General features: G+C 74.5%; 79 protein-coding genes and 1 pseudogene (1 of these 80 running past the window's edge). 43 read left to right on the top strand and 37 right to left on the bottom strand.

Annotated features, from left to right (window positions below; translation table 11 throughout):
* Together ACH4OA_RS27015 and ACH4OA_RS27010 are read left to right on the top strand one after the other, a co-directional pair.
* Positions 1–845: the 3' portion of an amino acid ABC transporter substrate-binding protein gene (locus ACH4OA_RS27015; RefSeq protein ID WP_397942104.1), read on the top strand. The gene continues 772 nt to the left of window position 1, outside the view; the window shows 845 of its 1617 coding nt (coding positions 773–1617); its start codon lies beyond the left edge, outside the window; it ends in the stop codon at positions 843–845.
* Positions 846–1037: 192 nt separating this feature from the next.
* Complete coding sequence (locus tag ACH4OA_RS27010; protein ID WP_397971559.1) at positions 1038–1565, top strand: hypothetical protein; 528 nt, start codon at positions 1038–1040, stop codon at positions 1563–1565.
* 64 nt (positions 1566–1629) lie between these two features.
* On the opposite strand, the gene ACH4OA_RS27005 is transcribed toward ACH4OA_RS27010, so the two are convergent.
* The 3 genes from ACH4OA_RS27005 to ACH4OA_RS26995 form a co-directional block, all read right to left on the bottom strand.
* Positions 1630–2208 (bottom strand): hypothetical protein, encoded by a 579-nt coding sequence (locus ACH4OA_RS27005; protein WP_397942240.1) that lies wholly within the window; start codon positions 2206–2208, stop codon positions 1630–1632.
* Between the two features lie 222 nt (positions 2209–2430).
* On the bottom strand, positions 2431–2844 hold the full coding sequence (locus ACH4OA_RS27000; RefSeq protein ID WP_365883996.1) for an SRPBCC family protein: 414 nt from the start codon (positions 2842–2844) through the stop codon (positions 2431–2433).
* A gap of 173 nt (positions 2845–3017) precedes the next feature.
* Positions 3018–3845: a serine hydrolase gene (locus tag ACH4OA_RS26995; protein WP_397942100.1), complete on the bottom strand. Its 828-nt coding sequence runs from the start codon at positions 3843–3845 to the stop codon at positions 3018–3020.
* Positions 3846–4114: 269 nt separating this feature from the next.
* Between ACH4OA_RS26995 and ACH4OA_RS26990 the strand changes: the two genes are divergently transcribed.
* The 4 genes from ACH4OA_RS26990 (at position 4115) to ACH4OA_RS26975 (ending at position 8028) form a co-directional block, all read left to right on the top strand.
* Positions 4115–5158, top strand: a complete 1044-nt coding sequence (locus ACH4OA_RS26990) for a permease (RefSeq protein ID WP_397971557.1) — start codon at positions 4115–4117, stop codon at positions 5156–5158.
* On the top strand, positions 5155–5973 hold the full coding sequence (locus tag ACH4OA_RS26985; RefSeq protein ID WP_397971554.1) for a TIGR03943 family putative permease subunit: 819 nt from the start codon (positions 5155–5157) through the stop codon (positions 5971–5973). Before ACH4OA_RS26990 ends, ACH4OA_RS26985 begins: the two co-directional genes overlap by 4 nt.
* 220 nt (positions 5974–6193) lie before the next feature.
* The gene (locus ACH4OA_RS26980; RefSeq protein WP_397942094.1) at positions 6194–6796 is read left to right on the top strand and encodes a hypothetical protein; all 603 of its coding nucleotides are present in this window, start codon (positions 6194–6196) and stop codon (positions 6794–6796) included.
* 167 nt (positions 6797–6963) lie between these two features.
* A complete protein-coding gene (locus tag ACH4OA_RS26975; RefSeq protein WP_365883842.1) occupies positions 6964–8028 on the top strand; it encodes a YihY/virulence factor BrkB family protein in 1065 nt (354 codons plus the stop codon).
* 22 nt (positions 8029–8050) lie between these two features.
* Here the strand turns inward: ACH4OA_RS26975 and ACH4OA_RS26970 are convergent, their stop codons facing one another.
* The 3 genes from ACH4OA_RS26970 to ACH4OA_RS26960 all read right to left on the bottom strand — a co-directional run bounded on the left by ACH4OA_RS26970 (position 8051) and on the right by ACH4OA_RS26960 (position 11906).
* Positions 8051–8818: an SDR family oxidoreductase gene (locus ACH4OA_RS26970; protein ID WP_397971552.1), complete on the bottom strand. Its 768-nt coding sequence runs from the start codon at positions 8816–8818 to the stop codon at positions 8051–8053.
* 80 nt (positions 8819–8898) lie between these two features.
* Entirely contained in the window at positions 8899–9558 is a 660-nt protein-coding gene (locus ACH4OA_RS26965) for a response regulator (RefSeq protein ID WP_397971550.1), read from the bottom strand.
* Complete coding sequence (locus ACH4OA_RS26960; protein ID WP_397971547.1) at positions 9555–11906, bottom strand: histidine kinase; 2352 nt, start codon at positions 11904–11906, stop codon at positions 9555–9557. The genes ACH4OA_RS26965 and ACH4OA_RS26960 overlap by 4 nt, the downstream gene beginning before the upstream one ends.
* A 113-nt stretch (positions 11907–12019) precedes the next feature.
* Between ACH4OA_RS26960 and ACH4OA_RS26955 the strand changes: the two genes are divergently transcribed.
* Complete coding sequence (locus ACH4OA_RS26955) at positions 12020–13255, top strand: lysostaphin resistance A-like protein (RefSeq protein ID WP_397971544.1); 1236 nt, start codon at positions 12020–12022, stop codon at positions 13253–13255.
* A gap of 176 nt (positions 13256–13431) precedes the next feature.
* On the top strand, positions 13432–14325 hold the full coding sequence (locus ACH4OA_RS26950; protein ID WP_397942086.1) for an NAD(P)-dependent oxidoreductase: 894 nt from the start codon (positions 13432–13434) through the stop codon (positions 14323–14325).
* A 52-nt stretch (positions 14326–14377) separates the two neighbouring features.
* Here the strand turns inward: ACH4OA_RS26950 and ACH4OA_RS26945 are convergent, their stop codons facing one another.
* Complete coding sequence (locus ACH4OA_RS26945; RefSeq protein WP_397971541.1) at positions 14378–15091, bottom strand: hypothetical protein; 714 nt, start codon at positions 15089–15091, stop codon at positions 14378–14380.
* 218 nt (positions 15092–15309) lie between these two features.
* Between ACH4OA_RS26945 and ACH4OA_RS26940 the strand changes: the two genes are divergently transcribed.
* Positions 15310–16071 carry a VCBS repeat-containing protein gene (locus ACH4OA_RS26940; RefSeq protein WP_397971538.1) on the top strand — a complete coding sequence of 254 codons (762 nt, stop codon included), beginning with the start codon at positions 15310–15312 and terminating at the stop codon, positions 16069–16071.
* Between the two features lie 43 nt (positions 16072–16114).
* On the opposite strand, the gene ACH4OA_RS26935 is transcribed toward ACH4OA_RS26940, so the two are convergent.
* Entirely contained in the window at positions 16115–16771 is a 657-nt protein-coding gene (locus ACH4OA_RS26935) for a maleylpyruvate isomerase N-terminal domain-containing protein (protein ID WP_397971535.1), read from the bottom strand.
* Positions 16772–16946: 175 nt separating this feature from the next.
* Here ACH4OA_RS26935 and ACH4OA_RS26930 point away from each other — a divergent pair, with 175 nt between their 5' ends.
* Positions 16947–18227 (top strand): glycoside hydrolase family 88 protein, encoded by a 1281-nt coding sequence (locus ACH4OA_RS26930; RefSeq protein WP_397942079.1) that lies wholly within the window; start codon positions 16947–16949, stop codon positions 18225–18227.
* A gap of 278 nt (positions 18228–18505) precedes the next feature.
* On the opposite strand, the gene ACH4OA_RS26925 is transcribed toward ACH4OA_RS26930, so the two are convergent.
* Entirely contained in the window at positions 18506–18943 is a 438-nt protein-coding gene (locus ACH4OA_RS26925; protein WP_397971532.1) for a hypothetical protein, read from the bottom strand.
* A 231-nt stretch (positions 18944–19174) separates the two neighbouring features.
* Here ACH4OA_RS26925 and ACH4OA_RS26920 point away from each other — a divergent pair, with 231 nt between their 5' ends.
* Positions 19175–19534, top strand: coding sequence for a 5-carboxymethyl-2-hydroxymuconate Delta-isomerase (locus ACH4OA_RS26920; protein ID WP_397971529.1), 360 nt, complete (start codon positions 19175–19177; stop codon positions 19532–19534).
* Positions 19535–19770: 236 nt separating this feature from the next.
* Here the strand turns inward: ACH4OA_RS26920 and ACH4OA_RS26915 are convergent, their stop codons facing one another.
* From ACH4OA_RS26915 to ACH4OA_RS26875, 9 genes are all read right to left on the bottom strand, one after another.
* A complete protein-coding gene (locus ACH4OA_RS26915; RefSeq protein WP_397942075.1) occupies positions 19771–20499 on the bottom strand; it encodes a DsbA family protein in 729 nt (242 codons plus the stop codon).
* Positions 20496–24266 carry a multicopper oxidase domain-containing protein gene (locus ACH4OA_RS26910; RefSeq protein ID WP_397971526.1) on the bottom strand — a complete coding sequence of 1257 codons (3771 nt, stop codon included), beginning with the start codon at positions 24264–24266 and terminating at the stop codon, positions 20496–20498. The genes ACH4OA_RS26915 and ACH4OA_RS26910 overlap by 4 nt, the downstream gene beginning before the upstream one ends.
* Before the next feature lie 30 nt (positions 24267–24296).
* A complete protein-coding gene (locus tag ACH4OA_RS26905) occupies positions 24297–25607 on the bottom strand; it encodes a methyltransferase domain-containing protein (RefSeq protein WP_397946920.1) in 1311 nt (436 codons plus the stop codon).
* Complete coding sequence (locus ACH4OA_RS26900) at positions 25604–26491, bottom strand: iron-containing redox enzyme family protein (protein WP_397942070.1); 888 nt, start codon at positions 26489–26491, stop codon at positions 25604–25606. The genes ACH4OA_RS26905 and ACH4OA_RS26900 overlap by 4 nt, the downstream gene beginning before the upstream one ends.
* Positions 26488–27285: a dihydrodipicolinate synthase family protein gene (locus ACH4OA_RS26895; protein WP_397971523.1), complete on the bottom strand. Its 798-nt coding sequence runs from the start codon at positions 27283–27285 to the stop codon at positions 26488–26490. Before ACH4OA_RS26895 ends, ACH4OA_RS26900 begins: the two co-directional genes overlap by 4 nt.
* A gap of 1 nt (position 27286) precedes the next feature.
* A complete protein-coding gene (locus ACH4OA_RS26890) occupies positions 27287–27880 on the bottom strand; it encodes a DUF6190 family protein (protein ID WP_397971520.1) in 594 nt (197 codons plus the stop codon).
* Positions 27870–29063: an aminotransferase class I/II-fold pyridoxal phosphate-dependent enzyme gene (locus ACH4OA_RS26885; protein WP_397942065.1), complete on the bottom strand. Its 1194-nt coding sequence runs from the start codon at positions 29061–29063 to the stop codon at positions 27870–27872. Before ACH4OA_RS26885 ends, ACH4OA_RS26890 begins: the two co-directional genes overlap by 11 nt.
* A gap of 950 nt (positions 29064–30013) precedes the next feature.
* Positions 30014–30583, bottom strand: coding sequence for a YceI family protein (locus tag ACH4OA_RS26880; RefSeq protein ID WP_365880299.1), 570 nt, complete (start codon positions 30581–30583; stop codon positions 30014–30016).
* A 16-nt stretch (positions 30584–30599) separates the two neighbouring features.
* Positions 30600–30929, bottom strand: coding sequence for a rhodanese-like domain-containing protein (locus tag ACH4OA_RS26875; protein WP_365880301.1), 330 nt, complete (start codon positions 30927–30929; stop codon positions 30600–30602).
* 94 nt (positions 30930–31023) lie between these two features.
* Between ACH4OA_RS26875 and ACH4OA_RS26870 the strand changes: the two genes are divergently transcribed.
* Positions 31024–31479, top strand: coding sequence for a MarR family transcriptional regulator (locus ACH4OA_RS26870; RefSeq protein ID WP_365880303.1), 456 nt, complete (start codon positions 31024–31026; stop codon positions 31477–31479).
* A 332-nt stretch (positions 31480–31811) separates the two neighbouring features.
* Here the strand turns inward: ACH4OA_RS26870 and ACH4OA_RS26865 are convergent, their stop codons facing one another.
* Entirely contained in the window at positions 31812–32345 is a 534-nt protein-coding gene (locus tag ACH4OA_RS26865; protein WP_397971517.1) for a GNAT family N-acetyltransferase, read from the bottom strand.
* A gap of 59 nt (positions 32346–32404) precedes the next feature.
* Positions 32405–34576, bottom strand: a complete 2172-nt coding sequence (helR, locus tag ACH4OA_RS26860) for an RNA polymerase recycling motor ATPase HelR (protein WP_397942061.1) — start codon at positions 34574–34576, stop codon at positions 32405–32407.
* A gap of 607 nt (positions 34577–35183) precedes the next feature.
* Here helR and ACH4OA_RS26855 point away from each other — a divergent pair.
* On the top strand, positions 35184–37580 hold the full coding sequence (locus ACH4OA_RS26855) for an FUSC family protein (RefSeq protein WP_397971514.1): 2397 nt from the start codon (positions 35184–35186) through the stop codon (positions 37578–37580).
* A 54-nt stretch (positions 37581–37634) separates the two neighbouring features.
* On the opposite strand, the gene ACH4OA_RS26850 is transcribed toward ACH4OA_RS26855, so the two are convergent.
* A complete protein-coding gene (locus ACH4OA_RS26850; protein ID WP_397942058.1) occupies positions 37635–40430 on the bottom strand; it encodes a SpoIIE family protein phosphatase in 2796 nt (931 codons plus the stop codon).
* 562 nt (positions 40431–40992) lie between these two features.
* Here ACH4OA_RS26850 and ACH4OA_RS26845 point away from each other — a divergent pair.
* From ACH4OA_RS26845 to ACH4OA_RS26835, 3 genes are all read left to right on the top strand, one after another.
* Positions 40993–42093, top strand: coding sequence for a PP2C family protein-serine/threonine phosphatase (locus tag ACH4OA_RS26845; protein WP_397946984.1), 1101 nt, complete (start codon positions 40993–40995; stop codon positions 42091–42093).
* A gap of 180 nt (positions 42094–42273) precedes the next feature.
* Positions 42274–43074: a GNAT family N-acetyltransferase gene (locus ACH4OA_RS26840; RefSeq protein ID WP_397971511.1), complete on the top strand. Its 801-nt coding sequence runs from the start codon at positions 42274–42276 to the stop codon at positions 43072–43074.
* A 229-nt stretch (positions 43075–43303) separates the two neighbouring features.
* Positions 43304–44305: a RimK family alpha-L-glutamate ligase gene (locus tag ACH4OA_RS26835; protein ID WP_397946915.1), complete on the top strand. Its 1002-nt coding sequence runs from the start codon at positions 43304–43306 to the stop codon at positions 44303–44305.
* 87 nt (positions 44306–44392) lie between these two features.
* Here the strand turns inward: ACH4OA_RS26835 and ACH4OA_RS26830 are convergent, their stop codons facing one another.
* Positions 44393–44857 carry a winged helix-turn-helix transcriptional regulator gene (locus tag ACH4OA_RS26830; protein ID WP_397942053.1) on the bottom strand — a complete coding sequence of 155 codons (465 nt, stop codon included), beginning with the start codon at positions 44855–44857 and terminating at the stop codon, positions 44393–44395.
* Between the two features lie 192 nt (positions 44858–45049).
* Here ACH4OA_RS26830 and ACH4OA_RS26825 point away from each other — a divergent pair.
* A pseudogene (locus ACH4OA_RS26825) lies at positions 45050–46267 on the top strand (MFS transporter); the annotation flags it as partial.
* A gap of 313 nt (positions 46268–46580) precedes the next feature.
* Here the strand turns inward: ACH4OA_RS26825 and ACH4OA_RS26820 are convergent.
* Together ACH4OA_RS26820 and ACH4OA_RS26815 are read right to left on the bottom strand one after the other, a co-directional pair.
* Complete coding sequence (locus tag ACH4OA_RS26820; RefSeq protein WP_365877862.1) at positions 46581–47003, bottom strand: MerR family transcriptional regulator; 423 nt, start codon at positions 47001–47003, stop codon at positions 46581–46583.
* Positions 47004–47037: 34 nt separating this feature from the next.
* Positions 47038–48117 (bottom strand): MDR family NADP-dependent oxidoreductase, encoded by a 1080-nt coding sequence (locus tag ACH4OA_RS26815; RefSeq protein ID WP_397971508.1) that lies wholly within the window; start codon positions 48115–48117, stop codon positions 47038–47040.
* A gap of 668 nt (positions 48118–48785) precedes the next feature.
* On the opposite strand from ACH4OA_RS26815, the gene ACH4OA_RS26810 reads away from it, so the two are divergent.
* From ACH4OA_RS26810 to ACH4OA_RS26800, 3 genes are all read left to right on the top strand, one after another.
* Positions 48786–49682, top strand: a complete 897-nt coding sequence (locus tag ACH4OA_RS26810; protein WP_397971505.1) for a phenylalanine 4-monooxygenase — start codon at positions 48786–48788, stop codon at positions 49680–49682.
* 152 nt (positions 49683–49834) lie between these two features.
* The gene (locus ACH4OA_RS26805) at positions 49835–50488 is read left to right on the top strand and encodes a TetR/AcrR family transcriptional regulator (RefSeq protein WP_397971677.1); all 654 of its coding nucleotides are present in this window, start codon (positions 49835–49837) and stop codon (positions 50486–50488) included.
* Positions 50489–50619: 131 nt separating this feature from the next.
* Entirely contained in the window at positions 50620–51927 is a 1308-nt protein-coding gene (locus ACH4OA_RS26800) for a hypothetical protein (RefSeq protein WP_397971502.1), read from the top strand.
* A gap of 128 nt (positions 51928–52055) precedes the next feature.
* Here the strand turns inward: ACH4OA_RS26800 and ACH4OA_RS26795 are convergent, their stop codons facing one another.
* Positions 52056–52646 (bottom strand): TetR/AcrR family transcriptional regulator, encoded by a 591-nt coding sequence (locus ACH4OA_RS26795; protein WP_397971674.1) that lies wholly within the window; start codon positions 52644–52646, stop codon positions 52056–52058.
* Between the two features lie 178 nt (positions 52647–52824).
* Here ACH4OA_RS26795 and ACH4OA_RS26790 point away from each other — a divergent pair, with 178 nt between their 5' ends.
* Together ACH4OA_RS26790 and ACH4OA_RS26785 are read left to right on the top strand one after the other, a co-directional pair.
* Positions 52825–53844, top strand: coding sequence for an aldo/keto reductase (locus ACH4OA_RS26790; RefSeq protein WP_397971499.1), 1020 nt, complete (start codon positions 52825–52827; stop codon positions 53842–53844).
* A 194-nt stretch (positions 53845–54038) separates the two neighbouring features.
* Positions 54039–54956, top strand: coding sequence for a LysR family transcriptional regulator (locus ACH4OA_RS26785; protein WP_365883671.1), 918 nt, complete (start codon positions 54039–54041; stop codon positions 54954–54956).
* A 71-nt stretch (positions 54957–55027) separates the two neighbouring features.
* On the opposite strand, the gene ACH4OA_RS26780 is transcribed toward ACH4OA_RS26785, so the two are convergent.
* From ACH4OA_RS26780 to fabD, 5 genes are all read right to left on the bottom strand, one after another.
* Positions 55028–56122, bottom strand: coding sequence for a (4Fe-4S)-binding protein (locus ACH4OA_RS26780; protein ID WP_397971496.1), 1095 nt, complete (start codon positions 56120–56122; stop codon positions 55028–55030).
* A 310-nt stretch (positions 56123–56432) separates the two neighbouring features.
* The gene (locus ACH4OA_RS26775; protein WP_397971493.1) at positions 56433–57827 is read right to left on the bottom strand and encodes a hypothetical protein; all 1395 of its coding nucleotides are present in this window, start codon (positions 57825–57827) and stop codon (positions 56433–56435) included.
* Positions 57828–57998: 171 nt separating this feature from the next.
* Complete coding sequence (locus ACH4OA_RS26770; protein ID WP_397971491.1) at positions 57999–59585, bottom strand: MFS transporter; 1587 nt, start codon at positions 59583–59585, stop codon at positions 57999–58001.
* A 62-nt stretch (positions 59586–59647) separates the two neighbouring features.
* The gene (locus tag ACH4OA_RS26765) at positions 59648–64762 is read right to left on the bottom strand and encodes a beta-ketoacyl synthase N-terminal-like domain-containing protein (RefSeq protein WP_397971488.1); all 5115 of its coding nucleotides are present in this window, start codon (positions 64760–64762) and stop codon (positions 59648–59650) included.
* Complete coding sequence (gene fabD / locus ACH4OA_RS26760; protein ID WP_397971485.1) at positions 64759–73758, bottom strand: ACP S-malonyltransferase; 9000 nt, start codon at positions 73756–73758, stop codon at positions 64759–64761. The genes ACH4OA_RS26765 and fabD overlap by 4 nt, the downstream gene beginning before the upstream one ends.
* Before the next feature lie 521 nt (positions 73759–74279).
* Between fabD and ACH4OA_RS26755 the strand changes: the two genes are divergently transcribed.
* From ACH4OA_RS26755 to ACH4OA_RS26740, 4 genes are all read left to right on the top strand, one after another.
* A complete protein-coding gene (locus tag ACH4OA_RS26755) occupies positions 74280–75746 on the top strand; it encodes a PfaD family polyunsaturated fatty acid/polyketide biosynthesis protein (protein WP_397971671.1) in 1467 nt (488 codons plus the stop codon).
* A 36-nt stretch (positions 75747–75782) separates the two neighbouring features.
* Entirely contained in the window at positions 75783–82007 is a 6225-nt protein-coding gene (locus tag ACH4OA_RS26750) for an SDR family NAD(P)-dependent oxidoreductase (RefSeq protein WP_397971482.1), read from the top strand.
* Between the two features lie 16 nt (positions 82008–82023).
* Entirely contained in the window at positions 82024–85500 is a 3477-nt protein-coding gene (locus tag ACH4OA_RS26745) for a hypothetical protein (RefSeq protein ID WP_397971479.1), read from the top strand.
* Positions 85501–85710: 210 nt separating this feature from the next.
* Entirely contained in the window at positions 85711–86265 is a 555-nt protein-coding gene (locus ACH4OA_RS26740) for a DoxX family membrane protein (protein ID WP_397971476.1), read from the top strand.
* A gap of 62 nt (positions 86266–86327) precedes the next feature.
* Here the strand turns inward: ACH4OA_RS26740 and ACH4OA_RS26735 are convergent, their stop codons facing one another.
* Positions 86328–86753, bottom strand: a complete 426-nt coding sequence (locus tag ACH4OA_RS26735) for a glutaredoxin domain-containing protein (protein ID WP_397946902.1) — start codon at positions 86751–86753, stop codon at positions 86328–86330.
* Between the two features lie 384 nt (positions 86754–87137).
* On the opposite strand from ACH4OA_RS26735, the gene ACH4OA_RS26730 reads away from it, so the two are divergent.
* From ACH4OA_RS26730 to ACH4OA_RS26720, 3 genes are all read left to right on the top strand, one after another.
* A complete protein-coding gene (locus ACH4OA_RS26730; protein ID WP_397971473.1) occupies positions 87138–88769 on the top strand; it encodes a phosphodiester glycosidase family protein in 1632 nt (543 codons plus the stop codon).
* A gap of 364 nt (positions 88770–89133) precedes the next feature.
* Positions 89134–89766 carry a DUF1345 domain-containing protein gene (locus tag ACH4OA_RS26725; protein WP_397971470.1) on the top strand — a complete coding sequence of 211 codons (633 nt, stop codon included), beginning with the start codon at positions 89134–89136 and terminating at the stop codon, positions 89764–89766.
* 290 nt (positions 89767–90056) lie between these two features.
* Positions 90057–91355 (top strand): phosphatase PAP2 family protein, encoded by a 1299-nt coding sequence (locus tag ACH4OA_RS26720; RefSeq protein WP_397941031.1) that lies wholly within the window; start codon positions 90057–90059, stop codon positions 91353–91355.
* 142 nt (positions 91356–91497) lie between these two features.
* Here ACH4OA_RS26720 and ACH4OA_RS26715 read toward each other — a convergent pair whose 3' ends face one another.
* The 4 genes from ACH4OA_RS26715 to yicI all read right to left on the bottom strand — a co-directional run bounded on the left by ACH4OA_RS26715 (position 91498) and on the right by yicI (position 95977).
* Positions 91498–91980: a DUF3592 domain-containing protein gene (locus ACH4OA_RS26715; protein ID WP_365882675.1), complete on the bottom strand. Its 483-nt coding sequence runs from the start codon at positions 91978–91980 to the stop codon at positions 91498–91500.
* Positions 91981–92049: 69 nt separating this feature from the next.
* A complete protein-coding gene (locus tag ACH4OA_RS26710; RefSeq protein WP_397941027.1) occupies positions 92050–92928 on the bottom strand; it encodes a restriction endonuclease in 879 nt (292 codons plus the stop codon).
* Positions 92929–93026: 98 nt separating this feature from the next.
* On the bottom strand, positions 93027–93620 hold the full coding sequence (locus tag ACH4OA_RS26705; protein ID WP_365882671.1) for a GNAT family protein: 594 nt from the start codon (positions 93618–93620) through the stop codon (positions 93027–93029).
* Positions 93621–93709: 89 nt separating this feature from the next.
* Complete coding sequence (gene yicI / locus ACH4OA_RS26700) at positions 93710–95977, bottom strand: alpha-xylosidase (protein ID WP_397971467.1); 2268 nt, start codon at positions 95975–95977, stop codon at positions 93710–93712.
* Between the two features lie 282 nt (positions 95978–96259).
* Here yicI and ACH4OA_RS26695 point away from each other — a divergent pair, with 282 nt between their 5' ends.
* The 4 genes from ACH4OA_RS26695 (at position 96260) to ACH4OA_RS26680 (ending at position 100886) form a co-directional block, all read left to right on the top strand.
* Positions 96260–97498: an ABC transporter substrate-binding protein gene (locus ACH4OA_RS26695; RefSeq protein WP_397946897.1), complete on the top strand. Its 1239-nt coding sequence runs from the start codon at positions 96260–96262 to the stop codon at positions 97496–97498.
* An 11-nt stretch (positions 97499–97509) separates the two neighbouring features.
* Positions 97510–98454 (top strand): carbohydrate ABC transporter permease, encoded by a 945-nt coding sequence (locus tag ACH4OA_RS26690; RefSeq protein WP_397941019.1) that lies wholly within the window; start codon positions 97510–97512, stop codon positions 98452–98454.
* Positions 98455–98461: 7 nt separating this feature from the next.
* Positions 98462–99295: a carbohydrate ABC transporter permease gene (locus tag ACH4OA_RS26685; RefSeq protein WP_365882663.1), complete on the top strand. Its 834-nt coding sequence runs from the start codon at positions 98462–98464 to the stop codon at positions 99293–99295.
* 232 nt (positions 99296–99527) lie between these two features.
* Entirely contained in the window at positions 99528–100886 is a 1359-nt protein-coding gene (locus tag ACH4OA_RS26680; RefSeq protein WP_397971465.1) for a hypothetical protein, read from the top strand.
* A gap of 169 nt (positions 100887–101055) precedes the next feature.
* Here ACH4OA_RS26680 and ACH4OA_RS26675 read toward each other — a convergent pair whose 3' ends face one another.
* Complete coding sequence (locus ACH4OA_RS26675) at positions 101056–101229, bottom strand: hypothetical protein (RefSeq protein ID WP_397971463.1); 174 nt, start codon at positions 101227–101229, stop codon at positions 101056–101058.
* A 289-nt stretch (positions 101230–101518) separates the two neighbouring features.
* Between ACH4OA_RS26675 and ACH4OA_RS26670 the strand changes: the two genes are divergently transcribed.
* The 6 genes from ACH4OA_RS26670 (at position 101519) to ACH4OA_RS26645 (ending at position 110690) form a co-directional block, all read left to right on the top strand.
* Positions 101519–102172 (top strand): hypothetical protein, encoded by a 654-nt coding sequence (locus ACH4OA_RS26670; RefSeq protein ID WP_397971462.1) that lies wholly within the window; start codon positions 101519–101521, stop codon positions 102170–102172.
* A 53-nt stretch (positions 102173–102225) separates the two neighbouring features.
* The gene (locus tag ACH4OA_RS26665; RefSeq protein ID WP_397971459.1) at positions 102226–103881 is read left to right on the top strand and encodes a glutamate--cysteine ligase; all 1656 of its coding nucleotides are present in this window, start codon (positions 102226–102228) and stop codon (positions 103879–103881) included.
* Positions 103878–105614 (top strand): flavin monoamine oxidase family protein, encoded by a 1737-nt coding sequence (locus ACH4OA_RS26660; protein ID WP_397941009.1) that lies wholly within the window; start codon positions 103878–103880, stop codon positions 105612–105614. The genes ACH4OA_RS26665 and ACH4OA_RS26660 overlap by 4 nt, the downstream gene beginning before the upstream one ends.
* Positions 105615–105703: 89 nt before the next feature.
* A complete protein-coding gene (locus ACH4OA_RS26655) occupies positions 105704–107647 on the top strand; it encodes an amidohydrolase family protein (protein WP_397971456.1) in 1944 nt (647 codons plus the stop codon).
* A 42-nt stretch (positions 107648–107689) separates the two neighbouring features.
* The gene (locus ACH4OA_RS26650; RefSeq protein ID WP_397971454.1) at positions 107690–108781 is read left to right on the top strand and encodes a threonine aldolase family protein; all 1092 of its coding nucleotides are present in this window, start codon (positions 107690–107692) and stop codon (positions 108779–108781) included.
* A 247-nt stretch (positions 108782–109028) separates the two neighbouring features.
* Complete coding sequence (locus tag ACH4OA_RS26645; RefSeq protein WP_397971451.1) at positions 109029–110690, top strand: cellulase family glycosylhydrolase; 1662 nt, start codon at positions 109029–109031, stop codon at positions 110688–110690.
* A gap of 139 nt (positions 110691–110829) precedes the next feature.
* Here the strand turns inward: ACH4OA_RS26645 and ACH4OA_RS26640 are convergent, their stop codons facing one another.
* Positions 110830–111366 carry a winged helix-turn-helix transcriptional regulator gene (locus ACH4OA_RS26640; RefSeq protein ID WP_397971448.1) on the bottom strand — a complete coding sequence of 179 codons (537 nt, stop codon included), beginning with the start codon at positions 111364–111366 and terminating at the stop codon, positions 110830–110832.
* Between the two features lie 104 nt (positions 111367–111470).
* Here ACH4OA_RS26640 and ACH4OA_RS26635 point away from each other — a divergent pair, with 104 nt between their 5' ends.
* The 4 genes from ACH4OA_RS26635 to ACH4OA_RS26620 all read left to right on the top strand — a co-directional run bounded on the left by ACH4OA_RS26635 (position 111471) and on the right by ACH4OA_RS26620 (position 115230).
* Positions 111471–112262 (top strand): crotonase/enoyl-CoA hydratase family protein, encoded by a 792-nt coding sequence (locus ACH4OA_RS26635; protein WP_397971446.1) that lies wholly within the window; start codon positions 111471–111473, stop codon positions 112260–112262.
* Positions 112263–112549: 287 nt separating this feature from the next.
* Complete coding sequence (locus tag ACH4OA_RS26630) at positions 112550–112792, top strand: hypothetical protein (protein WP_397941000.1); 243 nt, start codon at positions 112550–112552, stop codon at positions 112790–112792.
* A complete protein-coding gene (locus ACH4OA_RS26625) occupies positions 112785–113879 on the top strand; it encodes a response regulator (RefSeq protein ID WP_397971443.1) in 1095 nt (364 codons plus the stop codon). The genes ACH4OA_RS26630 and ACH4OA_RS26625 overlap by 8 nt, the downstream gene beginning before the upstream one ends.
* Positions 113880–114231: 352 nt before the next feature.
* Positions 114232–115230, top strand: a complete 999-nt coding sequence (locus ACH4OA_RS26620) for a LysR family transcriptional regulator (protein ID WP_397940997.1) — start codon at positions 114232–114234, stop codon at positions 115228–115230.
* Positions 115231–115343 lie beyond the last annotated feature (113 nt).

Here is a 115343-nt window from a genome sequence, read left to right as displayed (position 1 = left end):
GGATCGAGGAGAAGGGCCCGGCCGGCCCCGCCGCGATGTCCTTCACGTCCCCGGAGATCGACGAGGCGGGCTCCACCGGCAACCAGTTCACCTCGATAGCCAACAACATCTGCGGCTCGCAGGCCGACACCGTCTACTTCGCCGGCCGCACGCTGCACCTGCGGCTCTTCGCACTGAAACTGGCCGAGGTGGGCTGCGCGAACCGGCACTACACGATCATCAGCGGCTCCGACGCCGCCTCGCTGCGGCAGAACATGAGTGCGCGGGACTGGGAGCGGCTGCGCGGCACGGCCGGCCGGCCCAAGGTGACCGTGCAGTACGCCGCCCCCGCCCATCCCGAGGCCTGGAGCACCGAGCTGGCCGCGTGGAAGAAGGACTGGGCCAGGACCCACGGCCGCGAGCCCGCCGAGCGGGACCTGCCCCAGTACCTCACCGAGCCCCAGGCGGCCCTGGCCGGCCTGGAGAAGCTGATCGAGACCACCCCCGCGACGGACTTCGGCGCCCCACCGGACCTGGAGGACTCCCGGACGATGCTCGTGTACGACGGCCTGGTGACCATCGGCACGGCACTGCACCAGGCACAGAGCGGCGCCGCCGAGAACACGCCCGGCCCGGAGGACGTCGGCAGGGAGTGGGCGCAGCTCCAGTCCCAGCACCGGGTGCGCGGCACCAGCGGTCTGATCTGCCTGACCGGCGGCGGCAACCCGTACGACAAACCGGTCGCGGTGGTCGAACTCGATCCGGGCCGGAAGGGCGGGGGCAAGCTGAAGTTCGTCGGCCTCGGCTGGCCCGCCGACGGCCGGCCGCAGCCGCACAACTGCGTCATCCCCGACCACACCTCGTGACGGACGTCCCGGGCCGGCGCACCGGACGGCCCGCCCGCCCGGCCCGGGAGTCCCAGGCCACGGGAGCGTCCTCGTGCGGCGGGCGTGGGTCAGGTCACATATGAGCTGGTTCGCACTCCCTCCCGGGTGCGCCGGGCGCCGGGCTACCGTGGCGAGGAGCCCTCACCCCCTCGCCCCTCGGACGGTCCGGCCGTGCCCACTGATCTGTCTCCCCTGATAGCCGCGACGGCGCGCTGGCTGACGGTCGCCTACCCGCCCTGCGGCGGCGCGCTCGCCGCCGCGCTGTGCGAGGCGCAGGCCCGGCAGGCGGTCACGGTGGCCGCCCGGCTGCGGTATCCCACCGAGATCGACGCGGGCCTGGTCACCCTGGCGGGCCCGGGCGGCGCGGCCCGCCTGGACTGGATCGCCGGCGCCGACGGCTCCGGCGAGCAGCCGGCCGAGGAGTGGGCGTGGCGCACCTGGGTGGACGAGGTCGTGGCCAGCTGGGCCGCCGCGCTGCTCACCGATCCCGCACTGGCCGGCCTCGCCGTCGCCGCGCTGGCCGGTGCCGAGCACGCCGCGGACGCGTCGGCCGCCTTCCGCCGGCTGCTGGACCCCGACGACGTCGACCGCCGCGCCGCCGCCCTGCTCCGCCATCCCGACCTGCTGGCCCCCGTCACCGGCCTCCACCACGCCCAGCTCCGCGACCGCCTCACCCCGGGCCCCACCCTGGCGGCCTGAGCCATCTGACGGACGCGGAGGGTCCGACCCGGACGCCGGGGTGCGGCCCCGGGACGGGCCGGGGTCAGCGCAGCAGCAGGTAGCGGGTGACGAGCGAGTGGGCGCGGTCCGCGCCGATGCCCAGCGCGCGCCCCAGGTCCTCCCAGCGTCCGTCGCCGTCCTCGTCGAACGCGCGGGCCGCCTCCCGGCCGGCCTGCCCGGTCAGCCGGTCCAGCGCGGCGACGGCCCGCAGCGCGGCGGCCGGCGCGTCCTCGGCCAGCGCGGCCAGCCTGTCCTCCAGAGCGGTGAGCAACTGGGCCAGGTCGTCCGGCAGCGGCACGGTCCGCCGCTCCACCGCGCGGATGTGCTCGCTCCAGTCCCGGCGCGGCCCGGAGACGTCCATGTCCTCCAGACCCTCCTCGTCCAGCTCGCCCCACGGCACCGGACTGCTGGGCCCGCGCCAGCCGCAACTGCACGCGGCCCGCACGGCGGCGGCCCTCGGTCTGCTCGCCCCGCCGTCGTACGCCCACCACTCGCTGGTCCGGTACATCGTCGCGCCGCTGCCGATGTCGAAGTACGCGGGCTTCGGCTCACTGCCGTCGTCCAGGACGGCTCCCACGATGCCCTCATGGGAGTCCCCGAACTCCTCCGTCGTCCAGCCCACGTCCGCCTCCCGCCCCGTGCCGGCCACGTCCCGCCCATCATCGGCGACGGCGGGCCCGGCCGGGCCGCGGAGCTGGAAATGCGGCCGAAAGCGGGCCGGTGCCGGACCGGCAGCCCCACCGGTCACGGTGACACCGGCCGCTCGGACACCAGGGCGCGGCCGCGGGAACCGTACCGGCGGCGCGGTCGTGAACCGCTTCCTGAGCAGCAGCGCGCCGGGGCGTCAGCCGGCCGCGTTCTCCGTCCGCATGCGCACCTGTTCCTCCAACCGCCGCAGACTGCCGTCCAGCGCGTCGTACACCGCCTGCTCGCCCGGGTCGTGGCCGGCTTCGAAGAAGGACAGGTGCACGGTCACCTCGCTGGCGCCGCTGCCGATGCCCGCCACCTGGAGCCAGCCGGTGTAGCTGCCCTGCTCGCGGGTGCCCCACTCCAGGCGCATCTGGTCCGGCTCGGACCGCAGCAGGGCGGGCAGGTCCTGACCGGAGTGGTCCTCGTGCACGGTCACGGCGGGCGGGTCCTGGACCGCCACGTGCAGGGCGTCCGGGAGCCACGCGTCGAGCTGCGCGACATTGGCCGCCTGGTCGAAGACGTGCTCGGGCTGCGCGGGCATCGTGCGGGAACGTTCGTACTCGGCCATCGTGGTAGCGCTCCTTCCGGTCGGACGACGTACCCCGACCGCGTGCCCCTTCCACGGCGGCCGAAAAGCCCCCGCCCCGGCTTCCTCACGGCCGGCCGGCACGGGACGCCCCCCGGCACCGGCCCGCCGACCGGCACCTGGACGCCGCAGACACCTTCACGCAGCGGAGACCGTCACGCGGCCGCAGGCTGTGCCGCCATCGCCGCGCGTGCCGTCCGTTCCACCAGGGACACACCGTCGCTCATGGAGACGTTCCCGTCGGACAGCACCGCGACGAGGTACCGGTGTTCCCGCACGGTGACCTCGCCGACGCTGTTGACGTCCCACAGACCCGTGGTGCTCCGCTGGAGCCAGCCGTTCTTCAGCGCCCGCGGGGAGTCCGGATCGCCGGCCGCCGGGACACCCCACGCCTGCTCCGGTACGACCTGGCCCATCAGCGTGCGGACATAGGCGCGGGACCGCCCGTCGAGCCCGCCGGAGCCCCGGCGCGCGGTGTCCCCGGGACCGAACACCTCCCGCAGCAGCCGCACCTGGTCGCCCGCCGTCGTCCGGGTCAGCCCCCACTTGCCGCCGGGGCCGCCCGTGGTCGCGGTCAGCCCCAGCCGCTCGTTGGCCGCCGCCAGCCCCGGGGCGCGGCCGATCCGCCGCCACAGGGCGTTGGCGGCCGCGTTGTCGCTGCGCCGGATCATCGGCTCGGCGAGGCCGCGCTCGGCGGGGGTCAGCTCCCGTCCCGCGTCCTGCGCGCGGAGCAGCAGCGCGGCGAGGATGTCGACCTTGACGATGCTGGCGGTGTCGTACGCCCGGTCCCCGCCGCTCACCACGGCGGTGCCGCCGGTGCCGTCCAGGTCGAGGACGGCCGCCGTGGCGTGCGCCGAGGCCTTCGCGGGCGGCGCGGCCACCGCGGGCGACGGGTGCAGGAGGCCGGCGGAGAACAGGGCGGCGGCCGAGGCCGCGAGCGCGGCGGTCTTGGCCCGAGCGGTGCGGGAGAGGCGGGAGGACATGAGGAACGAACGTAGACAAGATGCGCCCGCGCTGACATGGCGGCCGTCACGTTCCGCCCGTCTTCGCCCCGATTGTGAGAAGAGCCACCGAAGGGGAGCGCCACCGAAGGGGAGCGGAGCCGTCGATGGGGGAGTGGGGCCGACGAGGGGGAGTGGGGCCGCCGACGGGGCGCATCGTGCCGTCCGGCCGTCCCAGGCGGCGGCGTGTACGCGCGGTCCGGCCGGCCTCCTCGCCTATCGTCGCCGGGACACCGACATCCGGAGCGACGATGGAAAAAACGGATGAACTGGTCGGTACGGCGCCGAGCGCGGTCGCGGTGCCTCCCGGGCGCCCGCGCTCGGCGCGCCGCCCCGGGCCGTGGCTGCTCGGCACCGCCCTCGCGCTCGGCGCCGGTGCCGCCGTCGTGCTCCTGCCGGCCGGCGTCCCGTGGCCGCGACCGCCGGCCGTCCAGGCCTGGCGGACCGTCTGCCTGGCCATCACCGTGCAGGCGCTGCCCTTCCTGCTTCTGGGCACCGCCCTGTCCGGCGCCATCAACGCCTTCGTGCCGGCCGACCTGTTCACCCGGGTGCTGCCGAAGCGGCCCGCCCTCGCCGTCCCGGTCGCCGGTGCGGCCGGCGCGGTCCTGCCGGGCTGCGAGTGCGCCTCCGTCCCCGTCGCGAGCAGCCTGATCCGCCGGGGCGTGCCGCCGGCCGCCGCCTTCGCCTTCCTGCTCTCCGCGCCGGCGATCAACCCGGTGGTCCTCGTGGCCACCGCCGTCGCCTTCCCCGGCAGCCCCGCGATGGTCGCCGCCCGGCTGCTGGCCTCCCTCGCCACGGCGGCCGTGATGGGCTGGCTGTGGCTCTGGCGCGGCAAGGAGGAGTGGCTGCGCCCCCTGCTGCGCCAGAGGCACACCGGCCACCGGCCCGGCCACGGCCGCTGGCGGGAGTTTCGGCTCGGCTTCCAGCACGACTTCCTGCACGCCGGCGGCTTCCTCGTGTTCGGTGCCATGGCCGCCGCCACCTTCAACGTCGGCGTGCCGGGCTCCGTCCTGGACGCCTTCTCCGGCTCACCGTGGCTGTCGGTGGTCTTCCTGGCGGGCCTCGCCGTGCTGCTGGCCGTCTGCTCGGAGGCGGACGCGTTCGTCGCGGCCTCCCTCACCGGCTTCTCGCCGACCGCCCGGCTCGCCTTCCTGGTGGTCGGTCCGATGGTCGACCTCAAGCTGATCGCGCTCCAGGCCGGCACCTTCGGCCGGGCCTTCGCCTGGCGGTTCTGCACGGCGACCACGGTCGTCGCGGTCGCCGCCAGTGTCCTGACCGCGGGGGCGCTGCTGTGAGACGGCACGTCCAGACCCTCCTGCTGGCCCTGACCGGGGCCGGCCTGCTGCACGCGGCCCTCTTCACCGACCTCTACCTGCGCTACGTCAAGGCCGGACTGCGCCCGCCGCTGATCGCGTCCGGGGCGGTCCTGCTGCTGCTCGCGCTGGCGTCGGCGGCCACCCGCGCCGACCGGCGCCCCGCGCCCCGCACAGACAACACCGACACTCACGAGCCCGGCCCCGCCGCCACTCACGCGCCCGGCCCCGCCCACACGCACGGGCACGACCCCGCCGAGGCCCACGGGCACGGGCACGACCACGCCGGCACCCCGCGCGCCGCCTGGCTGCTGTTCCTGCCCGCGCTCAGCCTGCTCTTCCACGCGCCGCCCGCGCTCGGCGCGTACACCGCGGCCCGGGCGAACGACAAGCCGGTCACCGTGCAGCGGGGCTTCCCCGCCCTGCCCGCGACCTCGCCCCTGCCGCTCACCCTCACCGACTTCACCCGGCGGGTCCAGCAGGACCGCAGCGGGGCGGTGCGGGGCCGCGCCGTACGGCTGACCGGCTTCGTCACCCCGGCCGGGCAGGGCGGCGGCTGGTACCTGACCCGCATCGTCTTCTCCTGCTGCGCGGCGGACTCCCAGACGGTCCGGGTGCGCGTGTACGGCGGGCAGGCGCCGCCCGCCGACACCTGGCTCGCGGTGACCGGCACCTGGCACCCGCGGGGCACCCTGGGCACGCGGACCGCCGAGGCGGCGCTCGACGTCAGGGACGCCAGGCCCGTCGCACCGCCGGTGAACGCCTACACCGACGACCTGCCGCTGGCCCCTTCCTGACACCCCTTCCCGACTTCTCTCCGACCTCTTCCCGAGCCCTTGCCGGAGGCTTCCCGGCCTCCTTCCCCGGGTCTTCCCGAGGTCTTTCCCCGGCCCGCGCGGACGACCGGCGAGGAGAGGTGCACGATGGTGTGGTGACGCTGTTCCGGGACCGGGTCCGGGCCACCGTGCCGGGCGGTCCCGGTCGCGGGCCGCCGGCGTGCGGAAGGAGGCGGTGGCGATGACGCGGACACCTGCCACGACGGTCACCCGGGTGTGGTGGTGGCGCTGGCGGCGCAATCCGCTCAGGCGGCACAGCGATGTCGTGGAGGCGTGGATCGTGCTCGCCGGCTGGCTGCTGGCCCTCCTCGCCGGGGTCGTCGCGGGCCTGGCGGCGGCCCGGACCTCCGAGTCGGCGTTCGCGGCACGGCTGGTCCGGACGCACTCCGTCTCCGCCGTGGTCACCGACGGCGCCGCGCGCAGACCGTCCGCGGGCAGCGGCTACGACGACGGGCGGGTGTGGGCGACCGTGCGGTGGACCGGCCCGGACGGAGCGGTGCGCACGGACCGGGCCAAGGTCGTCCCGGGCGTCCCCGCCGGAAGCCGGGTGACCGTGTGGACGAACCCGGCGGGCCGGATCGTGCCCGCTCCCGTCGTCGGCGCGGCGGCCGACCTCCAGGCGGCCCTCACCGGCGCCCTCGTCGCCCCGACCGCCGGCGCGCTGGTCTGGGGCGGGGTGTGGCTGGTCCGCGACCGGCTCATCCGGCGCCGCATGGCCGAATGGGACGAGGAGTGGAAGCGGATAGGGCCCCGGTGGGGCAACCTCAGCGGCGGCAGGGGCTGACCGGGCCCCGCCCGGTGCACCTCGGCGGCCGGTCACCCGCCGCGCGACCGGTCCCGTCCGTAGGGGCGTGAGGAGGCGCGACCGGTCCAGGCCGCAGGGGCGTGAGGACGCGTGACCGGTCCAGGCCGCGGGGGCGTGAGGACGCCGGGCCGGGTTACCCGGCGGGTATGGCGAAGCTGCACCTTTCACGACGGCACCACCGGCAGGCCGCCGACGAGTCACCGGAGCCGCGCATCCCGGCACCGGAGGAAGCCGGACCCGGTCCGGAGGTCGAGCGACGGGCCCCGGACACGCCGGTCCGGCTGCCCCGGCGGGCCTGGCGCGCGGTCTTCCGGGGCGCCCTGCGCGAGTTCCGGGACGACGAGCTGACCGACCGGGCCGCGGCGCTCACGTACTACAGCGTCCTGTCCCTGTTCCCGGCGCTGCTGGTGCTGGTCTCCCTGCTGGCCGTCGCCGGCCGGTCGGCCACCGACCGGGTGCTGGCCAACCTGCGGAACCTGGCCCCGGGCCCCGCCCGCGACATCATCACCCGGGCCGTGCAGCAACTCCGCGACGGCGCCGGCATCGGCTCGGTCGTGGCCCTGGTCGGCATCGTGCTGGCCGTGTGGTCGGCGTCCGGCTATGTGGCGGCCTTCATCCGCGCCGCCAACGCCGTCTACGACATGCCCGAGGGCCGGCCGGTGTGGAAGATCCTCCCGGTGCGGATCGGCGTCACGGTGGCGCTGATGGTGCTCGCCGTCGCCGGCTCGCTCATCGTGGTGTTCACCGGCAGCCTGGCCCGGCGGGCCGGACAGGCGATCGGCATCGGCGACACCGCGCTGACGGTCTGGTCGATCGCGAAGTGGCCGGTGCTCGTCGTCCTCGTCACCCTCATGATCGCGCTGCTGTACTGGGCGACCCCGAACGCCAAGGTCAAGGGCTTCCGCTGGATCACACCCGGCAGCCTCCTCGCCCTGCTGATCTGGATGGCCGCCTCCGCCGGGTTCGCGTTCTACGTCGCCAACTTCGGCTCGTACAACAAGACCTACGGCACCATGGCCGGCGTCATCGTCTTCCTGGTCTGGCTGTGGATCACCAATCTGGCGATCCTGCTGGGCCTGGAGTTCGACGCGGAGACCGTACGGCAGCGGGCCATCGCCGGCGGCCATCCGCCGCAGGCCGAGCCCTACACCCAGCCCCGCGACACCAGGAAGTGGGACGAGGAGGACGTACGCCGCCTGGACGAGACCTGACGCGCACGCCCTCCCCGCCGCCTCACGCCGCGTGTCCGCCGTCCACCGAGAACTCCGCGCCCGTCACATAGGCCGCGTCCGGTCCGGCGAGGAACGCCACCATGGACGCCACCTCGTCGGCCGTGCCGTAGCGGCCCAGGGCGGTCATGGCGGCCTGGCCGGAGGCGTACGGGCCGTCCGCGGGGTTCATGTCGGTGTCGGTCGGGCCCGGGTGCACGACGTTCGCGGTGATGCCGCGCCCGGCCAGCTCCCGGGCCAGCGCCTTGGTCAGCCCGACCACGGCCGACTTGCTCATCGCGTACAGCGTGGCCCCGGGCCCCGGCACGCGTGCGGCGACGCAGCTTCCCACGGTGATGATCCGTCCGCCGGGCCGCAGGAGTCCGGCGGCGGACTGGGCGGCCAGGAACACGCCGCGCACGTTCACCGCGAGCAGGCGGTCGACGTCGGCGAGCGACAGGTCCGCCAGCGGCCCCATCACCCCGACGCCCGCGTTGCCCACCAGGATGTCCAGCCCGTCCAGCGCCCCGGCCGCCTGCCGCACGGCGTCCGCCGCCTCGGCCGCGTCCGCCGCGTCGGCGCGCAGGGCCACGGCCCGCCGCCCCAGCGCCTCGATGTCCCGTACGACGGCCTGCGCCGCGTCCTTGCCGTGCACATAGGTGACGGCCACGTCCGCGCCCTCCCGGGCCAGCCGCCGTGCCGTCGCCGCGCCGATGCCCCGGCTGCCGCCGGTGACCAGTGCCGTCTTGCCGTCGAGTCGTGTGGTCGATGTCGATGTCGATGTCGATGTCATGGCTCCATCCCACCGGAGCGGCGCGGGCGGCACCGGCGGCCGGCGGACATCGATCTCACCCGGGCCCGGCCCCCGGGCGGTCAGCCCCGCAGGGTGCCGCGCGGGCTGATCAGACCACTCTCGTAGGCGAGGATCGTGGCCTGGACCCGGTCGCGCAGTCCCAGCTTGGACAGCAGGGCGTTCACATGGCTCTTGACCGTGCCGGTGGTGACGCCGAGTTCGGCGCCGATCTCCGCGTTGGTCAGACCGGAGGCGATCTTCAGCAGGACTTCCCGCTCCCGCTGGGTCAGCCGCCCCAGCGGCCCGTCGGCCGGGGGCAGGGCGGGGCCGCCGCGGGCGAAGGTGTCGATCAGCCGACGGGTCACGGCGGGCGCCAGGATGCCGTCGCCGGCCGCGACCACCCGGATCGCGGACAGCAGTTCCTCGGGCTGGGCGTCCTTCAGCAGGAACCCGGACGCCCCGGCACGCAGCGCCTCGTACACGTACTCGTCCAGGTCGAACGTGGTGAGCACGAGCACCCGTGGCGCACCGGCCGGCGCGGTGATCAGCCGGGTGGCGGTGAGCCCGTCCATACCCGGCATCCGGATGTCCATCAGGACGACGTCGGCGTCCCCGGCCGTGGCGAGCGACACCGCCGTCGCCCCGTCACCGGCCTCGGCCACCACCGTCAGACCGGGTTCCGCGTCCACGATGGCGGCGAATCCGGCACGGACCACGGCCTGGTCGTCGACGACGATCACGCGTATGTCGACGGGGACACCTCCTGGACGGGGGCCGGAACGGCTCCGGCCGGCAACGACACCCGTAGCGTACCGGCCGGTTCGCACACGATCCGTCCCTCACCCGCGGCGACCTGCACCCGCAGCCGCTCCGCGACCGGGCCCGCGACGGCGAGCCGGACACCGGTCACCGTGATCCGCAGGGTGCCGCGGCGCCGCCGCAGCGTCACCCGGGCCGGGCCCGGATCGCCGGCGCCGAGCGCGGCCTCCACGATCCGGTACACCGACACCTGCACGGACGGCGGCAGTTCGCGGGCCGCCTCCGGCAGCCCCCGCAGCCGTACGTCACGGCCGGCGGCACGCAGCGCGCCGCACAGGGCGCCGAGGTCGGCGGCGGACGGCGACGGCGCGAGCGGACCACCGGGCCCCTCGTCCGCGGCGTCGCCCAGGCCGCGCAGCATCTCCCGCATCGCGGCCAGCGCCGCCCGGGCCGTGCCCGCCACCTCCTCCAGGTCGCCGCGCCGGGCCGCGCCGACCAGCTCCCGGGTGTGGGTCAGCACGGCGTCGCTCAGCGTGGCCGCCAGCCGCCGCCGCTCCGCCTCCGCGGCCCGGTCCGCCTGCCACAGGGAGCTGGCGAACGCGAAGTCGTCGAACGCCAGGGCCCGCAGCCGGCGCCGCCGTACGAGCAGACCGGCGCCCCACACGGCGGCGAACAGCGGGGCCAGCAGGACGGTCAGCGCGAACGGCAGCAGGACCAGGTCGGCCGCGCCCACCGGCTCGCCCGCCGCCACCCCGTCGGCGCACGACACCGCCGCCACGGCACAGGCCGCGCCGAACGACCCGGCGGCCGGCGCGGGCCAGGTGCGCGAGGGGCCCCGGCCGTACGCGGCGACCGCGTACACGGCGAGCACCTCCACGAGCGTCCCGCACGCGAGGAACTGCGCGACCTGCGACGGCAGCGGCACCGCGACGACCGCCGCCGGGCTCAGCCAGGCCGTCGCCAGCACCGTGAGGAAGACGGCCCACGGCGCACGCCTGCGCCACAGCAGCGGCAGCGCGTGCAGCACCAGCAGCCCGCACACGACCAGCAGGCCCGGCAGCGCGGCCCGCCGCGCGGCGGCCGGCCAGTCCTCGCTCAGCGCCAGCGTGCAGGCCACGGGCAGGATCATCGCCGCCAGTGCCAGGGCCGGGTCGGCGAGCCGCTGCTCCCGCAGGACGTCACGCCGCCAGCCGGGTGGGTCCGGCCGCCGCGGCGCGGCTTCGTCGGGCAGCGTCGCGCGCACCAGCCAGCCGCCCTCCGGCGTGGGCCCCGCGGTCAGTTCGCCGCCGGCCGAGGCCGCCCGCTCCCGCATCCCGGTCACCCCGCGTCCCGCGCCGAGCCCGCCGGTGCCCTGCGGCGCGGTGCGCGGCGGCGCGTTCTCCACGGTCAGTTCCAGCAGGCCGTCCGCCCGCCGGACCACGACCCGGGCGGCGGCGCCGGGCGCGTACCGCAGGGCGTTGGTGAGCGCCTCGCGGACGATGCCGTGGACCGCCTCGGCCGCCGGTCCGGCCAGGTCGTCCGGGATCCGCGCGGTCACCGGACGGCCCAGCCGGCCGAATCCCGCGAGGAGTTCCTCGATCCGTCCGCTCATCGGCCGGTGTTCCCGGTGGTCGGTGTCCCGCAACAGGCCCACCAGCCGTTGCAGCGCCGTCAGGGTCTCGGTGCCGGTGCGCTCCGCGAACGACAGCGCCTCGGCGGCCAGGTGGGGCCTGCCGTCCCGGAGCCTGCGCGCCGCGTCGACGGTCACCACGACCGAGGTGAGGTGATGGGCGCTCACGTCGTGCAGCTCGCGGGCCAGCCGCCGGCGCTCCCGGTCGCCCGCCAGCCGGCGGGCCTGCTCGGCCCCGGCCAGCCGCCGGGCCGCCGTCAGCCGGCCGGCGAGCCACTGGCGCCGGCCCTCGCCGAGACCCGCGCACAGCACGTACCCGCCCAGCGAGAGCGCCATGTCGGACAGCAGCGCCGGCCGCGCGCCCTCCTGCACGGCCGCCCCCGCCCACTCCACGCCCACCACGGCGGCCACCGCCCGCACCGTCACCGGCACCGGACAGCGCACGGCGACGGAGTACAGGGCGATCAGGGTGCCGCAGCCCGGATAGCCGTCGGGCCACGCCAGCCCGCCGACGACCAGGGCGGCCAGGGTGCCCGCCAGCGCCCGCACCGGTGCGGTACGGCGCCGGCCCAGCGCGACTGTCTCGACGGCCAGCGCGCACAGCACGGCGAGCAGCGCCGGCGGCCCGGGCGGGTCGTCGGGGCCCACCCCGGGCCACAGCAGGACACCCTGCCCGGCCGCCAGCAGCAGGGGCAGAAGCCAGTTGCGTATCGTCTCCATGTCGCCGACGAGCGTAGACACCCGCCGGGGACGGCGAACACCAACCAGAGATAGAGAACCCGGTCATGCCGGCGGCCGATGGCACGCCCGGTTCTCCTTGGCAGGCTGACGGTATGACACACCCGCAGTCACCGCCGCGGCCCGCCGGGCAGCCGCTCCCGTACCACCGCCTGGCCCGCCTCTCACCACACCACCGATGGTGGCGACCCCTGCTCGGGACCCTGGTCGCGGCCGTGACCTATGTGGTCGCCGTGATGGTCGTCATGGGTGCCGCCGCGGCGGCGGGCGCGGGCCTCGGCTATCCCGAAGACGCCGACGGCTGGCCCGAGTTCGGCCCCGTCCCGGACACCGCCGTGGACCTGCTCACGCTCGCGGCGGCCATCCCCGTCCTGCTGCTGACCGTGCGCTGGATCGGCAAGCGCCCGGCCGGCACGCTCTCCTCCGTCACCGGGCGGCTGAGATGGCGCTGGCTGCTCCTGTGCGTCCTGACCGCCGTGCCGGTCCTCGCCCTGTCGATGGGCGGCATGTTCCTGCTGCCCGGGGACACCGGCGAGGCGCCGGATCAGTGGGTGGGATGGGCGGCCTTCGGCCGGGCCCTCGCCATGCTGCTGGTCCTGGTGCCGTTGCAGTCGGCCGCCGAGGAGTACGCCTTCCGCGGCTGGCTGACGCAGAGCGCGGGGGCGTTCCTGCGCTCGCCCTGGGCCGCGCTGCTGCCCCAGACCGTCCTGTTCGCCGCCGCCCACGGCTGGGGCACCCCCTGGGGCTTCGCCGACCTGATGGTGTTCGGCGCGTGCGCGGGCTGGCTGACCTGGCGGACGGGCGGACTGGAGGCGTCCATCGCGCTGCACGCGGTCAACAACCTGTTCGCCTTCGGTGTCTCGGCGGCCGTCGTGGACGGGCTCGCCACCGACGAGACCGCGGCCGACGCCGACTGGCAGACGGTCGTGCTCGACGTGCTGGGCATCGTCCTGTACACGGCGGCCGTGGCCTGGTGGCTGCGCCGCCGCCGGCTGGAGCGCACCGCCCCGCCCCCGCCTCCCGCCGCGCCACCGGTGCCCGTCGTGCCGTACCCGTACGCCGGGGCGCCGGTCCCCGGGCACTGGACGGGCCATCCGGCCTCCGGTGCCCCGCTACCACCGCCGTGGACCGGGCAGCCGCCTTCGGGCGCCCCGACACCTCCGCCGTGGACGGGCCACCCGGCCTCCGGCGCGCCGGCACCATGGACGACCGCTCCGGGGCAGAAGCATGTGCAAGGTCAGGGGCATGGGGATGGGCATGGGTCTGCGCAGGGGCCGGCCGGTGTGCCGCCGTGGGCGGGAGAGCCCGGCCGGCCCGGACCGGCCGAGTAGGCGCCGCCCGCCGCGCTTCGGTGGTGTGTCGGCGGGGCGGCGCGCCCGGGGAGCGGTTCGGCGTGCCGGGCGGCCGGCTGGTGGAAGATCGGTCCGGCGGCCGGAACCGTGTCCCCACCCGGGACACGGATCCACTCCGACCGTCAACTACCGTTCACAGCAAGGAAGTTGAAGTCATGACCGACCAACTCACCGTGAGTGTCCTGGGCACCGGCATCATGGGTGCCGCGATGGCCCGCAACCTCGTGCGCGCCGGACACACCGTCCGCGCCTGGAACCGCACCCGCGCCAAGGCCGAACCGCTCGCCGCCGACGGGGCGCACGTCGCCGGCACGCCCGCCGAGGCCGTGGAAGGCGCCGACGTCGTCCTGACCATGCTCTACGACGGTCCCGCCGCCCTGGAGGTCATGCGCGAGGCCGCGCCCGCGCTGCGGTCCGGGGTCGCCTGGGTGCAGTCCACCACCGCCGGTGTCGAGGCCATCGGCGACCTCGCCGCCTTCGCCCGCGACCAGGGCCTGGTCTTCTTCGACGCGCCGGTGCTGGGCACCCGCCAGCCCGCCGAGGCCGGTCAGCTCCTCGTGCTCGCGGCGGGCCCGGCCGGGCACCGCGCCGCCGTGACACCGGTCTTCGACGCCGTCGGGGCCCGTACCGTGTGGACCGGCGAGGACGGCGCGGCCGGCAGCGCGACCCGGCTGAAACTCGTCGCCAACAGCTGGGTCATCGCGGCCACCGCCGCGACCGGCGAGGTGCTGGCGCTCGCCAAGGCACTCGACGTGGACCCGCACGACTTCTTCGACGCCATCGCCGGCGGCCCGCTGGACATGGGATACCTGCGGGCCAAGGCGAAGCTCCTCCTCGACGGCCCGCTGACCCCCGCCCAGTTCGCGGTGGCCACGGCCGCCAAGGACGCCCGGCTCATCGTCCGGGCGGGCGAGGAACACGGGGTACGGCTCGACGTGGCCGCCGCGAGCGCGGAGCGTCTGGAGCGCGCCGCCGCGCAGGGCCACGCCGAGGAGGACATGGTCGCCGCCTACTTCGCCAGCTTCGACCCCGGCCGGCCGGCCGGCTGAGAAGCCCCGGTCGTCTGGGAAGCCCCGGCCGTCCGAGAAGTCCCGACAGGGATCACTCGGCGGTGCCGGTGGCCTCCGCCGACTGCGGCGCCGGCTCCTCGGGAACCGTGTAGAAGACGGACGTGCCCTGCTTGCTGCGGTGCGCGCCGTTGCGGGCCACGAGGTGTTCCAGAGTGGTGCGTACGACCTTGGTCTGGACGCCGCGGTCCGGGTGGGCCCGGCCCAGCGCCTCGGCGACCTCCGCGGCGGAACGGGGTTCGTTCTGCTCGGCCAGGTACCGGCGGACGAGTTCGACCAGCGTGGGCTGGGCCGGCTGCGAAGTCGCCTTCGCGGGTGCCGCCTTCGCGGGCGCCGCCTTGACGGCCGCCGGCTGGTCGGCAACCGCCTTGCCGGCCGCCGGCTTGGCGGCCTCCGGCTTGCCGGCCGCCGGCTTCTTGGCGGCCGTCTTGCCGGTCGCCGTCTTCCTGGCAGCCGTCTTCTCGGTCGTCGGCTTGGCGGCGCTCGTCTGTCCGGCAGCGGTCTTGGCGGTCCGCGGCTTCTTCGCGGTCTTCGCGGTCTTGGCGTCGGACCGTCGCGCGCCACCACTCCTGGTCCGTGGGGCGGGTACGACCGCGCCGCCGGCCGATGCGGCGATGCCGAGCGCCTGCTGCATGTTCAGCAGCGTGGCATGGTCGTGCTGGAGAGTGGCCAACTGCTCTTGCAGAGCGGCGATTTCGTCGGTGATGCGGTCCTGTTCCCTGAGATTCTGTTCAAGATCCTTGGTCACTTGGCTGACATACTGAGAAGCCAGTTCGGTGACGGACCCAGTGCTTTCCGGCATTCTTACCTCCGCGCTCCGGACGGTGCGTCACCTGGATGATACGGGTGGGTTAACCCGTTTCACTGCTGCCTGCCCCAGGCGCGGCGGCCTCCGGCCACCGGGAAGGCCCGGCACCCGGTCCCGACTCCCGCGCCCCGCACGCCCGATGACTACCCTCCCTCACTATGGCAGCATGTGCGCACGGCGGTCGTCCGCGGCCGGGACACCTCGCCCGGACTGCCCTGGTCCTGGCCGGGCTGCTGCTCTTCGCCGGCTGCGAGGACTCCTTGGGCGCGCCTCCGCCGCGCCCGGCCGCGCCGCCCGCCGTGGCCGCGTGCCGCACGGACTCCGGTGACCTGATCGCCGACGTGGACAACGACGGCCGCCCGGACCGGATCACCGATCCCTCCGGGCGTGGCGCCCGGTTGACCGTCACCTTCGGCACCGGCTCCCGCCACGGGAGGACCGTTGCGGCGCGGGGACTGGCCGACCGCACCGGAAGCCGGCAGCGGTATGTGCGCGCCGCCGTGGCGGACTTCGACCGCGACGGCTGGAGCGACCTGGCCGTGGTCGCGGGCGCGGAACAGGGCGGCGACGACCCGGTGCCGCCCCGCGTCGCCGAGTTGCGGTTCGGGCCCTTCTCGAACACCGGCCGGGCCCGGCGCACCGCCCGGCTCGACCTGGGCGCCACGCGGGACATCGCCGTGGCCGACTACAACCACGACCGGTACCCGGACCTGGTGGCGTACACCTACGCCGGCGACGGTTCCTACGAGTTCCAGGTCCGTCTCGGCGACGCGCGCACGGGACTGGCGGCCGGCACAGGTGCGTACGCCACGGACGCCGGAGCCACCGGCTACCACCCTCCGGTTCGCCTTCCCCACGCCGGGCTGGGCCCCTTCTACCCGGTCTGCGGCACGACCGGCCGGGCCGGGACCGGCCGTTGAACCGCGCCGGGGCCCCGGCCACAGGCCCGCGCGGCAGCGGACCTCACCCGAGCACGAGCGGCAACCTGCCGGTAGGTGCGCCGAGTTGGTCGGACTCCGCGGCGGTCGGGGTGCGGCGGCCCGTGCCGATGCGCAGCGCGTCCTGGTCGGACCAGGAGGCGGGGAAGGCGGCCCCGGCGATCTCCTCCAGCAGGGCGCGCGCCCGGGTGAGGCTCTCGGCGGGCGGCCCCGGTGTGTGCGGCAGGTGTGCGATCAGGTCCAGGTGGTGCAGGGTCCACTCCAGGACGTACGCGCTGAGGTAGTCGGCGACGGTGAGGACCATGTCCTGGGTGCGCACACACTGCCCGGGACCGGCCGGCCCGGCCGCGCGTCCCGCGGCGGAACCGACGTCGTCCAGGTGGAACTTCAGCAGTCCCGGGTCCTCGTACGCGGCGGCCAGCCGCACGGTCAGCGCGTCCAGCGGGTCGTCGCCGGCCGGTGGTGTGTCCGTGACGTTCCAGTAGGTCACCGCGTCGTGCGTCGGCTCCCCGTTGGCGGGCGTCGCCAGGGTGATCAGCACGTCCTGGGCGTCGATGACCAGATGGCACACCAGGTCCCGGACGAGCCAGCCGGTACAGCCGGAGGGCCGCGCGAAGTCCTCGTCGGCGAGACCGGCGACCGCCGCGCGCAGCGCCGCCCACGAACGCGAGAAGAGTTCCACGCCCGCAAGTTGGCAGCGCCCGGGAGGAGCCGCCGGACGCCGTCCGCCGCCGTACCGCCCGCCACGAGCCGTCGGTTCACCCACATGAACTTCTCACACGTGGGTGTACTTGCCCGGGAACGGTGTGCGAAGCTCGGTCGACTTCTCCCGCGGACCTCGGAGTCGGAGGGCGAACATGAGTGTTTCCCGGCGTGCGCTGCTGGCCACGGCGGCCGGTGCGACGGTCACGGGCGCGGCCGCGGTCCCGGCCGCGAGCGCGGCACCTTCCGTGGCAGCCGCCGCCCGGCCGGCCGCGGTCCCTCCCGGGGCGCCCGGACGGCAGGACCCGGCGGCGACCCTGCGGACGCTCGCCGCGGCGGCGGACTACGCCGTCGCGAAGGTCCGCGACGTCGCGCCCCGTGTCACCGGCTTCCCGGTCGGCACCAGGTCCGAGAAATGGACGTACTCGCACACCGGCGACTGGGTGGGCGGCTTCTGGCCCGGCACGCTGTGGATGGCGTGGCTGCACAGCGGGGACGACTATTTCCGCGCCCGGGCGGTCGAGTGGGCCCGGAAACTGGCGCCCCGGCAGGACGACACCAGCACACACGACCTCGGTTTCCTGTTCTCCCCGTCCTGGGTCACCGCCTGGCGCCTGACCGGCGACGAGGAGTGGCGCACGGGTGCGCTACGCGCGGCGGACTCCCTGAGCCGGCGGTACAACCCGCGCGGCGAATTCATCCGGGCCTGGGGCGCGCTCACGGACACCGCCAACGCGGGCCGGGTCATCATGGACACGATGATGAACCTCGACCTGCTGGTGTTCGCGAGCCGGCAGACCGGCGACGACAGGTACCTGGACATCGCCGTGGCGCACGCCCGGACCGCCCAGCGCGTCTTCCCCCGCGCCGACGGATCGACGCCGCACGTGTACGACTTCGACCCGGACACCGGCGCACCCCTCGGCCCCGGTACGGTGCAGGGCTACAGCCCCGCCTCCTGCTGGTCGCGCGGACAGGCGTGGGGCATCTACGGGTTCACCACCATGTACCGCAGGACCGGCGACACCCGCTTCCGGGACACCGCGCGCAGACTCGCCGACTTCGCCATCGGCGCGCTGACCCCGGACCACGTCCCGGTCTGGGACTACCGCGCGCCGCAGCAGCCGTACGACGTCAAGGACGCGTCCGCCGGGGCCGTCATGGCGTGCGGACTGCTGGACCTGCACGCGGCGACCGGCCGGCCCGGCTACCGCGACGTGGCGCTGCGCATGCTCACCGCGCTGGCGGAGACCTGCCTGACCCGCAACTCCGCGCGCGCCGAGGCGGTCGTGGCCCGCTGCACCCGCAACCGCCCGGCGGAGGACGGCATCGAGATCTCGCTGCCCTACGCCGACTACTACCTGCTCGAGGGCATCCTGCGCGTACTCGGCCCCGACCGGATCGACCGCGCGATAGACCTCTCCCAGCCCGGGTGAGGCACGCGGGCCCGGCGGCCGGCTGGGTCGGTGTGTGACCGGGTGGGTGGTCTCAGCGCAGGCCGGGCAGTCACCGGAGTTCCTCGACGCCCAGCAGACGAGCCGTCCCGGCGTACCCGGCGGCCAGGGTCACCGTACCCGCGGTCAGGGCGGCCGCCGTCGTCATTGTGTGGGCATGTCTGTCTGGTCGGCCCTGTCGGCGGCAGGATTCGGGTGATCGCCGAGCCACTGCCGAAGTTCGCGGTGGCGGAACTGGTAGGCGGTTCCCGGCAGACGCATCATCCCGGCGGCACAGCACCAGTCTCCTTGGGGAGGACAGCGAAGAGGAGCAGGGTGAGCAAGAGCGGTGGCAGAGGAACGGCGAAAGCGGTAAGCAGCGCGTCTGCGACGCGGACGCGGCGGTGTCCGGCCAGTGGCCAGAGTTGGTGGAGTACCAGGTCAGCGCCCGCGCGTGAGGCGGGAACAGGGTCGATGTCGTTGCGCGCGGCGTCCGGCGTTCGCGTCCGCGAGGCAAGGGCGTCGTGGTGGATGGTGCGGCAGGTCAGGATGAGGGGTCCGGGACTGCGGCCTTCCTGGTAGGCGTTGAGTGCGCGCAGTGCTGCCAGGGCGCGTGCGGCGCCCGCTGAGGGCATGCCGTCCGGTGGGGTGGGATCCATCTCGTCAAGGCCGTCCAGCACGGGAAGCACACGGTGGTGGCGGACGAGTTCCGCGGCCATGGCGGCGGGCCAGTCGTAGACCTCGACGAGCTGGTGGACGCCGCTACTGCCGCTCCTCGGTCTCCTTGACCTGTGCCGCCAAGGTGGCCGCCCAACCATGTGCGAGACCCACACCGACCGGCACGACGATACGTCCACGGTGGAACGGGGTCCGGGGGTGTGCGCCGGGTCCGGGAGGCCATGAGGGAAAATAGTTGCCTAGAGAAACCAGAGTCGTGTGAAAGGTCCCGCATGCCGCACCTCACCCTCGACTACTCCTCCCGTCTGGCCGGAGTCTTCGACGCGAGCGTCCTTGTGAAGGAGTTGCATCCGCTGGTCCTCGAGGAGTCCGGTTCGGCGGGCGTCTGCAAGACACTGGTCCGCCCGGTGGACACCTATGTCGGGGACATGTCGTGCGAGGAGTCCGGCTTCGTGCACGTGGAGGTGGGCCTCCTGCCCGGCCGGCCCGAGGAACAGCGGGCGCGGCTGGCGGAGAGCGTGCTGGCCCTGCTCGGCGCGCACCTGCGGGCGGCCGGTGCGGAGGCGGTCTGCTCGGTGGAGGTGAGAGAGCTGTCCGGCACCTACCGGCTGTCGACCTCGTCCGCCCCGTAGGGTTCCGCCGCGGATCACGCCGGGCTCTGCGCGTCGGCTCCGGTCCCTTTCGCGGGCGCCGGACCGGGTCACCGCACCGCCGCCCGCTTCACCGCCGCCCCGCCTGGCCGAACGGTATACCGGCCTGCGCGGTCCGAGCCCCGGTCACCTCGCGCCGCCGACCGCCGACCGCCGACCGCCTTCCGCCGCCGACCGGCCTCCCGGCGGCCGACGGCGTCCGGAGACGTCCGGGCGGGCTACAGCAATGCCGCCGCCCGCCTGAGGAGCTGCTCGTAGACCTCCGGGCGGTCCTCGTCGATCACCGGGTAGCCGACGCCGAAACCGCCGTTGACCCAGCGGGCCTTGATGCCCGGGTTGGCGCTGTCCGTGCCGTCGTACAGGAACAGGTGCGGACTGCAGTCGACCCGGCCGTCGCGGGCCGACTCGTACTGGGCCATGATCGCCGGGCGGGCGGTGCCGCCGTCGAGGGCCTCGGCCAGCGCCGCCACGTCCACCACACCGGTCTCCTCGGCGATGTCGAGGATGACATGTCGCTGGGAGATGCACCGGCTCTCGGCCCAGAAGGCGCGGCGCAGGGCCCGGTCGAGCCGCTCGCTCGCGGCCAGGCCCTGGGACTTGGCCGCGTGCACCGCCTCCAGCGCGGGCAGCGTGGTCACCGGGTAGGTCCAGTCCGGGCCCTGCCACAGCCGCCAGCCGGCCTCGGGCTCCAGCGCGCCGAGGACGGAGATCTCCGAGTCCACCCCGGGCCGCGCGTTGACCTCCCGGTTGAACAGCTCCAGCGGGAAGGCCCTCAAGTCGAACCAGATGCGCCCGTCCAGGCCCAGGCGCCGCCGGGTCTCGTGCAGCCGGTGCACGGCGACGTGGGCGAAGGAGCAGTTCAGGTCGGTGTAGACGGCGATGGTGTCGGGCGCGGCGGGCAGCCGGGGATCGGTGCTGCGGACCGTGCCGGTGGTCGTGTGGGTCATGGTGTCTCCTCGATGCGGATCAGCCCCCACCAACCCTCGCTGAGGCCCCAGTGGAGATTACCGGTGCGGTACACGTGATCTCCAGGATGCTGGGCGCGGAAACGCACCGTCCGGGTACTGCCGGAGCCCAGCGCGCCGATGGTGGACACATACCAGCCGAGACCGGTCTCGGAGGCGTCCCACACCTGTCCGTGCACGGTGAAGCACTGGTTGCGCATCCGGTGCGAGGCGACGGCCAGATGGACGGCCACCTGGTCGCCGGGCCGGCAGACGAGCAGCGGGGTCGGCGGCGCGGGGTCGGACAGGACCGGGTCCAGCGGGTGCAGGGCCGCGGTGCGGTAGTTGTACGCCTTCTGGCCGGCGTCGTCGGGGCTGTCCGAGAACAGGTCGGTGACCGGCTGGGTGAGATCGCCGTCGTGGTACAGCCGCAGGCCGTCCTGGGACAGCAGGACCAGTTCCCGTACCGGTTCGGCGTCCGGACGGCGGACCACGGCCCGCTCGCCGGTCCACCGCTCGCGTCCGGTGTCCGGGTCGTACGGCGTGGCGTCGGCCTCCTCCACCACCAGCACCCCGGCCAGACCGCGCCGCGGGTGCGAGACGGCGTCCGCGTGGGAGCGCAGCAGCACCACGCCGGGCTCGGCGGCGTACCAGCGGTACGTCCGGGAGGCCCCGGGCTTGACCGTGGAATCCGGGTTGCGGCCCACGTGGGCGCCGTCGTCGGTGCGGACGTCGAAGTCGAGCAGCGTGGGGTGCAGCGAGACCCGCCCGGAGACGGTCCGGGCCCCGGCATCCGCCTCGCCCATCAGAAGCGGGTCCAGCGGGCTGGCCGGCGGCGGCCCGTCCAGCTCGTTGATCAGGGTGACCTCCACCCACTCGCCGGCCCGGCAGCGCAGCACCAGCGGCCCTTCCTGCGGGCCGCCGTCCCTGTCGGCGGTGAAGACGAGACCGTACGGGTCGACGCGCAGCGGGCTGTACGCGATGACCTCGGCCCGGGCGCGCACGGTGTACCGGCGCACCTGGTGGCGGGCGGGCGGCCGGGGGACACCCGGGGTCCGGCCGGGCAGCGGCGGCAGGTCGTGCTGCGGGCGGTCGTGCAGGCGCAGCAGGCCCCAGCAGCCCAGCCACAGGTCGTTGCCCGCGCTGAAGGACCACAGGTGGTCGCCGGCGCCCAGGGTCGGGGCGAGGGCCAGCTCGGCGACGTTCGAGATGCCCAGCGTCTGCTGGTTGCGCCATGCGGTGTCGGCGCGGCCCGGCCACTGGCGCCAGCGGGCGCCGGAGACGGTGAAGCTGTGCTGGAGGTCCTGGGAGCCCTGCACGACGTGCAGGCGCACGTCCTCGCCGGGGTAGCCGCGCAGCAACGGGGTGCCGGGGTCGCCGTGGACGGCGCTGGAGAACCAGTGGGCCGGGTCCCCGCCGCGCTCGGACAGCGGCTCGCTGCGGTAGTTCACGCCCATCGCGCCCTGGTCGTCCGGGGCACCGGCGACCGGCGGCGGGTTGACCGGGCCGCCGTGGTCGCCGTGGCCGTGCCTGACCAGCGGCACGAAGTCACCGATCACCAGCACCGATTCGCGGTGCGCCGTGCCGTCGGCCTTCCTGATCACGGCCTGGGAGCCGCGCCGCAGCTCCGTGCCGTGGTCGTGCGGCGAGACCCAGACGGCGCCCTCCGGTTCGGCCATGAGGGCACCGAACAGGCCGTGCCGCTGGCGGTAGTTGGCGAGCAGGTGGTCGTGGAAGAGGACGGTGCCGAACTCCTCGTCCACGTACCAGCGGTAGGTCCAGGAGCCGTACTGGCCGTGGGCCTCGGGACCCTGGTCGGCGGTGGTGGTGGCGGACAGGTAGTTCCAGCCCACGGCGGAGCCGTCGGAGATCAGCGGGTCGTACTTGACCAGGTGGGTGTGGAGTCCGCATTCCGGCTGGAACGGCAGCATCGGGTCGAACGCCGACTCCGCCTGCGGGCCGGCCGGCAGGCAGTTGGTCAGGGTGAGTTCCAGCACTTCGCCCTTGTGGGCGCGGATGACCAGCGGCTCCAGGGTCCGCTCGCCCTGGGCGAGCTGCCGCTTGAACTCCTCCAGACCGCCGGCCTCGTCGATCTCCTCGGCCAGGACGTAGAAGTGGGCGTTGTGGTCGTGCCAGGTCGTGGCGTGCTCGTCGGCGGGGTCGCCGTGGTAGTACAGGGTGCCGTTGGTGACCACCAGGTGGTAGCGGCGGACCGGGGCGTCCGGCGGGCCGATCCTGGTGAAGGCCTCGCCGGGCTGCGGGTCGGCCACGAACGCGGCGGCCTCCAGCGCGGTGGGCTCGCGGCCCATGCCGGGCGGCTGCAGCGGGGTCCGCGGCGGCCGCGGGTTCTTCTGCGGGAAGGTGGCCGACTGGGCGAGGAAGCCGGGGAAACCGGGCCGCTCGGGCGTCGGCGCCGGCGGGGCCGGGCGGCGCGGCAGCGGGACGAGGGGCTGGACGGTCCGCCCGTCGGGATAGCTGCCGGTGCCGTCCTGGAGGGTGTCGAAGATCCGGAACAGCCCCCACATGCCCATGTGGAAGTGGACGTACATGTGGCAGTGCCAGATCGAGTCGCCGACCGCGCCCTGCCGGGAGCCCAGGCCGCCGATCAGCTCCAGGGTCATGGCCTCCTGCGGGCCGATGCTGACGGAGTCGACGACCGGCGCGTTCTCGTCCTCCGGCCGCAGCCGCCACTGGTGCAGGTGCGTGTGGAAGACATGGGTGTCCCGCATGCCGCCGTGGACCAGCCGGATGACGGTGGGGTCACCGCAGTAGCCGCGCAGGACCGGGGTGGCGGGATCGCCGAACAGCCAGGAGCTGTGGTGCACCTCCTCGCCGATGACCGCGTCGCGCACCGGGTCGATCCGGCCCTCCGCGAGGAGCTGCTGGTAGCGGTACATCCGCCATTCCATGGGCTCGATACGGTGGTTGACCGGCAGCATCGCGTTGTTGACCGGGGTGAGGTCGTCCACCGTGTCCCGGCCGTCCGGCTCCACGGCGGGCGAGCCGGCGGCCGAGGACCGGCGGAGCGCGCCGGCCGCGCCGTGTCCGCCGTGGTCCCCGCCGCCCCCGCCGTGGCCGTGGCCCGGCATCGGCGGCGGCACCGCCGGGTTGTCGTTGCTGGGGTACTCCATCATGAAGACCACGAACTCGCGGAAGCTGCGGTCGGGCAGATGGACGTCCGCGTACAGCCCGCCGGCCAGCGGCGCTCCGGTCTCCGGGTCGGTCCAGGTCGCCCCCGGTGGCTCGACCACCACCGCGCCGACCATGCCGTGGCTCTGCGTGCCCTCGCCCCGGGCGTCCGACAGATCCCCGAAGTGGAACACCCCCTCGTGCTCGCAGACCCACTCGTAGACGCGGGTGCCGCCCGGCGGCACGCTGCTGTCCGGGTTGGCGCCGGCGGCGAGACCGTCCATGGCGCGTACGTCGTACCGCACGCCCTGGAGGGTGATGCCGGCGGGGCGGGGCAGCTCGTTGGCCAGCCGGACCCGCAGCCGCTCGCCGCGCCGCACCCGCAGGACCAGCGGGCGGGCGAGCGGGTGCGGGCCGGGCACCAGCTCCGGCTGGTCCAGGTAGCTGGGGAACGGCTGCGGCCAGGAGGCCGCCAGCTCCCGCAGCTCCGGGGCGTCGGAGGCGAGCGCGTACAGCGCGCCGTTGCGGTCGTGGTCGCCGAACTCGTTGTACGCGATGGGCACATGGAGCGCGACGACGTCGTACGTCCGCACGGGACGCCCGTCGCCGTGCCGCTCGGCCGGTGACACTGTGCTGCTCATGTTCGCTGTGGACTCCCCCGTGTGATGTGGTTATACGGCCGGGCCGGTGGCGGGACCGGTGCTGTGGGCGAACCGGTCCAGCACCCGCGCACCGGAGAGGACCCGCCCCTCCCAGGCGTAGGTCTGGCCGAAGGGGCTGCCGGCCCGGCCGCCGCGCCGGCTGAAGGTCATCGCGATCCGGTCACCGCGCCGCACCCGCACCGGCCGTTCGACGGGCAGGTAGCAGTGCTTCCAGCTGTCGGACGTGGTGCGCCCCTCGATGTCGTCACCGGAGATGTCGAGCGCCACCGTCTCGGACAGCAGTGCGGTGAAGTAGCCCTTGAACCCGGTGAACACGCCGTCCCGCTGCACGGTGAACACCAGCGGCACGTCGTACGAGTCCGGGGTGCGGCCCGGTCCGGCCGGCGCGGTGCCCGGTGTGTAGCGCCGCACCAGGCCCGGTGCGGCCAGGTGACCGGAGACCGGCAGGATCACGTCGTAGTACAGCGAGAACGCGTCCCGGGCGCCGCGGGCGGCCAGCAGGGCGGCGAACCGCCGCGGGCCGCCCGCGTCCTCGGGCGCCGAGCCGGTGAGCTGCGCGTGCGCGTCCTCGGCGGCCACCGGCACCAGGAAGCTGTCCACCAGGCGGGGCAGCATGGCGCCGCCGGGGCGCAGGAAGCGGTCCCGGGCGTCGTCGAGGATCACGGACAGGTTCTCGTTGTCGGCGAGGTTGCCGATGATCTCGGAGACGACGACGTCGACCCGCTCGGGCAGCTCCACGTCGAAGGAGAGACCCGCGAGCGGCACGAAGCGGTCGGCGAACCCGGCCCCGGCCAGCCGTTCCGCGGCGATGGCCAGCACCCGTTCGTTGAGGTCGATGCCGTACACCCGGGCCGCCCCGGCCTCCAGCGCCCAGCGGGCCAGGATGCCGGTGCCGGTGCCCAGGTCGAGGACGGTGTCCCCAGGCCGCACCGCCTCGGCGACGGCGGCCTGGTAAGCCGTCATGCGCAGCTCGTCGCCGAGCATCAGCTCGTGGAACTCCTCGCCCCAGTCGAGCAGTTGCTCCGACGCGGGCAGCCACACCTGCTCGGTGCGGTAGTAGCCGGGCCAGACACCGGCCCGGTGCACGGTCAGCGGGTCCTCGGCGGGGCCGCCGGCCGGGCAGCCGGTGGCCAGGTCGAAGGCGCTGTGATGCAGCGGACAACTGATGCGCAGCGTACGGGCGTTGACATAGCCGTGCACCAGCCTGCCCTTGCGGTGCGGACAGGCGGCGTCGGTCACGAACTCCCGGCCGGCCACACGGACCCGCAGCCGGTCGCCGGGCAGCTCCGTCAGCGACGGCTCGCCGGCGCCGCCCGTCATGCCGCCACCCCGCCGGCCGACTCCCGCGCGCGGGCCACGGCCGCGTCGAAGGCGCCGCCGATCAGCCGCGACAGCAGCCGGGCACCGGTCCACAGCCGGGCCGGATCGAGGCCGCACGCCGCCTCGTACTCCTTGATGGCCAACTGCATCTCCTGCATGTGGAAGGTGTCGATGTGCAGGTGCTCGGTGTAGTAGCGGCCGTGCCGGATGCCGAGCCGCTCACAGGCCCGCGCCTGGTAGGTGAAGGCGTCCGGTATGGAGGCCTCCAGATAGGCCAGCGCGCCGAGGAAGTACTCGACGTGCCCGGCGCGCTGGGTGAGCCAGTAGAAGACGTTGAGGAACTGGAACGTCTCGTCTCCGGTGGTGTCCACGAAGTCCTCGGGCTCCTGCGGGAGTCCGAGTTCGGCGAGGAGCAGCCGGTAGAGCTGGGAGTGCGCCTGCTGGAGGTTGCCGCAGCCGAACTCGTCGATGAGCACCCGCATCACGGCCATCTGCGCCCTGATCGGCAGCCGGGGCACGGCGGGGAAGAAGTTCTGCGCCTCGGTCAGCCCGTCGAGCGCGAACTCCCGGACGACCAGCGTGAATTCCTCCCGGCTCGCCCGCTCGGCCAGGTACGCGCCGGCCGGGTTGCCCGCGCGCTCCTCGGCCAGCAGCCCGGCCAGCAGACGCTGCCAGTCGGCCCGGCCGGTCACCGGGACGCCGTCGGAGTCCAGGGACTCGACGAGCGGGACGATCCAGTCGCGTTCGATCTCCTCGACCCGGGCCAGCAGCCGGGAGTCCAGCCGCGCCCGGTTGAGCCGGAACAGCTCGCGGTGGACCGACCCGGCACCGGAACCCGGTGCGGCCGCGGGGGCCGCCGGTGCGCTGTGCGCCGTGGTGTTCACCCCTCCACCTCCGCCATCCGCACGGCCTTGTCCGTCTCCAGCACACCGCGGCGGTACAGCGCGGTCTTGAGCCGGCGGTACCAGTCGTCCTCCGCCAGGCCGTAACGGGCGCAGGCCTCGGCGAGGCGGGCGGCCGGGTCCTCGAGCCGTCCGGCGAACAGGTCGGCGCAGAGCTCCGGTTCAATGTTGGCGAGCGCCACCACGTACCCGTCGACGGGCCCGGACTCCAGCAACAGGTGTTCGAGCCCGGCGAGGACACGGGCCCCGGGCCGGGCCCCGACCAGCCGCCGGGTGAAGGCCGCGCTGCCCGAGGAGTCCTTGACGGCCACCACCGAGGGCAGCTCGCAGATCCGCAGCAGCGTGTCGAACTCGGCCGCGTTCCCGGCGACTTCGGTGCCGTGGTAGACGACAACCGGCAGGCCGCCGCGCTCGCTCAGCTCGGTGAAGTGCCGGAGGATCTCGTCCTGGGTGACCCCCGTGCCGTACGGCGTGGTGGCGACCAGCGCCTGGGCGCCGAGGTCCGCCGCGACCCGGGCCCGCTCCAGCACCCGGCCGGTGGTGGGCCGCAGGACGCCGGCGAGGACGGGCAGACCGCCGGAGTGCTTGACGGTGGCCGTGAGCATGTCCTCCCACTGCCGGTCGCTGAGCCGGCGCCCCTCGCCGGTGCTGAGGTTGGGCAGCAGGGCGTCGACATGGGGGCGGACGGTGTCCAGCAGCCGGGCGACCCCGCTCTCGGAGACCCCGTCGGTCTCCGAGAGCGGCGTCACCAGGGCCGCGATCACTCCCTGGAACATCTCAGACTCCCTCGGGTACGGCCCCGCGCCCGGCCCGGCCCGCCGCCGGTGTGCCCAGCCGGTCGGCGGGCAGGCGCAGGGCGAGCGACGCGCGGTACAGCCGCTCCAGCGGTTCGGGGAAGGAGGGCTCCGGCACGCCGGCGGGCCAGGCGGTCTCGGCGTGCACGGGCAGCCCCGCGAAGGCGGCCGACCGGGGGCCGGTGGTGTGCAGCAGCCCCCTGCGGTTGACGACCATCGCCAGCAGCAGCCGGTCGGTGAACGGCAGCCGGCGCGGGACGGCCGAGCCGGACAGGGCCAGGCGGACGTCCGCCGCGTCGTAGGCCACGCGGCTGATGTCCATGACCGTGTGGAGCTGGTCCATGAACGGGTAGTACAGGTCCTGGAGTTCCCGCGAGTGGCTCCAGATCACGTCGTCGCAGTGGCCCACCTGCTCCAGGTTCATGACCACGCGCCCGGCGAGCCGTTCCACGAAGAACGCCTTGCAGACCACGCGCAGGCCGTCGTCCGCGCTGTGCATGCCGAGGAACAGCGCCGCGTCGATGAACACCTGGCGGCCCGGCACGTCGGTTCCCGCCAGGGAGGTGTCAGCGGGCATAGCGGTCCAGCACCTTCCGCAGCCGCGTCATCGCGCCGGCGAACATCTCCGGCTCACGGGCCAGGGCCAGGCGCACGTACGGCTCGCCGCGGCCGGGCTGGCTCCAGTAGAAGTACCGCCCCGGCAGCACATACACGCCCTCCGTCCGCAGGTCCCGCTGGAGTTCGGTCGCGGTCAGCTCGGGGTGGGCGATCCGCGCCCAGGCCACGCTGGTCCTGGCGACCGGCTCCTGGTACTCCAGGACCGTCCCCCGCAGCGCCTCCCGCACGGCGGCCCGGTTGGTCTCCAGCACCTCGCGGACCGAGGCCAGGCCGTCCGCCCGGGCGTTCTCCACGTACTGGGTCAGCATGTTCAGGACGAACGGCGAGACGTTGAGCAGCACGCTGGTGTGGAGGTTGTAGATGTCCTCCTTGATGTCGTCACTGGCCGTGAGCATGGCGGCCTTGGCGTCCTGCACGGGCCAGGTCTTGCCGGTGTCCTCGATGGCCAGATAGCGCACCCCGGACTCCTCCAGCAGCTCGTACACGTCGAACCGGGCCAGCTCGGGGTCGTAGAGGGTGAACGAGGCGAAGCAGAAGTCGATGATCAGCAGCTTGTCGTGGTCCTTGCAGAACCGGACGACCTCTTCCAGGCCTTTGCGGCCGTGCTGCATCAGGGTGAACCCGGTGGGGTTGTTGGGGTCGACCAGGAAGAGCGCGTCGGTGCGGACCCGGCGCTTGAGTTCGGCGTAGATCCGGTCGGGGTCGTGCAGCGCCGACTCCTCGACGGGGTACAGCGGCACGCCCATGTTCGACAGGACGTCGTGCAGGTTGTCGAAGCACGGCTCGACCAGGGTGACGGCGGACCGCTGCTGCTTGAGGTACATCGCCACGACCATGGTGGATATGGAGGCGGCGTACGACAGCAGCGTCTTGCGCCTGGCCAGGGCGGTCGGCTGCCGGTGGAGACGGAAGAACGCCTCGACGAAGCGCTCCTCGTAGGTGGCCTGGAGACCCTCCTCCGCCTCGTACCACAGCTGGGGCAGCCGGCCGACGATCTCGTGCTGGGCGGCGGACTGGCGCTGGTGGGTGTGGGCGTCGGCGAGGTTGAACTCGGTTCGCAGGGCCTGGATCTCATGCTGGGTCAGGTCCAGCAGACGCTGGTCGTGCGCGGTGTGCAAAGTGGTGCCGGCGTGCAAGGTCATGGCTCCTCCAGCCGTACGGCGTACGAGTTGGGCACGAGCGGGCCCGTCACGGTGCGCGGGACGGCACGGCTCGTGTGCAGAGGATTTCTTGCTGTGGACCGCGGCCCGGGGCACGCGGAAAACCGTCACTTGAGGACGGTGGGAGAAGTGTGCCTACGGAAGGAGGCGGAAATGCCCGTCGCCGGCTTCGACGCGATCTCGGAAACGAGTTCCAGACATGTATACCCCCGTATACGGACTTCTGTCCGAGTGGTGAGACTGTGCCACACGCTGCGGCGGCGGGACAAGCGGCTCACCGTCATAACCACGCCATGTTCTGGCAATGCGGTGCGGGCTCCGCGCGGCCCTCCGCAGGGGTGCCCGCAGCCGCCGAAACTTAGCGGAAAAACACGCGCGGGTCCCCGTGCGCGGAGCGCCGCATTCCCCTGTCCGCCAGGCGAGACGCACCAGGGCAGCGGCGGCGCCGCGCGCGGCCGGCCGCAGGGGCCGGGCGCCCCGGCGCGCGCGCCGGCCGGCTCCCGGAGCGCGTCCCGCACGGCCGGCCGCCGCACGGACCGGCGCTCCGGTGTCCTACGGCGCCCACCCCTGCCAACTGGCCCTGCCGCACAGCGTGGGATGGCTGTAATTCGACCCCCGTCGCGGGACTCATCCGCGTCGGGCGTCCCCGGGTTCGCAACGACAACACGCCTTCCAACATGAGGAGTTGGGAGGCGGGTGTGCGCGGGGCACGCCGCTCGCGCCGCTGTGGCGGCCGAGTGGGCGCGTGGCCGAACAAAAGCGTCGGTGGGCGGGCATGCGGGTGTGCGGGCGGGAGGCGTGAAAGTGTGGTGGGGCGTGCGGACGTGTGGTAGGGCGCGCGGTGGTGCACGGGCGCGCTGTGGGGCGCGTGACGGCATGAGGGACGGGCCCCGGTGCGCAGGCCGGCGCACCGGGGCCCCTCATCGTGGAGGTCAGGCCTCCTTGATCGCCTCGAGGTCCAGCGACAGCTCGATCTCCTTGGACACGAGGATGCCGCCGGAGTCCAGGACCATGTTCCAGGTCAGGCCCCAGTCCTCGCGGTTGACCTTGCCGTGGGCGGAGAAGACCGTACGGTCGTTGCCCCACGGGTCGCGCGCGTAGCCGAGGTAGTCCACCTCCAGGGTCACCGGGCGGGTGATGTCCTTGATGGTCAGCTCGCCGGCGAGCGTGCCGCGCTTGCCGTCCCAGGTCACCGAGGTGGAGACGAAGGTGGCCTTCGGGTGCTTCTCCGCGTCGAAGAAGTCCGCGGAGCGCAGGTGGTCGTCGCGCGTCTGGTCGCCGCTGTCCACGCTGGCCATGTCGATGACGGCGCTGACCTTGCTGTCCTCGGGCCGCTCGCCGATGACGACGGTGGCGTCCACGCCGGTGAACCGGCCGCGGACCTTGGTCAGCATGAAGTGCCGTCCCACGAAGCCGACTTCGGCGTGGCCGGGGTCGATCTTCCAGGTGCCGGCGGCGGGCAGCTCCACGCCGTCGACGGTACGGGTCGGGGAAGTGGTCACGGGGTCCGTCCTCCGCTCAGGCGCCGGACTCGGTCGGCAGACCGGCCCCGACCCAGTCGTCCTTGCCGTCGTTGTACTCCCTGACGTTGACGTAGCCCAGCTCGGCCAGCCGCTCGGCCGCGATGCCCGAGTTGGCGCAGGGGCCGTTGGCGCAGTAGACGACGACCTCCGCCTCCTTGTCGGGGAGCAGGCTCGGGGCGAGCTGGTCCACCTGGTCGTGCGGCAGGTTGAGCGCGCCCGGCAGGTGCTTGTCGTTGTAGTACTCGGGGGGCAGGGCCTCGACGACCGTCACCAGGCCCTCGTCGATCTTCTTCTTCAGCTCGTCGCGCGTGATCACCTGGACCATGTGCGTGCCTTCCGTTCGAAGCGGCAAATCCGTGCGTCCGCACACATCCTATTCGGTGCGTGCGCACGCACGCAAGTCCCGTTACACTCGTGGTGTGAATGAAGGTGAGCACCGAGTCGAGGCGTGGCGAGCGCTGCTGCTGGCCCACAACGCCGCCGTGCGCGCGATCGAAAGCGACGTGCAGCGCGATGGTCGCATCCCCCTGACCTGGTACGACGTGCTGCTGGAACTGCGCGCCGGGGGCGAGCGCGGCCTGCGCATGCAAGAGGTCGCCGAGCGGGTGGTCCTCAGCCGCACCCGGGTCAGCCGGCTGGTCGACGAGATGGCGCGGCTGGGCCTGGTGAGCAAGCGGCCCGATCCCATGGACAAGCGGGTGACCTGGGCCGTGCTGACCGACGAGGGTCTGGCCGCGCTGCGCGAGACCGCGCCGGTCTATCTGCGCGGCATCTGGGAGCACTTCGCCCGGCACCTGACCGACGACGAGGCCGGCGTGCTCACGGACGCGCTGCTGCGGGTGGCCCACGCGCACACCGACATCAGCCTGTCCTGAAGCCGGGCCCGTCGCTCACGCCCGCCGGCTCCGGTACCGGCCTTCATCAGAGGCCGGGGCACACCCGACGCCCCTGCGCGGCCGGCCTGGTGGCCGCCGCGGTAGGGGTCGGGGTCGTGGACGGGTCGTCGGGGCAGTCCGGCCCGGCTGCCGCCTCCCAGGCCCGGACCGGACCCGACGCCGGACCCGGTGCCGGTGCCGGTGCCGGTGCCGGGTCCGGCGTCGGGGCGTCGCAGGGCGCGTCGCCGGGCGTCGTCACATGGGCACAGGAGTCCACAGCGGAGACCGTCGCCGCCCGCCGCCGGTCGGCATGCGCGCCGTCCGTGCCGTCGTCACGCCGCCGGCTCCCGCCGTGCCGCCGTCAGTTCCGTGCGCGGGTCGATGGTCCAGTGGTCGGACCGGATCGTCCGGCCCGCGAACGTCACGTCGAGCCGCTCGCGGAACCGGAAGCCCACGGACCGGCAGATGCCGTTCGACGCCGCGTTGTCCGTCGCCGGGAAGGCGTGCACAAGCCCCCAGCGGTCCGCGTCCCGGGCCTGTTCCAGGACCGCGCGGACGGCGCGCTTGCCCAGACCGCGCCCCTGGAATTCGGGCAGGACCATCCACCCGATCTCGGAGAACGGCCCGTCGCCGGCGTCATGGGACCAGAGGGCCACCGTGCCCGCCACCACCCCGGGGCTGCCCGGGTCCGGGACGATCATCTTGTACCAGGCGAGGCCGGCCGCCGCCTGCTCGGCGTCCCGCGCGACCCTGTCCGCCATCCCCTCGGGCGGCAGCGGCCCGCCGAGCCCGGCCATCATGTCCGGGTCGCACCGCATCCGGACGTAGGCGTCGACGTCGTCCGGTGTGACATCACGCAACCGCATCGGCTCCTCCTCGTTCCTCCCCGGATCGTCCCATGTCCCGGCCGCCCGTCCGGCCGGCGTCAGGAGCTGGTGAGGACGACGAGCTGCCGGGTCGCCCGGGTCATCGCGACATAGCGGTCCACCGCTCCCTGGACGCCGTCACCGAACCGCTCCGGGTCCACGAGGACGACCAGGTCGAACTCGAGTCCCTTCGTCAGCTCCGGCGGCAGCGACCGGACGCGGGAGGTGTCCGGGACCTCGGGAGCGCCGATGACGCAGGCGATGCCCTCGGCGTGCGCGGCGAGCCAGCCGTCGAGGAGCGGGCGCAGCTCCGAGACGGAGCCGTGGCGGACGGGGTCGTCACCGTGCCGGATGGAGGTCGGCACGTTGGCGTCCGGGAGCACGGCCCGGATGACCGGCTCGGCCTCCGCCATGATCTCCTGCGGGGTGCGGTAGTTGACGGTCAGCGACGCCATGCCGATCCGGTCGAACCCGACCCGTTCGAGCCGTTCCCGCCACGACTCCGCGAACCCGTGCCGGGCCTGCGCGCGGTCCCCGACGATGGTGAAACTCCGCGACGGGCAGCGCAGCAGCAGCATCTGCCACTCCGCGTCCGTCAGTTCCTGCGCCTCGTCCACCACGACGTGCGCGAACGGCCCGGCGAGCAGATCCGGGTCCGCGGTCGGCAGTTCGGCCTCGTCCACCAGGCTCACCTTCGCGTCCTCGCCGCGCAGCATCGCCACCAGGCCCTCGCCGTCGTCACCGTCGGCACCGGAGACGGCCACCGCCTCGACCAGGGTGTCGACGACCCGCGCCATGCGGTCACGCTGCGCGGCGAGGACGGCCTGCTGCCGGCGCCGCAGCAGCGCCGTCCGCGGGTCGCCGAGCCGCTGCCGGGCCGCGTCCAGGAGCGGCAGATCGGACACCGTCCACGCCTGGGCGTCCGCGCGCTGCAACAGCCGGACCTCGTCCCGGCCGAGCCAGGGCGCGCACATCCGCAGATAGGCGGGCACCGACCACAGGTCCCCGACGAGGTCGGCCGCTTCCAGCAGCGGCCACGCCCGGTCGAAGGTGTCGATCAGCTCCCTGTTGCCCCGCAGCCACCTGCGCAGCAGCTCGGGCGGCGCGTCACCGTCGTGCTTGTCGACCAGGATGGTGAGCAGTTCCTCCAGGACGTGGTCGCGGGCCTCGTTGTGCGGAACGCCGGGTTCCGCCGCCTCGAAGGCCACCGCCCAGTCCTCGGCGCTCAGCCGGACGCCGGACCAGGGCGTGGTGATGCTCATGCCCTCGGTGGGCGGCTCCTCGTAGAACCGGACGGCCGGCTCGATCGCTTCCACCATCCGCGCGGACGACTTCAGCCGGGCCACCTCCGGGTCGGCCTCGGCCACCGCCGCGGCCCCCTCCGTGACGAGGTCCCGCAGCGTGCAGGTCTGCACGCCCTCCTCCCCGAGACTGGGCAGGACGTCCGCGACGTAGGACAGGTACGGCCGGTGCGGACCGACGAACAGCACCCGGCCCCGGCGGTGGCCGAGCCGGGGATCGGCGTGCAGGAGATAGGCGGTGCGGTGCAGGGCGACGACGGTCTTCCCGGTGCCCGGGCCGCCGTCCACGACGAGGGCGCCGCGCGAGCCCGCCCGGATGATGGCGTCCTGGTCGGCCTGGATGGTGCCGAGCACGTCCCGCATCCGTGCCGAGCGGTTGCCGCCGAGGCCGGCGATGAAGGCGGACTGGTCGTCCAGCGCGGCGTGCCCGACCAGCCCCTCCGGGGTGAACACCTCGTCCCAGTAGTCGGTGATCCGGCCGTCCGTCCAGCGGTACCTGCGACGGCTCGCCAGCCCCATCGGGTTCGCGTGGGTCGCTCCGAAGAACGGCTCGGCCGCGGGGGAGCGCCAGTCGACCAGCAGCCGCCGGCCCGCGCTGTCCGTGAGGCCGAGCCGGCCGACGTACACGGGCCCGGAGCCGTCCGCGGCGACCATGCGGCCGAGGCACAGGTCCAGCCCGAACCGGCGCAGCGCGCGCAGCCGGGCGGTCAGCCGGTGGATCTCCGCGTCCCGGTCCATCGCCTGCCGGCCGGTGCCGCCGGGCGCCTTGCGCTCGACGGCGAGCCGGCCCGACAACTCCGCGATCGTCTCCTCGAGGCACTCCGCGATGGCCGCGAAGTGCCTCTCGTCGTCCGCGATCAGCGTCGGGTCGGCCTTCGCGGCCAGCCGCTCGGGGAGGTGGAAGGCGCTGGTGGCCAGGGGTGATGACACGTGATCGCTCCGAAGTGATGAGACCGCTGGTGGCTGCGCGGTGTGCGCTGTGGACGCCGGGCCGGGACGCCCGGAAGGAAGGGCGGCCCTGGTCAAGCGGCCGTACCGGACAGCGGCCACGCGGCCGACGACGTCCGTCGCCGGGCGCCGGCACCCCACCGGTGTGCGCGGGACCCGGGGCGGACCGGGGCCGCGCGGTGCGGCGCCGCGCCCGCCCGCACCCGAGCGGCGCGCCCGCGCGCCCGCGCGACGAGCCCCGACGACGGTACGCCATCTCCGGGCGACCTCTTCACAGACAACAGCACACGCACTCCGCAAAACCCCTGTTTCCCTCGGTTCCTGGCCGAGGCCGACGATTCTGCGGTACGACCGGGGCCTTGCCGCAAGCCCCCCGGTGCGCTATAAGTTGAAAGTGGCAAGGAGCGCGTGACCTCCTTGCCTTTGTCGTTTCTCCTCCACCGCGCGGTGCCGGCCGGCCTGGCGCCCGCCGTGGGTGTCCCGCCGCCCCGCCCGCCCGCCGGATGCCGGCCGGAGGGTGCCGGAAGCCTTCGGGTGCGTGCTGCTGCCGGAAGGTGCCGGAAGCCCCCGGGTGCGTGATGCTGAAGGGGTGCGGGGTGTTCCGGGTGCTCGGCTGCCGGCGGCCTACGCCGCCTCGGGCCGCCGCGCGCTGCGGGTGACCCTGGTCGCGGCCGCCGGCTTCTACGCCTTCCGCTACGGCCTCGGCCGCCCCGTGGCCGGGACCTACGCCCTGTTCGCCGTGGTCGCGCTGGGCGGGCTCGCCAGGATCCCGGGCACCGGAAGACAGCGCGCGGCCGTGGTGGCACGGCTGCTGCCGGTGTGCTGGGTACTGGTGGCCGCGGGCACCTTCCTGTCGGTGCGGACCTGGACCGCGGTGGTCGGCATGCTGGTGGTCGGCTTCGCGCTGGCCTTCGCCGCCGTCGGCGGCCCGCGGCCGGCGGGAGCGGCACCGGGCCTCCAACTCCTCTACATCCTCCCGTCGTTCCCGCCGTACGACCCCGGCTCCCTCGGCGAGCGCCTGACCGGTACGACCCTGGGGACGGTGCTGTTCGCGGTGGCCGAGGCGCTGCTCCTGCGCGAGCCCCGGCCGATGTCCTACCGGGAGCGGTCCGCCCGGGCGGCCGAGGCCGCCGCGCGGTGCGCGGCGCTCCTCGCCGCGTCCGCGCGCGCCCTGCCGGAACCGCAGGCGCGGGCGGCCCGGCGGGCGGGCCAGGCGCTGCGCCCGCTCAACGTGCCGGAAGCGGAACGTCCGGCGGGACCCGGCGTGCGCGAGCGCGCCCTCGCCCACACCGGGCTGGCCATCCGCACCCTGCTCGGCAGGCTGGTCGGGCTGCCCGCCGGACCGGCCCCCGGTGTGACCGCGGTCCTGCGGGCGGTGGCGGAACTGGCCGGGGCGACCGCCGCCTGCCTGCGCACCGGGACACCGCCCACACCCCAGCAACACGCCCTCACCGCCGCCCGGGCCCACCTCTCCGCACTGTCCGCAGGACCCCGCGCCGGCCCCCCGGCGCTGCCCGGCGGCAGCGGGTCGGCGTCCGGCGGGGACACGCGGGGGGCGGACGGCGCGGGGCCCGCGCGGGGTGGGGCCGGGCCCGGGCCCGGCGCGCATGTGTCCGTGCCCGGTGGGTCCGCGTTCGATGGGACCCGGTCCGGCGCGTATGTGTCCGTGCCCGGCGGGATCGGGTCGGTGTCCGGCGGGGGCGCCTTCGTGGCCGGGTTCTCGCCTGCCGTTCTGCGGAGTCACGCCGCCGTGCTGGAGATCGCCGACGCGGCGCTGGCGATGGGCGCCGCGGCGGGGCTGGCGGTGCGCGGGCGGCACGCGGCGGCGGAGGTGGCCGCGCTGTCGTCGCCGGTGGGCCGCTTCTGGTACGCCACGAGCCCGGCGCCCTCGCTGTGGTGGCACCGGCTGCGCGGACACGCCGGGCGCCGGTCGGTGTTCTTCCAGAACGCGACGCGGATGGCCCTGGCCCTGACAGCGGTCCGGTTCGTGGCCGGCGTGGACACCCTGCCGCACGGCTTCTGGGCCATGCTGGCGACGCTCACCCTCACCCGTACCACGCTGGGCGAGACCTGGAGCACCGTCCGCCTGGCGCTCGCGGGCACGCTGGCCGGGGCCCTCCTCAGCGCCGGAGTGCTGATCCTGGTGGGCGCCGACACCGCCGTCTACGCCGTCCTGCTGCCGGTGTGGATGCTGTTCGCCTTCACCGTGGGACCGGTCCGGGGCGTGGGCTGGGCGCAGGGACTGTTCACCGTGCTCGCGGCGCTGGTCTTCGCGCAGCTGGCGCTGCCGACGTGGCGGCTGGCGGAGGTCAGGATGCTCGACGTGCTGGTCGGCAGCGCGATCGGCGCCGTCTTCGGTGTGCTGGCCTGGCCCCGGGGCGCCCATGACGAGATGCGGCGCGCGGGCGGCGAACTGCTGCGCCGGGCGGCGGAGATCGTGGTCGCGACCAGTGCCTCGGTGGCGGGCGGCGCGGCGGCCACCGAGGCGGGGAGGACCGGGCACCGGTCACTGCAACGCGCCGTCGTCCTCGCGGAGTCCGCGTACGCGCAGTTGCAGAGCGAGCCGCCGCCGCTCGGCGGCCGGCGGCGGGGAGCCGCGTCGCCGGTGGTGGACTGGCAGGCGACGCTGATCGCCGGGCACCACACCCTGTGGGGCTCGGCCCGGCTGCTCGAACCGCCGCCCACCGCGCTGGGACCGGCCGCCGCCGAGTCGGCCGGCATGCTGGGGGAGCGGGTGGCGGGACGGATGCTGCTGGTCTCGGCGGCGCTGGATCCGGGAGAGGACACCCCCGCGGCCGTACCGCTGATCGACCCGGCCCGGACCGGTTTCACCGCCGAGCCGCCCGGCGCTCCGCGGCGCTACTACGCGACCGTGGCCTGGCTCGACTCGCTCATGTCCGACCTCACCCGGCTCGCGCACCCCGGCCCTCCGCTGGGAACCGGCACGGCCGCCTACCGGACGGCCGCCCGGACACCGCCGCCCTGAGCGGCGACGGGAGGCACCGCGGCGACGGCACCGCCCCATGACGTCGAGGCCGCCTCACAGACCCATGACGTCGAGGTCGAAGAGGACGGAAGGGTCCGGTTCCGGGGTGCGGTCCAGGGTCTGTTCGGCCCAGATGACCTTGCCCCGCGGTGCGTAACGGGTCCCCCACAGGTCCGCGAACCGGGAGACGAGGAACAGGCCGCGGCCTCCCTCGTCCGTGCTGGCCGCGTGGCGCAGCCGGGGCGAGGTGTTGCTGCCGTCCGACACCTCGCACACCAGCGTGCGGCCCAGCAGCAGCCGGACCCGCACGGGCGGGGCGCCGTAGCGCAGCGCGTTGGTGAGGAGTTCGCTCAGGATCAGCTCCGTGGCGAACGCCGTCTCCTCCAGCTGCCAGTCGGCGAGCCGCCGGCTCACCTCGCCCCGTACACGGGGCACCGCCGTCACGTCGAACGGCACGTCCCAGGTCGCCACGCACGACGGTTTCAGCAGCCGGGTCCGGGCCACCAGCAGGGCCACGTCGTCACTGGGATGCTCCGGCAGCATCCGTTCCACGAGGGCCCGGCAGGTTTCCTCCGGTGACCGGTCCGCCTGGGCGACGGTCGAGGAGAGCAGCGTCAGACCCTCGTCGACGTCCCGGCCGCGGCTCTCGATCAGGCCGTCGGTGAACAGGACGAGACGGCTGCCCTCGGGCAGCACCAGCTCACCCGACTCGAACGGGTGCCCGCCCACGCCCAGCGGCGGCGACAACGGCAGCTCCGGGAAGGTCACCCGGCCCTCGGGGTCCGCCACGGCGGGCGCGAGATGCCCGGCGCGGGACAGGGTGCAGCGCCCGCCGACCGGGTCGTACACGGCGTACAGGCAGGTGGCGCCGGTGAGCGGGACGTGGTCGTCGTCCTCGGCGGTCGCGGTCTGCGTGTCCAGCCAGGTCACCATCTCGTCCAGGTGCCCCAGCAGCTCGTCGGGGGCGAGGTCCAGGGACGAGAAGTTCAGCACCGCCGTGCGCAGCCGCCCCATGGTCACCGCGGCCTGCATCCCGTGCCCGACGATGTCGCCGACGACCAGGGCCACCCGGAACCCGGGCAGCGGGATGACGTCGAACCAGTCCCCGCCCACCCCGGAGCGCGCCGGCAGATAGCGCGAGGCGATCTCCAGGACGTCCTGTTCCGGCAGGCCCACGGGCAGCAGACTGCGTTGCAGCGTCACCGCCATGGCGTGCTCGCGGGAGAACCGGCGGGCGTTGTCGATCGCCACGGCGGCCCGGGCCACCAGTTCCTCGGCCACCGCGACGTCCTCCTCGTCGAACCGGGGGGAGCCCGCGCCCCGCCAGAAGTCCGCCATGCCGAGGACCACCCCGCGCGCCCGTAGCGGCACCGTGATCAGCGAGTGGATGCCGTAGTCCAGGGTCCGCCGGCCCCCGCCGGGGTCCTGGGCCCGCCAGTCCCGGGCGGTGCGCAGGTCCGGCACGAGGACGGCCTTGCCGCGGCGCAGGGCCGCCGCCATCGGGGTGTCGGCCATCACGAACCGGATCACCTCGCCCACCGGCTGCAAGGGATGCCCCGGGCGCGAGGCGCGCAGCGCGGTGCGCCGCATCTCGTGCACCGCGCCCGTGGGCTCCTCGCCGCGCAGCACGGCGTCGAGCAGTTCGACGGTGACGAAGTCGGCCATGCGGGGCACCGCCACCTCGGACAGCTCCTCGGCGGTGCGCCGCACGTCGAGCGTGGTGCCGATCCGCACGCCCGCCTCGTACAGGAACGACAGCCGGCCCCGCGCCACCTCGGCCTGCCCGGACAGCGCCCGCAGCTCCGTGCTGTCCCGGAGGGTGACCACGAACCCCTGCTCGCCGCCGTAGGGGGCGGTGGGCCGGATGTTCACCGCCAGCAGCCGGTCCCCGGCCCGGACGACCTCGTCGGACGCGCTCTCGCCCGCCGCCAGCAACCGGGTCAGGTCCGGTCCCAGCGCCAGCTCCCGCACCTGCCGCCGGTCGGCGTCCGCCGGCAGGTCCAGCAGCCGTCGCGCCTCGTCGTTGGCGAGCAGGACGCGTCCGTCGCCGCCGACGATCAGCACGCCCTCGCGCACCGCGTGCAGCACGGCGTCGTGGTGTTCGTACATCCGGGTCATCTCGGCCGGGCCCAGCCCGTGGGTCTGCCGCAGCAGCCGGCGGCTGACCAGGGCCGCGCCGCCCGTCGCCAGGACGAGGGTGCCCGCCGCGGCGCCGAGCAGCAGGGGCAGCTGCCGTCTCAGCACGTCACCCACATTGGCGTACTCGATCCCGGCGCTGACCATGCCGACCACGCGTCTGCTCGCGTCCAGCACGGGGACCACCGCGCGCACGGCGTCGGCCGGCCGGCCGTGGTAGGTCTCGGTGAACGTCTCTCCCATGGCGGCCCGGCCCACCCCCTGGGCCCTGGTGCCGATCAGGGTGGGGTCGGAGTCGGTGAGCCGGACGCCGTGCCGGTCCAGAACGGTGACGAAGTCGACGCCGGAACCCTTGCGCACCTGCTCCGCCTGGTCTTGCAGCCGGGCCGTCGGATCCGGCGAGCGCAGCGCCGACGTGGTCCCGGGAGCGTGCGCGAAGGACTCGGCCACGGCCAGCGACCGGTCCGCGGCGTCGCGCTCGGCGTCGTACAGCCCTTGCACCGCCAGGGCGGTCGCCCCCACCGCCACCAGCAACAGCATGATCAGCGCCTGGAGCACGAAGACCTGCGCGGCGAGCGTGCGGACGCTCAGGGACGACGGCAGACGGCGCCGGCGGCGCGGCCACGGCCCCCGGCCGCGGGACGGACCGGAGGGCCACCGGGTGCCGGACGGCGGCGCCGATCTCGCCCATGGGCGGCGGAAACGTCCGCTCATCTCCCTTTTCTAGCACTGGAACTCCGTGCCCGGCGACCGCTGCGAGCCCACCCGCGGCGACCGGGCTCACCCCGCGCCCGGCCCACCCGCGGGAAACCGGGCACGGCCTGCCCGGGCGCCGGGCACGGCTCACGTCCGGCGGCTGCGCCGTCCGCGTCGGTCACTGCTCACGTCCGGTGGCCTCGCCGTCTGCGCCGGCCACGGTCGGCGTCCGGCACCCGGCGCCCGGTCGGACAGTGGCCCGTCCCACGCCCGCGGACGGCCCCGCCCCGCGCTCGTTTGACGGCTCCGGACGGCGCCCGGCGAGGACTGCGCACGGCTCCCGGCGAATGCGGTCCCGCGTCGTCACCCCACCCGTCACCCTCCGTCACGGAACATGCCGTGGAGTGGAGCAATGACCGGAGTGCCGGGGCCCGGCGGACCAGGCTGGGGACCTTGTCGAGTTCCCGTGACAGGAGTCCGTGTGCGAGGACCACGTAGGCCGAGGAGGGCTGGACATACCGGTCGGGAGCCGGAGGACGGCGCCGGCGCGCGGACACGGCTGCCGGCGCCTCCCGCGTGGCTGCGGTGGCTGCCGGTCCTGTACGTCGCCGCCGTCCTGCTGCTGGAGCCGCTGACGCCCGTCCAGTGGCCGGTGAGCTTCGTACTGGTGGTCCTGCCGCTGGTGACCGCGTTCGCCCACGGGCCCGCCGTCGTCGCCGGCGCCACGGTGTTCGCCGTCGCCCTGGAGGGCGTCCTGGCCGGCACCCCGTGCTGCGCGGGCCGGGCCGTCGGCTATCTGTGGGACCGCCACTACGTCGCCGACTACGTCTGCACCACCCTGGTGGGCGCCCTCGGCACCGTCCTGGCCGCGCACCGCGTCCACCGCGAGCGCACGCTGGCCGACGTGCGCTTCGTCGCCGACATCGCCCAGCGGGTCCTGCTGCGGCCCGTGCCGCACCGGATCGGTGATCTCCTCCTGCACAGCCTGTACCTGTCGGCCGCGGCGGAGGCCCGCATCGGCGGCGATCTGTACGAGGCCGTCCCCACCCGGTACGGCGTCCGGCTGGTCATCGGTGACGTCAGGGGCAAGGGCCTGCTCGCGGTGGAGACCGCCGCGGCGCTGCTCGGCGCGTTCCGCGAGGCCGCGCACGACGAACCCGCGCTGCCCGCGCTGGCCGACCGGGTGGAGACGAGCATGAACCGCAGGGCCGCCCTGCTGGGCGGGAGCGAGGTGGGCGAACGGTTCGTCACCGCCGTCTTCGTCGAGATCTCCGCCGGGCGCCCGCTGCTCCGCGTGGTCAACTGCGGCCACCCGCCGCCCGTCCTCATCCGCTCGGGCGAGGTGCGCGAACTGGACAGCGGACGGCCGGCCCCGCCGCTCAACCTGGGGATGCTGGACGGGGAGCCGTACCACATGGACCAGTACTCCTTCCTCCCAGGCGACCAACTGCTGCTGTACACGGACGGCATCACGGAGACCCGCGCCCCGGACGGCGCCTTCTACCCCCTCCTGGAGCGCCTCGGCGCGTGGAGCCGCCTGCCGCCCCGGCGGCTCCTCGAACAGCTCCACCACGACCTGCTGGCCTACAGCGGCGACCGCCTCCAGGACGACATCGCGGCGCTCGCCGTCTGCCTCGCCACCGAAGAGCGTCCCGTGCCGTCGGCGGCTGCGGGGCACTGAGCGGCACGGCCGCCGGCACCGGAGCGGCACGTGTCCTTGCGGCCTGACCGCCCGTCGGAACGGGCCGGGCGCAGGCCGCGGAAACGGCGCCCGCACAGTGTGCCGGTCCGGGACATCACCCGGGCCGGTGCCGTATGACTGGTTGGGCCCACCAGACCTCGCCGCCCCCAGGGGGAGCAGATGACGGATCGTACGGAGTCGGTCGAATCGATGGAGCAACTCGCCCTGGTCTGGCGGGCCATGGTGCTCGACCGCGATCCGGACGCCGATGTGCGGGACCTGCCGGGCATCGCCGTCCGCTGGGCCGACTGCCGGTTCGCGTTCTGGAACTGCGTCACCCTGACCGACGTGGACGCGGACCCCGCGCTCCTGAAGGAACGCCTGTGCCAGGCGGCGGACCTCATGCGCGCGAAACGCCACCCCGGGTTCCTCTGGCTCTTCGAAGACCTCCTCGGCGCCGAGGCACGCGCACAAATGGAGACGGCGGCGGAGAAGGCGGGGCTCGCCTACGCCTTCCCGGGCACCGGCATGGCCGGTGACTTCCTGCCGCTGCCCGAGCCGGCCCACCCCGAGCTGACGTTCGTACGCGTCACCACCGACGAACACCTCCGGGCGTACGCGGACCTGAACGCGCGCGCCTACGGATTCCCGCTGGCAGACGGCCGCGACGGACTCCTCGGGTCCCGGCTGTGGAAGGACGGCGTGCACGCCTACCTCGGCCTGCGCGACGGTGTCCCGGTGACCTGCGCCGCGACGGTGGAGGCGGACGGCAGGCTCTTCGTCGCCCTCGTCGCCACGGCGCCGGAAGGGCAGCGCAGGGGCTACGGCGAGGCGGTGACGCGCAAGGCCCTGTACGAGGGCGCCCGGGCGACCGGCCTGACCCGCGCCACACTCCACGCGACGGCGGCCGGAGCACCGGTGTACCCGCGGATCGGCTTCCGGCCGAACTCGCCGATGCGCTTCTACGGCCTGAAACGCTGAGGCCGCCCACGGCCGGCACCAAGGGCTCCCGCTCCCGAACGGCACGCCGGCCCCGCTCCCGAGCGGCACGCCGGCCCCGCTCCCGAGCGGCACGCCGGTCCCCTGTTCGCCGGACCGGCCCCGGCTCGGAGGTCGGCCGGCTCCACACGCCTGACACCGTGACCGCGGAACTGCGAGACTGACCCGTCGACGGCCCGCCGGTGGTGGGCGGCGAGGCGGAGGAGCCGGAGTGGTCGATCAGCACCATGCCGTACCCGGTGCGCGGCGCCAGGCCGGGCCGGCGGCCGCCGACGTGTGGCTGCTGGTACGGCACCGGCCGACCGCACTGCGCCGGTCCACACGCGAACTGGCGGCGGCGCTCGCCGGCGCCCACGGCTCCCGCTTCGCGGTCTGGCACACCGACGAGCTGCTGTTCGGCGTGCACGGCGGCCGGTTGATTCTGCGCACCCTGGGCGGCATGGAGGTGCCCGCGCCCAGGGTGGTGTGCGTACGGCAGGTGGCGGGCCCCATGCGCGACGACCGCGAGGTGACCCTGTTACGGCACCTCGCGCGCATGGGCAGCACCCTCGTCAACCCGCTCGACGCCCAGCTCACCTCCCGCAACAAGGTCTGGCAGCTCCAGGAACTCGCCCTGGCCGGACTGCCGGTGCCCGACACCCTCTCCTACGCCACGGCTCCCTTGGAAGGCGTCGTCCGCAGCCCGGACCTGGACACGCCGTGCGTGGTGAAGTCGGTCGGCGGCGCCAAGGGCGGACAGGTCTTCCTCGCCCCGGACCCGCGTCTGCTGCGCGAGCTGGCCGGCAGCCTCAGCCAGGAGACGCCGTTCCTCTTCCAGGAGCACGTGGCCGCCTCCCACGGCCGTACCCTGCGCGTGCTCGTGGTCGACGGCGCACCGGTGGGCACGGTCCTGCACACCTCCCACGACGGCGCCCTCACCGCCAACGTCGCCCGGGGCGGCTCCGCCACCGTGCGCACGGGCCGCCATCCGCGGGCGGAGGAACTGGCGGTGCGCGCGGCGCGCGTCCTCGGCCTGGACATCGCCGGGGTGGACCTGCTGTTCACCTCCCCGGACGGCTACACCCTCTGCGAGGTGAACTCCGTACCGGGCTGGCGCCCGGAGATGACCGGGGTCGTCCCGGCCATTACGGCCTGTGTCGCCCGCCGGTTGTCCGAGGGCGGCCCGGGCGGCCCGGAACCTCGGGCGGCCGGGGCCAGCCGCACCGTCGCGTAGGGCCGGCGTCGGCAACGGCCTGCCCCGGGCAGGTCCGAGACAGGTCGTGACCGCCGTGGCCCGCGGCGGTGGCACGGCCGCTCCGGTTCAGTCCGTGTCGTCGGCGAGGGTGATTTTTTCGACCACCGTCTCGTCCGGGCCGACCGGACGCCCGTCACCGGAGCGGATCTCCAGCGGGCTCAGCGGGCGCCCGTCGCGGCGGTCCAGGAGCCGCGAGTGCGCTTCCCCGGGAGCGAAGCAGTGGGCCTCGCCCCACTGGCGCAGCGCGACGACGACGGGGAAGAGGGCGCGTCCCTTCTCGGTGAGGACGTACTCCCGGTAGGGGCTGTCGTCGGCGGCGGGCACGGTCTCGATCACACCGGCCTGCTCCAGCGTGCGCAGCCGCGCGGTGAGGATGTTCTTGGCGATCCCCAGGCTGCGCTGGAACTGCCCGAACCGGCGGCTGCCGTCGAAGGCGTCGCGCACGATCAGCAGGGACCACCAGTCGCCGATGGCGTCGATCGAGCGGGCGACGGGGCAGGGGTCGGCGTCGAACCGGGTGCGGGCGACCATCGGGCTCTCCTCCTGCGCGAGACACGCGGAACAGCGGTGCGGGACCTGCGGGACGTGTGGGACAGCGGTGCGGGACATCCGTAGGGGACTTCTGCGGCGGGCATCCGCGCGAAACGTTCGGTTGCAACATGCTACCAGTGCGCCCTAGAGTCCACCGGTAGCAACTTGCAACCATCGAAGGGAAGGTGCCGTATGCCGAGCCACCGCTCCACGGCCGGCGGCCGGACGGCCGGGACCGCCGCGCCCGCACCGACCGGGCCGCCGCCCGCCCGACTGGTCCTGCTCTTCGCCGTCGCCTGCGGCAGCGCGGTGGCCACCGTCTACTTCGCCCAGCCCCTGCTGGTCACGCTCGGCGAGCGCTTCTCGCTCGGCTCCGGCCTGCTCGGCGCCATCGTCACCGTCACCCAGCTCGGCTACGCGGCGGGCCTGTTCCTGCTCGTGCCGCTCGGCGACCTGGTGGACCGGCGGCGGCTGATCACGCTCCAGCTCGGTCTGCTCGCCGTCGCGCTGCTGGCGGTCGGGCTGGCACCCGCGACCGCCGCGCTGCTCGCCGCGCTCGTCGCGGTCGGCGCGCTGGCCGTCGTGGCCCAGACGATGGTCGCCGCGGCGGCCTCCCTCACCGCCCCGGCCTTCCGGGGGCGGGTCGTCGGATCGGTCACCAGCGGAGTGATCACCGGCATCCTGCTGGCCCGCACGGTGGCGGGCGTCCTGGCCGACCTGGCCGGATGGCGGGCCGTGTACCTCTTCTCGGCCGCGCTGACCGCCACGCTCACCGTGCTCCTGCGCCGGTCCCTGCCGGCCGGGCGGCCACCGACCGCCCCGCTGCCGTACCGGCGGCTGCTGGCGTCGACCGTCCTGCTGTTCGCCCGTCAGCCGCTGCTCCGGGTCCGCGGCGGGCTGGCGTTCTTCGTCTTCGCGGCCTTCAGCACGCTGTGGAGCAGTGTCGTCCAGCCGCTCAGCAGCCCGCCGTGGTCGCTGTCGCACACCGCGATCGGCGCGTTCGGGCTCGCCGGAGCGGCCGGCGCGCTGGCCGCGGGCATCGCCGGCCGCTGGAACGACCGCGGTCTCGCGCAGCGCACCACCGGCATCGCGCTGGTCCTGCTCGCGCTGTCGTGGCTGCCGCTGGCGTTCACCCGGCAGTCGCTGTGGGCGCTCGCCGTGGGCGCGGTCCTGCTGGACTTCGCCGTGCAGGCCGTGCACGTCACCAACCAGACCCTCATCCACGCGGTCCGCCCGGACGCGGGAAGCAGGATCATCGGCGGCTACATGATCTTCTACTCGGCCGGCAGCGCCCTCGGCGCCACCGGCTCCTCCCTGGTGTACGCGGCGGCGGGCTGGTCCGGCGTGTCCGTGCTGGGCGCGGCCTTCAGCGGCGCCGCCCTGCTGCTGTGGGCGGTGACCCGGCGCCTCCAGCAGCGGGCCGCGGTGCCACCGGCCTCGCCGGACGACCACCGGGCGGTGGCGTCATCGGCCTCGCCGGACGGCCATCGGGCCGCGGTGCCACCGGCCACACCGGACGACCACCGGACCGTGGTGCCACCGGCCACACCGGACGACCACCGGACCGTGGTGCCACCGGCCACACCGGACGTCCATCGGGCCGTGGTGCCACCGGCCACACCGGATGATCACCGGGCCGCGGTGCAACCGGCCACACCGGACGACCACCGGACCGTGGTGCCACCCGCCACACCGGACGACTGAGTCACGGCGCCGTCCCGGGCTACGGGACCGGTCCGCAGGGCGGGGCCGTCAGGCCGGCCTTCAGGGCGTCCCGCAGCCGCGTCAGCCGCTCGATGTCCGCGTCCAAGGCGGCGATCCGCCGCTCCACCACCGCCGCGCCGACGCCCTCCGCTTCCCCGTCCGGCGCTGCGGACCCTTCGCGGGCAGGCGCAGCGGCCCCGGCGCCGCCCGGCGGGGCCACGGCGAGGAGCGGGAGCCGGTCGGCGACGGCTCGCAGGTCCTCGACCGTGAGCCCGAGCGCGAGCAGCGCCCGGATGACACGCAGCACGGCGAGTTCCCCGGGCCCGTAGTCCCGCTGCCCCGATCCCGTGCGGGCCGGCGGGGGCAGAAGTCCGCGCTGCTCGTAGAAACGCAACGCCCGGGGCGTCGCCCCCACGGCCGCCGCCGCATCACCGATCCGCACGCTGTCCGCCTCCCGCCGTCCGTGGCAGCGGCCGTCACCCATCGCCGGCCACGTCCACGACGACCGCCCCGACATACTGCCCCTCGATCACTTCCCGCAACGCCTGCGGAGCCCGCCCGATGCCCGCGACCCGCGTCAGCGGGAACCGGATCCGGCCGGACCGCAGCCATGCGGCGAACCGCTCCGTCCACTCGGCCTCCACCCCGGGATGGGCGGTGCCGATGTAGCCCGCCAGCGACGCTCCCATCAGGACCAGCCGGTACGCGTCGATCTCCACCGGTGCGGCGGCGCCGGCCCCCTCGGCCGCGAGCTGCCCGGACAACGCCCCGACCAGCGCGAACCGGGCGCCGGGCCGGGCGGCGTCCACCGCGGCGGTGAGCTGCGCGCCGCCCACGGTGTCGAGGAGCACGTCGATGCCGTCCGGCGCGGCCTCGGCGAGCTGCCCGGCGAACGCGCGATACGCGGCCCGGGAGTCCCCGGCGTCCCCTGTCGCACGCCAGGAACCCGCCGTCAGGACCGCGTCGTAGCCCAGCTCGGCGACGAGACGCCCGGTCTTCCGGGCGGTACCGGTGGTTCCGATGACCCGGGCGGCACCCAGCAGCCGGGCGATCTGCCCGGCCAGCGAGCCCACGCCGCCGGCGGCGCCGGTGACCAGGACGACATCTCCCTCGCGCACTCCGGTGAGCCGGGTCAGCGCGCCGTAGGCGGCGGAGCCGAAGGAGAGCTGGGCGACCGGGTCGGGCAGCGCCGGGTCGACCCGGCCGCACCACGCCACGGGTACGACGGCGTACTCGCGCCAGCCGAGCGGATGCGTCACCAGATCGCCGGGGTGCAGCCCGCTGCCGTGCGGCGCGCGGACCACCTCGCCGACCGCCGGTCCCATGAGCGTGTCGCCCGGGCGCAGGCCGGGCACCGGAGTGCCCCGCGCGGCTCCGCCGAGCAGGGTGCGCAGGCCGGCGGAGACCAGGAAGTGCCGGTTGCGCACGAGGACGTGGTCCGGGCCCGGCCGGCCCACCGGGGCCTCGGCGACGGTGAGGTCCGCGGGCACCGGCAGTCCCACGGGGACGGCGGCGAGCCGTACTTCACGGCCGACCTGATGCGCGACCGATGTCATGAGCGACCTCCTCAGGGGAGCGGGGGAGGCGCCACGCTAAACCCTGACCCGCGCGTCAGGGGCAACCCCGCGCGGCGGCCGGAAGACCGCGGGCCGGGGCTGGGTTCCCCGTCTCCCGCTCCCTCCCTGGGTGCCTCGCACCCGTTAACCCCACGCTCCCGGGCTGCGCCGCGCCGCGCTCCGCCGGTCGACGGGAACCGCTCCGGCTCCCGGCCCCTCGACGCCCCGGCCCCCCCGGCGCCCTTGCGCGCGGCGCCCCCGCGCCCCCGCCCCCCGGGCCCACAGGTACCGAACGTGACCGCCCCATCAGCGCCGCGTACCGCTTCGCGGCGCCGGTGGCCGAACGTCGCTGCCGAGGGGAGACTGGCGTCGGAGGGCGTGTGGCACTTCCGGCGCGCTCCGCACAAGTCAGCAAGCCGAACAGCAAGTCAGCAAGCCGAACAGTCGGACCCGGACCCGGCGCCGCGAAGCGGCCACGGTGATCCGGGACCCCGCAGGTGGTGCTCGGGGCGACCGCGGAGGCGGACACCCCGGACCGCTGGTTCCGGCGCCACCGCCGCCGGCCCGGCCGTCGTGCCGGCCGCCGGGGCGGCGTCGGCCGGCACCACGGCGTCCGCCCGGGCCGCGTACCACCTGACCGACCAGGACCGGGAAGGAACGATCGGTTCATGAGCGGTACACAGGCGCGAACCCCCGTCACGGCCGGCGGCAGGCTGGGCGAGGCCGGCCGGCACCCCGGACTCAGCGATCCGGACTACCTGTTCCGGCGTCAGGCGATCGCCGCGCGCGCCCGCGGCCACCGGGTCGGCAACCCCTCTCCGCCGGTCGACTACAGCCCGAGCGAGGAGAGGACCTGGCGCACCGTCCACCAGGCCCTGTGGAAGGCCCAGGACGAGCACGCGTGCCGCGCCGTCCACGAGGCCAGGGAACACGCCCCGATCCCCGCGGACCACATCCCGCAGCACGCCGAGGTCGGCGCCCGGTTGCGGCGGCTGACCGGCTTCGACTTCACGCTCGCCGGGGGAGTGGTCGGGAACAAGCGGTTCCTGGGCTCGATGGCCGGCGGCTACTTCCACGCCGTGCAGTTCGTCCGTCACCCGGCCGTACCGCTGTTCACCCCGGAACCCGACGTCATCCACGACGTCTTCGGCCACGGCATCCACCTCTCCTCGCCCGGCTTCGCCCGGATCTACCGTCTGATCGGCGAGGCGGCGCGACGGGTCGACCGCGCGGACCTCCTGCAGATGATCAGTGACGTGTACTGGTTCACGCTGGAGTACGGCGTCCTGGACGAAGGCGGGACACCCAAGGCGTACGGCGCGGCCCTGCTGTCCTCCTACGGCGAGCTGAGCCGGCTGTCCGCGGCCCGCGTCGTCCCGCTGGACATCGACACCATGCTCGCCACCGCCTACGACATCCGCGGCTACCAGCCGGTGCTCTTCAGCGCCCGCAGTCTGGACGAGGTCGCCGACACCCTGGGCGGCTTCCTGGAGGACCTCCGCGACGACAGCGAGCCGCGCCGCCGGCCGGCCCCGCACGAGACCCGCACCACCGCCGGCCGCTGAGCCGTCGCACGCCGGGCGGACGGTCCGCCGGTGTGGGCTCCCCGCTGCGCACCGAAGTGGCGCCGCGAGGACCGATAGCTCCCGTGATATGCCCTAACGAAGCCCAGCGAACTGACGATCACTCAGGAACGGGAAACGGGAACGTGCAGACGGTGGCCGGCGGGTCCGATACGGGAACGCCCCGGGAGCGGTACCGCGCCCAGGTGCGGGAGGAGATCAAGAAACACGCCTGGGAGCAGATCGCCACCGCCGGCGCCTCCGCCCTCTCCCTCAACGCGATCGCCAAGCGGATGGGCCTGAGCGGACCGGCGCTGTACCGGTACTTCGCCGGCCGGGACGACCTGATCGCCGAGCTGGTCAGGGACGCCTACCGCGGCTTGGCCGAGACCCTCCGCGCCCGCGCCGAGGCCGGTGCCGGCCTGCGCGGCCTGGCGCACGCCCTGCGCGCCTGGGCCCTGGCCGACCCGCAGCGCTACTTCCTCGTCTACGGCACCCCGCTGCCCGGCCGCCACGCGCCCGAGGACACCACCCGGATCACCTCCGAGATCATGGCCGTCGTCCTCGGCGCCTGCACCGCCGGACCAGTCGCCGCCGGGCCTCCGGCACCGCCGGAGGCGCATCGCGACGGCCGCCGGGCCTGGGCCCGCGCACACCCGGCCCCGCCGCGGGCCCGGCGCCGCGCCCTGGCCTTCTGGACCCGGCTGCACGGCGTCCTCTCCCTCGAACTCGCGGGCCACTACGCGGAGATGGGCTTCGACCCGGCCCGGCTGTACGAGGCGGAGACGGAGACCGTCACAGAGCACTGACGACGGACGGCACCGTTCGCCGGGGCAGGCGGGCATGGCGGCCCGGACGGTAGTGTTCGGTCATGATCACGCCATCGGGGGAGGCGGTTCGGGTCGTGGGCTGTCCTCCGCCGGAACGGAAGGGACAGTGCATGAGATCGGTACTCGTCAGGGCGTCCGTCGCCGTCGTGGCCCTGGGATCGCTCGCGGCCTGCGGTGACGGGCCGGCAGGGACGAAGCCCACCGGTCACGGCGACAAGCCTCCCACGCACACCTCGGCACCGGCGCCCTCGCTCAGGCTGGACGTGCCCGCCGCTTACGACACCGCACGGGGCTGGCAGCTCTCGGGCAAGCAGCTCGGCACGTACGCCGTGCTGCCGAAGGCCGGCGCGATCGCCACGATGACCGGCGCGGGGTCCGCGTACCGGGTGACCGTCCGGGACGCGGTGACCGGCCGCGTCCGCTGGACGGGCAAGCCGTTCGCGGACCTGTCCGAGGGCGCCACGCCGGGCCTGTTCGTCGTCCCGGCCGGCGACGCCGAGTACCTGGTGACCTGGTCCCGGGGCAAGAAGGGCGGCGACGCCCTGGCCAAGGCGAAGCAGGTGTACGCCGTGGACGTCTACGCCGCCGACGGCTCGGGCGACGCGGTGGCGCCCGCCCGCCATGCCGAGGTTCCGGCGACCGACTACGGCACGGGCAATGTCACCGAAGCGGGGGAGAGGCTGCTGATACCCGTGACGGACAAGCGCAGGGTCGCCCTCGACGTGGTGACGGGCCGCACCACCACCTATGACACCGATTCCCTCAAGGCGCCCGGCTGTTCCTCGTGTTCCTACGGCAACGACATCGCCGCCCTGACGGACCGGGACCCGGTGGTGCTGAACGAGGGCGCGGGCGCGTTCGGCATCCCCGGCTCCTGGGACGACGACCGGATCGCGCCGGCCGGGGCCGACCCCGCGACCGGAGCGGTATGGCCGGCCGCCGGCGGGCACCTCGTCGCCCGCTGGGAGCAGAAGAACGAAGGCGACCAGAACGTGTGGGCCGTGCTCGACGGCCGGACCGGCCGAGTCCAGGCGTCCGTGCTGTGCGCCAAGCCGTTCGTCGCGTCCGCGGAGGCTCCCGGCTCCGCGCTCTCCCCGAACGGCCGCTATCTGGTCTCCGAGCACCTCTCCTTCGACCTCGGGGCGAAGAAGGGCTACTGCTTCGAGGAGACCGACGACACTAAGCCCCTCAGCTTCCGCTCCGTCACGGACGACGGCATCGCCTACGGCACCTCGCTGACGAAGGACGGGAGTCTGACCGGGAGCACGGCCCCCGTCCAGCTCGCGCTGGCCACGGGCACCCCGAAGGCGCTCCCCGAAGGACAGCAGGCGCCCGTGGCCGACTTCCGCGGGGTCGGTGTCTTCACCCACGATGTGGGCAACGTGTCGTATCTGGTCGTCTACCGCCGCAAGGGCTAGGAACGCGCCGCGAGGATTGGCAACTCGCTTACGACGCCTCGGAGTCGGGGAGCCTGCCTGGCCGCTCTGGTCCGCCGGCCGCGCCATCCGGGGGGCCGGGCGGTGCGGCCGGTGCGGCCGGGTGGTGGTCAGTCGAAGCGGCTCAGTCCCGCGACGAGGAGGTCGACCAGGCGGCGCGCGTCGTAGTGCGGGTCGCTCTCCGCGCCGGCGCACAGGTTCCCGACGCCGCGCATCAGCGCGTACGCCTCGACGTCGGAGCGGATCTCACCGGCCGCGGCCGCGGCCCGGAGCAGCTCGGTGCAGACGGGCACCAGCCGGTCCAGGAAGCAGGCGTGCAGCGCTTCGAAGCCGGCGTTGTCGGACCGCAGTACGGCCGCCAGCCCGTGCTTGGTGACCAGGAAGTCGACGAAGCGGCCGATCCACTGCCGCAGCGCGGCGTACGGCGTCGCGCTCTGTGCCAGCAAGGCGGGACCGGCTTCCGCACAGGCCTCGACCTGGTGCCGGTAGACCGCGATGACGAGGTCCGCCCGCGTCGGGAAGTGGCGGTAGATCGTGCCCACGCCGACGCCCGCCTTGGCCGCGATGTCCCGTACCGGCGCTTCCACGCCCGAGGCGACGAAGACCGCGGCGGCCGCCTCCAGCAGCGTCTCCTTGTTGCGGCGGGCGTCCCTGCGCTGGGCCGGGGCCGCGCGCCCGGTGCCCTCGCCGCTGTCCTTCACCACGCGCTCCCTTCGCCAACACCATGTCCGGCACCTCTTGCGGAAACGGAACACTGTTCCGTATCGTCGTTCCGGAACGAGGTTCCGCTTGCTCATCATGGCAGAGCGGACCCCGGCAGCCAAGCGCGCCCCCAGTGGAGCCGCTTCCTCCGCTCCGCTCGCAGAAGGAGTCACAGGCATGCAGTACCGCACCTTGGGCCGTACCGGTGTACAGGTCAGCACCCTCGCGCTCGGCGCGATGAACTTCGGCGCCATCGGGCGCACCACCCAGGACGAGGCCACCGCCATCGTCGACGCCGCCCTGGAGGCGGGGATCAACCTCATCGACACCGCCGACATGTACGGCGACGGCGAGTCGGAGGAGATGGTCGGCAAGGCCATCGCCGGCCGCCGCGACGACATCGTGCTGGCCACGAAGGCGACCCTGCCCATGGGCGACGACCCCAACCGGCGGGGCGGTTCGCGGCGCTGGCTGGTCACCGCGCTGGACGACAGCCTGCGCCGCCTCGGTGTCGACCACGTCGATCTCTACCAGATCCACCGCTGGGACCCGGCCACCGCCGACGAGGAGACGCTGTCTGCCCTCACCGACCTGCAACGCGCCGGAAAGATCCGGTACTTCGGCTCCTCGACCTTCCCCGCCTACCGCATCGTCCAGGCCCAATGGGCGGCCCGCGCCCATCACTTGGGCCGCTACGTCACCGAGCAGCCCAGTTACTCGATCCTCCAGCGGGGCATCGAGGCCGACGTCCTGCCCGTCACCGAGGAGTACGGACTCGGTGTGCTGGCCTGGAGCCCCCTGGCCTCGGGCTGGCTGTCGGGCGCGGTGCGCAGGGGGCAGGAGGTCGCCGGCCACCGTGCGACGATCCTGCCGGAGCGCTTCGACCTGAGCGTCCCGGCCAACCGGGCCCGGCTCGACGCCGTCGAGCGGCTGGCCGAGGTCGCCGAGGGGGCCGGTCTGACGATGATCCAGCTCGCCCTCGGCTTCGTCACCGCGCACCCGGCCGTGACCGCGGCCCTCATCGGCCCCCGCACCCTCGGTCATCTGCGCGACCAGCTCGCCGCCGCCGACACCCGGCTCCCGGCCGACGTGCTCGACGCGATCGACACCATCGTCGCCCCCGGCACCGACCTCGCCGCACACGAGAAGTTCGACACCCCGCCCGCGCTGCTCGACCCTTCCCTGCGGCGCCGCTGACCCCCGGCCCACCGACGGCCGCCCGAGAAGCTCCTTGTGACGGGTTCCCCGAGGTGTGTTCCTCGGCGTGCGGTGACTAGTCTGGGCCCCCGGCCCGCGATCGAGTCGGGAGATTCCGCGGGCGGCCGGCATCCACGGTGTCTATCCGCCGGGGGTGCCGGCCGTGTCGGCGCCGTACCGCAAGAGGACCTTCCGTGAACCTGGCCAGTCTGGACCTCAACCTCGTCGTCGCCCTGCGCGCCCTGCTGGAGGAACGCAACGTCACCCGCGCCGGGCAGCGCGTCGGCCTCAGCCAGCCCGCGATGAGCGCGGCCCTCTCCCGGCTGCGCCGGCACTTCGACGACGACCTGCTCGCCCGGGTCGGCGGCCACTACGAGCTGACCGCGCTCGGCCAGGTCCTGCTGGACCGCACCGCCACCGCCTACGACGTACTGGAACGCCTCTTCGCCAGCCAGGCCGACTTCGACCCGGCCAAGGAGAACCGCGAGTTCAAGCTGGTGGCGTCCGACTACGCGGTCGCCGTCTTCGGCACCGTGCTGGCCCGCGCGGTGCACGAGGAGGCGCCCGGCATCCGGCTGCGGTTCACCCACACCCCGCCCACCGTGGTGGACGACACCGCGACGCTGCTGAGCGCCACCGACGGCCTGCTCATGCCGCACGGCGTGATCAGCGACTTCCCGGCCACCGACCTCTACGACGACCGCTGGGTGTTCCTCGTCGCGGACGATCACCCGGCCGTCGGCGACCGGCTCACCCGGCGGGACCTGGCCCGGCTGCCCTGGGTGACCTACCAGCGCACCTATGACGCGCCGGCGGTGCGCCAGCTCGGCATGCTCGGCATCGAACCGCGGGTCGAGGTGTCCGTCGACAGTTTCCAGCTGCTGCCGCTGCTGGTCGCCGGCACGCGGCGGATCGCCCTGGTGCAGGAGCGCCTCGCCCGCCTGCTGGCACCGATCGCCGCCGTCCGCGTGGTGGAGCCGCCGTACGAGACGGTGCCGCTGCGCGAGGCCCTGTGGTGGCACCCGGTGCACACCCACGACGCGGCCCACATCTGGCTGCGCGAGACGGCCGCGCGGGTCGGCGCGGCCATACGCCCCGACGGTCACCCGTGACGGCGGCCGGGCCGGTCGCCAGGTCACCGGTTCCGGCCGGCCGGTGACCCCGGGCCGCCGGGTCCGCGCCGTCAGGCCGAGTCCTCCCGCGGCTGCGGCCGCCAGCCGCCGGTGACCTCCTTGGCGGGCTTGTGCGGGAAGCGGCGCTCCGCGTACCGCTGCGCTTCGGAACCCGGCAGGACGTAGAGCGTCTCGACCTTGTCCTGGAGCGGGCGCAGCACCCTGTCCATGAACTCCTTGCGGTCGTCGAGGTACGGGCCGAGCACATCCTCCCCGCCGGGGCAGACGGCCACGCAGTAACCGGACTTGTAGCTCGGCTTGAAGGCCAGGCTCTGCCACATCGACGCGTTCTCGGAGTCGGTGACGCGGGAGCGGAAGTCGGCGGCGTCCTCGCTGTCGGCCACCGTCTGCACCCAGTCGGTGAACCCGCTCATGAACTCCCGGTAGTTGTGCGTCGCGCAGGCGAGGAAGTCGAAGCCACCGTCCTTCTTGACGGCGCCGATGGGACAGGCGGCGACGCACAACTTGCAGTCGACGCACGGGTTGTAGTCCAGCGGCCGGCCGTACGCGCTCACCTCCGCGTCCACCAGGACGGTGGCCAGCAGCACGAAGTTGCCGAACTTCGGGTGAATGACGTTGCGGTGCAGACCCATCACGCCGAGGCCCGCCGCCACGGCGACCGTCTTGTGCGCCACCACCCAGATGCGGCCCGGGAACCGCTCCATCTCCTGCGGGAAACCGGCCGACGGGTTGAGCGCGCGGTGGCCGGCGTCCTGCAGCGCCCGGGTGACCGTACGGGCGGCGTGGTTGACCTGTTCGTCGGTCTGGTGGAACTCCTGGTTCGCCACACTGCGGGCCGGCGTGCGGTAGTTGTCGCGGTTCATCCGGACGACGAGCGAGACGAGGGTGCGGGCGCCCGGCAGCGCGGCGAGGACGTGCTCGCGTTCCCCGGCGAGATCGGGGTGGTCGAGGCTCACCGCGGCCGCGTCGTCGGCGCCCGCGTCCAGGCACAGCCGGCGCAGCCACTCCGCGTCGATCACCGGCGAGGACTGGTCCGCCGTACCGCTTGCCCGGCGGGCGAGGACGGCCTGTACGGACGGATGGCCGGCCAGCTTGGCGGGCAGCCTCGGCTGCCGGGCTCGCTTCGCGTTGTCTCGCTCGGGCATGTCGGCGCCCTTCCCCGTGAGTTAGCGTGAGTTGGAATTTCAAACTCACTATGCCGGTACGGCGGGTCCGGTGGCAAGGCCGCCACCGGCCGACGGTCCTGCGGGTCGATGGATCGACGGGTCGACAGGTCGACGGGCCGACGGTCGACGGGCCGGTGACGGCCCCGTCGGACGTTCCCCGCGACGGCCGGCCGGCCGGCCGCGCCGGGCATTCCTCACGCCGGCCCCCCGGCTCCGCCGTCCCGGGCTGTGCGTTGCCTCAGCCGCGGCCAACCGGCCCCGCCACCCTGGGGGTTGCGCGTTGCCTCAGTCACCGCCTCCCGGGGACCCGCCGTCCCGGATCACGCAGCAGCAGCACCGTGTTGGAGACCGCCCCCGTCGCGGTGTTCACGGGCGCGGCCGGGCGGTCCGCGTCGGGACTCGCGTGCCGGACGTAGGCGCCCGCGATCCGGCCGCCCGGCAGGAACGGGGAGAGGACGAAGGGCACCCGGGCCACGGCACGGTTCCCGCCGGGGCCCCGGAAGTGCATCCAGGTGCTGTCCGGCACGAGCCGGCGCTGGACGACGAGGGTCTCCTCCCGTGACCGCCGCGTCAGCAGGCCGAGCCAGTCCCGCGCGGTCATCTCGTGCCCGGCGACGAAGCCCGCGCCTCCGTGACCGCACGACGGCTTGACGATCAGACCGGCCCGTTCCCGCACGGCCCGGTCCAGGACGCGCCGGCGGTGCCCGGGACTCTGCCCGGGACCCAGCCACGCCGTCCACGGCACATGCCCCGCGATCAGCGCGCGGTCCGCGGGCTCGTACAGGTCCAGGTCCTCGTGCATCCAGGCCAGCACCTGCTTGGCACTGAGCAGGCACGACGCCTCGGGGACGAACAGCCGCACGCCGCCGGCCAGGACCGCGTCGCGCAGCACGCCCAGCGCCGGACCGTCGGCCACCACCGCACCGACGAACTGGTTGAAGACCACGTCGACGCGGTCCTCACCCGCCCACAGCCCCGCGGCGCCGCCGCGCACCTCGGACAGGTCCGCTACCGACACCGCCAGCCCCGCGGTCCCGGCGGCTTCCGCGGCCGGCCGCAGATAGCGGCGCAGCGCGCGGGCACCGCCCAGCTTCGCGGCGATGCCCGAGTCCGCCCGCCAGGTGGGGACGAGCACCCGGCGGTGCCCGTCCCCGGACACCGGTACGGTCCCGGCCAGCGCGGCGGCCCGCGCCCGCAGGGTCGAGGGCGGTTCGGCCAGGGTGCCGTCCGGCCAGCCACCGGCGAACACCGCGCCGCGCTCCTCCAGGCCCGGGACGCCGTAGAGGTTCGGGCCGACGTTCAGCTCGACGAACCAGGGCCGGCCGCCGGCCACGAGCGCGTCGGGCCGGGCCATGCGCAGCAGCACATCGGCGGACAGCCGCTGCGCCGGGTCCATCAGCCGCAGGTCACGGCGGTCACGCAGCGCCTCGTACAGCTCGCCGGCGGTACCGGCCCGGCGCGCGCAGGCTTGCAGGGCGCACCGCAGCACGCCCGCCGCCAGTCCCGCGAACCGGTGGTACTCCGCTTCGCCGAAGACCAGCGGGCGCAACGCCTCCCACCGGCCCGGCAGCGCGTCGAGCACCCACCGGTCGGCCTCGGCGCCACGGCGCAGCAACGCCGAGCGGGCCGCGCCCGGCAGCCGGTGCCACAAGTCGCGCAGGACCACGTCCGAGCCGTACTCCACGCCTGCCTCCCGCGGACACCGGCGGACCGGCGCCGTACGGCAGGCCGCCGCACGGCCCCGAATACTCCCGGACTCCATCCTGCGGTCCGCGCACCGGCCGCGCCCGGCCACAACGCCCCGGGCACGCGCCTTGCCTGACCGCGACGCCCCGTGCACACACCGGTACCCGTGCTATCCCGCCGACTGCACCAGGCCGTTCGGTTCGTCCGCCGGCTCTGCCGTCGCCGTGCGGAGCATCAGACAGGCGCACACCGCCACCACGGCGGTGCCCACGGCCCCCGTGTACAAGGCTCCGTGCAGTCCGTCGATGAACGCGGCCCGGAACCAGCGGCGCACCTCACCGCCACCGGAACCGGTGAGGGCCGCCGCCGGGCCGCGCGCGAGGGTCCGGTCGGTCAGCGCGGCCGCCCGGTCCGCCGGCAGGACCGCCTCCGCCTGACGCAGCAGGGAGTCCCGCATGCGGGAGTTGAGCACCGCGCCGAGCGCCGCCACACCGGTCACGCCGCCCAGTTCGCGCAGCATCTCGGCGATCGCCGTGGCCATACCGGCCCGGGGACCGCGCACCCGCTCCACGACGATGACGTTGACCGGCACGAAGGTGAGGCTCACGCACACCCCGATGACCGGCAGCACCCAGCAGTACTCGGCATAGCGCGCGCCCTCCCCGTACAGGCCGAGCCCCGCCAGCGCGAGCGGGCACAGCGCGACACCGATCATCAGCGGCCGGAAGGCGTTCCAGCGCGCCGACAGCCGGCCCGCGACCGGCCCCGTGACCACGATGAACGCGGAGGCCAGCAGGAAGACGAGACCCGCGCCGGCCGCCGACCAGCCGAGCACGTACTGGAGGTACAGCGACAGGAAGAAGATCGCTCCGAACAGGGCCAGACTCGTGGAGAAACAGGCCAGCGCCGCCACCGCGCAGGGCCGGTCCCGGAAGAAGGACAGGTCGAGCATCGGGTCGGACGAGCGCCGTTCCACGGCCGTCAGCGCCGGCAGCGCCAGCACGGCGGCGGCTGAACCGGTCAGGACGGCCGGGTCGGCCCAGCCCTCGGAGGGACCCTGGATCAGCGCGAAGATCAGCCCGCCGACGCCCACGGCCGCCAGCGCCTGTCCCGGCAGGTCCCAGGAACGGGTCCGGGACGCCGGCGCGTGCGGCAGCGACAGCGCGCCGAACACCAGCAGGCCCGCACCGATCGGCACGTTGATGAGCAGCACGCTGTGCCAGCCGAACCGCTCCACGAGCGGACCGCCGATCACCGGACCGAGGGCGAGCCCCAGCCCGGACGCGGCCCCGCGCAGCCCGAGCGCCTTCGCCCGGGCACCGTCCTGCGGGAACACCTGCCGCAGCAGCGCCGCACTGGACGGCAGCAGCACCGCGCCCCCCGCGCCCTGCACGACCCGCCCCGCGACGAGCACCGCCCAGCTGTCCGCCGTGGCGCCCAGCGCCGATCCGACGGTGAACGCCGCCAGACCCGCGAGGAACACCCGGCGCCGCCCCAGCCGCTCGCCGACGATGCTGCCCGGCAGCAGGAAGGCCGCCAGCACCAGCGTGTACGAGGCCACCACCCACTCCAGGCCACCGACCCCCACCGTCAGGTCACTGCCGATGTCCGGCAGCGCGTTGTTCATCGCGAGGTTGTCGAGCATGACCATGAAGACCGCCACGGACTCCACGACGAGGACGGCTCCGGGCCGGTCGCGCCGCGGCCTGCACGCGGACGCGGCGGGCGAGGACGGTCGGATACGCGGCAGGGGCATGGCGTCGTCCAGGGGGAGGAGAGGGGCGGAGAGGGCGGAAAAGACGGAGAGGGCCGGAGGGATCAGCGGAGGTGTTCGGTGATGAGCCGCAGTACCCGGTCGAGGGACTGGTCGGGATGGCAGAAGTAGTGGTCGCCGGGCAGCACGTCCAGGCGGAAGCGCCCGTCCGTCACGCGCCCCCAGGCCCGCATGTCCGCTTCCGCCACCACCGGATCGCCGGCGCCGTGCAGCGCGGTGACCGGGACCCGCAGCCGGGGCTCGGCCGGATCGTGCCGGTAGCCGCGGACGAGACGCAGATCCGCGAAGAGCGCCGGCTCCGCCGCGCCGAACAGCCGCTCGGCGGTGTCCTTGCCGAGCCGGCCGGCCAGCGCGCCGTGGAACGCGGCGGGCCGGGCACGCCGTACGCGCAGCACCTCCCCGGCGGTGGGCAGGTCCGGCAGACCGAGGTCCCGGCAGGCGTCCGTGACCCGGCCGAGCAGCGGATCGGCGCCGGCCGCCGGACAGCTGAAGGCGGCGACGAACAGATGCCGCAGCCGGTCGCCGTGGGTGGGGGCCAGCCGGTGGGCGAGACGGTAGGCCAGCAGCGCCCCGACGCTGTGCCCGTAGAACGCGAACGGCCGGTCGGCGTGGGCGCGCACCACCGGCTCCAACGCGTCGAGCAGGGCGTCGGGGTCCTCCAGGCACCTCTCGTCCGCGCGGTCCTCCCGGCCCGGCAACTGCACCGGGCACACGTCGAGGTCGTCCGGCAGCGCGTCGGGCCAGGTCCGGAAGAGGGAGGCGCCGCGTCCGCCGTACGGCAGGCAGAACAGCCGTAGCCGCGCGGTGTCCGTCAGCCGGGCGTGCCGCAGCCACCGGGCCGGCTCCCGGGACACCGGCCGGCCCGGTCCGGCCGGGGCGTCCGCGAGCAGCAGCCCGCCGAGGGCGGCGGCCAGCCCGGCGGCCGTACCGTGCAGCAGGGCGTCGAGCGGCGGCTCCACGCCCAGGTCGCCACGGAGCCGGCCCCGCAGTTCCAGCGCGCGCAGGGAGTCCACGCCGAGGTCCGCGAGCGGGCGGTCCGGCGGTGCGCCGGCCGGGCCCGGGTCGTCGGAGAGGTCCAGTACGGCGCGGAGGTAGTCACCGAGGACGCGGGACCGCAGCCCGTCGGGCGCCGCGCGATAACGCTCGACGACGTCCGCGCGTCGCGCACTGGCCTCCTCGGCGGCGGACCGCCAGGGGCCGGCTTCCTCGGCGGCGGCAGACTGGTTTGGGCCGGGCTCCTCGGCGGCGGACTGGTATGGGCGGGGTTGCTCCGCGGTGGTGGACCGGCGTGGGCCGGACCGCTCCTCGGGCGCGGGCCGCCACGGGCCGGTGAGGCCCGCGCCGACCCGTCGTACGGTGGCTCCGTCGCACGCGGCCACCAGGTGTCCGGCGTCGTCCCACAGGCGGTAGTCGGCGGTCAGGGCCGCGTCGGAGGGCTCGCCGCCGAGGACGAAGCGCACCCACAGCGGCCCCCGCCCCGGGCGGCCGGACAGCGCGAACCGGCCGATGCGGCGGGTGAGGAACACCTCGTCGTCGGCGAGCCCGGACCCGGCGGCCGGCACGTACAACTGCGCGCACGCGTCGAACACCCCGGCCGGCACCGGCAGCACACCGTCCTCCTCGCCGCCCGTCCCGGCCCTCTCCGGGGCCCGTAGCCGGGCGACGACCTCACCGTCGCCGTACCACGCCTCCTCGATCCACTCCACCGACGGGCCGAGCGCCAGGCCGCGGGCCCGCAGGGCGGCGTACAGCCGGGCGCCGTCGACCCGGCCGGGCAGCCGGGCCAGGATCTCCGCGCGGTCCTCGGGCCCGCACGAGCGGGCGGCCGGGTCCGGGGCGGGCCGGCGGGCGCCGAGGCGGCCGGTCAGGTGCAGCGTCCACGCCGTCTCGCCCTCGGCCTGGCTGTGCACGGTGCAGAGGCGTCCGCCCCCGGCCGTCTCCGGAGAGACCGTCAGCTGAACGGTCCGGGCCCGCGCGCCCAGATACAGCGGGTGGACGAACTCGGCGTCGCGCAGTTCGTGGCCGGCCGTGCCGTCGAGTTCCGCCACGGCCGCGGCGACCATCTCCTGGTAGTAGCCCACGTGCAGGACACCGCCCGTGTCCGCGGCCTGCGGCAGCACCTCACGGCTGAGGGTGGTCCGGAACTGGGCGTGCTCCAGGGGCGAGGACAGCACGCGCAAGGCGGTCGCGCCGCCCAGCGGGCGCGCCGCCGCGCCGGCCGGGCCGTCCGTGCGGTGCGCCTCGGCGCGCGGCACCGGGGGTGCGTGCCGCCGCCGCTGGAACGGGTAGGCCGGCAGCGGCAGGCACACGGCCGCCCGGTCGTCGTGGACGCGGGTCCAGTCGGGGTCCACGACACCGGCCCGATAGGCCGCCGCCAGCCCCGCCAGCAACTCGCCCCACACGCCGTCACCGTGCTCGTCGCCCGCGACCCGCCACCACGAGCGCCCCGGCACCGGTACGGGAGTCGGCCCGCCCACGGAGACGAAGAGGCCGTACCCCCGCTCGGCCAGCGGCGCGGCGGTGGCCGACGCCGCCCGCGCGGGCCCTGCGGCCGGGCCGCACCAGAACCCCGGGTCGGCCAGGAGGTCCGGCGGCACCGGCTCGGCGCCGTCGCCGCGCAGCAGTCGTACGGCGGGCGGCCGGGCGGACACCTCGCGGGGCACCGGCCCGCCGTGCCGGGCGGTCAGCAGCGCGCCGGCCGCGGCGAGGTCCAGGGTCCCGGCGACGACGGCCGCCGCCAGGTCACCGCAGCCGGAACCGCCCACCGCGGCGACCGGGACGCCCCAGTCCGCGAGCAGCCGGCCCAGCGCGGTCTGGAACACCAGGGCCACCGCGTCGGCGGCGAGCGGGGTGAGGGCGTCCACGGAGTCCGGCAGGCGGGCGGGGACGGTACCGGCGGGCAGCCCCAGCCGGCCGGCGCAGGAGTCCGACAGCGCCGTGAAGCCGCCATGGGCCCGGCGCAGCGCCCGGGCCGCCGCCAGCGCCTGCCGGGGCGTGGCATCCAGGAAGAGCCCGATGTGCGGCGCGTACGGCGATGAGTTGCCGCCCCGCACCGGTGACCCGTACGGGCCGGCGTGGTGAGCGGGGTCGGCCGGGTGGGCCAGGTCTGGTTGGTCGGTCTCGTGGGTCCGGTCCGCTGGGCGGGTCCGGTCGGTCTGCTCGGCCCGGTCGGCGCGGTCCGCCCGCTCGGGCCCGTCCGCTCGGTTGGCCAGGTCGGCGGGGTCGCTCCGGTCCGTTCGGACGGTTCGGTGGGGCAGGTCGGCGCGGTGCGGTCGGTCGGCCACCTCGGTCAGGAGCGCTGCGAGGTCCGGGCCCTCCCGGTCGGTGACCAGGGCCGCCCGGTGGCGGAAGTGGCGGCGGTGGGCGCCGAGGGTGTGGGCGATGTCCGCGAGCCGGGCGTCCGGGTGGTCACGCACCCAGCCGGCCGTACGGCGGGCCAGCGCGGCCAGCGCGGCCGGGGAGGCGGCAGACAGCGGCACGACCCGGGCCGCGGCCGGCATGGCGCCGGTGCGAACCCGCGGTGGGACCGGATCGGGTGCGACCGCCGCGGCCGGCATGGCGCTGGCGCGCACCGGCGGGGGAACCGGACCGGACACGGTCTCCGCGGCCGGCATGGCGCCGGTGCGCACCGGCGGCGGAACCGGGGCGGATACGGCCGCCGCGGCCGTGTCGGCGCCCTCGACGATCACGTGCGCGTTGGTCCCGCTGAAGCCGAACGCGCTGACGCCCGCGATCCTCGGCGTGCCGTCGGCCGGCCACGGCTCGGTGCGGCGGGGCAGGACCACGGGCAGTCGCTCCACACCCAGCCGTGGATTGGGCTCCCGCAGATGCAGGTTGGGCGGGATCAGGCCGTACCGCAGCACCAGGACGGTCTTGATCAGACCGGCGATGCCGGCCGCCGCCTCCAGATGACCGAGGTTGCTCTTCAGCGCGCCGAGCCGCAGCGGCCGGTCCGCGGACCGGCGCGCGCACAGCACGTCCACCGCCGCGCCGACCTCGATCGGATCGCCCAGCGGGGTGCCGGTGCCGTGCGTCTCCAGATAGCCGACGGCCTCGCCCGGCACACCCGCGCCGGCCAGTGCGGCGCGCAGCAGCGCGCGCTGGGCACGGCCGTTGGGCACGGTGAGGCCGCCCGAGCCGCCGTCGTGGTTGACGGCGGACGCCCGGATGACCGCGTGCACCGGGAGCCGGGCCGCGACCGCGTCCGACAGCCGCGTCAGCGCGACCGCGCCGCACCCCTCCGCCCGCGCGTACCCGTCGGCCGACGCGTCGAAGACCTTGCAGCGCCCGTCCGGGGACAGCGCGCCCATCTCGTCCAGCACCAGGAAGACATCAGGGGACAGCAGCACGTTGACCCCGCCGGCGACCGCCGCGTCGCACTCGCCGCGCCGCAGGCTCTCCACGGCCAGGTGCACCGCCACCAGGGAGGAGGAGCAGGCGGTGTCCACGGCGAGCGCCGGGCCGTCCAGCCCGAGGGCGTGCGCCACCCGGCCCGCGGCCATGCTGGGCGCGGCCCCGACCGCGGTGAACGCGCCGACCCGCTCCGCGCGCACCGGCAGCCGCGCGTGGTCCGAACCGGAGACGCCCACGAATACACCGACCCGGCCGGCACCGGGACGGCCGGTGAGCAGCCCCGCCCGCTCCAGAGCTTCCCACACGGTCTCCAGCAGCAGCTTGTGCTGCGGATCCATCGCGGCGGCCTCACCCGCGGACACGCCGAAGAAGGAGGCGTCGAACGCGTCGATGTCCTCGGCGAGGAACCCGCCCTGCAACGCCGCCCAGCCGGCGCCTGGCCGACGGGCGCCTGCCCGGCCGGCGCCCGCCGAGCCGGAACCCGCCGAGCCGGAACCCGCCGAGCCGGACCCCGCCGAGCCGGACCCCGCCGAGCCGGGTCCTGTCGGCCACCGGTCGGCGGGCGCCGGTCCCACCGCGTCCCGGCCCTCGGCCAGCACCTCCCAGAAGCGTTCCGGGGAGTCCGCGCCACCGGGAAAACGGCAGGCCAGTCCCGTGACGGCGATCGGCTCGGCGGCCCGGGCGCGTTCCCGTGCCAGCTCACCGCGCAGCGAACGGATCGCCTCCAGCGACCGGCTGAGCAGATCATCCCGGTCCGGCACGCGCGGGTGCGCGTCCGGACGCAGCGCGTCGGCGGTGCCGCTCACAGGCCGAGTTCCTCCAGTACCGTGCGCAGTTCGCGGTGTACGTCCTCGACGGCCCCGTCGGCACGCGGCGGCAGGACGTCCAGCACCCGGCGCAGCAGCCTCGGGTCGGCGTGCGCGACGCCGAACTCGCTCTCGCCGCCCGACAGGGCCCGCTCGAAGGCGTCGACGCCCACGGGCGTCTCCAGCAGGGTCAGACCCACCCGGCTCAGCAGCACCTCCTCCGTCCGGGCATCGGCCCGCATGCCGCCGTGCCGCCAGGACGGCCAGACCAGGGCGATGCTGCGGCCCCTGCGTTCACCGGCCAGCCGCAGCCTCTCCCGGTGGCGGGCGAACGCGCACAGGAAGCGGTTGGCGTACGCGTAGTCGGTCTGCCCGGGGTTGCCGATCAGGGCGGTCAGCGAGGAGAAGGCCAGGAAGAAGTCCAGGTCGTCGTCGCGGGTGAGCGCGTCGAGGTGGAAGGCGCCGAGCACCTTGCCGGCCAGCACCTCGTCCAGGTCCCGGCCCGTCTTGTCCGCCAGCAGGGCGTCCCGTACGCAGCCCGCCGAATGGATCAGGCCGTCGATACGGCCGTGCCGGTCGCGGGCGCGCTCGATCAGCCGGCGGGCGCCGGCCTCCTCGGCGACGTCCGCCCGTACGTACTCCACGTCCGCGCCCAGACCGGCGATCCGCCGGACGGCCGCGGCCCGTTCCGGACCCGGTTCCGCGCGCCCGCCGAGGACCAGCCGGGCGCCCGGGGCCCGGCGGGCGAGGTGCTCGGCGAAGAGCAGACCGAGCCCGCCCGCGCCGCCGGTCACGACGTACACCCCGCCGGGCACCACGGGGCCCGGCGCCGCCGCCCGTGCCCGGGGCGGCAGTTCGCGCACCCGGCGCACCAGGCGCCGGCCGCCCTGGTAGCGGACCTCCGCCTCCAGCCCGGGGCCGCGCAGTTCGGCCGTACAGACCCGGACCACCTCCTGCGGGTCCGGCCGCGCATCCCCGCGGGCGGCGTCGACCGCGACCGCCTGGACCAGCAGGCGGGGGTTCTCGTGGCGCAGGGACCGGGCGAAGCCGGACAGGGCCTCGGCCAGTGGATCCGGCCGGCCCGCGGGATGGGCGTCCACCTGGAGTACCCGGACCGTCCTGTCCCGCGCCGCCGGCAGCAGCCGGCGGGCCAGCCGGAACAGGGAACGGACCCCGAGATCGAGGCGGCGCCGCACGTCCTGGCCGGCCCCGGCGGCCGTCCACAGGTGGACGAACACGCCGGGCCGTTCCGTGCCGCCGGCGTCCGCGTCGGCGTCGAGGCTGTCCACCAGCCGGTCCCAGTCGCCGGTGTCACCGGGCCGGAGCCGGTACTCCCCGGCGTGCACACGGGCGTACTCCGTGCCCGGCCTGACCAGCACGACGGGCGCGGGACAGCCGTGCGCGCGCAGCCGGTCCCGGAGCAGCCGGGCCACGGCGTCGTCGGCGTCCAGGACGACCGCGCCCGACGCCCACGGACCGACGCTGTCGTCCGGCACCGCCGGCACCGCCGGTACCGATGGGTCCGGCTCCCAGTCGGCCGTGAAATGCACCGTCCGGTGGCGCGGCGGCCGTTGGCCGTCACCGGGCGCGGGCACGGTGGCGGTGCCGGGCGTGCCGAGGTCCGGCAGCGGGAGCAGGTACGAGGCCAGCGCGCCGACCGACGGATGGTCGAAGGCCACGGTGGCGTACAGCTCGACCCCCAGCTCCTGCTCGATCCGGGTGCCGAGCCGGACGGCGAGGACCGAGTCCAAGCCGAGGTCGAAGAAGCCGGTGTCCGGGTCGGGCGGCTCTTCGGGGTCGTACTGGAGCAGGTGGCCCAGCTCCGCGCGCAGCCACCCGGTCAGCAGGGCGAGCCGTTCGCTCGGCGGCGCGGCCCGCAGGACACCGAGCAGCCCTCCGCCCGCCCGGTCCGCAGACTCCGCGTCCGGCACGGGTACGCCGTCGCGGGCCGGCGGAGTCGCCGGTACGGCGCTCTCCGCGGACGCCTCGCCGTCAGACGCAGGTGCCTCGCCGTCGGACGCGGGTGTCTCGGGGCCGGACGCGGGTGTCTCGCCGTCGTATACGGGTGTCTCGGGGCCGGGCGCGGTGACTGCGGGTGCTGCCTTCTCCGCGCGTGACCCGGCACCGGACGCGCCGGCCCGCCCCGCGTTCTCCGTGGACGTCCCCGCGCCGGACGTGCCGGTCGGATCGTGCAGCCAGTAGCGGTGCCGGCTGAAGGGATACGTCGGCAGGGAGATCCGGCGCGGCCGGTCCCGTCCGTCGTGGAGGGCCGTCCAGTCCCAGTCCGTGCCGGCGGCCCAGGCCCGGGCCAGGTCGTCCGGGTCGCGCCCGGCGGGCGGCCGGTGCCGGTCGCCGGACGCCGGGTGCGCGACGACACCGGTGTGGACCCGCGGCCCGCCCGCCCCGGCCAGATGGGCGTCGAGCAGCGCGACGGCCTCGGCGGGACGGGAGGCGCTGAGGGCGAGGCGGTGTGCCAGGTGCGCGCGTCCGGTCTGCAGCGTGAAGGCGGTGTCCGGCAGCAGCGTCCGGGCACCACTGCCCGTTGTCGCCCCCGGCTCCGGCTCCGGCTCCGCCACGGCGTCGGCCAGGAAGCGGCGCAGCCGTACGGCGTACTCGCGCAGGTTGGCGGCCCCGGCAGCGGACAGCACCAGGACGTGCCGCCGCTCGGCCGGCGCGGCACGGGACACCTCGGGTGCCTCCTCCACGATCAGGTGGACGTTCACGCCGCCGGCCCCGAAGGAGCTGATGCCGGCCCGGCGGGGACGGCCGCCCGGCGGAGGCTCCCAGGGCGCGGCTTCGAGTTGCACCCGGAACGGCGTCTCCTCGAAGGCGATGTCCGGGTTGGTCCGCGCCGAGTGCAGCAGGGTGGGGACCAGCCGGCGGTGCTTCAACTGGAGTACCGCCTTGGTGAGCTGGGCGATTCCCGCGGCCGCCTCGGCGTGCCCGATGAGGGACTTCACCGACCCGACGGCGCACGACTGCCGGGCGGTGACGTCGGCGAACGCGTCGCACAGCCCGCGCACCTCGACCGGATCGCCGAGCGCGGTGCCCGTGCCGTGCGCCTCCAGACAGCCGATGGTCGCGGCCTCGACGTCCGCCGACCGCAGGGCCGCCCGGATCACCTCGGCCTGGGCCACCGGGTTGGGCACGGTGTAACCGAACGTCCGGCCGTCGCTGTTGACCGCGGAGCCCTTGACCACCGCGTGGACCGTGTCGCCGTCGCGCAGCGCCTGCCCGAGCGGTTTGAGCAGGACGGCACCGACCGCCTCGGCGGGCACATAGCCGTCCCCGCCCTCGCCGAACGCCCGGCACCTGCCGTCGGAGGACAGGAAACCCGTTTCGGCGAGTGTCATGTACTTCACCGGGTGCAGGCTGAGGTTGACCCCGCCGGCGATCGCGGCCCGGCACTCCCCGCGCCGGATGCTCTCGCAGGCCAGGTGCACCGCGTACAGGGAGGAGGAGCAGGCGGTGTCCACAGTGAGACTGGGGCCGCCGAGGTTCATCAGATACGAGACGCGGTTGGCGACCGAGAACGTCTGGGTCTCCACCGCCAGCCATTCACCGCGCTCCAGCGCCGCCGACCCGAAGAGCTGGTAGGAGTTGTACGTCACGCCCGCGAAGACCCCCACCGCCCCGCGTTGGTCGCCCGCCGCCGGGTCCGCCAGGGTGTCCGGTGTGTACCCGGCGTCCTCCACGCACTCCCAGGCGACTTCGAGGAACAGCCGCTGCTGCGGGTCGAGATAGCGGGCCTGCACCGGAGAGAGGCGGAAGAACGGGGCGTCGAAGGCGTCGACGTCGTCCAGCCAGCCGCCCCAGCGGTGCCAGGCGTCGCCGTAGCGCCGCCGGGCCGCCTGCGCGTACCGCCGGAAGCCGGGCCGGTCCAGCGGCATCTCGTCCACGCAGTCCCGGCCTTCGGCGAGGTTGCGCCAGAACTCGGCGACGGACCTGGCGTGCGGGTAGCGGCCGCTCATCCCGACGATCGCGATGTCGTCGTCGCGGACGGACGCGGAGGAGCCGCTGCCGGGGGCGGTGGGGTGGGTATAGGAAGCGGAGGAGTGGGGGACGGGCGCGGGCGGGCCGGTGGTGGGCGTGGGTTCGGTGGGGAGTGTGGTGGGGCCTGCTGTGGGGTGGCGGCCGGCGAGGTAGGCGGAGAGGCTCCGGATGTTCTTGTGGGTGAAGACGAGCGTGGCCGGCAACTCGCCGTAGGTCCGCTCCAGCCGGGCGCGGACCTGCTGGGTGGCGAGGGAGTCCAGGCCGAGCCGGTCGAAGCCGGTGTCCTGGTCGAGTCCGGCGGGCCGCCGGCCGAGCGTCTCGGTCAGGACCTGGACCAGGTGCTCGGCGATCCGCTCACGCCGGTGCCCGGCCGGGGCGCCGGGCGGCGCCGCGTCGGCCAGGGGGCCGGGAGAGCCGGGCGGCGCCGCGTCGGCCGGGGCGGCGGCGGCCGGCGCGGCTACGGGCCACAGGACGCGATGCGTGAACGGGTAGGTGGGCAGGGGCAGTCGCCGGTGCGGCCGTTGCGTGCCCAGCAAGCTCCAGTCCAGTTCCGCGCCGGCGGTCCAGAGGCGGGCCAGTCCGGCCAGGTCCGCGCGCTCCGCCAGCGCGCGGACGCGGTCCTCGTCGGCACGGTCGTGGGACGGGCCCGCGGGCGCGGCGGTGGCGTCCGTGGTCCACACGCCGTCCGCGTGTCCGTCGCGCAGGAAGTGTTCGAGGCGCGCGCGCAGTCCGGTGGCGTCGGGCGCCACCACGGCGAGCCGGTGCTCCATGGGCCGGCGGCCCGTGCGCAGGGTGGCCACGAGATCGTCGAAGGCGTACTCCTCGGCCGGGTGGCAGGCCAGCCATTCCGTCAACTGCTCGGCCCTGGCCCGCAGCCGGTCCGCGCTCCGCGCCGACAGCGGCACGAGCCGGTCCCCGGTGACGGACGCGGTCTTCGAGGTCGGCGGGTCCGCGCAGGTCCGCGGGGTGTCCGACGACGCGGCGGACGCGGCGTACGGGGTCTTCGGGGTGAGCGGAGCCGGCCCGTCTTCGACGTACTCCTCTACGACCACATGCGCGTTGGCGCCGCCGAAACCGAACGAGCTGATGCCGGCCCGACGGGGCAGTTCGCGGCCCTGCGCGTCCCGGGGCCGTTCCCACGGTTCGGCACGGGTCAGCAGGCGCAGCGGGCCGTCGCCGAGGCGCAGGAGCGGGTTCGGCGCCCGGAACCGGGCCAGACCGGGCAGCGTGCCGTGGCGCATGGCCAGCAGGACCGTCACGAGCCCGGCCATCCCGGCGGCGGCCTCCAGGTGACCGATGTGACTCTTCACCGCGCCGACCGCCAGGTGCCGGCGCCGGGGCCGCGGTAGGCCCCAGTCGGCGTACAGGCCCTCGAACGCCCTGCGCAGCCCCTCGATCTCGATCGGGTCGCCCAGCGCCGTGCCGGTGCCGTGCGCCTCGATCAGGCCCGCGGTCGACGGGTCGAGCCCCGAGGCGCGCCAGGCGGTGGCGACGACCTCGGCCTGGGCGTCGGGGTCCGGCGCGGTGAGGGTGACCGTACGCCCGCTGTGGTTGACGGCGCTGCCGCGCAGTACGGCGTGGACGTGGTCGCCGTCCCGGCGCGCGTCGGACAGGGGCCTGACGAGCAGGGCGACCACGCCTTCGCCGCGCACATAGCCGTCGGCCCGCTCGTCGAAGCTCTTGCACCGGCCGTCCGGCGCGAGCATGCCGGCCTTCGTCAGCGAGATGTACGTCCCCGGTCCCGCGAGCACGTTGACGCCGCCGACCAGAGCCTGGTCGCAGTCGCCCTGCCGGATGCTGGACATCGCCCGGTGCAGCGCCGCCAGGGAGGAGGAGCAGGCGGTGTCGACGGCCTCGCTCGGTCCGTTCAGGCCCAGCCAGTAGGAGATCCGGTTGGCGAGCAGCGCGTGGGCGAGTCCCGTCACCAGGTACGGCTCCATGGGGAGGCCGGCGGTGGTGAGCACCTCGAAGTAGTCCATCGCGCTCACCCCGACGAAGACGCCGGTACGGCGGGCGGCCGGCCCCTCCAGCTGGTGCCCGGCGTCCTCCATGGCCCGCCAGGCGGTCTGGAGGAGCAGCCGCTGCTGCGGGTCCATCAGCTCCGCCTCCCGGGGCGGGATCCCGAAGAACGCGCAGTCGAAGGAGGCGGGAGCACGCAGGAACGCGCCCCAGGGCACGTGCCGGGCATCGACGTCGCCGGGACGCCCGTACGGGGCCCGCCAGTCCCAGCGGTCTTCCGGTACACGCCGGATGACGTCCTGCCCGGCCATCAGGTTCCGCCAGAACCCGTCCAGGTCGTCCGCACCGGGCAGCAGCCCGCTCATCCCGACGACGGCGATCGGCTCAGCGGGATCCCGCCGCCCGGCACACCACCGCGACGCACCGCCGCACTCCGCAGCCGCCCCGGTGACGGCGCCGACCGGCGGACCCGGAGCTGGACTGCCGGGCAACCCCGGTCCCGAGCCGGCCGGCGAGACCGGGTCTACGGGGGAGGGCGGAGGAGCCGCGGGCCCGGCCGGGGCGCCGCTGGCTGGCCGGACGGGGGCCGGGGCAGTGGGCGGGTGATGGGCGGAGCCGGTCGGCAGGCCCATGACGGTGTCGGTCGGCGGAGCCGGGTCTGTGTCAGAGGGCGGGGCTGGCTGGGCAGCGGCGGGCGCGGCCTGGGCAGTGCTGGCTGAGCGGACGGGTGCCGGGGCAGTGGGCGGGTGATGGGCGGAGCCGGTCGGCAGGTCCGTGACGGTGTCCACCGGCGGGACCGGGGCGGGCGGGGCAGGGAAGGCAGTGGTCGGCGCAACCGGCGGGGGAGTGACGGGCACGACCGGGACAACGGAGCTGGTCGGAACCGGGACCGCCGCGGAGGACGGGCCGGGGACGGCAGCAGCCGATGGGACCGGCGGGGGAGTGGCCGGCGAAGCCGGTGGTGAGGCCGAAGCCGGTACAGCGTCGGCAGGCAGGCCGGGGACTGGAGTGGCGGGCAGGCCCGCTCCCGAGACGGCCGGCGAGGCCGGGGTTGAGAGTGAGGGCAGGCCCGGCGGGGGAGTCGCGGGTGCGGCCGGGGCGCAGCTGGCTGGGCGGACGGGGGCCGGAACAGCGGGTGGGTGCAGGACGGAGCCGACCGGCAGGCCCGTGACGGTGCCAGTCGGCGGAGCCGTGGCGCTGTCGGTCGGCGGAGCCGGGTTTGTGCCAGAGGCCGGGACCGGGAGGGCAGTGGCGGGCAGGCCCGGCGGGGCAGTGGCGGGCGCGGCCGGGGCGCCGCTGGCCGGGCGGACGGGGGCCGGGACAGTGGGCGAATGCAGGGCGGAGCCGACCGGCAGACCCGTGACGGTGTCGGCCGGCAGGCCCATGGCGGTGCCAGTTGGCAGACCAGTGACGGTGTCGGTCGGCGGAGCCGGGTCTGTGCCGGCGGCCCGGACCGGGAGGGCAGCGGCGGGCGGGACCGGCGGGGAAGTCGCGGGCGCCGCCGGGACGACGTTGGCCGGGCGAACCGGGGCGGAGTCGGCAGCCTGGACCGGCTCGGAGTCGCCTGGGCGGATCGGAACGGAACCGGCTGCCCGCACCGGCACGGAGTCGGCAGCCTGGACCGGCACCGAGTCGCCCGGCCAGACCGGCACGGAGTCGGCGCCCCGAACCGGGACGGAACCGGCAGCCCGGCCCGGCACCGAGTCACCCGGCCGAACCGGAACGGAGCCGGCTGCCCGCACCGGCACCGAGTCGCCCGGCCGCACCGGCACGGAGTCGGCACCCCACACCGGCGCGGCCGTACCAGGCCGCTGCGCGGCAAGTGCGGCGGGCCCGGCGCCAGAGGGAGTGGGGGCCGGGGCCGGGCCCGGTGTGTGGCGGAGGGGATGGTTCTCCGGGCGCCGGCGTGCCTCGTCGTACCGTTCGGCCAGCCGTTCCGGGTACGCGCCGGCGAGGTGTCCGGCGAGCCCCCGTACCGTGCGGTGCCGGTAGAGCACCGCGGGCGGCACGTCGAGGCCCAGTGCCGCGCACAGTTCGGCGGAGAGGCCGACCAGGGTGGCCAGGTCGATGCCGTAGGCGCCGAGGTCCGTGTCCGGCGCGGGCGCCGGGCCGGGGACGCGGGCGACCTCCCGCAGTCGCCGCAGCAGATCCCGCTCCACGTGGGCGACCAGCGGTGCGACGGTGTCCGCAGGGTCCGCGGAGCCGGCGGACCGGATGTCGCGGACCATCGCGTCGAGGGCGTTGCCGGGTCCCACCTGACGGAAGACCGTCACGCCCGCCGCCAGCAGGTACCGCACGGACTGCGTCCACCGCACCGGCGCCGAGAGCTGCCGCAGGAGGCACGCGGACGGATCGGGGCCGTGCGGCAGCGCCGTGACGTTCGAAACGACCGGAAACCGGGGCGCGGACAGTGCGGCCGCCCGGACGTGCGCGGCCAACTCGCGTTCCGCCTGCCGCATATACCGGGAGTGGAACGGCCCGCTGACGTTGAGCCTGGAGTACAGCCGGGCGCCGGCGCGGCCGAACCAGGTCTCGGCGCGGGCCAGGCTCCGCGCGGGGCCGGAAATGACGTACTGGGTGGGCGTGTTGTGATTCGCGATGTCCACGTCGTCCAGCCCGGCGTCCCCGAGGACTCCGGCCACCCGGTCCGCCGCCAGTCCCACCACCACGGCCATGCCGCCTGCGGGCGCCCGGGACATCAGCTCCGCCCGCCGGGCCACCAGCCGCAGCCCGGTGGCGAAGTCGAAGGCGCCCGCCGCCTCCAGCGCGTTGTACTCGCCGAGACTGTGGCCGGCGGCGAAGTCCGGTGGCCCCTCGTGCCCTTCGCACCAGGCGCGGTACGCGAGCGCGCTCACCACATAGAGGGCGGGCTGCGTCCAGCGGGTGCTGCCGAGCAGTCCGTCGGGATCGTCGAGACAGAGACGGTCGACCGCGTAGCCCAGGATGTCCCGGGCCTCGGCCACGAGATCCGAATACCGCCCGAGCAATTCCGCGCCCATACCGGGACGCTGGGCTCCTTGCCCGGGGAAAAGGACTGCGATCACTTGTCAAAAGGTACGCCTTCCGCGCGGGAAGACAGGCCCATAACGGTGAAGATCACTGACAGAGGTGAGAGATCTGCTTGTGACGGACGGCAGTTGGATAATCGTAAAAACTGAGGAATCGGCCAGTGTGTGGGTCACCGGTCATCCGGTCGGGTGTCGGGGCGGACGAAACCCGATCATGGCTGTGACGAGGCTTTATCCTCTCAGAGTTGCCTCTTTCCACGCCGTTTCTCCTACTGTTCTCCGTACCTCTTGTTTCCCGTAACCCTCGTTCTCTGAAACCCTTGTTCTCCGCATCTCTCCCGATGCCTTCCGATCTCTTCCGACGACCAGCCTGGGGTGGTGGGCGTTCTCCCATGAGTACCGTGTCAGCGGATGGCCCGGCCTGCACCCGAGACCGCCGCAGCGGCGGGGAAACGGTGACCGGCGATCCCTTCGACCCCGGATTCCTGGCGGACTTGACCGGGACACCCCGGACCCCCGTCACCCTGCTCCGCGGGCCCGGCGACGGACGGCGCGGCATGCTGCCCTCGGCGGACGTGGCCCGGGGCCGCGCGGCGGGCCTCGACGTCATCGGCGAACTGCCGGGAACGTACCCGGAGTGGCTCGGCGACCAGGGTTTCACCGCCGCCCACGGACTGCGCTATCCGTACGTCGCCGGGGAGATGGCCCACGGCATCTCCACCACCGGGATGGTGACGGAGCTGGCCCGGGCCGGCATGCTCGGCTTCTTCGGCGCGGCCGGCCTGCCCCTGCCGCGCGTCGAGGCCGCGGTCACCGCCCTGGCCGGCGCCCTGACCCCCGACCGGGCGTGGGGCGTCAACCTCATCCACACGCCGCGCGAACCGGAGTGGGAGGAGCGCACGGCGGACCTGCTGCTCGCCCGGGACGTCCGCCGGATCAGCGCCTCCGCCTTCCTCGAACTGACGCCCGCCGTCGTGCGCTGCTCCGCCGCCGGACTGCGCACCGACCCGGCCGGACGCGTCGTCCGCCGTACCCACCTCTTCGCCAAGGTCTCCCGCCCCGAGACCGCCGCCGCGTTCATGTCGCCCGCGCCGCCCGCCCTGCTTAACGCGCTGGTCGAGCGGGGCAGGCTCAGCCGCGAGGAGGCGGACCTCGCGGCCCGCGTGCCCGTGGCCCAGGACATCACCGTCGAAGGCGACAGCGGCGGCCACACCGACAACCGGCCGCTGGTCACCCTGCTGCCGCGCATCCTCGCTCTGCGCGACCGGATCCAGCGGCGGCACCGCTACCCGGAGGCGATCCGGGTGGGCGCGGCGGGCGGACTGGGCACCCCGCAGTCGGTCGCCGCCGCCTTCGCCCTGGGAGCCGCCTACGTCGTCACCGGCTCGGTCAACCAGACCGCGGCGGAGGCCGGGATCTCCGCCGAGGCCAAGCGCATGCTCGCCGCGGCGGACCTCACGGACGTGATCATGGCACCCGCCGCCGACATGTTCGAACTCGGCGTCAAGGTACAGGTGTTGCGCCGGGGCACCCTGTTCGGTGTCCGCGCGCGGAAGCTGTACGACCTGTACCGTGGCCACGACAGCCTGGAGGCCGTCCCCGCCGCCGAGCGGACCGCGCTCGAACGGGACATCCTGCGGGCCAGCGTGACCGAGGTCTGGACCGAGGCGGAACGGTTCTGGAACGACCGCGACCCCGCGCAACTCCGGCGCGCGGCCACCGATCCCAAGCACCGGATGGCCCTGGTCTTCCGCTGGTACCTCGGCCGCTCCTCGGTCTGGGCCGTCACCGGAGATCCCGGACGCGTCCTCGACTACCAGCTGTGGTGCGGCCCCGCGCTCGGCGCCTTCAACCAGTGGACGGCGGGCAGTTGGCTCGCCGACCCGGCCCGGCGGACCGTCGCGCAGATCGCCCGTAACCTCCTGGAGGGCGCCACCGTTCTGACCCGGGCGCACCAACTGCGCAGCCTCGGCGTGCCCTTGCCCCACCGCGCCTTCTCCTTCACACCCAGGCCACTGGCCTGAGCCGACCTCGTCCGCACCTCACGCAAGGCTCCCTTCATGCCCTCCTCAGGCACGACGCCTGAACCCCTCGACATCGCGATCATCGGACTGTCCGCTCTGCTGCCCGGGTCGACCGGCCCCGACACGTTCTGGCGCAACGTCGTCTCCGGCCGTGACCTGCTGCGGGACGTCCCGCCCACACACTGGCACCTCGACGACTACTACGACCCCGACCCCACCGCACAGGACAAGACCTACGCCCGGCGCGGCGCCTTCCTCGACCCGGTCGACTTCGACCCGCTGGCGTTCGGCATCCCGCCCCGGCAGATCGAGGCCACCGACACCACCCAGCTGCTGTCCCTGGTGCTGGCCCGCCGGCTGCTGGAGGACATCACCGACGGCGACCCCGCGCGGCTGGCCGGCGACCGGACCGGCGTGGTGCTCGGCACGACGGCCCTGCCCCTGCTGTACCAGATGAGCCTGCGCCTCGGCCGGCCCTCCTGGCTGCGCGGCATGCGCGAGGCGGGCATCGACGAGGACACCGCCGTGCGCGCCGCCGACCTGATCTCCAGCCGGTTCACGCCCTGGCAGGAAGCCACCTTCCCCGGCCTGCTGAGCAATGTCGTCGCCGGCCGCATCGCCAACCGCTTCGACCTGCACGGCCCCAACTACACCGTGGACGCGGCCTGCGCGTCGTCCCTCGCGGCACTGTCGGCCGCCGCCGGCGAACTCGCCCTCGGCCGCTGCGACATGGTGATCACCGGCGGCGTCGACACCTTCAACGACCCGCCGATGTACGTCTGTTTCAGCAAGACGCCCGCGCTGTCCCGCACCGGGGACTGCCGGCCGTTCGCCGCCTCCGCGGACGGCACCCTGCTCGGCGAGGGCCTGGTGCTGTTCGCGCTGAAACGGCTGGCGCGGGCCGAGGCGGACGGCGACCGCATCCACGCCGTGCTCCGCGGGATCGGCTCCTCGTCGGACGGCAGGGGAGCGGCCGTCTACGCACCGGTCTCCTCCGGACAGGCCCGCGCCCTGCGCCAGGCCTACGAGCAGGCCGGCTACGGACCGGACACCGTGGAACTGGTCGAGGCCCACGGCACCGGGACCCTCGCCGGCGACGTGGCGGAACTCGGCGGCCTCACCCAGGTCTTCGAGGAGAGTGGCCGCACGGACCCCGGATGGTGCGCCCTCGGGTCCGTCAAGTCACAGATCGGGCACACCAAGGCGGCCGCCGGAGCCGTAGGCCTGCTGAAGGCCGTCCTGGCGCTGCGGCACCGGACGTATCCGCCCACCATCAAGGTCGACCGCCCCAACCCGCGCCTGCCCCTGACCGGCGGCCCCTTCTACCTCAACACCGAGGTACGGCCCTGGGTGCGCGCCCCGGGCACGCCCCGCCGCGCCGCCGTCTCCAGTTTCGGCTTTGGCGGCAGCGACTTCCACGCCACCGTCGAGGAGTACGCGCCCGAAGGCGGCCCCCGCCACCCGGCGCCACGGGTGCGCACCGCAGCGGAGGAACTGGTCCTGTGCTCTGGCCGCAGTGCCGGAGAGGTCGCCGACCGGCTGCGGGCCGCGGCAGCCGACGCCGGCCCCCCGGACGCCGTCGCGCACCGGTCCCAGCGGACGTTCCGGCCGGACGACCCCTACCGTCTCATGGTGACCGCCCCGGACGGCGACGAGCTGCGCCGCCGGCTGCTGGCCGCCGCCGACCGCGTGTGCCGCGCCCCCCAGGAGCCGTTCCACCTGCCCGACGGCACCCGCTACGCCTGCGCCCCCGCGTCGGCCGCCCCGCTGGCGTTCCTCTTCACCGGCCAGGACAGCCCGTACCCGGGCATGGGCACCGGCCTGGCGCTCAACTGCCCCGCCGCGATGGACACCTGGGACTCCCTGGCCGACTGGCACCCCGAGGGAGAGGAGCCCCTGCACCGCGTGGTCTTCCCGCCGCCCGGGTTCGGCGCGCGGGACCGGGCGGCGCGGCACGACCGGCTCACCGCCCCGGAATGGGCCCAGCCCGCCCTCGCCGCCCAGTGCCTCGCCCAGCTCGCGGTGTTCACCGAAGCGGGCGTACGGCCCGACTGCGCGGCCGGACACGGCTTCGGCGAACTCGTCGCCCTGCACACCGCAGGCGTCCTGTCCGCGCGCGAGCTGCTGTCCCTCGCCCGCGCCCGCGGCGAACTGCTCCGCGACACCGCCGCGTCCGGTGGCATGACGGCCGTGCGCTGCGGCTCCGCCCGGGCCCGGGCCCTGCTGGAACGGCACCGGGTGCCCGAGGTGTGGATCGCCCACAGCGACACGCCCGACGAGGCCGTCCTCGCCGGCGCGCTCGACGGCCTCGGCCGGGCGGAGACCGCGTTCCGCGCCGCCGGGGTCCCCGTGCGCCGGCTGACGGCACCCGGGGCCCCGCACACCCCGCTGCTGGCGCCCGCCGTACCGCGCTTCCGCACGCTCCTGGCGCGGGCCCGCCTGGCCGCGCCGCGCCTCGACGTGTACGGCCACGCGCGCGCCGACGTCTACCCGGCGGACCCCGAGGCCGTCGCGGACCGGCTGGCCGGACACCTGGTGGCGCCGGTGCGCTTCGCCGACCAGATCGACGCCCTGTACGCCCGCGGGGTGCGCACCTTCGTGGAGATCGGGGCAGGCGACGCGCTGACCGGTCTGGTCGGCCGGATCCTCGGCGACCGCCCGCACCTCGCCGTCTGTGCCGACCGGCGCGGCGAGGACGGCTTCAGCACCCTCCAGACGGCACTGGGAGCCCTCGCCGTCCACGGCGTGCCGGTCGATTTCGGCCCGCTGTGGCGCGACGTCCCGCCACCCCCCGACTCCCACGACGACCGTGAACAGCGACCGGATAGGAAGAAGAAGGGCATGACCGTGCAGATCATGGGGGCCAATCCGCCGGGGCAGAACACCCCTGCCCCGGCGGCCCAGACCCCGGCGCCGCCCATGGCGTGGCTCGACCAGATGAGGGAGGCCCAGCGGCGGCTGACGGAGTCGGCCGCCGCGCTCCAGCAGGCGGTCGCCGGCTGCCTCCAGGCGCTGGAGGCGGCAGCGGCCGTCCAGTACGCCGTCCAGCAGGCGCAGCCCGGCACGGCCGCCTGGCCCTCCCCGCCTCCCGCCCCCGGCCCGTGGACGCCGCCCGGTGTCACGGCGGGCCAGCCGCCCGCCCCCGCCGGATGGCAGCCGCCCGCAGCGGCCGGGTGGCAGCCGCCCGGGGCCGCCGCCTGGCAGTCGTCAGGGCCCGCCACCTGGCAGTCGTCCGGGCCCGCCGCGTGGCAGCAGTGGGCGTACGCCCAGGGGTGGCAGCCGCCCGTCCACGCCCCGCACGCCTGGGGACCGGTCCCGGCCCACGCGTCCCAGCCGTGGCACCCCGAGCCCGCGCCCGCCGCCGGTCCACCCCCGGCCGCCCCGGCCCCGCCGCCCCGGGCTCCCGCTCCCGCCCCGGCCCAGGTCATGACCCCCGCCGCCCAGATCCCCGCCTCCCCGGTCACGGCGCACGCACCCCAGGTCATGGCGCCCGCGCCTCAAGTCATGGCCCCCGCGCCCCCGTTCACGGCGCCGTACCCCGGAACCGCGGACACCCCGCCGATCCCCGCCCCGGCCCAGCCGCCCAACCCGGCCGGCGCGCCCGCCGCCCCGGCCGCACCGGTCGACACCCGCGCCGTCCTGCTCAACACCGTCGCGGAACTGACCGGCTATCCCGTGGACGTCCTCGCCGACGACATGGACATGGAGACGGACCTGGGCATCGACTCGATCAAACGGGTCCAGATCCTCGCCGCGATCCGCACGGCGATCCCCTCCCTGTCACCGCTCGACCCGGGCGAGGTGCTGAAGCTGCGCACGCTCGGCGAGGTCAGGGAGACACTGGACCAGGCCACCGGAGCCGGGCAACTGCCGTCGTTACAGGGCCCGGTCGACGGCTGCGTGCCGTCGGCCTCCAGCGGTCTGGCACGGCTCGTGGTGCGCGCCGTCCCCGCTCCCGAGCCGGGGCTGGCGCTGCCCGGCCTGACCGACGGCCCGGTGCTCATCACGGACGACGGCAAAGGCGTCGCCCGTGAACTCGCCGCGGAACTCAGACGCCGTGGACTGACGGCCGACCCGGTGTCCGGCGAACTGCCGCCGGACGCCAGGGCGGTGGTCAGCCTGGAAGGCCTGTGGCCCGCGCCGTCGGCCCGGACGGCGGCCCGCGCCGCGTTCCGCACCGCCCGGACCGTCGCGACCCGGCCGGCGGCGCACGGCGGCGTCTTCGTGACCGTGCAGGACACCGGGGGCGACTTCGGGCTGCGCGGCGCCAGCGGCGACCGGGCCGACCTGGGCGGCATCGCCGGCCTCGCCCGTACCGCCGCCCGTGAGTGGCCGTACGCGACGGTCAAGGCGATCGACGTGGAACGCGCCGGCCGCCCGGCGGCCGAGATCGCCCGGACGATCGCCGCCGAACTGCTGCACGGCGGCACCCAGACGGACGTCGGGCTGCGCGCCGACGGCAGCCGGGTGCGGCTCGCCCGGTGCCCGGCCGCTCTTCCGGCCGTCACGCGCGGCACCCGGCACCCGGCCGGCCCGGGCGCCCACCGGCCCGAGCACGTCGTGGTGACCGGCGGGGCGCGGGGCATCACCGCCGCGTGCCTGACCGGACTGGCGCGGGCCCGGCGCCCCCGTCTGCTGCTGCTCGGCCGCACCCCGCCGGCGGACGAGCCCGGCTGGCTGCGCGACGCGGCCGACGAGGCGGCGGTCAAACGCGCCCTGCTGGCACACGACGGACCCGCTCCCGGCCACCCGCCGGCCCTCGCGGCGGTGCATGCCCGCTCCCGGCAGGTGCTCGCGGCCCGCGAAGTGCGCGCCACGCTGCGCCGGCTGGCGGAGGCGGGCGCCCAGGTCCGCTACGAGACCGTGGACGGCCGGGACGACGCCGCCGTGCGCGCCGCGCTCGACCGGGCCCGGGCCGAATGGGGCCCGGTGACCGGGGTCGTGCACGGCGCCGGCGTGCTGGCGGACCGCCCGATCGCGGCCAAGACGGACGAGGAGTTCGCCGCCGTGTACGACACCAAGGTGGAGACGCTGCGGGTCCTGCTGGACGCCCTCGCCGACGATCCGCTCCGCCTGCTGTGCGTGTTCTCCTCCGTCGTCGCCCATACCGGGAACCCCGGCCAGTGCGACTACACCATGGCGAACGAGACGCTCCACCACCTGGTCTCCGCCGCCCGCGCGCACCGGCCCGGACTGCGGGCCAGGGCACTCGGCTGGGGCCCGTGGCGGGGCGGCATGGTCACCCCGTCGCTCTCTAGGCACTTCGCGGAGGCGGGCGTCACGCTCATCGACCCGGCCGCCGGGACCGACGCGTTCACCGCCGAGCTGGCCTGCGCCCTGGACGGCCCGGCGGACGACGCGGACCGGCTCCTCCTGGTCCCGGACGCCGGCGCCGCGGCACCCCCGGCGCCCCGGACGCCGGACTCCGGCCGCACGCGCCGCCTCGCGGACGTGGTGGTGCCGCGCGGCGGGTTCCCCTACACCGAGGACCACGTCGTCCGGGGCGTCCCGGTGCTGCCGCTGGCCTGCGCCGTGGAATACCTTGCCAGGGCCGCCGCCGCCGAGCGGGCCGGCAGCGAGCCTGCGGCCACGGACCGGACCGCCGCCGGGCGGCCCCGCCCGTCCGCCGGACTGCTGCTGCGCGGGCTGTCCGTGCTGAAGGGCGTCGTACTCGACCCGGCCGGACGCGACCCGTACGTCCTGCGGGTGTGCGGCGGCCCGCACGCGGACGGACTGCGGCTGACGCTGGAGGCGGCGAACGGAACCCCGCACTACCGGGCCGTGGCCTCGGACCGCCTCCCGGCCCCCGCCCCCGCCGCCCCGCCCCCCGCCCCGGCCGGTGCCGCCGTGGCACCGGCCGGCGTCTACGACGGCGCACTGCTCTTCCACGGCCCCCGCTACCGCGCCCTGCGCGCCGTCCGGTCCCTCGACCCCGCCGGTGCCACGGCCGTCCTGGACGGACTCGAAGCGCTCGGCTGGGACACCCGCCGGCCCTGGGCCACCGACCCGGCGGCCCTGGACGGCGCGCTCCAGCTCGCGGTCCTGTGGGCCCGGCACGCGCTCGGCCGGGCCACCCTGCCCATGGGCGTCGCCGAGCTGCGCCTGTACCGCCCCGGCGCCCTCGGCCGGAACCTGCTGGCCGTCGTCACCCCGGGCGCGGCGGCGGACCAGCAGGCGGAGTGCGACGTACGGCTGTCCGACGACCGGGGCGCGACCGTGGCCGAGTTGTCCGGTGTGCGGCTGGTGGCACGCCCAGGCTGAGAGAGAAACCGATCTGATGTCAGTACGAGCCCTGCCGCCGATCCCGGCCGACCGGGTGGCACGGAGCGCCGGCCGGGCGGGCGGCGCGCCGCCCGCCGCCCCGCGCGGCACGCCGGACCCCGCCCGTGACCGCTGGTACCTCGACCCGGCCGGACGCCTGTGCGCCGGTGCCCTGCTGGCGGCCGCCCAGGGCGAGCGGCTGCCGCCGGCCGGCCGTACCGGCGCGCAGCCGCGGACGCCGGCCGACCGGTCGTACCGCCTGCTCGGCGGTGACCTCACCTTCCACGGACCCCTGCCCGAATCCGGGCAGGCGCTGCGCTGCGAGACCCGGCTGGAGGACAGCACCGAGTACGCGGGTGTCCCGCTGCTCTCCTTCCGCTCCGATGTCCGCGTCGACGGCGAGCTCCGGCTCAGCGTCCGCCACGGACAGGCCGGCCTGTTCACCGAGCGGGAGCGCGCCACGGCCCGGGGCACGTTGTGGACACCGCGGCCCGGCCCGGCCCGCCCGGCCGGACCCTTCGCGCTCCCGCCCACCGCCTGCCGGGCGTCCTCCTTCAGCCCCGCCCAGGTCCGCGCCTACGCGGACGGCCGCCTCGCCGAGTGCTTCGGCGCGGGCTGGGAGCGCGCCGCCGCCCACGTCCGCGGCCCGCGCCTGAGCACCAGGCACGGGCTGCTCTTCCAGGAGGTGACGGACTTCGACCCCCGGGGCGGACCGCTGGGCCGCGGATACCTCCGGGCCACGCTGCGCCTCGTACCCGGCCGGTGGTACTTCACGGGTGACGACCCCGGCGACCCGTACCTGTCCCCGGCCCTGCTGCTGGAGGGCTGTCTCCAGGCCGCCGCCTTCCACCTAAGCGCCCTCGGCGTGACCACCGACCGGGACGGCTGGCGCTTCCAACCGGCGTGCTGCGAGCGGCAGTCCGTGTCCTTCCGCGCCCAGGCCACCCCACGCCACCGGGAACTCGTCTACGAGGTCTTCGTCACCGGTGTGCGCGCCGGACCCGTGCCGAGGATCCGGGCGGACGTGCTGTGCTCGGTGGACGGCGTGCGGGTCTGCCACGCGGCGGGACTGACCCTCGATCTGGTGCGGGACCGCCTCCTCGGCGACCGCGGGCACCCCGTCCCCGCGCTGCAACCCGCCGCCCCCGACCCGCGCGCCGCCGTGGCCGACGGGCCGGCCCCGGACCGGCAGGGCAGGCTCGTCCGGTCCCCGGGACGGCACCGGGTCACCGGCGGACCCGACTGCGGCCGCCCGGACCCACCGGCGCGGCCGGCGCGGGCGCCCGCACCGCCGTTCCCGGTCCTGCCCCGCGTCCGCGCGCTCGGTGCCACGAAGGCACAGCCGCGCAAGGGGAGCTGGGTCGAGATGGAGTACGACGTCACGGGCGGCCCCGGCGCGCACGACGGCGCCCCGTCCCCGTCCATGGCGGCGCTGACGGAGATCGCCCTCCAGCCGTGCGGCTGGCTGGCCCGGTACACCGGCTGCTTCCCCGGCCGCGCGCAGGACCTGCTGCTGCGCAACCTCGACGGGCGGGCGGCCCTGCTGCGCACCGGGGGCCCGGCGCCGCGCCGCGTCCGCGCCAAGGCCACGCTCACCGACTGGGCGGACGACGGCACCACGTTCCTGCTCCGCTACGACATCGAGTGCCGGGCCGACGACGAGGAAGAACCGTTCCTGACGCTCTCCGGCACCTTCGGCTGCCTCCCGCCGGCCGCCGCCGACGGGCCGGCCGGACTGTCACCGTCGCGGGCGGAGCGCCGCCACCGGGACGCACCGCGCACCCGCACGGTGGACCTCGCCTCCCGGCCGCAACGGTTCTTCACCGGGCCGCTGCGGCTGCCCGTCCCCGGCCTGCTGCTCGACCGCCTCACCGGCTACCGGCCGCCGGACGACACCGGGCCCGGCCGGATCCGCGGGGAGGCCGAGATCCGGGCCGGCGTCTGGTTCCGCCCGGCCCGCCCCGCGCAGGACCCGGTGCCCCCGGGGCCCCTCGGCATCGAGGCCATGTACCAGTTGCTGCGGGCCTACGCCGTCGAGCGGGACCTGGCCGCCGGGCTGCGGGCCGCGCGCTGCGCACCCGCCGCCGCGGGCACCCCGCTGACCTGGACGTCCCCGGGCCGGATCTCGCCGGGCAGCCGCCTGATCACCGCCGAGGTGGAGATCACCGCCGAGGGGGAGGACCTGCGGGGCCGCTATCTGGAGGCCCGGGGCGTGCTGTGGGCGGACGACACCCTCGTCCTGCGGGTGGACGGCCTGGCCCTGCGGATCAGCCCCCGCCCGCCACGCCCGGGCGGCGCCCTCGGCGCCCACCTCACGGGCGGGGTCCTCGACCCGGCCCGCGACACCTGGCTCGCGGACCACCGCCCGGCCCTGACCACCCCGAGCGTGCCGCTGATGCACGTGGTCCGCATCGTCGCCGAGACCGCGGAACGCGTCACCGGCCGGCGGCCCGGACGCATCCGCGACCTGACCGTCCGCCGGTGGATCGTGGCCGACACCCCGGTGCGGTACGTCACCGAAACCCGCCGCGAGCGGCACGGCACCCGGATCGACCTCCTGACCCTCCCCACCGGCGACGACACCGCCGAGCCCACCCTCGTGGCGACCGGCACCGCACTGCCGTCCGGCCCGGACCGGCCCGCACCGCTGCCCCCGCTCACCGGAGCCCGTCCCGTCGACCGCCTGCCCTACGACGGAACGACGCCCGCCCTGTTCCACGGGGCCGCCTTCCACTACCTGCGCGGCATGCGCACCGGTGCCCGGGGCGCCGACGGCGTGCTCGACCCCAGGCGCGGCTCCGTGCCCCCGGCACCCCACCACTCCGGACTGCTCGACGCGGCGCTCCACGTGATCCCCCACCACGCCCTGTGGACCTGGGACGAGAACCTGCCGCGCGCCGTCCTCGCCTACCCCTACCGGCTGGACGCCCTGGACCTGTACGAGCCGCTGCCCGGTCCCGCCCCGCTGCGCGTCGCGGCCCGGCTCGCCGACAGCGACGACCTGCCCGCCGGCAGTTTCGTCCGGGTCACCGTGCAGCTCTACCGGCGGCGGACGCTGGTGGCCGACCTCCGGCTCACCGTCGCCCTGGTGCCGGCGGGCTTCCTCGGGCGCGCCGGCCACCCGGCGCGGATGGCGTTCCTGCGCGACCGCGCCTACGCCGCGGGGCTCGGGGTGAGCCGGACCAGCCGGGACGGCGTGACCCACCTGACCGCGGCCGACCTGAGCCGCGCCGACTGGTACCCCGGCCTGGTCGGCGACCTGTACGGGCTCACCGGGCCGGTGACCGGCCTGCCGGAGCGGCTGGCGCGGATCGCCGTACGCGATCACGCGGCCCGTCTGCTGCGCACCCACCCCTCGCGCATCGAGACGGCCCCCGACCTGACCCGGGCCTGGGCGGCGGGCCGCCCCCGGGAAGCCGTCAAGGTGTGGGTACGGCCCGAGGGCACCTCGGTCGCGGTGGGCACCCTGGCGCCCCCGGGCGGCACGGCCTGAGCCACCGGCCGGCCGGAGGCGCCGGTTCCGCGCGGTGGGCGTGCGCGGGCACCGCGGTTGCGGAAGCATGGGCAGGGGCGGCACGCGCACCGCGGCCCAGGCATGGGTCCCGAACCCGCCGGCCGGTGGACCGGTGCCGGTCCGGCACCGGCCACCCGGTCCGGCGTCCGTACCGGAGCATCCGGATGGCGTCCGTACCGGAGTACTCAGATGACCAAGCGCACCACGGACCCGCGTCCGCCCGCCGCACGGCCGGCGGCACGGCGGGGCCTCACAGACGGGCTGACCGCCGGCGACTGGGGACTGCTGCTCCTCAGACTGACCTTCGGACTGCTCATGGCCGGGCACGGCGCCCAGAAGCTGTTCGGCCTGTTCGGCGGGCCGGGACTGACGGCCACCGGCAAGGGGTTCGCCGCCCTCGGCTATCACCCGGGAAAGCTGTTCGCCGTGATCGGCTGCCTCTCCGAACTCCTCGGCGGCCTCGGCCTGGCCGTCGGACTGCTCACCCCGCTCGCCGCCGCCGCGCTGATCGGAGTCATGATCAACGCGATGGTCACGGTGACCGGGGCCCACGGCCTGTGGGAGACCAAAGGCGGCGTCGAGTACAACGTGAGCATCGCCGTCGTCGCCCTGGCCGTGGCCGCGCTCGGCCCCGGTCGGCTGGCCCTCGACCGGTTCTTCCCCTGGGGTGCCGGCGGCTGGCCCGAGGCGGCCGTCGCCCTGGGGCTGGGCGGCGTCGCCGCCGCGATCACCCTGAGCCTGTGACGCGGTCACCCTGAGTCTGTGACGCGGTCACCCTGAGCCTGTGAGCGGGCGCACGCGGAGGCTCACAGCAGGGCGCGCACCCAGCGCGGATCGGGGTTGACGTACGGCCGGCCCGCCACCACCACGGTCGGCACGGTCTCGTCGCCGTCGTTGACCGCGCGCACCACCGCGGCGCCGGCCGGGTCACGCCAGATGTCGACCCAGTGCAGCCGGCGGGCGTCGCGGCCCAGCCGGAACCGCAGGCGCAGGCAGTACGCGCACCCCGGCCGCCAGTAGACCACCGGCCGGCCGTCGGCCGCGCTACGGCGCCGGGCCTCCGCCGCGCCGACCGGCCGGGGGAACGCCAGCGGCGAGTGCAGGACCGCGACCACCGCGAACACCGGCGGCAGCGCGACGGCCGGCCAGGCGGACCCGCCGGCGGCCGGCGCGAGGGCGACGAGTGAGCCGCAGCCCAGGAACAGCAGGGGCAGGAGCCAGGCGCGCGTCATGACAGCGCACACTACGCGGCCCGACGGCGCCGGAGCACCGCCTGCGGGCACTCCGCCCCCGCTTTCCGGGTGCGCCCTCGCCTTCCGGGGCCGCCCTCGCGGGTGGGGACCGATCGCGGGCGGCCGGGCACGCCGTGTCACGTTCCGGCGGCAGGTGAACGTCGGCGTCTCCGGCGGCGCGGAAGACGCCGGGCGACCGGCGGGCCGGCTCACCGACGTGCCGGTTCTGTACTCCAGTTCACACGTCTGTCGTCAGTACGTTGGTTCGCGAGGCGACGGCCGTCACCTCCGGCTGGTGCAGTGGGCCACCGTTGCCAAGGTGCGGTCCGGACGGTTGGCAGAGTGCCGGCCGGCCGCTCCCGAATCCTTCGTGAGGTGCATGTGATGCGTCATCTCCGCACCCGGGGCGCGGCGCGGCGCCCCGCACGGGCCCGTGCGAGACTCGCGACGGCCGTCGTGGCCGCCCTGGCGGCCCCGGCCTTCCTGGCCGGCGCCGCGGAGGCGGACTCCCGGCGCAGCGAGCCGGCCGAGCAGTGGACGACACGGATCCTCGCCCCCGGCGTCACGGTCCGCGCCGGTGTCCTGCGCCATCCCGGCGCCGACCACGCGTGGACGGTCACCGTACAGGCGCCGACCAGTTCCCGGTGGTCCACCAACGACCCCGACGCGCCCGTGACCTGGGCCGAGGTCTCCACCCGTGCCTGGGCCGCCGGCACGGCGCGCGAGCTGGCCGACGCCGGTCTGCGGCCCCGCGTGGAGAGCGTGCAGTGGCCCCGGTACGCCGACACCCCGCACGGAGTGATGGGTTACCGGGTCCGTGTCGGCCGTTTCACCACCCAGCAGGAGGCGCGCACGGCCGCGTCGGCGGTCACCGCGGCCGGGTTCCGCACGACCCTGTCCTGGACCGGGTACGACATCCAGGAGCCGGCCGATCTGGAGAACGTCCATGTGGCGGTGATCGACCCGGACACCTTCGACGGAACGGTGCAGGCCACGCACGACGGCAACGTGGCACAGCGCGAGGCCACTTCGGCGGTGGCCCGCAAACTGGACTCGCTGGTCGCGGTCAACGGCGGCTTCTTCGTGCTGGCGACGGGCGACGGCGTGCCGGGCACCATGTCCGGGATCGGCGCCTACGAGGGCGAGCTGGAGTCGATGGCGGCCGGCTCGCGCTCCGCGCTGCTCATGGAGGACGGCGGGCGCCGGGTCCGGGTCGCGGACCTGACGAGCACCGTCACCGCCCGCGCCGGCAAGGCTGCTTACCAGGTCCAGGGCATCAACCGGGTGCCCGGCACGGTCCGGGACTGCGGTCGTCCCGGCAGCACGCCCAGCGAGCTGCCCTGGCAGGACGTGACCTGCCGGCTCGCCGACGACCTGGTCGAGTTCACGCCCGCCTTCCGGGCCGGGCTGCCGACCGGTCCCGGCGTGCAGGCCGTGCTGGACGCGTCCGGCCGTGTCGTCTCCGTCGGCGCGCGCGGCGGCCGCGTCCCCGAGGACGGGCGCGTGCTCCAGGGCATCGGCCGGGCGGCCGACTGGCTGACGGCGCACGCCAGGCCGTACAGCCGCGTCACGGTCGGCGAGGTCGTCCGCACGACCGACGGCCGGCGGGTCCGGCTCGACGGCGACGACTCCCTCGTCAGCGCGGCGCCCACGCTGGTGAAGGACGGCCGTATCGACATCGACGCCGCCGCCGAGGGCGTGGTCGACCCCGAGTACACCTCCTTCGGCTACGCGTGGGCCAACGTCCGTCAGCCGCGCACCATGGCGGGCGTCGACCAGCGCGGCCGGCTGATCCTCGCGACGGTGGACGGCCGGCTGAAGAACGGCAGCGAGGGGTTCACCCTCTACGAGGCCGCCCGGTTCATGCAGTCGCTCGGCGCGGTGGACGCGCTGAACCTCGACGGCGGCGGCTCCACCGCGATGGCCGTCGACGGCACGCTGGTCAACCACCCGTCCGACGCCGCCGGCGAGCGCCCGGTCGGAGACACCGTCCAGGTCCTGCCGGCGCGGGACTGACGGGGCACGGCTCGGCGGAGAAGCCGACCGCGCCCTTTCGGCCAGCCGCACCAGGCACCACACGCACCACCCGCCGCACGTCGTCCGGAGGCCACGCGACCCCGGACGCCCTCCGGACGGGACGAGGGCCCCGGAGACGGGGCCCTCAGTGGCGTGTGACCACACCCGGTCGTCCGGACACCGCTTCCCGGTGAGCCGGCGGCAGGCCGCGGCGACGACGGCTCCGCGCTGCGGTGGCGCCCGGGGCACGGGGTGTCACGGCCATCCCACGAGGACATCGCCGGCTCGCCGGGCAGTGAAACCGCCGTGTCCCCGGCGGCGGCTTGCCGGGCGCGCGGCGACGCGGCCTCTACCGTTGTGCCGTATGAGCACGTGGCTGCCGCTGTCCGCGGTCCCCAGGCTGACCGGCGCGGTGGCCGTCGGTGCGGCGGTCGGCGCGGCCGTCGGCACGACTACGCGCGCGCCGCTGGGCATCCTCGCCGGGATCGCCGCGACGGGAGCGGCCTTCGTCGTCGCGGGCTGGGCCGTGCTGTGGCCGATGGACGCCGCCGCCACCCGGCACAACGCCCGGCGCGAGGACCTGCGGCCCGTCCTGGAGGAACTGGTGGTGGTGGCCGCGGCCCTGTGCGGGCTGGTCGGCATCGTGCTGCTGCTCCTCGTGCACGACTCCGGGACCGGCCACGCCGTGGCCCTGGCCGCGCTCGCGGGCGTCTTCCTGGCCTGGGCGGCCCTGCACCTGATGTACGCCGCCCGCTATGCCCACCTGTACTACGGCGAGGCCGCCGGCGGCATCGACTTCAACGCGGACCGGCCACCCGCGTACCGGGACTTTCTGTACTTCAGTTACAACCTGGGCATGACCTATCAGGTCTCCGACACCGGTGTCTCCAGCCCGCTGATCCGCGCGATGGTGCTGCGGCACACATTGCTGTCCTATCTCTTCGGCACCGGCATCCTGGCCACCACCCTCAACCTCGTCGCCGGCAAGGTGGGTTGATCCCCTCCCTTTTCCGCCGTCCTTTCCGCCGCCCTGCGCCGTACGCGCGGCCCGTCGACAGGGGCCGAAAGGGGCGGACCCCAAGCCGCACCATTCAGCTAGCATGATCGAACTTGTGACGAGCGCCCCATCGCCCGTCATATGCCGCAAAACCGCGCCAACCGGCGCAAGATTCACCGAAACCGTCAATAACGAGCAAATCGGCCGAACAATTGATACCTAAAAAATCAGGGGTGCTTCCCCGAATAGAGTGGAGAACCGGCTTTGCCGCGTGGCGTCAGCCACGGCCGATGTTCTGGACCGCGGCGACCGTGGCGGCCCTGGGGTTCCTCGTCGCGCTGGAGATGACCGCGCGCCACTACGACCTGCCGGGGCCGCTCACCAACCAGGTGCGGGAGGTGATATATCCACCGAAGTCCGGCTTTCTGTTGTACGGCGGTCTGGCGCTGATGATGGTGGTGCTCACCTGGCGGCAACGGCTCACGGCGGCCGCCGTCGCGATCGGCATCGACGCCGTGATCCTGCTGGTGCGCTGGGTGTTCGGTATCAGGATCACCGAGGGGCACCCCTTCGGCAACGGCGCGCTGTGGGTGCTGCTGGGCTACGCGGTCCTCGCCGTCACGCGCCGCACCGGCCAGGAACGCCTCCTGCTGCTGAAGGGCGTGGCGCTGGGGCTGCTGCTGGTGGCCGGCCGCAAGACCGGCGACATCTGGCTGCTGATCACGTCCAAGAGCCGTCCCCTGGTGCTCGATCCGTACGTGGCCACCGCCGACCACGCGCTGGGCAACCCGTCCTGGGTGATGGGCCGGATCGTCCACGCCACCGGCCCGGTCGGCATCCACCTCCTCGACTACGTCTACGCCCAGCTCGCCATGGCCGCGGTCTTCGTGGCGCTCTACCAACTGCGCAACGTCGCGGCCGACCGCCGTTTCCCGCGCCATCACCTGGTCCGCACCTTCCTGGTGATCGGTCTCCTCGGGCCGGGCATCTACATGCTCTTCCCCGTGGTCGGGCCGGTCTTCGCCTACGGCCCGGGCGCCTCGGGCACCGGCGGCCTGCAATGGGCGGTGGCCAACCTGTGGCCGCACACGCCGACGCCGCTCATCGCCCCGCACCCGGTGCCGTACGACGGGATCACCCCCCGCAACTGCATGCCCAGTCTGCACACGGCCTGGGCCACCGCCATTTTCATCCACTCCCGCAAGGGGCCCAGGTTCCTGCGCTACGCGGGCACGTTCTGGCTGATCGCCACGCTCGCCGCCACCTTGGGATTCGGCTACCACTACGGCGCCGACCTCGTGGCCGGTGTGGTGTTCACGCTCACCATCGAGACCGCGCTGCGCTCGATCGCACGCGGCTGGGACCGGTCCGGAATCCAGCTCGTCGCCTACGGCACGGCAGTCTTCGCCGCGCTGTTGGTGTCGTACCGCTATCTGCCCATGGAGATGGCCGCCCGGCCGTGGCTGTTCGGGCCGCTCCTCCTGCTGGCGATGGGTTCGGTGATCTACGGCTACGTACGGATCACCACGCAGTGGGAACCGAAGGCCGTGCCGGCGCGGCGGCCGGAACCGCAGCCGGAGCCGGCTTGAGCCGGAGAGAAGCGGGGCGGGGAGGCGCCCGGGACCGGCACCGGGCGGCCCGCCGGCCGGGAGGGTGCCCGGGCGCCGCACCCTCCCCGGCGCCGCCGGGACGGACCGGATCGCCGGGCGGCAACGCACCCGGCGATCCGGCTCACCGGACCCGCGGGCGCCGCCGTCGCGCCACCACCGCGACGACCGCACCGGCGGTCATGATCAGCAGTCCCGCTCCGCCGAAGATCAGCGGCAGCAGCCACAGGGAGAAGAACCCGTTGATCCGCGCGTCCTCGGGGGAATCCGCGCGGTAGAGGACCTCCACCTGTTCGCCCTTCTCGTACGCGGGCGGGTTCGAACCGCCCGAGTCCTCGAACGTCCTCCGCGTGCCGTCCGCGGAGGTGAACGCGACCACCGCGTACGCCACGGGATCGTCGTCGCCCCGCCGCCTCCCCGCGCTGTGACCGTGGTCGGTCCGCCACTCCAGGTCCACCACCGTGCCCCGGGCGCGCTCGGCGTCCGTCAGGTACGAGACCGACACCCCGGCGAAGACCAGCCCGAGGACGAGGAACAGCCCCCCGAACGCGGTCAGCCCGAAAACGATCCACCGATGGGCGGCCTGCCCACGCACCCGAACCCGCACGACATCCCTCTCGCTCGCCGGAAAACAGCAGGGACGCTATCCCAGGCCGGCCGGCGGCTGTCGACCGGCTCAGGCCCCGGGGTCCACACGGTGCCAGGGAGCGGGGCCCGAACCGCCGCACCACGCCTGGAGGTCGTCGCCGTCGACGCAGACGATCCCGCACTGGCGCGCGTACTCCAGGGCGGGTTCCGTGAAGCCGCTCGTGGTGACGACCGCCGCCACCTCGGCCTCGTGGATGGCGAAGCAGGTCCCGCCGAAGCGCTGCATGTCCTGCGAGCCGACCTTGTTGGTGTCGCCGTACTGCTTGCACTGCACGACCACGCGCCGCCCGTCCGGGGCGACCGCCACGACGTCCGCGCCCAAGTCGCCCGCGCCTCCCACCACTTCCACGTCCCGGCAGCCGTCCCGGGCACACAGCTCCGCTATGGCCTGCTCGAAGCCGTCCGGGTCCAGCGCCGCGTAGTCGACCACGGGATCGAGCACAGCGGTCCGCTCTTCGCCGCCCGGGTCCAGCGGCACGGTCGCGGTCCGCGCCGGTCCCGGGAGCACGCCGTCCGCACCCCAGCCGGGGCCCGCCGGTGCCGGGTCCGCGAACGGACCGGCCGGCGCGGCGGCTTGCGGGACGGGGGCGGGGCCCGGCGCCGGGGCGGCGAGACTGTCGGACGCCTTCTCGGCCGCTTCCTCCAGCGTCCGGGCGGCCTGGCGGGCCCAGATGCCGGCGGATATGCGCCGCCTCCGGGAGCGGTACACCAGTACGGCGGCCAGGCCGAGCACCGCCAGCACCCCGGCCCACAGCGGGCGGCGCTCCACGACGCCCGCCGCCATCCGCGCCAGGAACGACAGCAGGCACAGGATGATCGCGAGCAGCAGGAAGAACATCGCGGTGGCGCGCAGATCGAAGCGCCGGCCACGCCGCACACGTCGGACCGGGCGCATGGGTACGGTCATACCGGCTTCCTCCTGACAACGGCACCGAAGATCTCTGTCTACGGATGCCCAAGATCGGCCGTCTGCCCCACACGGGTCCGGCGCGGCGGACGTCCGCTTCAGGGACGCGCGCGGGAAGCCCGGGTTCCGTCCCGCCACTCGCGGGCGAGCATCGCGTAGACGTACTCGCTGCCCCAGCGGTCCCCGTCGAGGTCGTTGTCGACGAAGTGCGCCTCGCGGCGCATGCCGAGACGTTCGCACAGCCGCGCCGACGCGGTGTTGAGGACATCGAGCCGGGCGGAGACCCGGTGGGCCTGCAACTCGCCGAACGCCAGGGCGAGTACGGCGCCCGCCGCCTCGGTGGCGTAACCCCGGCCGGCGTACGCGGGGTGGAACACCCAGCCGATCTCGGCCTGCCGCGCGTGCGCGTGCGTGAGGGTGAGGACCACCTCGCCGACGACCCCGGGCTCGTCCGCCCGGCACACCGCCAGCAGCAGCACATCGCCGTCGGCCGCCCAGTCGGTCCCGCCGGCCCGGGCCGCCAGGGACTCGGCGCAGCCCTCGCGGGTGAGCGGCGGGCGGTAGAGGTACCGGGCGACCTCCGGCAGGCACTGGTAGGCGTACCGGTCCTCGGCGTCACCGGGCCGGAACAGCCGCAGCACCAGCCTCTCGGTCCTGATGCCTGCCGGCCGGTACTTCGCGACGGTGGTCATGGCGAAATCCCCCGTGTCATGGTGTCGACGCGCCCGGCAAGCCTAGTGGCTCGGCGGCTCCGCACGCGCCGCGTCGGCGCCCCCGCCGCTCAGTCCAGGGCCACGGTCACCTCGCCCGTGCCGGTTGCGCTCGCGCCGCCGGCGACGCGGACGGTGAACGGGCGATCGGTGCCGTGCGCGGTGACCCGCAGCCGTGCGCCGTCGCGCCGGACGGTGAACGTGGCCGCCGGGGTGCCCGCCAGGTCGGGCACCGTGATCTCGGCGGAGTAGTCCGCGGCGGCCGTGGGGTGGACGAGCAGGACCGGGGTGTCCAGCCAGTCGCCGTCCGGCCGGCTGTCGTCCGAGGCCAGCGGCAGCACCGCGCCCTCCCGCACGTACAGGGGCAGGCTGTCGAAGGCGTGCCGCTCGGTGCGCCACATCGGGCCGGTGACCCGCTCGCCGGTCAGGAGGTGGGTCCAGGTGCCCTCCGGGAGGTAGACCTCGACCTCGCCGTCCTCCGTGAACACCGGCGCGACCAGCAGGTCGGGGCCGAGCATGTACTGACGGTCCAGCGGACGGCACGCCGGGTCGTGCGGGAACTCCATGAGCATCGGGCGCATCACCGGTACGCCGGTGTGGTGGGCCTCGGCCGCTGCACCGTAGAGGTAGGGCATGAGGCGGTGCTTGAGCAGGGTGAACCGCCGGGCGACCGTCACGGCCTCCTCGCCGAAGTGCCACGGCACCCGGTACGACGTGGAGCCGTGCAGCCGGCTGTGCGAGGAGAGCAGGCCGAAGGCGAGCCAGCGCTTGAAGACCGCCGGGTCGGGCGTGCCCTCGAAGCCGCCGATGTCGTGGCTCCAGAAGCCGAAGCCGCTCAGCGACAGGGACAGCCCGCCGCGCAGCGACTCGGCCATGGCCTCGAAGGACGCCCAGCAGTCGCCGCCCCAGTGCACGGGGTACTGCTGGCCGCCCGCGGTCGCGGAGCGGGCGAACAGGACGGCCTCGCCGGGGCCGCGCTCCTGCACCAGAAGGTCGAAGACGGTCCGGTTGTACAGGTGGGTGTAGTAGTTGTGCATCCGCTCCGGGTCGGAGCCGTCGTGCCAGACGACGTCGGTGGGGACGCGCTCGCCGAAGTCGGTCTTGAAGCAGTCCACGCCCTGGTCGAGCAGCGTCTTCAGCTTGCCCTGGAACCAGGCGCGGGCGTCGGGGCTGGTGAAGTCGACCAGGCCCATGCCGGCCTGCCACAGGTCCCACTGCCAGACGTCGCCGTCCGGACGGCGCACGAGATGGCCGAGGTCGGCCGCCTCCTCGAAGAGCGGGGACTTCTGGGCGATGTAGGGGTTGATCCACGCGCTGACGCGCAGGCCCTTGTCCTTGAGCCGGGCCAGCATGCCGTCCGGATCGGGGAAGACGGCGGGGTCCCACTCGAAGTCGCACCACTGGTACTCGCGCATCCAGAAGCAGTCGAAGTGGAAGACCGACAGCGGGATGCCGCGCTCCGCCATGCCGTCCACGAAGGACGTCACCGTCGCCTCGTCGTAGTCGGTGGTGAAGGAGGTGGTCAGCCACAGGCCGAACGACCAGGCGGGCGGCAGGGCCGGGCGGCCGGTCAGCGCGGTGTAGCGGGCCAGGACCTCCTTCGGGGTGGGGCCGGCGATCACGTAGTACTCGATGCTCTGGTCCTCGACGCTGAACTGCACCTGGCCGACGGACTCGGAGCCGACCTCGAAGCAGACCTTGCCGGGGTGGTTGACGAAGACGCCGTAGCCGCGTGAGGAGAGGTAGAAGGGGATGTTCTTGTAGGCCTGTTCGCTGCTGGTGCCGCCGTCGGCCTGCCAGATGTCGACGACCTGGCCGTTCTTGACGAACGGGGTGAAGCGCTCGCCGAGGCCGTAGACCTGCTCGCCCACCCCGAGGGCGAGCTGGGCCAGGACGTGGTGGGCGCCGTCGTCGGTGGTGGCGAAGGCGGTGCCCTTGGCGCCGGCCCGGGTCAGCTCGCGGCCGTCCGCGTCACGGAAGGCCAGGGTCCAGGCCGCCTCGTCCAGGCGGAGGGTCAGCGCTCCGCTGGTCAGCTCCGTGACGGTGCCCTCGCGGCGGACGGCGCCCGCGCCGTCCGCCTCCGCGCCGAGCGCGAAGTCCGGGCCCGCACGGTGCTTGCCGGCGTGGTGGGTGACCCGGACGCCGATGACGCCCTCGGCGGGGGAGAAGCAGTCGACCGTGAGGAGCGGCGCGTTGAGCGTGTCCCCTCTGCGCGCCACGTTCTTCACGGCGGCATAGGCGGTGAAGCGCTTCGATGATGCTCGGATGTCGCGGGCCTCGGTGGCGTACGCGATCTGCACGCCGTCGCGGACGCGCCAGAAGCCGTTGGTGAACTTCATGTTCTTCCTCGGGGGAGCGGGAGCGGTTCGGGTGGGGCGCGGAGGCGTCGCCCGGCGGTTTGATCGTACATGCGACATGCCGCCCCCGGACAGGTCCGCGTACGGACAAACCCGGGCGTGAGCAGCACGGATTACGGATTTCTCGACGGCCGTGCACTGTCTGCGGAAAGGAACGAACAGGTGCTCGGGTCTGGCGCCGGAGCCGTGCATGGCGTATTAGTCATCTGCATGAACAAAGGCGTCCGGCAGTGCTGCCGGACGGTACGACAGCAAGGGCCAACTATGTCGAAGCGCTTCAACAGACGCTCCCGCAGGGCCGTGATACCCCTCGCCGTCGTCTCCGCCCTGGTCGCCGGGGCGGGACTGACCGGCTGTGGCCGGCAGCAGGACGGCTCCGTCTACACCGTGCTGAACTCCTCGACCGACGAGACGTATCACCGCTGGGACGCACAGGCGATGGCCCGCTGCGGCAGGCGGCTGGGCGTCACCGTCGAACAGCTCAGCGTCCCGGCGGCGCAGGTGATGACCAAGGCGCTGCGCATGGCGTCCTCGAAGTCGCTGCCCGACGTCGTGCAGTTCGACGCCTCGGAGATGCCGACGTTCGCAGGTGCCGGCGGGCTGACCGACCTCAGGAAGCTGGGGCTCGGCACCCGCGACATCCCGCGGGGCATCGTCGACTTCGGCTCGTACCGGGGGACGTACTACGGCGCCGCCCGGTCCGTGAACACCCTCGCGCTGTTCTACAACAAGGACGTCCTCGGCCGGGCGGGTCTGAAGGTCCCCGCCACCTGGGCCGAGCTGCGCGAGACCGCGAGGAAGCTGACGCGCGGCAACCGGTACGGCCTGGCGCTCAGCGCGGGCGGCGCCGAGGACGGCGTCTTCCAGTTCACGCCGTTCATGTGGTCCAACGGCGGGGACGAGACCCGGCTCGACGGGCCGAAGGTCGTCGAGGCGCTGGACTACTGGAAGAGCCTGCTGCGGGACGGCTCGCTGTCGAAGGCCACGGTGGGCTGGACGCAGGCCGACGTCAACGACCAGTTCATGGCCGGCAACGCCGCCATGATGATCAACGGCCCCTGGCAGGTCGAGACCCTGAACACCAAGAAGTCGCTGCACTGGGGCATCGCGCGGATCCCCGTGCCGAGGCCGGGCGCGAAGTCCGTGGCCCCGCTGGGCGGCACCGTGCTCACCGTGCCGAACACCGGCGACGAGCGGCGCGAGCGGATGGCGGGGAAGATCGTCGCCTGCCTGGCCGGCGAGCGGGAGCAGCTGACGTACGCCCGCAACAGCTGGACGGTCCCGGCCAACGCCAAGGCCGCCGCCGTCTGGCGCGCGCAGGTGCCGGAACTCGACGCGCTGGCCGGGCAGGTGGCCGCGGCCCGGTCCCGCACGGCCGAACTGGGCGCCGGCTGGCCGAACGTGTCGCTCGCGTTGCAGAGCGCCTTCCAGGCCGCCCTGACCGGCCAGTCCAGCAAGGCCGCCCTCCAGCGCGCCCAGCAGCGGGCCACGAGCGGGAACTGAGGTACGCGCAGATGACCACGTCCACCGTCACCGCGCCCGGCACGGTGTCCGAAGCCGGCACGCCGGCCCCCGCCCGGCCCCGGCGCGGTAACCGGGCGGCCCGGTGGGGCTTCGTCGCCCCCGCCGTCCTCTTCATGCTGCTGTTCTTCGGCTACCCGCTCGTCCGCAACGTCGTGATGAGCTTCCAGCACTACACACCGAGGACGTTCTTCACCGGCGAGGCGCCCCTGAACGGCTTCGACAACTGGTCGGCGGTCTTCCGGGACGCCCTGTTCGGCAAGGCGCTGTGGCACACGTTCGTCTTCACCGCGGGCTCGCTGCTCGGCCAGTTCTGCGCCGGCCTCGCCCTCGCCGTCTTCTTCAGCCGCAGGTTCCCGCTCAACGGCGTCCTGCGGTCGTTGATCCTGCTGCCCTGGCTGGTGCCCATGGTGGTGTCCGGCATCGTGTGGCGGCGCATCCTCGACCAGGACACGGGTGTACTGAACTCCTTCCTGGACACCCTCGGTCTGGACGGTCACACTCCATGGTTGACCAGTCCGCACATGGCCCTGCTGTCGGTCATCCTGGTCAATGTCTGGATCGGGATCCCGTTCAACATGGTCATCCTGTACGGCGGTCTCCAGGAGCTGCCCCGCGAGCTGTACGAGGCGGCCGCCCTGGACGGCGCCTCCGCCTGGCGGACGTTCCGCTCCGTCACCCTGCCGATGCTCCGCCCCGTCATCACCGTCGTCCTCGTCCTGGGCTTCATGTCGACGGTCAAGCTCCTGGACCTGATCCTGGCCCTCACCGACGGCGGCCCCGCCGACGCCACCCAGACCCTGGGCACGCTCACCTACCAGAACTCCTTCGTCCGCCTGGACTTCGGAGCGGGCGCCGTCGTCGGCAACGTACTGATCCTGATCTCCGCGGTGTTCGCGGTGTTCTATCTGCGGGCCAACCGCACCGAGGGGAAGTGACCGGCCCATGGCCACCCACACCGCCAAGCCACGCACCGGCAGGCGCCGCCTGGGCTCCACGGTCGCCGGTGTGCTCGTCCTGTGCGTGATGCTGTTCCCGCTGTACTGGATGCTCAACACCGCGCTCCAGCCCGAGGCCGGGCTGCTGGAGGTCGATCCGGTCCCGCACCGGCTGGACCTCTCCGGCTTCTCCAAGGCGCTCGGTGACCAGGGCGGACACCTGCTGACCTCGCTCGTGGTCTCGCTCGGCGCGGTCGTCGTCTGCCTGGCGATCGCCGCGCCGGCGGCCTACGGACTGGCCCGGTTCCGGCTGCGCGGCACCCGCGCCATCGTCTTCGGCACCCTTCTCACCCAGATGGTGCCGGGCATCGTCATCGCCAACGCGCTGTACACCTCGTACGTCGATCTGGGCCTGGTCAACTCCTACTTCGGTCTGATGCTGGCGGACGCCTCGCTGGGCATCCCGTTCTCGATCGTGCTGATGCGGGCGTTCATGGTGTCCATACCCGGCGAGGTGATCGAGGCCGCGCAGATGGACGGGGCCGGGCGGCTGCGCACCTTCGTGCGGGTGGTGCTGCCGATGAGCCGCAACTCCCTGATCACCTCGGGCCTGTTCGCGTTCCTGTTCTCCTGGAGCGACTTCATGTTCGCCCTCACCCTCAACACCACCGACGACGTCAAGCCGATCACGCTGGGCATCTACCAGTACATCGGCGCGCACGTGGGCGACTGGGGCTCGGTGATGGCGGCGGCCGTGCTCTCCGCGATCCCCGCGGCGGTCCTGCTCGTCCTCGCGCAGAAGTACATCGCCGCGGGCATCACCGGCGGCTCCGTCAAGTGACCCTCGGCAGCGGCGAAGACGCCCGCCGCGAAGGCGGCTCTTGTGACCGGACCGGCCGGCGCACCGGACGGACCGGCCGGCGCACCGCGGCCGTGCAGGGCCGTGCAGGCCGCCCATGGCTGGAAACGGCGATTTCCGATCGGAGAAGGACTGGTAGAAAAGAGAGACAGTCGATTTCTTTCATGCCGCGTCCGGGCCGGGTGGTGCCTCAGCGGGTGAAGGAGGGGCCGTCGTGCCACGCCGCCATGGCCAGAACACCTCGCTACGGGACCTGCTGAGCGAGGCGGGCATGAGCGCCGCGGAACTGGCCAGGAACGTCAACCGCCTGGCAGCCGACGAGGGCCTGGCACTGCGCTACGACCGCACCACCGTCGCTCACTGGCTCTCGGGCTCCCGTCCCCGTGCTCCCGTGCCCCAGCTCGTGGCCGAGGTACTGACCCGCAGCATCGGGCGGCTGGTCGGCGCGGCGGAGACCGGCCTGGCCGACGCCCGTGCCCAGGCGGCCGACGACGGACCGGACGAGAACCGCACCGACCCCCTGCTGCGCCTCCTGGCCCTGGCCAGGACGGACGCCGATCCGGTACGCCGTGTGCGGCTCCTGCACCTGGTCTTCCGCCAGCGCGGTGTCCCGGACCCGGACGTCCGGGACACGCTCGAAGTCCCGGGCCCCGCCCGGCTGCGGACGGGGATCGGCGGCGCCGACGTGCAGCGGGTCCGGTTCGTGACGTCCCAGTTCGCCGTCGGCTGGCCGCGCTACGGAGGCGGTCACGCCCGCTCGGCCCTGGCCTCCTACCTCGGCGACGACATCGGCCGTCTGCTGGCGCAGCCGGCGCCTTCGGCCGTGCGCCGGGCACTGCTGTCGGAGGCGGCACAACTCGTCCACGTCCTGGGGGACATGTCGGCGGACGCCGGCCATCAGGGACTCGCCCAGCGGTACTACCTGATCGCCCTCGACGTCGCCGCCGGGGCCGGGGACAGCCGGACGCGCGCCATCACGCTGAGGGCGATGAGCGTCCAGGCGGTCCGCCTGACAGCGCTGCGGTACGCGGCCGGCCTCGCCGACGCCGCGGTCACCACGACCATGGGGCAGTCCGGTGACCTACAGGCGTTCGTTCTCGCCCAACGGGCCTACGTGCGGGCCCTGGCGGGCGAACGCCGCGGCGCCTACCGGGACCTCGACGATGCCGAACGGGAGCTGGGCTCCTCCACCGTGTGCGACGACCCCTTCCTCCGGTACCCCAGGGCCGGCTTCGCCTACCGCAAGGGACGCGCCCTGCACCTCCTCGGAGACGCGGAGCCCGCGCTGGACGCCCTGCGGTACGCGGCCGGACGGCGTCCCCTCCACCAGCACCGCACCAGGGCGCTCAGCCAGGCCCGGCTGACCCTGGTGCTGCTGGAGCAGGGCCGGGTGGACGAGGCGTGCGACACGGGCCGGCTCTTCACCGAGGAACACCGTTTCCTGCGTTCCCATCGCTCCTCGCTCATGCTGCGGGAGATACGGGCGCGGCTCATGCCGTACCGGCGGGTGCCCGAGGCAGCGGATTTGCTGCAGCGGCTCGCGGCGCTCGCCCGTACGACGCCCGGCCCCTGACTCCCGCCCGACAAGGCTCCGCCGTGACAGGCGCCTTCCCGCCGTCACCGGACGAGGGCACCGGCGGGGCCGCGGACGCGCCAGCCGCCGGGACCGGACGCCGCCGGGAGCCGACGCCACCGGACCGCGTCCGACGCCGCGTCGTCCGCGGGCGAGGGTCCGAGGCGGGTCACGCGGACCCGCCGGAGCCGGCCCCCGCTCCGCCCTCCGCGCCGGACGCCGTCTCCGTCCCGCACGGCTGCCCGGTCTCGGACGGACCGGTGCGCGCGCGGCGGTAGGCCCGCTCGGTCGCGGCGGCGCGCAGGGCGAGGCCGGCGACGCGGTCGAAGAGCGGATCGTCCATGGGGCCACCCTGGGCTGCCGGACCGGTGACCGCACGGTGCGGGATGCCGACCGGGTGAGAGGGCCGCGCGGGGACCGCTGCGGTCCGCGCGTTCAACACGTTCACGCTTCATCGGCGCCGTGCGCGTGTGCGCCGCGCACGCCCGGGGAGCCGGTACAGGGTCCGACGGGAGCACCAGTCCCGGCCATGGAGCCACACGTGAGCGGCACGGGACCTACGGGACCGGGCCCCCGCGGTGCGACCCACGCCCGCCACGAAGAGCCGTTTCCCGATCCAAGGAGTCCTCTCCATGCCTGCCACCGAGTTCATCGACACCGTGGGAATCAACCTGCCCGAGCATCTCAGTGCCAACGAGTTCCTCTCCCTCGCCCGTGAGGGAATGATCGGGGAGAAGCACCTGCGCAGCTTCGCCCTCGCCGAATTCCAGTCCCAGGAAGCCGAGTTCACGGCGTACGGCCTGTTGCTGTCCCGGTACCCGCACGAGGTGCCCGGCGGGTTCTTCTCCTTCGTCGCACACGAGCTGATGCGGGCCCGGCACCGGATGGTGAGCGGTCTCGCGCCCGCGCTGGGCCTCTCGCCCGACGAGATGCGCCGTGCTCCGCGCCTGGAACCGGTGCGACGCTTCACCGAGTTCATCTCGTGGGTCGCTCTGCACGCCGGAGCGGCGGAGGCCGCGCTCGTGGCACGCACCGACTTCACCCTGTGGTGCAACACCTGCGCCGTACTGGCCGACGTGCTGAGCGAGGCCGAGCAGGTTCCCGAGGCCGCGATCGAGTACATCGGCGCCTACCGCGAGAACCCTCCGGAGGTGGCGGACGGCGTGCTGGAGGTCATCGAGTACGGCAGGGCGCGCGACGAGCCGGACGAGTGGATCACGCGCAGTGCGGTGCGCATGGAGCCGGCGCTGCGGTCCTGGTGGCGGGCGGTCGCCACAGCCGGGTGAGCACCGTGGGGATGGGCGCGGTCGGGTGAGGTCACGTACGGGAGGAAGCGGATATGGGCCGTGAGGTCGGACGGGTGGCGTTCACGGAAGAGGAGTACGCGCGGTTCCGCGTCCGCCTGGCGGACTGCCTCGCCGAGCTGGGGAAGGTGGTGGCCCGGCCCGGGTTCGGGCAGGTGCCGAGCACGCTGGGCGCGGAACTGGAGCTGTCGCTGGCCGGGCCGGACGGCCGTCCCGTCCCGGTGAACGCGGCCGTCCGCGAGGGACTGGGCGACGACGGTCTCGCCCTGGAAGTGGCCCGCTTCAACCTCGAGGCCAACCTGGAGCCGGTTCCGCTGCGGGGCCGTCCGTTCACGGAGCTGGCCGCCCAGGCGTCCGGGGCACTGGCGCGGATCACCGCCTGGTCGCTGCCGCGCCACGGCGCCCGGGCGGTGCCGATCGGGACGCTGCCCACGCTGACCCCGGCCGACCTGACGGCACGGGCGCTGACCGACCTGCCGCGCTACCACGCGCTGGAACGCGCCTGGGCCCGGCGGCGTCCCGCGCCGTTCCCGCTGCGCGTGGGGGAGGGCGAGCAGGGACTGCTGCGGGCCGGGTCCGTGGCGGTCCAGGGCGCGGCCTGTTCCTGGCAGGTGCACCTGACCGTGGCCCCGGACCTCTTCCGCCCCACCTACAACGCCGCCCAGCTCGCTACCGGACCGGCGCTGGCCGCCGCGGGCAACTCACCCTTCCCGCTGGGCCGGCGCGGCGGGCAGGAGTCCCGTATCGCGGTGTACGAACAGGGCTTCGGGGAGCGTGCCGCGGACGGCCGCGGGACTTCACGACCGCGGGTCGGTTTCGGGCACGCCTGGCTGCGCGGCGGTCCGCTCGCCGCGTTCGAGGAGACCGTCCGCGGCTACGACGTCCTGCTCCCGGCGGTCTCCTCGGCCGGGGACGACGACGTCTCGCCGAACGGCTGCCCCTCGCTGGAGGAACTGCGCCTGCACGTGAGCACCGTGTGGCCGTGGAACCGGCCGGTGTACGACCCGCTCGGGCACTTGCGGATCGAACTCCGGGCGCTCCCCTCCGGGCCGACCCCGCTGGACATGGCGGCGAACACGGCGTTCCTGGTCGGTCTCACCCTGTCCTTGGCGGCCGAGGGCCGCGACGTGGCGCGTGAGCTGCCGTTTGCCTGCGCCAGGGAGAACTTCTACCGGGCCGCGCGGGACGGCCTGCGGGCCACCCTGTGGTGGCCCTCACCCGGCTCCGCGCCCCGCAGCCACGACGCGGGCGCCCTCGTGGCGGAGCTGCTGCCACAGGCTCGGGAAGGACTGGTCACGGCCGGAGTGGACGCCGCCGAGGCGGACACCGTGCTGCACCTGCTGGACCGCCGGACAGGGTCGGGCCGTACCGGAGCGTGGTGGCAGCAGCGGACCCTGCAAGCGCTGCGCCGGCGGGAGGAGCACGCGCGGCACGCGGGCCGGGAGACGACCGGCCGCACCGCGACGGCACCGGAACGAGACGCGGTCCCGCCCGGACCGGAAAGCGGCACCGGGACCCGGACGCCCCGTAGAGCCGAGCGGACCGGGGACGGGAACACACGCGTCGCCGGTGCAGACCGGCCCGACCCTCTCCTGGGGGAGTTGACGGTGCGCTACGCACAACTCGCCGAAGGAGCAAGCCCCGTGCACACCTGGAACCTTCCCACCTTTCCCCGACGGAGTGAGCGATGAGCCCCAGCACACCCCCGCCCGCCAGCGACTTGCAGGTCGACTTCCCCTTCGACTACGCCGCGCACGTCGGCGGCGGCCGGCGCATGGGGCGGCTGCCCGAGAGGACCGCGGGCGCGCGCGTCGCCGTGATCGGAGCGGGCGGCAGTGGACTGGCGGCCGCCTACGAACTGCTGCGAGCGGGCTGCCGGCCCGTCGTGTACGAGGCCGAACGGAGCCAGGACGGGCCGGGGGGCCGGCGTCTGGGCGGCCGCATGTACAGCCGGCGGCTCGACGAGACGGACAGTGCCGTCGTGGAACTGGGCTGCCTGCGGTTCCCCGAATCCGCACGGCTGCTGCGCCAGTACGCCCACACGTTCGGAGTCCGGCTGGAGCCCTTCCGGGACAACTACGCGGCTCCCACGCCGTCGACCGTGCTGGACGTCGACGGCCGGCAGTACCCGGCCGGGAGCCTGGAAGACCTGTACGGCCTCCACGAGGAGTTCCGCGAGGCGCACACCCGCTGGCAGCAGGCGCTTGCCCGCATCGGTTTCCTCCAGATCCAGCGAGACGTCGCCGCCCGTGACCTCACCGCGGTACGCCGCCGCTGGCGCACGGTGCTGTCCCGGTGGGAGATGTGCTCCTTCTACCGCTTCCTGCGCGACCCGGAAGGCGCGGGCCTGAGCCACGACCAGGCACGGCTGCTGGGCACCGCCGGGATAGGACCCGCGGTCTGGGACTCCTTCTTCGAGCTCAGCATGGCCGAGATCCTGCGCCTGCTGCTGTGCACCGAGGGAAGCGGTCTGCTGTACGCACCGGACGGCATCAGCCGGCTGGCGGAGGGCTTCTGGACCTGCCGCACCACCGGCCCCGACGGGCGCACGTGCAGCCTGGAGACCGTCAACGAGGGTGTGTTACGGCCCGCGGTGCGCGCCATCGACGTCGAACCGGACGCCGCCCGCGGGGTCGTGGTGCACAGCGAGGACGGGCGCAGCGAACGGTACGCGGCCGCCGTGTTCACCCCGCAGCTACGGTTGCTGGAGACCGGTGTGGAGGTGCGTTCCACCGCCGCTCACCTCCCCGCGCTCGGCCCGCGCCTGTGGCGGGCCGTCCGCAGGCTGCACTACTGGCAGTCCTCCAAGACCGCGCTCGTGGTGGACCGCCCCTTCTGGGAGGGAACGTCCATGGACGGCGTCACCCTCACCGACCGGCTGCCGAGGGCCGTCTACACCATGGACTACGGCCCCCCGCGCGGACCCGGGGGGCGGCGCGGGGTGGTGGACCTCAGCTTCACCTGGGCGCAGGACGCCATGAAGGTCGCACCCTCCGCCCCGGAGGAACGCCTCGCCCTCTTCCTCCGCGATGTCGCCGCCATCCACCCCGAGGTGGCGGACGAACTGCGCGCCCGCACCGACACGGCGGCGACGGTGACCGTGTCGTGGGAGAACGAACGGAACTTCCGCGGTCTGAGCCGCTTCTCGTGTCCGGGCGACCATCCCTACCAACGCGACCTGTTCGCCCACTTCATGAAGGACTTCAGCGGCACGGCGGCCGTACCGGGAGAACCGCCGAACGCCCTCTTCCTGGCCGGTGACGACACCTCGTGGTCTCCCGGCTGGCTCGACCACGCGCTCGCCTCCGGCCTGAACGCCGCGTGGGGAGTCCTGCGCCAGCTCGGTGCCCGGCCCGAACCGGGCAACCCCGGACCCGGCGACCTGTGGGACGACCCCCGGTACACACCGCTCGTCATCTCCTGACCAAGGACACCTCAGGCCCTGGGGACGCCCCCGCCCGCAATGGCCCCTCCCCGTCCGCCCGCCCCCGCACCACCCCTCCGGAGGTATCCGTGCACGCACCCCCTGGCAGAGATCTGCTGCTGCGACCCGACCGCGTGTGGGACGCGGTCGCGGACACACCGGTGGACGGCCTGTCCGTCCTCGTACACGACGGCCGGATCGCCGAGATCGGACACGACCTCCCGGCCGGCCCGGAGACGGACATCGTCGAGATGCCCGGCTGCACCCTGCTGCCCGGGTTCATCGACTGCCACGTCCACCTCCTGGACGAAGCCGCCGAGACGGCACCCGCCGCCTACCAGACCCTCACCGCGGTGCCCGTCCTGCGCGCCCTGCTGCACAGCGGATTCACCACCGTCCGGGACCTGGGCAGTGCCCACCTGCCGCTGAACGTGTCCTTGCGCCAGGCGGTCGAGGACGGCCTCGTCGAGGGACCCCGCATCCTCGCGGCCCCCAACATCCTGTCCCCCCAAGGAGGCCACGGGGACAAAGAGCCCGACCTCGCCCTGCGGTACGGACACCGGATCGGCACCCTGGCCGAAGGCGTCGAGGGGCTGCGCCGCGCGGTGCGCGCGCAGTCCCGCGCCGGCGCCGACTGGATCAAGTTCGCGGGCAGCGGCGGGTTCTCCTCACCCGTGGACAGCCCCACCAGCACCGCGTACTCGAGCACGGAGATGCACGCCATCGTCTCCACCGCCGACGATCTGGGACTTCCCTGCGCGGCGCACCTGTTCACCGACCGTGCCATCCTGCGCGCCGTCGAGGCCGGGGTGCGCAGTGTGGAGCACGGCTGCTTCGCCACCCCGCCGACCTACCAGGTCATGGAGGAGGCCGGCGTGTTCCTGGTACCGACCCAGTACGCCCAGACGTACTTCCTCGACCGGCTCGACGACGACGGCTTCTGGGACAGCTCCACGGCGACCCTCCGCGCGAACTACCGGGAACACGCCGAGGCCCTGCGCGAAGGGCTGCTGCGTCCCGCCCGGACGCACGTGAAGACGGCCTTCGGTACCGACGCCGGGATGTTCCCCCATGCCGAGAACTGGCGCGAGTTCCCCACCATGCTCGCCCACGGATACACCGCCCTGCGTGCCCTGCGGGCGGCCACCTGCGTCGCCGCGGACCTGCTCGGCCACCCCGACCTGGGCACCATCACCCCCGGCGCCACAGCCGACCTCGTCGCCCTCGAAGGCGACCCCTTCCACGACATCACCGCCACCGGCCGCAGCCGGTACGTCTTCCAGCGGGGCCGGATGGTCACCGGATCACCCGCCACCGTCCCGGCGGCTCCCCGCCCGGCGGCTCCCCGCCCCTCACCCCTCCAACCGGTCACGGGAGACCACATGAAGGCCGAAGAACTCATCGAAGCGATGAAACCGGACGTCGAACGGTTCGTCAGCGGCAACCGGCTCGTCGAACTCGCCCGGACCGGGGAGATCGACACCGACCACTTCAAGCGGATCGTGCTCGCCGAGTACCAGTGCCAGGAAGCCGAACTGTCCACGTACGCGCTGCTGGTGTCCCGGCACCGCCACGAGATCCCGGCCACCCTGTTCTCCTTCGTCCTGCACACCATCGCCACCGCTCGCGGACTGCTGCGCGACGCCACCTCGTCCGTCGGCCTCACCGGCGGCGACATCCCGCCGGTACCGGTCGACCAGGGTCTCTTCCGGGTCGTGCGCGACCTCACCTGGCTGGGCACCCAGGCCGGGCCCGCCGAAGCCGCCCTCTACCTCCACACGGACCTCTCCACCTGGTGCACCCTCTTCTCCCGCCTCGTCTCCGCCTCGAGCCGGCTGCCGGACGTCCCCCGCCCCGTGCTCGCCTACATGGAGTCCTGGGGCGACCGGCCGCCGCCCGAGGTCGCCGAGGGAACCCTCCGGGTGCTCGAGTACGGCCTCGCCCGGGGAGAGGAACCGGACCGCGTCCTCCATACGGCCCGGCAGCTGGGAGTGATCGTCGATCCGTACTGGTCCTATGTCACCGGGGGTTGAAGGGAGAGGACACCGCCGCCGGCCCGGCCTCCAGCGACCCCGGTGGCGCGTGGGGTGCCGTCCGCGCTGTCCGTCGGTGCCGCCGTCCGGCGCCACGATCCCGGGCGGCGGGATTTCACCAGCGACAACTGCTCAGGCGCCCACCCGGAGATCCTCTCCGCGCTCCAGGTGGCCAACGGCGGCCACCAGCCGGCCTACGGTCTGGACCGCTACACGGCTCACCTGGAGGACACCTTCCGCCGTCATTTCGGGCCCGACGCCCAGGTGTTCGCCGTCTTCAACGGAACCGGGGCCAACATCATCGCGCTGCAGGCCGTCACCAGCCGCTGGGGAGCGGTGATCTGCGCCGGGCAGGCCCATCTGAACGAGGACGAGGGAGGCGGTCCGGAGCACATGGCGGGGCTGAAGCTGCTCGGAGTGCCCTCCGTGGACGGCAAACTGAGCCCCGGACTGATCGACAGCGCGGCGGCGGAGGCGAACGACGTGCACTCCGCTCCGCCCCGGGCCCTGTCCTTGACCCAGGCCACGGAACTGGGTACCTGCTACACGCCCGTGGAGATCCGTGACCTCACCGCCCGTGCGCACGCGCACGGCCTGGCCGTCCACATGGACGGCGCGCGCCTCGCGAACGCCGCAGTGTCCCTGGGAGTCCCGCTGTCCGCCTGCACGACGGACGCGGGGGTCGACATCCTGTCCTTCGGCGGCACGAAGAACGGCCTGCTGTTCGGGGAATGCGTGGTGGTTCTGGACCCGTCCCGGGTCTCGGGTCTGCCGTATCTGCGCAAGCGCTCCGCGCAGCTCGCCTCCAAGATGCGCTTCCTCTCCGTCCAGTTCGAGGCGCTCCTCGACGGGGACCTGTGGCAGCGCAACGCGCGGCGCGCGAACGCCATGGCCGCACGGCTGAGCGTCCTCCTCTCCCGCATGGAGGGAGTGGCGGTCAGCCGTCCCGTCGAGGCCAACTCGGTGTTCGCGACGCTGCCGCGTACGGCCCGCGCCCGTCTCGCGGACCGGTACACGCTCTACCTCCATGACGAAAGCCGCGGAGAGGTACGGCTGATGTGCTCCTACGACACCACGGAAGAGGACGTCGACGACTTCGCCGCCGCTGCCGAGGCGGCGCTCAGGCCGGCGTGAGCGGGGCCGCCGACGGTACCGATGGTGACCTGACCCCGCCCACTCGCGCGTAGGGCCCGACCGGAGACGGCCGGGCCCTACGCGCGGTGAATCGAGCCGCCTCGGGGCGTCGGTCCCGGGTCCGCCGGGGTGGTTCCTCCAACGCATCCCGTCCCGCACCTTGACGTGCACCTGGCATAGCTGGCTGTATGGGAGCGCTCCCACGCTCATTCGGACCGGCTTCCTCGCCTCACTCCCTGGAGTCGCAGTGAGAACCACGAGAAGTACGCCCCTGAAGAACCCCGTCGCCGCCCTGCTGGCCGCTCTGGTCACCGTGCTGGGCCTGCTCGCCCTGTCCCCGGCCCCGGCCCGCGCCGCCGCGCGGCCGGCCGCCGCCGCTTCGGGACTGCACATCAGCGACGGCCGCCTCCTCGAAGGCAACGGCAACGACTTCGTGATGCGCGGCGTCAACCACGCCCACACCTGGTACCCGGACCGGACCCGGTCGCTGGCCGACATCAAGGCGCTCGGCGCCAACACCGTGCGCGTGGTCCTCTCCGACGGCTACCGCTGGTCCCGCAACAGCGCGGAGGACGTGGCGGCCGTCGTCCACGACTGCAAGGCCAACCGGCTGATCTGCGTACTGGAGGTGCACGACACCACCGGCTACGGCGAGGACACCGCCGCCGGCACGCTCGACCACGCCGCCGACTACTGGATCAGCCTCAAGGACGTCCTGGCCGGCGAAGAGGACTACGTCATCGTCAACATCGGCAACGAGCCCTGGGGCAACACCGATCCGGCCGGCTGGACCGCGCCCACCATCGCCGCGGTCAAGAAGCTGCGCGCGGCCGGCCTCCGGCACACGATCATGGTGGACGCGCCCAACTGGGGCCAGGACTCGCAGGGCGTCATGCGGGCCAACGCCCGGACGGTCTACGACGCCGACACCACCGGCAACCTCCTGTTCTCCATCCACATGTACAGCGTCTTCGACACCGCGATGGAGATCACCGACTACCTCGACGCCTTCGTCAGCGCCGGACTGCCGCTCGTCATAGGGGAGTTCGGCGGGCCTGCCGACCAGTGGGGCGACCCCGACGAGGACACCATGATGGCCGCCGCCGAGCGGCTCAGCCTCGGTTACCTGGCCTGGTCCTGGAGCGGCAACACCGACCCGGCCCTCGACCTCGCCATCGACTTCGACCCGGCACGGCTCAGCTCCTGGGGGCAGCGGATCTTCCACGGCGCCAACGGCATCGCCCAGACCGCGCGCGAGGCGACCGTCTTCGGCGGCGCCGCCCCCGACACCCGGGCCCCGACCGCACCGGGCACTCCCACCGCCTCGGGCGTCTCACCCACCTCCGTCACGCTGACCTGGCCCGCCGCCACCGACGACGTCGGTGTCACCGGCTACGAGGCGGTCCGAGTCGACGGCACCACGGAGACCACGGTCGCCTCCTCCACGACCACGACGGTCACCGTCCCGGCCCTGACCGCGGACACGTCGTACACCTTCGCCGTCTACGCCAAGGACGCGGCCGGCAACCGCTCGCCGCGGTCGGCGACGGTCACCGTGAGGACCGGGAAGGGCGGCGGCGGTCCCGGAGCCGGCTGCTCCGTGGGCTACCGCGTCGTCGGCGAATGGCCCGGCGGTTTCCAGGGCGAGATCACCCTCCGCAACACCGGCACCACCGCCCTCAGCGGCTGGACCCTGGGCTTCGCCTTCCCGGCCGGACAGACCATCAGCAACATGTGGGGCGGCACCCCGGCCCAGAACGGCTCCGCGGTGACGGTCGCCGCCGCTTCGTACACCTCGGCGATCCCGGTCAACGGCTCGGTCACGCTCGGTTTCACCGGCACCAAGCTCACGGCCAACCCTGCCCCGACGGCGTTCACCCTCAACGGGACTACCTGCACGATCAGTTGACCGGTCACGGCAGCCGGGGCCGGCGGGCACCGCTCCCGCCGGCCCCGACGCACACGTCACGCGTTCCGCGGGCGGCCGGGGTCGGCCGGAACGATCCGATTCCGGCCGCCCCGTCCACTGACCGGCTCGCCGAGGCGCCTCAGAACGCGCTGCCACCGGATGTGGCGTCCACCGGCCGGCCGGCTCCGAAGCGGGTCCGTACGGCCGGGTCGGCGAGGAGCCGGGCGGGGTAGCCGGGACCGGTGCGCAGGGTCACGTCCTCGGAGTGCAGGGGCTTGCCGCAGGCGGCGCAGACGACCTCGGCCCGGGTGTCGTGTCCGCAGGAGGTGTGGTGCACGGTGACCGGCACGCCGTCGTCGTCGGCGAGCCAGCGGTCGCCCCAGGCGTTGATGGCGGCCAGGACGCCGAAGAAGTCGCGGCCCTTGTCGGTGAGCAGATACTCGTGGCGGACCGGATCGCTCTGGTAGGCGCTGCGGCGCAGGATGCCGGCGTCCTCCAGGCGGCGCAGCCGGTCGGCGAGGGTGTTGCGGGCGATGCCGAGCGTGCCGATGAAGCCGTCGAAGCGGGACTCGCCGTAGAAGACCTCGCGCAGGACGAGCAGGGTCCAGCCGTCGCCGAGGACGTCCACCGTGCGGGCTATCGAACACGGCCAGCCGTCGAACGAGATCCGTCTCATGGCCTCTACCGTATCAGTCTCATCATGAGACGTACTTGCCGCGCGAGGCCGCCGACGCTAGCGTCCCGTGGGTCTCATCATGCAACTCAGGAGGAATGATGGGTATGCCCGCGGACGCGCCCACCGTCACGGTCGAACGGGACGGACATGTGCTGCTCATGGGGCTGAACCGGCCCGCCAAGCGCAACGCCTTCACCAAGGAGATGCTCACGGAACTGTCGCAGGCCTACGGGTTGCTGGAGCGCGACGACGAGCTGTGGTGCGGGGTGCTGTTCGCCCACGGCGACCACTTCACGGGCGGACTCGACCTGGGCGATGTCGGTGGCGACCTCGCGGCCGGCGGGGAGCTGTTCGCCGAGGGCGGGCGCGATCCGTGGCGGCTGGACGGGCCGTGGACGAAGCCGGTCGTGGCCGCCGCCCAGGGCTGGGTGATGACCCTGGGCATCGAACTGCTGCTGGCCGCCGACATCCGGGTCGCGGCCCGGGACGCGCGGTTCGCGCAGTTCGAGATCCGGCGCGGCATCTACCCCTTCGGCGGGGCCACCTTCCGGTTCCCCCGGCAGGCCGGCTGGGGCAACGCGATGCGCTGGCTCCTCACCGGCGAGGAGTTCGACGCCGCCGAGGCCCACCGCATCGGACTGGTGCAGGAACTCCTCGACGACGGCGCCGCGGCCCTGGCGCGGGCCAAGGAGATCGCGCACGTCGTCGCCGACCGCTGCGCGCCGCTCGGTGTGCGCGCCACGCTCGCCTCCGCGCACCGGGCCCGTGAGCACGGTGACGCGGCGGCCATCGCCGAAATGCGTCCCGCCATCGCCCGTCTCCTCGCCACGGCCGACGGCGCGGAAGGCGTGGCGTCCTTCGTGGAGCGCCGCGACGCCGTCTTCACCGGCCGCTGAACACCACCCCGCGTTGCCGCACTCCTCGTCCCGCACCGTTGCGGCTTCCGTCGTGACGGACGCGGGCGCCGGCGGCAACAGGTGCCGGCCGCGAGGTCCCCACCTGCGGTCCGGGCGCGTTGCCAAGGCCCCGTGTGGGTGGCAACAGCCCTGACCCGTTGCCGATTTGGAGGTTGCCCGGCGCAACGGATTCCTCTGGCGTCATTGTGTGCCTTGTCGCAAGGCGGGCCCACCGGGGGCGCGCTGTCCCGGCCGGTGTCCGGCGGGGCGAGGAAGGACAGGGTGTGATGGATCGTTCGCTGGTCTCGGTGCGGGCGGCATTGGTGCTGTTGCTGGCGGCGCTGGCCGGTGCGTGCGCCGGCCTGCTGTCGGTGCTGGCCGGGAGCGGAACGGCGGGCGGCCTGCTCGCCGGACTCACCGCCGCGGGCGGCGCCGTGCCGGTGTTCAACCAGGCGGTCGCGCCGGAGCCGGGCCACGGCGGCGCCTCCGTGCGCGGGGCCGGTACGAAGGGCGGGAGCGTCCGTGGGTGAACTGCGTCCCCTCGCCGAGGACTTGAGACCGGAATCCCGTGCGCTGGCCATGGCCCTGCGGGAGCTGTTCGCGGGCCTGAACGTGTCGGTCCGCCGCTACGCGGCCCGCCGGATGCGCGACGCCGGCACGCTCTCCCGCTATCTGAACGGCACCCGGGTGCCGCCCTGGGAAGTGGTGATGGACCTGTTCACCGATGTGGCCGAAGACCGCGGCATGGCCGCCACCCCGGACGCCATCGAACTCGTGCACCGGCTGCACCGGGCGGCCGCCGAGACCAGCGCCGCGCCCCGGCACGCGGTGGAAGTGCTGGAGCAGCAACTCGCCGAGGCCGACCGGGTCTCCCGCCGCTCCACCGCCCGCGGCGACGCGCTGAGCGACGCGCTGCTGGACCGCAAGCACCGCATCGCCGACCTGGAGGTGCGGCTCAGCCAACTCGAAGCGGCATGGAACGCGGAGCGCGAACGGGCCGAACGCCTGGCCGCGGCCAGCCCCGACGTCACCGACCTGCTGCACGAACGGGACCGGCTGCTGGACGACGTGACCCGTCTGTCCGCCCAGTTACAGGAGGCGTGCAAACAGCGCGACGACGCCGAGCAGCGCTGCACCCTGCTGGAACGGCAGTTGGAGGTGGTCGAGCAGGCGAAGCCCGTCGCCGCGGTGGCACCGGTGGTCCCGCAGGTCATGCCCAGGATCCTCGTCGTGGACGACCAGCCGGACAACCTGCTGGCGATGACCGCCGTCCTGTCCACCCTCGACCAGGACCTGGTCGCCGTCTCCTCCGGCCGCGAAGCCCTCAAAGCCCTGCTGGACCACGACGACTTCGCCGTGATCATCATGGACATCCAGATGCCGGACATGGACGGCTACGAGACCGCGGCCCACATCAAGCGCCGCCCGCGCACCCGTGATGTGCCCATCATCTTTCTCACCGCCATGGGCACCGACCCGGAACACTCCGCCCGTGGCTACGCCGCCGGTGCGGTCGACTACATCAGCAAGCCGTTCGACCCCTGGGTCCTGCGCGCCAAGGTCGCGGTCTTCACCGGCATCTACCTCGAACAGCGCCGCCTCGCCGGAAACCAGTGACCGGGCCGGGTCGCCGGCGTTCCGGTCCGGGAGCCGACCCGGGCGGAACGGCCGTACAGCATCCCGGCGGCGGCCAGGCCGTGTGCGTCGAGCGGCGAGGTCTCCCTCCGGGGCGCCCACCGCGATCCGTGCGCCGCACGTCGCGGAGGCGCCGGGGGAGACCCGGAGAACCGCCTCGTCGCGGCCGATGCTGCCCGCGTCGGCACGGTCGACCGCGACCTGGACCGCGTCCCTGCCTCCCGGTCCGCCCAGGCCGGGCCACGGCGCCCACATCCGTACCCCGCACAGCACCCGTATACGGCGAGAACGGTTCTTTCCTCGCTCTTCCCGACCGATCGATACGCTTCGCTCCATGCAAGGCGTTCCGGACGGAGACCCGTCGGCGGCGGAGGCGAAAGCGGACGGCCCCGGGGACCGCGATCCCAGCACCCGCCAACTGCGCCTGTTCCTCACCCTGGCGCAGGAACTGCACTTCGGGCGGGCGGCAGCGCGGATGTTCATGACACAGCCCGCCCTCAGCAGACAGATCCGCCTGCTGGAACACCGGCTGGGTGTGCCCCTGCTCGACCGGACCAGCCGGTCGGTGTCCCTGACCGAGGCGGGGCGGGCGCTCGTCCCCGAGGCCCGCGACGTGCTGGCGGCCATGGCCCGGCTGCGGGGCAGTGCCACCGAGCACTCCCGGCAGGTGCGCGGCCGGCTCGTTCTCGGCTTCATCGCCGGTGAGGCGGCGATGCCCTACACCCACGCCATCCTCGTCGAACTGCACCGGCGCCGGCCCCGCATCACGGTCGAACTGCGCGCACTGTCCTTCGGCAACCAGGTCGAGGCACTGGCCAACGGCGAGGTGCACGCGGCGCTCCTCAGGCTCCCGCTGCCGTCCGCGCTGCGGACGATCCCGCTGGCCACCGAACCCCGGGTCGCCTGCCTGCCCGCGACGGACCGGCTGGCCGCCCTCGCCACCGAGCGGCCGGTCACCCTCCTGGACCTCGCGGACCACCTGGTGGTGGACATGCCGGCGCAGGCGCCGCGCGACTGGTGGGACGACTGGGCCGTCAATCCGCGTCCGGACGGTTCACCCGTGCGGTTCGGCCCCGTGGCCGCGGACATCGAGGGCCTGCTGCACATCGTCGCGCGCGGCCAGGCCATCAGCTTCCTGCCGGCCGCCGCCCGCCGCCTGTACCCGCGTCCCGGAGTCGCCTACCTCGACGTGGCCGACGCGCCGCGGTCCACGGCCGTACTCGCCTGGATGCCCACCGGCCGGGACCGCCCGGTCCTCTCCGCCCTGCTGGAGACGGTCCGCACCCTGATGGCGGGGGCCGAGCAGGACCGGTGGACGGCCTGTGGCTGGTGAAGCACCGGCCTGCCGAAGCCCCGTTATCTTCTTCGCGGTCCTGCAAGAGGGCCGCTGGCCTCCGGGCCCGGCATGACTGTTGCCCCCTGTCGATCGGATGACCTGGGGGGTGG

The sequence above is a fragment of the Streptomyces sp. NPDC017095 genome, assembly GCF_044332325.1.
GTDB lineage: Bacteria > Actinomycetota > Actinomycetes > Streptomycetales > Streptomycetaceae > Streptomyces.
Note: the sequence above shows the minus strand (reverse complement) of the source record. Positions and strands in the feature narration are given on the sequence as shown.

What these genes read in the sequence shown, in the direction of transcription:
- ACH4OA_RS27000 (WP_365883996.1), bottom strand. Translation starts at nt 2,844, where the DNA reads ATGGCCGAGTACGAACGTTCCCGCACGATGCCCGCGCAGCCCGAGCAC.
- ACH4OA_RS26995 (WP_397942100.1), bottom strand. Translation starts at nt 3,845, where the DNA reads ATGTCCTCCCGCCTCTCCCGCACCGCTCGGGCCAAGACCGCCGCGCTC.
- ACH4OA_RS26990 (WP_397971557.1), top strand. Translation starts at nt 4,115, where the DNA reads ATGGAAAAAACGGATGAACTGGTCGGTACGGCGCCGAGCGCGGTCGCG.
- ACH4OA_RS26980 (WP_397942094.1), top strand. Translation starts at nt 6,194, where the DNA reads ATGACGCGGACACCTGCCACGACGGTCACCCGGGTGTGGTGGTGGCGC.
- ACH4OA_RS26975 (WP_365883842.1), top strand. Translation starts at nt 6,964, where the DNA reads ATGGCGAAGCTGCACCTTTCACGACGGCACCACCGGCAGGCCGCCGAC.
- ACH4OA_RS26970 (WP_397971552.1), bottom strand. Translation starts at nt 8,818, where the DNA reads ATGACATCGACATCGACATCGACATCGACCACACGACTCGACGGCAAG.
- ACH4OA_RS26960 (WP_397971547.1), bottom strand. Translation starts at nt 11,906, where the DNA reads ATGGAGACGATACGCAACTGGCTTCTGCCCCTGCTGCTGGCGGCCGGG.
- ACH4OA_RS26955 (WP_397971544.1), top strand. Translation starts at nt 12,020, where the DNA reads ATGACACACCCGCAGTCACCGCCGCGGCCCGCCGGGCAGCCGCTCCCG.
- ACH4OA_RS26950 (WP_397942086.1), top strand. Translation starts at nt 13,432, where the DNA reads ATGACCGACCAACTCACCGTGAGTGTCCTGGGCACCGGCATCATGGGT.
- ACH4OA_RS26940 (WP_397971538.1), top strand. Translation starts at nt 15,310, where the DNA reads ATGGCAGCATGTGCGCACGGCGGTCGTCCGCGGCCGGGACACCTCGCC.
- ACH4OA_RS26930 (WP_397942079.1), top strand. Translation starts at nt 16,947, where the DNA reads ATGAGTGTTTCCCGGCGTGCGCTGCTGGCCACGGCGGCCGGTGCGACG.
- ACH4OA_RS26925 (WP_397971532.1), bottom strand. Translation starts at nt 18,943, where the DNA reads ATGGCCGCGGAACTCGTCCGCCACCACCGTGTGCTTCCCGTGCTGGAC.
- ACH4OA_RS26920 (WP_397971529.1), top strand. Translation starts at nt 19,175, where the DNA reads ATGCCGCACCTCACCCTCGACTACTCCTCCCGTCTGGCCGGAGTCTTC.
- ACH4OA_RS26915 (WP_397942075.1), bottom strand. Translation starts at nt 20,499, where the DNA reads ATGACCCACACGACCACCGGCACGGTCCGCAGCACCGATCCCCGGCTG.
- ACH4OA_RS26910 (WP_397971526.1), bottom strand. Translation starts at nt 24,266, where the DNA reads ATGAGCAGCACAGTGTCACCGGCCGAGCGGCACGGCGACGGGCGTCCC.
- ACH4OA_RS26905 (WP_397946920.1), bottom strand. Translation starts at nt 25,607, where the DNA reads ATGACGGGCGGCGCCGGCGAGCCGTCGCTGACGGAGCTGCCCGGCGAC.
- ACH4OA_RS26895 (WP_397971523.1), bottom strand. Translation starts at nt 27,285, where the DNA reads ATGTTCCAGGGAGTGATCGCGGCCCTGGTGACGCCGCTCTCGGAGACC.
- ACH4OA_RS26890 (WP_397971520.1), bottom strand. Translation starts at nt 27,880, where the DNA reads ATGCCCGCTGACACCTCCCTGGCGGGAACCGACGTGCCGGGCCGCCAG.
- ACH4OA_RS26885 (WP_397942065.1), bottom strand. Translation starts at nt 29,063, where the DNA reads ATGACCTTGCACGCCGGCACCACTTTGCACACCGCGCACGACCAGCGT.
- ACH4OA_RS26875 (WP_365880301.1), bottom strand. Translation starts at nt 30,929, where the DNA reads ATGGTCCAGGTGATCACGCGCGACGAGCTGAAGAAGAAGATCGACGAG.
- ACH4OA_RS26865 (WP_397971517.1), bottom strand. Translation starts at nt 32,345, where the DNA reads ATGCGGTTGCGTGATGTCACACCGGACGACGTCGACGCCTACGTCCGG.
- ACH4OA_RS26850 (WP_397942058.1), bottom strand. Translation starts at nt 40,430, where the DNA reads ATGAGCGGACGTTTCCGCCGCCCATGGGCGAGATCGGCGCCGCCGTCC.
- ACH4OA_RS26840 (WP_397971511.1), top strand. Translation starts at nt 42,274, where the DNA reads ATGACGGATCGTACGGAGTCGGTCGAATCGATGGAGCAACTCGCCCTG.
- ACH4OA_RS26830 (WP_397942053.1), bottom strand. Translation starts at nt 44,857, where the DNA reads ATGGTCGCCCGCACCCGGTTCGACGCCGACCCCTGCCCCGTCGCCCGC.
- ACH4OA_RS26815 (WP_397971508.1), bottom strand. Translation starts at nt 48,117, where the DNA reads ATGACATCGGTCGCGCATCAGGTCGGCCGTGAAGTACGGCTCGCCGCC.
- ACH4OA_RS26810 (WP_397971505.1), top strand. Translation starts at nt 48,786, where the DNA reads ATGAGCGGTACACAGGCGCGAACCCCCGTCACGGCCGGCGGCAGGCTG.
- ACH4OA_RS26800 (WP_397971502.1), top strand. Translation starts at nt 50,620, where the DNA reads ATGAGATCGGTACTCGTCAGGGCGTCCGTCGCCGTCGTGGCCCTGGGA.
- ACH4OA_RS26790 (WP_397971499.1), top strand. Translation starts at nt 52,825, where the DNA reads ATGCAGTACCGCACCTTGGGCCGTACCGGTGTACAGGTCAGCACCCTC.
- ACH4OA_RS26780 (WP_397971496.1), bottom strand. Translation starts at nt 56,122, where the DNA reads ATGCCCGAGCGAGACAACGCGAAGCGAGCCCGGCAGCCGAGGCTGCCC.
- ACH4OA_RS26770 (WP_397971491.1), bottom strand. Translation starts at nt 59,585, where the DNA reads ATGCCCCTGCCGCGTATCCGACCGTCCTCGCCCGCCGCGTCCGCGTGC.
- ACH4OA_RS26755 (WP_397971671.1), top strand. Translation starts at nt 74,280, where the DNA reads ATGCTGCCCTCGGCGGACGTGGCCCGGGGCCGCGCGGCGGGCCTCGAC.
- ACH4OA_RS26750 (WP_397971482.1), top strand. Translation starts at nt 75,783, where the DNA reads ATGCCCTCCTCAGGCACGACGCCTGAACCCCTCGACATCGCGATCATC.
- ACH4OA_RS26745 (WP_397971479.1), top strand. Translation starts at nt 82,024, where the DNA reads ATGTCAGTACGAGCCCTGCCGCCGATCCCGGCCGACCGGGTGGCACGG.
- ACH4OA_RS26740 (WP_397971476.1), top strand. Translation starts at nt 85,711, where the DNA reads ATGACCAAGCGCACCACGGACCCGCGTCCGCCCGCCGCACGGCCGGCG.
- ACH4OA_RS26735 (WP_397946902.1), bottom strand. Translation starts at nt 86,753, where the DNA reads ATGACGCGCGCCTGGCTCCTGCCCCTGCTGTTCCTGGGCTGCGGCTCA.
- ACH4OA_RS26730 (WP_397971473.1), top strand. Translation starts at nt 87,138, where the DNA reads ATGCGTCATCTCCGCACCCGGGGCGCGGCGCGGCGCCCCGCACGGGCC.
- ACH4OA_RS26725 (WP_397971470.1), top strand. Translation starts at nt 89,134, where the DNA reads ATGAGCACGTGGCTGCCGCTGTCCGCGGTCCCCAGGCTGACCGGCGCG.
- ACH4OA_RS26720 (WP_397941031.1), top strand. Translation starts at nt 90,057, where the DNA reads ATGTTCTGGACCGCGGCGACCGTGGCGGCCCTGGGGTTCCTCGTCGCG.
- ACH4OA_RS26710 (WP_397941027.1), bottom strand. Translation starts at nt 92,928, where the DNA reads ATGACCGTACCCATGCGCCCGGTCCGACGTGTGCGGCGTGGCCGGCGC.
- ACH4OA_RS26705 (WP_365882671.1), bottom strand. Translation starts at nt 93,620, where the DNA reads ATGACCACCGTCGCGAAGTACCGGCCGGCAGGCATCAGGACCGAGAGG.
- yicI (WP_397971467.1), bottom strand. Translation starts at nt 95,977, where the DNA reads ATGAAGTTCACCAACGGCTTCTGGCGCGTCCGCGACGGCGTGCAGATC.
- ACH4OA_RS26695 (WP_397946897.1), top strand. Translation starts at nt 96,260, where the DNA reads ATGTCGAAGCGCTTCAACAGACGCTCCCGCAGGGCCGTGATACCCCTC.
- ACH4OA_RS26690 (WP_397941019.1), top strand. Translation starts at nt 97,510, where the DNA reads ATGACCACGTCCACCGTCACCGCGCCCGGCACGGTGTCCGAAGCCGGC.
- ACH4OA_RS26685 (WP_365882663.1), top strand. Translation starts at nt 98,462, where the DNA reads ATGGCCACCCACACCGCCAAGCCACGCACCGGCAGGCGCCGCCTGGGC.
- ACH4OA_RS26675 (WP_397971463.1), bottom strand. Translation starts at nt 101,229, where the DNA reads ATGGACGATCCGCTCTTCGACCGCGTCGCCGGCCTCGCCCTGCGCGCC.
- ACH4OA_RS26670 (WP_397971462.1), top strand. Translation starts at nt 101,519, where the DNA reads ATGCCTGCCACCGAGTTCATCGACACCGTGGGAATCAACCTGCCCGAG.
- ACH4OA_RS26665 (WP_397971459.1), top strand. Translation starts at nt 102,226, where the DNA reads ATGGGCCGTGAGGTCGGACGGGTGGCGTTCACGGAAGAGGAGTACGCG.
- ACH4OA_RS26660 (WP_397941009.1), top strand. Translation starts at nt 103,878, where the DNA reads ATGAGCCCCAGCACACCCCCGCCCGCCAGCGACTTGCAGGTCGACTTC.
- ACH4OA_RS26640 (WP_397971448.1), bottom strand. Translation starts at nt 111,366, where the DNA reads ATGAGACGGATCTCGTTCGACGGCTGGCCGTGTTCGATAGCCCGCACG.
- ACH4OA_RS26635 (WP_397971446.1), top strand. Translation starts at nt 111,471, where the DNA reads ATGCCCGCGGACGCGCCCACCGTCACGGTCGAACGGGACGGACATGTG.
- ACH4OA_RS26630 (WP_397941000.1), top strand. Translation starts at nt 112,550, where the DNA reads ATGGATCGTTCGCTGGTCTCGGTGCGGGCGGCATTGGTGCTGTTGCTG.
- ACH4OA_RS26620 (WP_397940997.1), top strand. Translation starts at nt 114,232, where the DNA reads ATGCAAGGCGTTCCGGACGGAGACCCGTCGGCGGCGGAGGCGAAAGCG.